Below are 115343 nucleotides of genomic sequence, written 5' to 3' on the forward strand. Positions count from 1 at the left end.
TGCTGCAGCTAATTTTTTATTTTTAATCAGTTGAGGTCCTTGTAAAAGCCATAGTTGCATTTCTGGCTGCATCCACCCCATAGCTTGATCAAAATTAAGTTTCTGGGTCTTCATAAGCGTATGCAGTTTTGTTGCTTTAGGAACTAAATGGACTATATCTATTTTTGCTGCATATTTTTTTAATTCAGAAGCAATAACAGATTGGAAATCTGGATTGAATGTTGCAAGGGTTTGCAATGCATCACGCTCCGTAGAGAGCGTCATGTGCAGCAAATTAGCAGCAATTGTTTTCGACAATGCAAGTCGGTCGACAGGATTCTCGGCTAAAACTAAGACTTTGTTTGCTTCCGCCACATGTCCTCCTAGAGCATAGCCCCTTGCCATATGCCGCAACAATTCGAATCGGTCATCAGGATTCTCGGCTAACTCTAAGACTTTGTTTGCTTTTGCCACATGTCCCCCTTGAGCATAACCACAAGCCATTTCTTGCAACAATGAGAATCGCTCATCAGGATCAGCTAACACTAAGATTTTGTTGGCTTCTGCCACATGTCCGCCCAGAGCATAGCCATATGCCATTTGCTGCAATAATTCGAATCGGTCATCATAATTCTGCTCGAGTGCTAAGACTTTGTTGGCTTCTGCCTCATATCCACCTTGCGCATAGCCCAATGCCATTTCCTGCAACAACGCGAATCGCTCCGTGGGATCCTCGGCTAACGCTAAGATTTCGTTTGCCTCTACTATATGTCCGCCTTGGGCATAGCCACATGCCATTTTCTGCAACAATGAGAGTCTGTCGACGGAATTATGCACTAACTCTAAAACTTTGTTTGCTTCTGCCACTTGCCCGCCTTGGGCATAGCCAGATGCCATTCCCTGCAACAATACGCGTCGCTCATCAGGATTCTCAGCTAACGCTAAGACTTTGTTTGCTTCTGCCACATGCCCGCCTTGGGCATAACCAGATGCCATCTCCTGCAATAATGAGAGTCGGTCGACAGGATTATGTACTAACTCTAAAGCATTATTTGCTTCTGCCACATGCTTGCCTTGAGCATAACCATATGCTATCCATAGCAATGAAGCATTGAATTCTTTTCTTAAAAAATTAACGGATTCAAAATCACCTTCAGCGGCTAATTTACTGACCGCAGCCTCACTTGTCACATCATGGAATACATCAATAGAAGCAAAAGGAAGTATTTTACTAATCGCTATTTTGGCCGCTTTTTTATTAGGATTTTTCGCAGCCTTGTAAATCAGCTCACTGAAGCATGTCTCACTGGCAATGCGTTTTTTTTGTAGTATCTCTTCAGGATCATTTTTAGAATCTAACTGACTGGCAACTGTTGGCATAAAATACGTACTCCTCTACAGAATGACCTTAACCCTTTAATTTCGGCATATTAACGAGCCAACTCTTTTTCTTCAATGCCTTAAGCATGAAATATCAATACCCTCTGGCCGGTTGTTAATATTTTATTAATCTTTATTAGTTATAGTGTGCGCTTTTTGCCCGAGTATACTAAATGCCAATTACGAATAATAACTATAGAAAACTTACACCTAATGAAATCCTCAACGCCACACTTCACCACTGGCCTAGCACGCAAAAGATTACAAATATCCCATACTCTTATGATCTATCCATTATCCCGCAACAGCTCAAGGACAGTGCACGATCAAAATATTCGCAAAGCTCATTTGCTCCTTTGAATACTGACAGTATTAATTGGCTGCAAAAAGTTCTGCATGAATGGGAAAAGTCTTGTGAAAACACAATTAAATTCATCTACGTTGGCAAAATTAGCTCGAATACTTTTCCAGGTATCGTAATAGCCAATTGTGACGACCTGGGTGATATCAATGGATACTGGCAACAAGTCTTCACCTCAGGACAGTTCCAATTTGGTTTGGTATGTATTCCTTCAAACTACTATGATGCTGCAGGCAAGCTCATGCCGTACAATATTAGAACCATTAGCCATGAAATAGGACATGCTATTGGCTTGCAACATTTCCACGATGTAGAGTCAATTCGTGTCTATTTACAAAATAGCCCTGAAGGGATGGGATATTCAGTAATGCCATACCTCGATGAGATAGAATCTGATACAAACTTATGCGAAAAGATGGATGCCTGTTTAAACACCACTTACGCAGTTATGCCTGGTCCTTTAGATGCACAAATGTGTCAAGCAATCTATGGGAAAGATAGCTTGCTTAAACCCATAAGCTTAGAAGAAATACAAAACTACGCATTCGCCGGTGCATCCATAGGATGTGACTTTGGTGCTCGTAGCGCTGCAGAGTACCTTTTTAAGCGTTTGGGTGATACTCAACTAGACGCCCATTTAAAGACCCTTGCGATTTATTACTCAGTTATCCTTTTAAGACTGGTGTATAACTCCTACGCCACTGATTACTCAAGCTTTTTTGAGCAAGCACAACAGCTTATGATCCCATTGGGTAGCGAGTTATGCCACCTGACTCTTAAGTTACTTGGAGATTACTTACGAACCCAAAATCTGCATGTTCTAAGCAATACTTTAGAAATAGCGTCAAGTAGTTTGATACTTCTCAGCTTTAGTCATGGACTCATCGAAGCAGCTAGAGGAAGCTTTCATGCAACCTGGAATTATGGCGCAGCCATTCTATCTGGTATCGCCAGTTATGGTATTGTTAGCTCCATAGGTAAGCATCTGGTTAACAATATCTTTGCTCCAGTGGAAGTCGAAAATCCTGGAGTTGTTGAACAAACAACCCAAAAAGGCCTTTTAACCTCGTTATGGAGTTTTTTTGGTACAAATAAACCAGAACAAGAAAGTGCTCCCCAGACACTCACGTCTAACAAGCAACACACATTGTAAATGCCTCCTATTGGAGGCCCATCAAATTATTCATACTGTTTTTACAGGGTCTAGACCATTCGTGCTCATTTGTGAGGGCATTCCCAGTAGGTCTTATTTAATCAAAAATCTCTTAATGTACTATACTTAAGACTTATGCAAAATAATTAGCTAGGTAAACAATGGCACAAAGTATTTTTTTTTGTAATGGCTTTGCAATACCCGCTGGATGTACTGAGAAAATCAGACAACAAATATTATTAATCCCATACGTTGTTCTATAAAAAAATATCGTATTTAATTTCAACTTTTGTAGATTCAATCAGTTATGAAAAATGAAATAATCATCACAATTAGACTTTTCGGTCTGATTTGCATTTGTGTCTTGTTTTTTTCGTCTAAAACAATCCGTGAATCAGTAGCACGGCCATTAAAAAGAGCTGATTCAACATTCTTTGTTCCTCAATTAACCATTGGCTACCATCAATACAGAGTCAAAGCTGTTGAAAAATCCCCAATTGCTCCTGAGGTCCCTGCCCCTCAAATTATTATCCAGAATATTGCCCTAAAACAAATTTCATTTTTGGATTTACCTGGCTGGGACACCACTGATATAAAAAAATCGTTATCTGTTTTTCAAAATTCCTGCAAGAAATTTTTAAGTCAAGATCCTAATGAAGCAGACGGCTCCAAATACATTGATATACGAGCTAAAGACTGGCAGTCTCCTTGTAGAGTAGCTTTAGCTATCGATCCAATTACAGATAAATCTGCAAAAGAATTTTTTGAAAACTGGTTTGACCCCGTTGAGTTCAATAAAGACAAACCAATCTCTGGCTTATTTACTGGTTATTATATGCCTGTAGTCAAAGGCAATTTAATCAAAACGAGTCAATACAACATTCCAATTTATGGAGCAGTAAAACATAACTCCAAAAAAAATAAACATCCCCAAAAACCAGTCATCGCTTGGATAAAAAGTTCGCTTGAGAGGCTTTTTTTACAAATTGAGGGGGCTGGTATCATCCAGCTTCCCAGTGGTAAGCGTTTATATATTTCATATGAAAATCGAAAAGCGGAGCCTTTAAACCAACAGGATGCTCTAGGTGCTCACGGTATTATACTCACTCCTGGGTACTCCTTAGCCATTGACAAAGACTGGATCCCATTAGGATCTCCGCTCTGGTTATCGACTGTGAAACCAAATATACATGAAAATAATGAGAGTTCATTACAACGTCTCATGATTGCTCAGGACATTGGTGGTGCAATTCGTGGAATAATGCGTGGCGATGTTTATTGGGGTGAAGGTGAAACAGCGGATTTTCTGGGCAATAATATGAAAAATGAAGGACGTTACTGGCTGCTTTTACCAAAACAAGCGTTGGTACGATTATTCGCAGACTTTGAATTTAATTCCTTTATGAGCATCCCTTAATTTAGGATATAACCAAACTTCGAGCAATTGTCTCAATTTTTTAATTAGCAAAAGGAGCATTTATTGAAAACTTGAACAAATTTCGAAGTATATTATAAATATCAACCACAATACCGAAATGCATCAATCCATTTGCGTTATAAACCAGCCTATCTATAATCAAAATTTAACAACCTAAAAGCTTATAAACTGATTGAGAAAAATTAATATTATTATATTTATTTGCTTGCGAATATTTTTCATTGATACTCTTAGTTGTTGATGCGTCTCGATTAAATGCCTTTTTGTTCTATTAGCTAAAAAGAAATAGCAAAAAGAAAACAACCAAACAAGGGAATGGAGATTTATTATGTTTTCACAAGAAATCCTACTTAGTGTTCCTGTGCGCACTGCTATTGGCAACTACAATGGTAGTCTTAGACAAACACCGGCCGTTGAATTAGCGACTACAGTCATCAAGGAGGTAATAAAACGCTCAGCACTTACACCTGAAGCAATAGATACCGTAGTCATGGGTAATGTTATCCAGGCAGGTAATAAAATGAACCCAGCTCGCCAAGCAACTATTCATGCAGGCCTGAGTGTCAACACCCCCGCTCTTACAGTCAACCGTGTTTGCGGTTCTGGCGCACAGGCTATTGTGAGCGCAGCACAAGAGATTGCTGTCAGCGGCGCAGATATTGCCATAGCAGGCGGTATGGAAAATATGGATCTTGCCCCCTATTTAGTTGGTGGAGGTCGATGGGGATATCGAATGGGTGATGCGCAAATTTATGACAGCATGCTGCGTGATGGATTACATGATGCATTTTCCAATAAACATTCTGGTTGGCATACAGAAGACTTGATAATGAAATACAGCATTAGTAGAGAAGAGCAAGATGCATGGGCTTTACGATCACACCATCAATTTACACAAGCCCAATCAGAAGGAAAGTTTGTCGCAGAAATTGCACCTATAACTATTCCTACCAAGGGTGGTACTGTAGATTTTGAAAAGGATGAAACCAACCGACCTGACACCTCTTTGGAAAAATTAACTAAATTAAAACCAGCCTTTCGAGAAAATGGCACATTAACCGCAGGTAATTCTCCAGGTCTTAATAGTGGTGCTGCTGCGATACTGGTAAGTAACAGGGCTGCTGCCAAGAAATATGGCCTAGAACCATTAGCAAAATTGATGGGTTACGCTGTAAGTGCTGTTGAACCAGGGATGTTCGGCATTGCGCCTGCTCCAGCAATACAGACTTTATTAAAACGAGTTGGCTGGACACTCGACGATGTTGAACGCTTCGAGATCAATGAAGCTTATGCCGCAGTACCTCTTGCCGTCATTAAAGAACTGGGCCTTAATGCCTCGCTGGTAAATATTGAAGGCGGAGCCGTTGCTCATGGGCATCCCATAGGTGCAACAGGTGCCATATTAACTACACGATTACTGCACTCCATGCAGCGTGATGGATTAAAGCGAGGTATTGTTGCCTTATGTATCGGAGGAGGCCAAGGTATTGCTTTGGCATTAGAAGCTATATAGCGTATGTCGGGCTTAAAGCCCGACAAGAAAATGCAATAATTAACACTCATAGGTTAATAACATGGTTATCCACAGAATTTGTGGACAAGTCAGTCATAGTTGTTTTGTGTGCGAGTAAACTTCACCCTTTTTACCTTACAATACGAAGGGGTTTATCCGGATAAGACGTACAAGTTTTCCAATCTAGTTCTTACCCATAACGACACATCTACTTCAGTAGTTTAATAACAATCAATCTAGCACCGTTTTTTTTTCAAAGCCAATTACTGTCTATACTTAAATCAGATGAATTTTATTTATACAACATCTTTACGCCAATTGATTTTCCCTTCTTGAAGTATGTTGTATTTAGGAGTGTTGGTATGAGTCTGGGGGATCACTTAGTAGGTTTTTTCAAAAAAAGACCTCAAAGTATTGCTGAATTAGCGTCAACAATAGAGCATAATATCCCTTATTATAGGATTCATGGTGGTTGTCCTGAGTTTGGTTTGCCAACAAGAGGCAATTTTGACAGAGTCACTATTGATGCATTAGTTAAATACATATCGATAAACAAACCACTTGTAGCCTATGGAGGTTCTGTTACTCTTGAAAATTTATTCACTGGATTTTTGAAAGATAAGAAAGTCGAAAATGGAATAAGTGGATTAGTTGTGGGGGTTCCCGGAAGAGTTATTGAGTTATCTTCTTTATATGAACCTTTACTCGATCATTTTATAGGTTTAAATCCAGAGGAAAATTCTAATGCAATTGCAAATTTTATCAAAGAGAATGAAGCAGTTATTGAAAGTTTATCTGAAAATCGAATTCTTGCTTATGTAACTGATTTAAAAGACCTCGTACGCGGAGAATTAGTAAGAAATCACTTTGCTGATTTGAATCCTGCATTGCCTCAAAAAATTACCATACATGAATTACAAGATACTGATTTTATGTGTGAATTATGGGAAGAATTGTCCTCTAAAAATTTGTTAAGAAGAGAATAATAAAATCAAAAATTACGTCTATCTCTACTTCCATATACTCCTTATTAACCACCTTACTTAATATTCTCTTAATAATTTGTCTATATATTTATCAGTCCCGACAAAAAAGGCTTTAATATGAAATTTAAAAATTCTTTATTTGAAGAACGATATAATGAGTACTGGAATAGTAATGTTGTGATATTAGATAAAACCATTCGCAATGCTTCACAAGGCGAAAATTTATTTGCAAAACGAGATAATGTGGGCAACTTGATTCAAGCCTATCAGCAGCATGTACTCAATATTTTATCAAATTTGGATCGTCAAGCGTATATGTTTGAAGACAATGAATACGTAGAAGAATACAGAAAAAGCACTATTGAACAAGCACGTGAAGACGTCACTACTTATTCAAGTTTATTTCCTGAATGTAAAGAAACTTGCTCTGAATTTTTGAAAGCGTTCGATAACAATTCATCTGTAAAAACTGTTGAAGTTTCAGCGTTTACTCCCACTAAATAATAAGATAGCACATTGCCTGTATCTAAATTTAAGAAATTAATACAGGCAAATCTTAGTTAAAAAATTTTTCAGTTAGATCCCATATACAAAGGATAACCACTTAGCATACTCATTTACGTGAACGCATGCTCACGTAAATGGCCCTACCACAAATACTAGGTTATGCTCTTCATTAGGAAATACTTTTTTGTGCTTTTTCAGCTGCCAAATAAATACAAATAATCGTAATTATCGACATGATAATCAGATAAATTGATACAGGCCAGGTTTTATCATCTGCCCACTCAACCAAACCAGTAGCAATTAAAGGCGCTAGCCCCCCCGACAATGCTGCTGATAAATGATAAGCAATTGCGGTTCCACTGTAACGGATGCGTGTGTGAAAGAGCTCTGAATAAAATGCAGCCTGAGCACCATGCATCATGGCATGAGGACCACACATGCCAAACAACACTGCAAAGAAAATCAAATGTGGGCTTTTTGATTGCAGCAACCAAAAAAATGGAAATGCAAACAACCCCATCAATAAAGCCCCACAGATATATACAGGGCGACGTCCAATTAAATCCGAAACCATGCCAAAGTATGGAATCAGTAGCATTTCAAAAATGGAGCCGAGCATCACTGCATAAAGAAGCAGTGTTTTTGATAAATGCAGGTTAAATGTCCCATAACTTAATATAAAAACAGTTAAAATATAAAAGGAAGAACTTTCAATTAAACGTGCCCCTATTGCGAGAAGAAAATTTCTAAAATGAGAGCGCAACATTTCTAAGGCTGGAACTTTAGGCGGACGCTTATTTTTGGCTGCGTCCACAAAGACTTTACTCTCCATAATCTGTAGCCGAATATAAAGTCCCACAAGAACAACAATGAAACTAAGTAAAAAAGGGATACGCCATCCCCATGATAAGAATTTCTCACTAGGCAATGCAGAAAAAATAAGAAATACCCCAATGGAAATGACTAAACCAAATGGGGCACCTGCATTCGGCCAACTTGAATAGAATCCTCTTTCTTTTTCACGGCTGACCTCCGCAGACAATACGACTGCACCAGCCCACTCTCCACCCACAGCTATTCCTTGAATACATCGCAAAAGTACAAGTAAAATTGGTGCGAATATCCCAATTGAGTCATAGGTAGGCAGTAGTCCAATCAAAAAAGTAGAGGTTCCCATCATACATAACGTGATAATAAGCATATTTTTCCTGCCCACCCTATCACCAAAATGACCAAAAATAATACCACCCAGCGGTCTTGCAAAAAAACCAACTGCATAGGTTGCATATGCGGCCATAATTCCTGCTACAGGACTAATTTTAGGGAAAAAAAGTATGTTGAAAAATAATGCTGAAGCAGTACCAAAGAGGTAAAAATCATACCATTCAATTGTAGTGCCAATCATACTGGCAATAGAAACTCTTCTTGAAGCCTTCGATTTTGGATCACGTCGTATTAGTGCCATAATTTCTTATATAACAAGAGGATATCTCATTTTATCCTATATGAAATATAGTGAGAATGCGAGGATTACTTCCATAAAGCAAATAAACTGTGTAATAGTTCATTTTACTCAGATTATGTGCCCCAAAAAGCTCTTAGGATAGCCATTATTACTTTCTTTTAGTTTTTTTTGCTAAACTAAAAGCGATAATTAGGATTTAGGATCAGGAATAAGGACATTCGAAAATGAACTATTTAGAGCTTATTCTAAAAACATTGAATAAATTTGCGCAAAACTTCATTACTCTTATTCCTAATATTATTGCAGGCATCGCTTTTGCTGTTGTTACCTATTTTCTGGCGAAATTAATTAGTCGACTAATTAATTCGCTTTTACCTAGAATGCCAATTCGCGCCAATTTAGTCACTATTTTTCATAAACTAACTTTTATTGTCGTGTGGTTTGTGGGAATCTTAATCATTTCTGCCATTATATTTCCATCGGTAACCACCGCTAATGTCTTAGCAACATTGGGGTTGACCTCTGTTGCAATTGGTTTGGCGTTCAGAAGCATTTTTGAAAACTTTTTTACCGGTATCCTAATCTTACTCAGAGAGCCTTTCAGTATTGGTGATTTCATCATCGTTGATTCACAGCAAGGCTATGTTTATCGTATTTCCGTGCAAAATACTCATCTTCGCAAAACAGATGGTTCTCGTGTATATATCCCTAATTCTAAATTGTATACTAATACAGTGCAGGTACTAACCGACACCCCACTTAGGCGAAAAAAAATTGGCTGTAGTGTTGATTTTGGCACTGACGTGGAAAAAGTACGTTCAGTTATTACCAAAGCAGTGGAACGATGCGAGACTGTTTCTAAAGATAAGTACATTCAGATTTATGTTGTTTCTTTTTCTTCTAATGGGGTTGATTTTGAAATATATTGGTGGGCAAAATCCAAACCCAGTGACCAACGACGCTCACTTGATGAAGTACTCACAAGCATTAAAAAAGCACTTGATGATGAAAAAATACCCATGACCTACTCTACTTCATTATGTTTTAATGAACCATTGCTTATTCAAAATAAAGAAAAAAATAATGACTCCGAAACTCATTGAAGTCCAGCGCCCTTATCCGAGCATTGTAACCTGGATACAGCAAGCCATAATTCGGAAAGATACAAGAAGTCATCAATTGAGTTTTTCTAAGATAGTTAGTACTATACTGAATCAATTTAAAAGCATAAAATTAGCTTTTTACTATTGAAGTTTATTATCCTGTACGTTTGGATGTTTCAAAATGAGCCAATTCATAGATCTATCTCTTCTAAAAAAAAATCGTGACTTCCGATTGCTCTATTTTGGACAATTTATTTCATTTATTGGCACCATGATTAGTAGTGTCGCACTGCCCTATCAAGTTTATCAAATGACCCAGTCAACGTTCATCGTTGGATTATTAAGCTTGGTTCAATTACTACCTCTTTTAATTACTGCACTAATTGGCGGGGTATTTGCAGATCGATACAATCGCCGTGGGTTATTAATTATCAGTGAATTACTTCTAGCTGGAGGCTGTTTCATACTGGTGCTTAACTCATATCAGACCAGTCCCTCTCTGAGCCTTATTTTTATCGTTTCCGCTTCTATGTCAGCGATTAATGGTTTACATCGTCCTGCTTTTGATAGCATTACCCAGCAAATTGTTACTCCTAATGATTATAAAAATGTAGGGGCGCTTGCTACATTTAAATTCAGTTTTTGTATGATTATTGCGCCGGCAATTTCTGGACTTATCATTGCTCAATATGGAATTGTTATCACTTATTTAATTGATTTAATTACATTTATCATGTCATTAATCGCCTTAATTAGGCTTCATAATATTCCTAAGCCAGCATTGCAAGAGCATCCATCTATCGTATCTTCGCTAAAACAAGGAATTTCCTTCGCTCTTAATCGACAAGAATTAATGGGGAGCTATCTAGTTGATTTTATTGCCATGGTTTTTTCATGGCCTAATGCCTTACTCCCTGCGATAGCCCAATCATATGGAGGAGCAAAAACATTAGGTTTACTTTATTCTGCGCCTGCAGTAGGAGCATTGTTTATTTCGTTTTTCAGCGGCTGGACATCAAAAATAGCACGTGATGGCAAAGCAATTGCAATTGCCGCCGCGCTATGGGGTGCGGCAATTATTGGGTTTGGTTTATCAAACTCACTGTGGCTTGTCCTATTTTTCTTAGCACTGGCAGGCGCTTTTGATGCCATAAGTGGAATATTTCGTACCACTTTATGGAATAATACCATTCCAACAGAATATCGTGGTCGATTGGCTGGCATAGAAATGATTAGTTATTTATGCGGACCTAAATTAGGCGATACACGTGCTGGACTTATCGCATCAAGTTTTAGCATTAGCACCGCACTGATATCAGGCGGTGTATTATCCATTATCGGGGTAACTGTTTGTTGTCTCGTCTTCCCTAAATTTTGGTATTATCGCTCACACCAAACCTCTGGCAATGCCACCTAGCCTAGAGCATTCGTAGCCTGGGTTAAGAAGCTTGTTTATGTCTAAAAAACCCGGGTTTCGCTGCGCTGCACCCAGGCTACAATTTTTATATATTGCGACAGGATTGAATCAAATCAAATTTTGGATTGTGTTCCTTTGCTTTTACATCATAAAGCGACAAAAGAGTTGAAAACAAATAATCATGCGATATAGGATCGGCTTGTTTGTTGCGCAAACAATTTTCATTCATGGCTAATTGTTTCGATAATCCTTGTGACAGCCATAAAATCATAGGAACCTTCTTTTGCTCATCTGGCGCCATAAAATAAGGCAACCCATGAAGGAATACATTACGCTCCCCAAGTGACTCACCATGATCCGACACATAAATTAATCCAGTATCATGTGATTTAATGTTTTGTAACAAATCAATTGTGTGAGCCAATATCGAATCAGTATACAAAATCGCATTATCATAAGTGTTCACTAGTGCTTTTTGCGAGCACGAAGATAAATCCGCTGTATCACAAGTAGGCGTCCACTTCTTAAATTGTTCTGGGTAACGTTCAAAATACGCAGGACCGTGATTGCCAAGCATATGCAATACAATCAGCTGATCCCCTTTTTTACTAATAATTCGCTCTTGAAGCTGATGCAAAAGAACCTCATCAAAACAACGTCCATTTTTACATAAATCGTCTACATTTAACTCTTCGACCATTGAATCATCACACACACCTTTACAACCTGACTGATTATCGCGCCACAATACTGAAATATTTGTATGGGTCAATAAATGAAGCAAGGATTCAGTTTGATTGATTTTCTTACTGTTATATGCGTGCATCCCATAAGGAGAAAACATACAGGGTAATGAAACTGCCGTTGTCGTACCACAGCTGGTTACTTGGTTGAAATTAATAACGTCTCGCTTAGCAAGTTCCGGGGTTGTTTGCCTCCGATATCCATTTAGCCCCCAATTTACAGCACGAACCGTCTCACCAACGACAAGAATAATAACGCGTGGTTTACTCTGTTCAGAGCGTGAAAGCTGATGCGCATCCGCGCCAATTTTGATTTTTGTTTTATCTACTCGAGCCTCTCGCGCTCTCCAGTATACTTTTGCAGAAGATGAAAGCATATTTAAAGGAGTAACTAAATAAACAAGTTGCTTTCGCTCTCGAAGAATTGGACCAAGCTCGTGAAATACCGCCCAGGAACTGCCAAACAACATAAATAATGACAAAAAAATAGTTCCTAATCGTCCTGCCCAATATGAAGGAAGACTTCTTTTATAAATTTTAATATGCCAAATGAACCAACACGGAAGCACACCTAGAAATAGAAAATAAGGAAGAATACGCCATTGTAAAAATTCGCTGCTTTCCTGATAATCAGTACTCACAATGTTGGTAATCATGGTTGGATCAATATACACATGAAATGTACTCATGAAATACACTGCAACAGACGTAATCATCAATAAACCAATAGTAAACCATTTAAAGGTCCAACGATTAATCACTAAAAGAAGTAAAAACCAAAACAAACTCGTCATTGCAGTTGCAGTGCAAAAAATAAAAAACCAAGTATGTGGATTCGTTAACTCTTTACCTTGAAGTAACTCCCTCCAGAAAGCGCTATTACATGCTAAAGTAAAAAAAAGGCTGCACACGAGGGTGATCAGTTCACTAGACCAGTAGCTAATGCGATTTGTTTTAAATATGATAACTATTCTCCTCAAAATTTGAGCATAGTTTACAAATTTTTTTTTGTATTTGGTAGTAATTCGTGAGTAGTACTAAGGAAAACTCAAGGTTGGTATATAAAAAATAAGGTTCTTCCGTGAACGTATGCGTACCCGTAAGTGAATTATGACTTAAGTCGGATACTTCAACCAAACAGGCATTACCTTATTCAAGTACACCATAAACTTCCATAAACCGACCTGAGATTCGATATTACCGAAAACATCAGTCTTAGTCTCAGGATAGGCAATACCTAAACCAAATAACCCTGGCCCAATAATGCCGACATAGGGATTATGACGTGCATTTTCATAATCACCAATTACAATGCTTTTTCGCTGCTCAAAACCTACTGCATAAACTACTTGGTCACATTCAGGTAAAAAACGGGCAATGTTAGGTTCACTGACGTTATAACGCAGTAGATTAGGAGGCAAAACACCATCAATATGTTCTCGAGCCCAAGCCGCTGTCTGTCCTTTAAGTCCTGTATTATCAAAAAGAATCCAATCATCCATTTCAATAGCATAACAACATGGAGAACGATAAAAATTAATGACTTTTTTAACATCCAACTCAACAAGATGCCTTAAAATGATGATTGCGGAATGAGATGAACCAAATACGCCATAAGTCTCATCACGCTGAACCACTGAAGCCAACTTATCTTTATCAATTGCGACATCAAAAGGAATTACATTAACACCAGGATAATTCAACGTTGAGGGTAATGCTCCTGTAGCCAATATTACATTTTTAGCTTGGTAGCTTTTTGAGTCAGTGCATAAAGACCATACACGCTTGGATAAAAACATATTACGGATTGTTGTCTTTACTGCTTGAACTTTTTTTAATAAATGTTCAGTAACCCATTGCAAAGGCTCAACCATAAAACCTAAGGTGCATGTCTCATCAACTGGTAAATGATTTAATTGAAAATCGGGGGCATCTTGGTAATGAAAAGAACGCACTGCCAATAAAAAATCGTTAAAAAATTTTACCTTTGTATTGCTCGAAACATTATGCCAATGGAGCCCCAAGTCTCCAACTTTAAAATGGGGATCAAACCATAAAATATCTTCAGCTAAAATACCATTATCCAATAACTTACCGACTGCAGCGATCCCGGCAGGACCCGCTCCTACTACTGCCCATTGATATGTTTTTTTATCCATAACTCTTATTCACACGAATTGACTAACACACAAGTACCCGAACTACAATCATCTACTGTTTGACATGAGGGATCATAATACCCCTCATCAGGCACGCCAATAACCACACCAGTATTATCATCCAAATTATCATCATACCAGATATTATCAGTATTCACATTGACACCGCCCACATAACCATCATCATTGTGATAATAGTTACCATGATAATTATTGTAATAGCCATTATTGTTATGATAGACATTATTATGGTATCCATTATTGTGATACACAGTATTAGGCGCGCCCCCATGGTAGCCACCCCCAACATGTCCCTCAAAAGCAAAAATAGAAAAACTCAGAAAGCATAAAGCAAACATTAAACCGCGAGCACATACTTTCATTTTCTTTCCTTAGAGTTAAGCGGCCAGATTTTAATAAAGTATAGTACTCGAAATGAAACTCAGTAAAACAAAAATTCAATGACAAATAAATATCAATTGTGAGTTCTTATGTTACACTTGAGCAATTGTTTGGTCTTTGCAAGAAGGAAATTTATAATGTATCTATCAATTCCCCCTGGAAAAGTCTTTAGAAAAGTTGATGTTAGAACAGATGCACACAGTGAACCCAGCATGAAAGATTGCTTCGTTGATCTAAATGATGACTCCATAATTGTGCTCCAAGACCTAATTAAGGATGCATTAAAATCTCACAGGAGAGGTGGAAACATTATTACTTTAAAAGAATTTACTATATATTTGAAAACACCACCTAACACTGATGACTCCTTTTTGACTTATACTCCAAATCATAACGGGAAGCACCCAACTGATGTAACACCTCAAGTTGTTGTTGGAAAAAACGTTCAAAAATATAATCCAGCAGCGCATACTAAGTACGGATCTTTTTGGCATGGAGCGCTTCATTTACCCCCCGAGAAAAGATTACTAGTAGAACAGAAAATGTTAGCACAGAAAGAAGATCGCCAACATATTGGCGATTCCCCTAAAGCGACCTAATGCTTATGAAAAAAATAAGTTAGCTTTGCAGCCTGGGTAACGCTTAGCGTAACCTGGGTTTTCTGCACGGTTTCCCGGCTTACGTCTTCACCCAGGCTACAAAGCGAGCTACAAATTGGATTCAATGACATGTATAATCAATTATGCTAAGATCACTTCGTTCCGAAAAACACGGATACATGCAGCTCTTACATAGCCTACACTATATATATTGGAACACAATCAAATAACACTTTTGGATCACCCTATGGCAGTTACTATAAAGACCCCTGATGAAATTGAAAAAATGCGTGTTGCTGGCAAACTTGCCGCAGAAGTTCTTGAGATGATTGGCCCCCATGTAAAAGAAGGCATCACCACCGACGAACTAAATACTATTTGCCATGACTACATCGTGAATACACAAAAAGCTATTCCTGCGCCTTTAAATTACAATGGGTTTCCAAAATCTATTTGCACTTCAGTCAATCATGTAGTCTGTCATGGTATTCCAGGAAAAAAGGTTTTAAAAGAAGGTGATATCATTAATATTGACATCACAGTCATCAAAAACGAATATCACGGCGATACAAGTAAGATGTTTCTTGTTGGTGAGCCATCAGTCAAAGCAAAACATGTAGTTCAGGTCGCCCACGATTGTTTGTTTATAGGAATAGACATGGTAAAACCTGGGGTTCATTTGGGTGACATAGGCCATGCCATTCAACAACATGCAGAAAAAAATCGTTGCTCAGTTGTCCGTGATTATTGCGGTCATGGTATAGGGCGCATCTTCCATGAAGATCCGCAAGTACTACATTATGGAATACCTGGCACAGGAATGAAACTAGAACCTGGAATGACATTCACGATAGAACCCATGATCAATGTAGGAAAACATCACACTCGTTTATTACCTGATCAATGGACTGTAGTCACTAAAGATCATAGTCTTTCAGCCCAATGGGAACATACCTTATTGGTTACCGATGATGGTGTAGAAATTTTGACTCTGCGCGATGAAGAACGAAAATAAACAGACAAAGGCTCATCCCTTTGCACCCACACAAGATGCAGAAAAAAAAGGGATGACCTTAGAGTTACAACATCTTAAAAATACTCTAAGACAATTTAAAGAAAAACTACGCGAAGAATTCGATTATAAAACCAATATAACAACCATCACTCGTAAATTAGTTAACTTCATTGATGAACTGGTTATCAACCTATTTACTAAAAATCAATTAGATCATGATGTTTTTTGCCTCCTCGCTCTTGGCAGTTATGGGCGTCGAGAACTACAACTCTATTCTGATGTCGATATATTGTTGTTGCATACTGAGAAAGTCTCTAAATCACAATTACAGCGCGCTCAGAACTTTATCCAGGATTGCTGGGACGTAGGTTTAGATCTCAGCCATCAAATCACTAGCGTTTCTTCCTGTGCTGAACTCGCAAGCCAAGATGTCGCTGTTGTTTCCAGTCTCATGGATATGTTTTTATTATGCGGTCGCGGCGCATTAATGGAAGAATTGATTTATCAAATTCATCCCCTGCACATGTGGATTAGCCATGATTACTTTTTAGCCAAACTTCAAGAGCAAAAAAAACGTGATGCTAAGTATGGTGAAACAGCTTATAACCTGGAGCCCAATGTCAAATATGGTCCTGGTGGCCTGCGCGATTTACACATTCTCCTTAGCATTGGTAAGCGTCATTTTAATATTAAAAAATTGGCTGATGGCATAGGCTATGGATTTATTACTGATAAAGAATATGAAAAACTTACTTACTGCCAGCATTTTCTCTGGCGCGTACGCTTTGCCTTACATGTATTGGCTGAAAAAGCAGAAGAGCGCTTGTCTTTTGACTATCAAGTCAAGTTAGCCCAGTTTTTTGGTTATAAAGATAAACCGCACTCGTTAGCCATAGAACAATTCATGAAGGATTACTTTAAAGTAATTAAACGCAATAGAGAGCTCAATGAAATGCTCTTGCAATGGTTTGATGAAACCATTGCGCACTCCCCCAAACAAAAGTTATTTCATTTAGATAATGAATTTCAACTGTCTAATAATTACATCGAAGTAAGAAATACCCGTATCTTCATCCATCATCCACAAGCATTATTAAAATTATTCCTCTGGATAGCTAGACGACCAGATATTGAAGGTGTTCGCGCGAATACTATTCGCTTAATTAGAGAATCACTCTATCTGATGAATAAGCGTTTTAAAGCATCCTCAGAAACAACAGAGTTGTTTATGAGCATTCTTAAGACGGCAGATGGACCTTATAAGGCATTGCATCGAATGAACAGATACGGCGTTCTAGCCCATTATCTGGAATGTTTTGCGATGGTCACTGGTCAAATGCAATATGATTTATTTCATGTATATACCGTAGATCAGCACACCTTATTTGTAATTCGCAATCTCTCACGTTTCAAAGAAAAAAGTTATGTAGAGCAATTCCCTCTCTGCGTACAAATTATGTCTACGTTAAATAAACCTGAACTAGTTTACTTAAGTGCATTATTTCATGATATTGCCAAAGGAAGAGGTGGCGATCATTCTGAGCTAGGTGCGGTTGAAGCATTGCATTTTGCACAAAATCACAGGCTTGAAAAAGAAGACAGTGAGCTACTTGTGTGGCTTGTGCGTAATCATCTTATTATGTCACAAACTGCACAGCGCCAGGATATTTATGATCCCAATACGATAAAAAATTTTTGTAAACTGTTACCCCACCCTCACTATCTGGATTATCTGTATTTGCTTACAATTGCAGATATTTGCGGTACCAATCCCACATTATGGAATTCTTGGAAAGACTCTTTGCTTAAGGAGTTATATCGAGCAGCCAAACATATGCTGCATAAAGAACAAGAATTAATGGATGAAACAGAACTCATTAAAGTGCGTAAGCATTATGCTCTATCGCTATTGGTTACTGAAGGTATTAAAGCAAAAACAGTCGAGGACTTATGGGAGCAATTTAAAGACAAATATTTTCTCCATGAATCCCCAGAAATCATAGCGCGTCATACTAAAGCAATCCTAGCATGCACCCAATTTCCCTTAGTCATGATTATGCCCCATCATAGCCAAGGAGGAACTGAAGTTTTTATCTACATGCCTCACCGAGATGACCGCTTTGCCATTGCAACGACCGTCTTAAGTAACCACAATGTCACCATTCAAGAAGCAATGATTCTTACCTCTGATAATCAATATGATTTGGACACTTACATTATTTTAGATGAGCAAAACCAAGCATTTTTTGATAAACAACGCTCTCATGACATTCAACAAGCTTTATGTGCTCATTTAGCACAAACAGAACAAGTACCTGCCGTATCCCGAAAAAGACTATCAAGAGCTTTGGCACATTTTAATGTCAAAACTCAAATTCATTACAACGAAGATCTGACTTATCATCAAACTCGATTATTCCTAGTCACTGGTGATAGACCTGGCTTACTGGCAACTATAGGTAGGGTATTTTCAACTTTAAACATTCACTTGCATAATGCAAAAATTGTGACTGCCGGAGAACGTGCGGAAGATACTTTTTATATTACAAATCAGCAAAATCAGTCATTAAATAATGAAGAAAAAGAACTCTTAAAACAAAAACTGATCCAAGAACTGCAAATGACTTTGAAATAAATAGTGATTATAGCCTGATAAGTTACCGACACATTTGGAAAAAATCAGTGAGTAAAATTGAGCATTCTGCTTGCATTATTCCCTCATCAATTTGAACTTTATGATTTAGGGGGTAACCTTGCAATAAGTTATAGACAGAGCCCGCAGCTCCTGCTTTAAAATCTCGGCTTGCAAAAACCAGCCGTTTAATCCGTGCATGCACAATAAGCCCCGCGCACATAGCACAAGGCTCGAGGGTCACATAAAGTGTTGTATCTAATAATCGGTGATTTTTTAACTGTTGCGATGCACTTCTAATCGCACGTACTTCTGCATGATCTGAAGGGTCATGGCTGTTTTGTGTAAAATTCCGTCCTAAGCTTAATAACTGATTGTCCTTACTCACTAACACAGCACCAATAGGAACCTCTCCTTCATTTTGAGCAAGGATTGCCTGTTCATATGCTTTCTGCATCCAATAGTGATCGTTCATTGTTAAGTTAGATTTTGTAAAATGTAGCCTGCGCGCAGCGTAACCCGGGAAAGTCTGTTATAGAAAACCCACGTTACGCTACAATTACTACAGTTATTCCCATTCAATCGTAGCAGGAGGTTTACCTGAGATATCGTACGTTACACGAGATACCCCATCGACTTCATTAATAATACGATTGGATACATGGCCAAGAAATTCCCAGGGTAATTGCGACCAATGCGCCGTCATAAAATCAACCGTCTCAACAGCACGAAGACAAATCACATAATCGTATTTACGCCCATCGCCCATCACGCCTACACTTTTTACCGGTAGAAATACAGCAAAAGCCTGGCTAACTTTATGATAAAGATCTGCTTTTCTTAATTCATCGATAAAAATAGCATCCGCTTGACGTAAAATATTTGCGTATTCTTTTTTCACCTCTGCTAAAATTCGCACGCCCAAACCAGGACCTGGAAAAGGATGACGATAAACCATATCATGCGGCAAACCTAGTTCAAGACCAATGTTACGCACTTCATCCTTAAATAATTCACGGATAGGCTCTAATAATTTTAAGTTCAATGTTTCTGGCAAACCGCCCACATTATGATGTGATTTAATGACAACTGAGGCACCGCTGGTAGTCGTGGCCGCCGACTCAATAACATCAGGGTAAATCGTTCCTTGCGCCAACCAAGAAACCCCAGGAATTTTTAGTGCCTCTTCATCAAATACTTCAATAAAAGTACGTCCAATAATTTTTCTTTTTTCTTCAGGGCAGGTAACACCTTTTAGTGCATTAAAAAACTTCTCTTCTGCATGAACGGCAATAACCTCTACTCCCATGTGCTTGCCAAACATTTCCATGACTTCGTCTGCTTCATTGAAACGTAACAGGCCTGTATCAACAAAAACACAAACTAATTGTTTGCCGATTGCCTTATGCAATAAAGCAGCCACAACAGAAGAATCAACACCACCTGACAAGCCAAGCAACACTCTTTCTGTTCCTACTTTAGCTCTGATTTTATTGATTGCTTCATCAATAATGAGTTCTGATGTCCAGTTCGTTGAAGCGTTACAAATATCGACAACGAAACGATATAAAATACGCATGCCTTGTAGCGTATGTGTTACTTCAGGATGAAATTGTACTCCATACATTTGACGGCTTTCATCAGCCATTCCAGCTATTGGTGCATTACGTGTTTCACAAACCACATTAAAACCAAGAGGTAATTTCGTCACTTTATCACCATGACTCATCCAAACATCGAGTAAAGCATTTCCATCTGCGCTGAGCCGATCTTCAATTTGCGAAAACAATTTGCTGTGACCGTGTAATTTTAATTCAGCATAACCAAACTCTCTAACAGAAGATGACTGTACTTCTCCTCCTAATTGCACGGCCATGGTTTGCATACCATAGCAAATTCCTAAAATAGGCACTCCTGCGTTAAACAACCATTGTGGTGCTCTCGGGTTCTCATCATGGGTTACAGTTGCTGGGCCACCAGATAGAATGATGCCGCAAGGACTTAAAGAAGTGAATTCTTCTTGGGTTATATTGAAGTGATGAATTTCACAATAAACACCTAACTCGCGCACTCGGCGTGCAATTAATTGTGTGTATTGAGAACCAAAGTCTAGGATCAGTAAAGGATGTTGCTTTAAGTCATTCATTATTAATTATCCACCTGATAGTTTGGTGCCTGTTTTGTAATACTGACATCATGAACATGCGATTCCCTCATTCCGGCATTAGTCACTTGTACAAATTCAGCTTTAGTATGTAGTTGTTCGATATTTTCGCATCCTGTATATCCCATACAAGAGCGTAAGCCGCCTAACAATTGATGAATGATTGTTTGCGCCGAGCCTTTATAAGGAACTCGACCTTCAATGCCTTCTGGAACCAATTTATCAGAGCCTAATGATGCATCCTGGAAATAGCGGTCACTGGAACCTTGCGATGAAGCCATAGCACCAATTGACCCCATACCTCGATAACTTTTATAAGTTGTTCCTTGATACAACTCAATTTCACCTGGCGATTCTTCTGTTCCTGCAAACATACTACCAAGCATTACAGTATCTGCGCCCGCAGCAAGTGCTTTACATACATCACCAGAAAAACGTATGCCTCCATCAGCAATGACTGGAATTTTTCCTTTAAGTTCTTTTGCCACATTCGCAATGGCAGTAATTTGGGGGACACCAACACCAGTTACAATCCGTGTAGTACAAATAGAACCTGGGCCTATACCAACTTTTACAGCGTCTGCGCCTGCAGCGTATAAATCATGAGCTGCTGCGGCTGTTGCAATATTTCCACCAATTACCTGTATCTCTGGATGATGTTTTTTAATCCATTTTACACGGTCAAGTACTCCTTGTGAGTGTCCATGAGCTGTGTCAACGACCAGGACGTCAACGCCTGCTGCAATTAATGCTCTAATGCGCTCATCAGTACCCTCTCCTACGCCAACAGCCGCACCAACACGCAATTGCTCTGCAGAGTCTTTACATGCATAAGGATTTTCTTTAGCTTTTTGTATGTCCTTTACCGTAATTAATCCACGTAATTGAAACGCATCGTTTACTACAAGTAGTTTTTCAAGGCGATGTTTGTGCAATAAACTACGAACTTCTTCGCGACTTGCTCCCTCTCTGACGGTTACTAATTGTGTTTTAGGGGTCATGACGTGCTCGACACTCAAAGACAAATTAGTTTCAAAACGAATATCACGACTGGTTACGATACCAACTAAATTTTCTCCATCCACTACAGGAACACCAGAAAAATTATATTTAGACATTACATCAAGTAACTCTTTAACACTGATATTAGGAGTCACCGTAATTGGAGCTCTAACCATACCACTTTCAAATTTCTTCACTTTTCGAACTTCTTCAGCCTGTGCCATAATGGTCATATTCTTATGAATAATACCAATGCCCCCCTCTTGTGCTAAAGCAATAGCTAAGCGAGCTTCAGTCACAGTATCCATCGCTGCTGATACAAGAGGAATATTTAGGTTGATTGAACGAGTTAATTTTGTTCTCAAAGACACGTCTTTAGGAAGTATTAAAGAGTGTGCAGGAACAAGAAGTACGTCGTCAAAGGTTAATGATTGCTGCACAATAGAAAGCGCCATTTTATTCTCGCTATCAGGAGTTAAATTAACCGAATAGTATACTATAAATTGTGGACAAATTAAACAGATAATTTACAATAAAACAAAATAATACCTTGGCTTATAAGGACTTACTCGATCCTTCTAACTGATAATTCAGCCCCCTTCCATTTATATTCACTTTAATATTAATTTTTTTATTCCACGCTCTAAAAACCAAAAAGCAAAAAAAATCATCAAAATAATCAGCAAAAACCATTCTTGCCCCGCTGCATTTTGGGAAATGTTTTTCCTCGGATCACTGTTGTACTACTTGAATTATTTATCAATTAACGTGTACACTGTTGTTTAAATATTGTGTTGAATCAAAAAAAATAGGAAGGGTTCAGCGTTGGCTAAAATAATCGTAATTACATCTGGCAAAGGCGGAGTGGGAAAAACCACTTCTTCTGCGGCTATTTCTTCGGGCCTAGCTCTCTTAGGGCACAAAACAGTGGTTATTGACTTTGATATTGGTTTAAGAAACCTCGATATCATCATGGGCTGCGAGCGGCGGGTCGTTTATGATTTTATTAATGTCATAAATGGCGAAGCAAACCTCAATCAGGCTTTAATTAAAGACAAACGTATTGCTAACCTCTCTATCCTCCCTGCATCACAAACTCGTGATAAAGATGCATTAACGATCGAAGGAGTTGAACGAATTCTTAACGATCTTGCAAAAGATTTTGACTTTATTATTTGTGATTCACCAGCTGGGATTGAAACAGGCGCATTAATGGCTATGTATTTTGCTGACCATGCAATCGTTGTGACGAATCCAGAAGTTTCTTCAGTACGTGACTCCGATCGCATATTGGGAATTCTTGCTAGTAAGACTAAAAGAGCGATTGAAAATAAAGCGCCCGTTCAAGAACATTTATTATTAACACGCTATGATCCAGAGCGTGTTGAGCGTGGTGATATGCTTTCTGTTACAGACGTAAAAGAAATATTAGCTATTCCATTAATTGGAGTGATTCCAGAGTCAAAATCAGTTCTTAAAGCATCAAATACTGGTACACCCGTAGTGCTTGATGAAACAAGTGATGCCGGTATTGCCTATCAAGATGCAATTGCTCGTTTTCTCGGCGAAGAGAGGCCAATGCGCTTCATAAGTAATGATCGTAAAGGATTATTGCGTCGCTTATTCAGTAAGAACAAGGAGGAAGTGACTGTATGAGCATTTTCAATTACCTGCGTAGAAGAACTGCTACAGCATCAGTTGCTAAAGAGCGCTTACAGATAATCATTTCTCATGAGCGTTCTCAACGCAATACACCTGACTATCTGCCAAAGCTTCAAGAAGAAATTCTTGCTGTTATTGCTAAATACGTTCATGTCACACGTGACCAGGTCAGTGTGAACCTTGAACGCATGGGAGATAACTCAGTGCTTGAATTAAACATAACCATGCCGGATGACACTAAAGAAACCGCATAATATCAATACATTGTAAATTTTTTAACAGCTGTCTTTAGATCAGAGGTCTACCTCCGGTCTTTTTTTACCCCAAAAATCATTATGAGTCAGCACTAATTAATTTTCTTTTAAAAAACATGATTAATCATTTTCAGTATCTCCGTTACAAACTGTTTCAAGTAGATCAATAACACCGGCTATAAAATATTTAATTATCAAGAAAATCCACTAAACCTTTTCAGTCATTCGCTACCCCTGTTTGTTTTTTATTAGGTTAAGAAATCAATTCAAATGTACATCCATTAGTGTCCAAATTAATATTGTGGTTTCACATGTTGCACAGGATGCGGCACTTGCTGTGGTTGGACCATAGGCTGATTTTGAATAGCAGGAGCTGGATGAACCATAGGTTCATGTTTCAAAACTGGGGATGGCTGAACACTTGTACCAGGGTGTACATATGGTTTTGGTTGCATGTTTGTTCCTGGACGAACATAAGGTTGCGGTTGAGTATTTGGACCAGGCTGAACATACGGTTTCGGTTGTATGTTTGTTCCTGGGCGAACATAAGGTTGCGGTTGAGCATTTGGACCAGGCTGAACATACGGTTTTGGTTGCATGTTTGTTCCTGGACGAACATAAGGTTGTGGTTGAGCATTTGGACCAGGTTGAACATACGGTTTCGGTTGTATGTTTGTTCCTGGGCGAACATAAGGTTGCGGTTGAGCATTTGGACCAGGTTGAACATAAGGTTGTGGTTGAGCATTTGGACCAGGTTGAACATACGGTTTCGGTTGTATGTTTGTTCCTGGGCGAACATAAGGTTGTGGTTGAGCATTTGGACCGGGTTGAACATACGGTTTCGTTTGTATGTTTGTTCCTGGGCGAACATAAGGTTGCGGTTGAGCATTTGGACTGGGTTGAACAGTTGGGCGAGGTCGAACCTTTGGACCAGGTTGAACTTTTATCCCGGGTGGAGCATTTAAGCCAGGCTGAATATTTTGGGTAGGTTGAACATTTAGGCCCGGACGAGCTTTTGGATTAGTTTGATTAGGAACTGGTTGCTCACCAGGTGTTTGACCAGGTACTGGGTGCACTGTTACCGGTGGTGATTGCTTGATAATAGCTGGTTTTCCAGTGTTTATATTTTGAACTTCTGCAGGGGTCAGGGGTCTGCCTGCATTTTTTAACAAAAACGGATGTACTTGTGAGAAAGAAGGTGTTGCAGAAGAAGGCTGTGTTTTGGTGATAATTGGTCTTGAGATTATTTCAGCGGAAGGTTTCACCTGAGTAAAGGCCTTTCCTCCTAATATACTGATAGCTCGAGGTACAATAGGTGCAACATGTGTTTTCCCAGCATTAAAAAGTATTTGATCAGGAACGTGTAAACGAAGGTTATTCACTATCCTGGAATTAATAAAATCATCTGATGGAACAACAGTAACTGCATTAGCAATCCGCGCATTTCTGTAGTTAATTATCATATTTTGATTCTTGTAAATATTATTAATGAAAGCAACATCAATAACGGTGTTACTCTGATTGATCGCGATAAAATAGTTATGATTAACATAATAAGAAGGAATATAAGGTTCTCCAGGTGCTAAAGGAAACCAACCAATACCATATCCACCATTTATCATGAATTGAGGATTATTACCGCCAATAAATACAGTTAATGCAGGTGCGTACAGAGGATGAGCACCTATTGGTCCAGGGACCCAGCACCATCGATTTCTAAGGTGTGCCCAACGCCCATAGTGAAATGGTGCAAAGCCCCAAGGTTGATTATCCACCCAAGTCCAGCCCCAAAAACCTAGCCATATCCATTGACCATCTTGGTAAGGTGCCCAATCTGTCGCTACATTATTAGGATACCAAACGGGACCGTATTGTTGATCTTGAGTCCAAGAGCCATAATTACCGAGATCCTCATAGCCTATGGTGTCAGGAGAAATATATTGAGTTGAAACCGTACCCGCTACCTTGTCGCGATCTAAACTCCAACTTTCAAAATCATCTAAAGCAACACCGAGAGTCGTGCATTGAAAATTATCTAAATTAGTCCCAGTAGCACTGCATGACTTGCCAACATCTACTGTATTTGATGCATTTTGCCCATAAGCAGTTCCCTCCCCCATTCTCACACTAACTGTCGTCATATCATCTTCTGCTATGACATCAAAGCGATAATAGCCAGGTTCTGTAATGACAAAAGCTAAATTTGGCGTATCGACCTCATAAGCTTGTTGACCATTTATACTCTTGATACTTAAAACAAGGGTTCCCTGTGTCAGTTGAAATTGTGCGATTTCGTCATTCAGGTTCAAAATTTTTAATGCCGTTTGACTTCCCATACGCACAGCAGCACCAGATAATTGCATTTCAGCAAGAGATCCTGCATCTGCCCATATTTGGTCATTTGTGACTAAAGGCCGATTAAGAGTTACACCTACCCACTGAGACTCCCCTGCAGGTAAAAAGCTCACAGTACCATTAATGTAGCTTAAGCGAGAAACTTGATTGATAGGATCTGCAAAGGTCAAACTGGATAGCAGCAACATGAAGCATCCTACAAGTACGGTTATCATGATGTTGTCCTGCACTGACCTTCGTTTCATGCTAACCTCCATGTTCTTAATATTGTCCCTAATATATTAAGGAGCTTGCTTGCAGAAAAAATATGTGTATTATTTGTACAAATAACCTTGTTTAATTATAGACCAAAGCTACCCAATTAAAATGAAATAGCATTGTGGCGGGGATTAACGTAGCGTAATCTGGGGAGGCCACGCCCCTTATCCCTGGTAATTCGTTGGCGAAAAAGCAAGTGTAGCACAGTAGGCTGGGCTGTTAAGCCCAGCGTTTGCAGGGTTAATTCTTATTCTTCAAAAATGCCTATTATGAAAACCATCACTGTAGTTTCAACTAACAAGTCACTTATCTATAGTGCTCATACATTGGACTGATACATGCTGGGCTTAGCAGCCAGCCTACGTTTATTGTTATTTTTGTCAACGAATTACCTAACACATACAAGAATGACGACAATAGAATCCGGTGCTAATCCAGGCTAAAAAGCGACACAGGCTAAATATTAATGATTAACAATATGCCTTGATGCCGCGGTCAAGCCGCGGCAAGTAGAGGTAGAATCACTCAAATTAAAAACGACGGATCCTTGCGAACACTTACAAATCAAATCATCTCTGATTCTATATCGTCCTTATTAACAACAGCCTTTTTACTTCTGTTAGATTTTGTTGGTTGAGCCCGACGTAAATCCTCATCATTGAAATCATCTACTTTAATCACATCTTGACGTGCCAATTCCGCTTCTTTTAATTGCTTGGCTTCTGCTTCAGTCAATAAACCACAAGCTAAAGCTTCATTGATCTGCTCAAGTAAGGTAAGTGATTTCAAAACATTATCTTTTACTGCTCGCATTACTTTTCTTTCTAACTCATCAGCAGCACAAATTTTATGGAATGTCTCCTCCATACGACCCAAAGGACAATTCTCGCTTGCTTTACTATAAACTAAATGAGTAAGCCGGCTACGAGTTTCACCAGGTTCAATTAAAGCTCGAGCTAATTTATGGCCTAACTGATCATTTGGTTTATTTCTTCGATTGCCTAATGGTTTGATAATCAGACGTAAAACAACTCGTGCCCAACGAGCTGGAAAATTGACGATAACTCCATGCATTGCCATTTCACACTCATGCAATAATTGCTGACAACTCCACTCTACTAAAGGTAAATCAGCTTTTGGTTCACCATCTTCATGAAAACGTTTTAATACTGCTGAAGTCAAATATAATGCACTCAGCATGTCTCCAAGACGAGATGACAGTTTCTCTTTACGCTTTAAGTTGCCACCTAAAACCGTCATTGAAAAATCAGCAAGAAACGCCAAATTCGCACTGTATTTATGCACGAGTTGGTAGTAACGCTTCACACTACTAACCGGTGCTTTAGACATATGTGCATCGGTCCAAGCAAAAATAACTGACTTAGTAAAATTAGCAATGATAAACCCGGCATGGGCAAAAAATGCTTTATCGAATTCAACCAAATTATTGTTTCTAATGCTTTCAAGCTCCTTAAACACATACGGATGGCATCGAATTGCTCCCTGGCCAAAGATAATTAAACTTCGAGTTAATATATTCGCACCTTCCACAGTAATAGCGATGGGGGATCCCTGATATCCTCTACCCAAATAATTATTAGGACCAAGGCAAATGCCTTTCCCGCCATGAATATCCATAGAGTCAAGCGAAACTTGTCTTGCTCGTTCGGTAGTATGGTATTTTAATATCGCACCGACTACGGAAGGTTTGGCTCCATTATCTATAGCAGCAGCAGCCATTGTTACACCAGCATCAATAATGTATGTGTTCGCTGCAATTCGCGCCAAAGGTTCTTCAATACCTTCAAACTTTCCAATGGGCTGACTAAATTGTTTGCGAATGCGAGCATAAGCTCCAGAAGCTAAAGCAGCGGCTTGAGCCCCTCCGTTCGCACTCGAAGGTAATGATATGGCTCTTCCAGCACTCAAACACTCCATGAGCATGCGCCAGCCACAACCCGCCATTGCAACCCCGCCAATCAGGTAATCCATTGGAATAAACACGTCTTTACCTTGTGTTGGACCGTTTAAAAAGCCTGTATTCAATGGAAAATGGCGACGCCCTTTTGTAATACCAGCGGTATTTGCTGGGATCAACGCACAACTAATACCTACATCTTCACCTTTACCCAACAAATTACTTGGGTCAAATAATCTGAATGCTAATCCAATTACTGTAGCTGCTGGACATAAAGTAATATAGCGTTTGTCCCAATTTAACCGAATTCCTAGTACTGTTTTGCCATCGATTTCTTGTTGACATACGATGCCTTTATCTGGAATTGATGCCGCATCAGAACCAGCATTGGGTCCCGTCAATGCAAAACAAGGAATTTCTCGTCCATCTGCCAATCGTGGCAAATAGTAATTTTTTTGTTCCTCAGTTCCATATTTAAGTAATAGCTCACCTGGGCCCAGAGAATTAGGTACAGATATAGTTGTAGCTGCAGTAATTGAACGGCCATAGATTTTTACTAAAACAGACATTTGTGCCGTAGCAGAGAACTCGAGGCCACCATAATGTTTGGGAATAATCATGCCTAAGAATCGATTGTCTTTAATAAACTGCCAGATTTCCTGAGGCAAATCAGTAAGATTATGGGTTATATCCCAATCGTCAATCATGGAGCATAAAGTGTTCACTGGACCATTAATAAAAGCCTGTTCTTCTTCAGTCAAGCTTACTGTAGGTAAGTTCCTTAATATAGAAAAATCAGGAGCACCACTAAATAAATCTCCTTCCCAACTTACTGTACCCGCCTCAAGTGCCTCTCGTTCAGTGGCAGACATGGCTGGCATGGCTTTGCTTACAGATTTAAAAAAATATTTGGATAATAATGTGCGTCTTAAAGGTCTTATAGCACAAACAATTAAAGCAAGTTCAACTAAAACGAGGATGATTTTTGTTGTTAAACCAGGAGAACCATACCAGAAAACGAGAGCACTAAATAAACCAAAGCTAATCGCCCACACTGAAACTGCTGCTTGCCTTGTTAGCAATATCCCTGCAGCGCCAATGATTATGAGCACTAAAATAGCGTGTAGCACATTATTCTCCTTAATATTTTGGGCCTTCTGACCACAAGTACGCCTGTTAACAACTCGATTATCCTAGGCAAAAAAAGTGTCATTTATTTATACGCTCCGATACACACGTACTCGTGTATGCTGCGTTTAGTGCTCTAAAATGACACTTTTTTGGCTCAGTCTAGCGAATTGTCAATAGACTCAATTTAAGTTCAAACCAGACACAATTTTTATAATTTGCTTTGCAACAACTTCTGGGTATTCCATAGGAAATAAATGGGTCCCTTGTGTCTTATAATTTATAACATTAAAATATTTTTTCATGTAACGCACATCCATTTTACCAACCACAGTACTTTTGTCACCATAAATTAATGCTGTTGGAATGAATAACTTACCTTCATAGTTTGGAATGACGTGTGGAATCGTTCGATAAATTTGATATTCAATATGCCTGTCGAAGCGTAAATAGTATCCATCCTTTTTGTACTCTAATCCGTAGGTAATATAATCATTTAAACAAGCATCCGTAAAGGTTTTAAATAAGTCTCGAGTTTTTAAATAAGCGATTAATTGATCATGACTATCCCAATACATACGACGGCCTCGAGTTCTTAATGCAGGGGTTACCCGATCAATAATGCCCAGAGCTTTTGCCAAACGAACCATACTTGATTTAAAAGTACCAATTAAAGGCGAATCCAACATGATCACCGCTTTAAATAGTTCTGGCTGCTCAATGGCTGCCAAGAAACTCAAAATCCCTCCTAGAGAATGTCCTACTGCAATTACGGGCTGATTGGCTTGCTTTTTAATACTGCCAATAACTTCCAATACGAGATTGTGCCAGTTTTCGCTTACTGGAAATAAAGGATCGTGACCAATTCGGTCGATGTAACAATAATCGAATTCTTTCTCGAGGCCATCCAGCATTTGTTTGTAGCATAAAGCTGGGAAACCATTTCCATGCGCAAAATGAATCAACTCTCTCATAAAGTCACCATTTGCATCTATCCATCAATAGAAATCCAATAATAGTCAAAATGCACTAACCAATATCACCATATCAAACTCAATGTTTTTCATGAAATCATAACTCGCCTACTTTCTGCACGTAGTGAATAAAGTGCAAAACTGTAATATGCGATTAGTAATGCAAATAAAATGAATCCTGATCCCGGAAAAATTGAATTGAGTGTAAACATAATCAGCAGCAGTAATAACATAGGAGTACCAGCAACAATTAACAAGCGACATGATTGTAAAAAGCTTACGTTAAAGGAAAAGAATATATTTGAAAAAACTTGCCCCAAAAATGCTAACACCAAGAAAAAAACAATAAAAATTGAAAGAAATATTGCTACAACCATGGGGTAAATCATCAGTTGTGAAAAGAGTTTTAAATTTTTAATTGAGTTTTGTTCAGCAATTTTTTTACCATCAAATACAAGGTTAGTACTTTTGTCAAACTTTTGAACTAAAGGCTCACTTCTACTGGGTTTTGAATCCGTCATATTAAACAGTTTAAGACTCGGTACTTTAAGAGAAATTTTACTTTTATTAATCAAAACCGTAAGGTAAGGAAAATCTGTAGGAAAATCATTGATCTTACCTGTAGTATCAATAGCAACCACTACTTGCCCTTGCTCATTTTTAATTAAATAAGGCATTGGCTTATCAAAAGAAACTTCACCATTTTGTATATCAAAAACAGGAATTTTTGATAAAGGGTCCGTAATTTGATCTTTAAATGCTTCATTCAAGCTAAAGCTCATTCTTAATGCAAATGGAATTGAAAATAAGGCTATGGTTAATATAAGGTAAAAAAGAGCAAATCCTCGCCAACGTTTTCCAACATCCACATAAAGACGTCGTGAATAGAAAGACATATACAATGCAGACCAATAGCGATAAACCGGGGTATCAATTGGTTTTAGTTTGTTTTTTTCTTTACGCACGCCATTCTCCAATACGTTTTCCAGAAGTACGATGAAAAAGATGTAATTTAATTTTAGGTAGCTCAACCCAGAGTTGTCCACCCGTCAGTTGTTGATCTGCTGTAACACGCAAATTAAGGGACTGGCCATTTTTGATGCATTTAGCATGGAGCAATTTGTCAGCGCCCATATCATCCATAAATTCAATATGGATGGGAATGCCTTGTGGGTTATTCTCAGAGCACAACACAATATGCTCTGCGCGGATTGCCAAAACCAATTCATCTTTATCTTCAAGCTCAAGCACCAAATTAGGAATAGGGTAAGTAATTCCCAAATCCGTTTGCACCGTATTACTGCTTTTATCGAAGATTCCTGATATCAAGTTCATAGGATATTGTCCTGTAAATCCAGCCACAAATAAAGTTGCAGGATTTTGATAGAGCTCCTGAGGAGTACCTATTTGTTCAACATCTCCTTGATTAAGTACGATAACACGTTCAGCCATAGTCATTGCTTCAGTTTGATCATGAGTTACGTATAAACTGGTTGTATTTAATTGTTGATGCAACCGACGAATTTCATGACGCATTTCCGTCCGTAACTTTGCATCAAGATTTGATAAGGGTTCATCAAATAAAAAAACTGCAGGAGAACGCACCATAGCTCTTCCCATAGCAACTCTTTGTCTTTGCCCTCCTGAAAGCGCTTGTGGTTTGCGCTCCAAAAAAGGAGTCAAATGCAACAACTGTGCTGCTTCATCCACCCTTTTTTTAATTTCTGCTTTCTTATAACGTCGCATCTTTAACCCATAAGCCATATTTTCGAATACAGTCATATGTGGATATAAAGCATAATTTTGAAAAACCATAGCCATATCTCTTTGGGCTGCGGGTATTTCATTAACACATTGATCGTTGATTAAAATTGAACCCGAGCTGACATCATCCAAACCTGCAATTAAACGCAATAAAGTTGTTTTTCCACATCCAGAAGGACCAACAATAACCACAAATTCGCCTTTTTTGATGCCTACGTTTACTTTATTTAGAACCGTTGTAGGTCCAACACTCTTTGACACTTCAATGAGATTGACGGTTGCCATGCTTACTTTAACCCTTTTTCAAACCAGCGCTGCATTAACATCACCACCATGCAAGGCGGAATAAGAGCAATCAATGCAACAGCCATAATGTAATGCCATTGTGGAATTTGATCTGCCACCCCAGCTAAATATCGAATACCCATAACTACTGTAGCCATTTTTGTTTCCGTAGTAATCACTAGCGGCCACAGATATTGATTCCAGCCATATACAAACAAAATAACAAATAATGATGCAATTTGCGTTCTAGATAGGGGTAAAACAATATCAAAAAAGAAACGCACAGCCCCTGCCCCATCTAATTTTGCCGCATCAACAAGTTCAGAAGGAATAGTTTTAAAAAACTGACGAAATAAAAATGTACCTGTAGCGGACACAAATAAAGGCAAGGTCAATCCAGTAAATGAGTTTAATAGTCCAAAAGAAGCAACCACCTGGAATGTAGGCACAATTCGGACCTCTATCGGCAACATCATCGTAGTAAAAATTAATGCAAAACATAGCTTTTTAAATGGAAAATCAAAGTAAACTAAAGCAAATGCAGAACCTAAAGCAAGAACTATCTTGCCTAATGCAATGGCCATAGCCATAAAAAAACTATTCAATAACATAGAAGTAATCGGCTCACCTCCTGTAACCGCTAATCCTTCCGTCATGACTGCCTTTAGATTTTTGAATAATAATGTACCTGGAACCATAGGAATGTGAGATTGCATCATGATATTGCCTTCATTACTGGCAGCAACGAGTGCCAAATAAACAGGTAACAACATCAAAATCACAAAACAGCATAAAACTCCATGTGATAGAGCACGAGTAAAATATGATTTCATGCGTAATGAACCTTTTTTTCGAGGTACTTAAATTGCACTGAAGAAACAAGAATAACAATAATCATTAAGAGTACCGATTGTGCAGATGAACTGCCTATATCCATTCCTTCAAATCCATCTTGATACACTTTATAAATCAAATTAGTCGTACTATTACCAGGACCACCATGTGTCATCACTTGAATAATGCCAAAAGTATCAAAAAAACCATACATAAGATTCATAATGATCAAGAAAAAAGTAGTTGGAGATAACAGTGGAACAATGATTTGCCAAAAACGTTGCCATCCTGAAGCACCATCGATGATTGCTGCATCAATTAATGATGAAGGAATTGCTTTAAGGGCTGCGAGGTAAAATAAAAAATTATAACTGAATTGCTGCCAACTCGCGGTAAGTATCACCACAGCAAATGCTTGATTGACATTATTTACATAATCAAAATTAATTCCAAGTGACTGCAAAAAATGTGTCAGCCATCCTAAAGTGGGATGACATAAAAAACGCCATAAAATCGCTGCCACTGCAGGAGCGATAGCGTAAGGCCAAATTAATAAAGATTTATAGACCCCTTGCGTTCGGCCTCTATTATTCACTAATATGGCCATAAGGAGTCCTAAACTTAATGTGAAAAACGTCACGCTAAGAGCAATAATAAAGGTAACTCCAATTGCTTTGCTGTAACTCGGATCCCAAAAAAGATCCAAAAAATTGGAAAGTCCTGCAAATTTTTTATGCAGACCAAAAGCATCTGTATAAAAAAACGATTGCAATAATGCATTACATGCAGGCCAAATAAAAAACACCAGGGTAACAATAAGCTGTGGCACTATAAAAAGCCAAGCATAAAGGCGTTGATGATTAAATTTAGCCATTGCCCAACGTATAAGAGGGTCTGTATAAGCATTATATAGCTCTGGTTGTTTAAGTAAAGTGATAAAAAAAGAAGAAGCTTAGGTAATACGTAGCTTGGGTGCAGTGCAGCGAAAATCGGGTTTTCTAATCTTGAATGCCCCAGGTTTCGCTGCACTGCACCCTGGCTGCAATTAATTATTTATTTTAAGGAAAAAATTTTGCGCTACGTACACATAGAAAACCCTGGTTCACACAGTCGATTGGTCATCGAAAATGGCCCAACTCCTGAATACAGCGAATCACAAATTTTGGTGCGTGTAAAAGCAACAGCTTTAAATCGAGCAGATATCATGCAACGTTATGGCAAATATCCGCCACCAGCTGGCGAGTCGGATATCCTAGGCTTGGAAATTGCAGGCGAAGTAGTTGAGGTGGGGGCACATGTCACTCAATTTAAACCAGGCGATAAAGTTTATGGGTTAGTTGGCAGTGGCGCTTATGCCGAATTTTGCCCTGTTGAAGCATCGTTAGCTCAACACATTCCATCAACCTGGGATTATACCCTTGCTGCTGCACTTCCTGAAGCGTTGATGACTGTTTATGCTTCTTTGTTTGATCTAGGTACGCTGAAATCAGGGCAAACATTGCTTATTCATGGTGCAGGAAGTGGTATTGCATCGCTAGCAATTCAAATGGCAAAATTGATCGGTGTACACGTAATCACTACAGTAGGAACTGATGACAAGATAGATAAGGCAAAAAAACTTAGTGCAGATCAAGTCATTAATTATCGTAAACAAGACTTCGAGGATTTAATTGAGGATCACAGCGTTGATTTAATTATAGATTTTATAGGCGGCGATTATTTTAATAAACACCTACACTTATTGAAACCACAAAGCAAGCTTATCCAGATAGCATGCCTTAAAGGAAGTACCGTAGAATGCAACCTTGCATTGATTATGCGTAAAAGACTGCAAATTATTGGTTTTGTACTCCGCTCTCAATCTATTGAGGAAAAAAGTAAATTATGGCGCGAAGCTCATAATGCATGGACGAAGTACCTCGAAGCAAAAAAAATAATCCCTATTATTGATTCGGAGTTTAAACTAGAACAAATTGAAGAAGCCCACCAACGGATACAATCAGGTGTGCATTTTGGAAAAATTGTTGTGCATGTGGATTAATTGTAGTCGCTTGTTTGCCTGAGCGAGTGCTTCATCTATTATTCTTAAGCAGTTACAAACACCGAAAATACCAGACAATGTAAGCTGGGCTTATCAGCCCAGCCTACTTACGGCAATTAGTATCCAGGTCGGCATACGTTCACACCTAGCTCGATGCAGTTTTCTTCTTATCCAAACGGAGAGAACGATCTAATAATTGCTCATAGATAGGTCCATTTGGAGTGAGCTGCAGCACAATAGTTGCGGTAATACATGCCATCATCACAGGGAAAATTAAATAATAATTATGAGTCATTTCTACCACTAATACGGCTCCGGTTATTGGTGCGCGTGTTGATGAAGCAAACAGGGCGGCCATTCCTGCCACGGCAAACATGCCTGGTTGAGTTAAGAAATCAATATGTAACATTTCTAAAATCTGGAATATAGCTAAACCAAGAAGCGTGCCTAAAGAAAGAATCGGGGCAAAAATTCCTCCAGGGACTGATGTTCCATAACACACCATAGTTCCTATAAAGCGTGCCACTAAAAGAAAACACAAAAAACCAAATCCGGGTGCAAGAGTTAAGGCCTGATGAATAATATTCATACCACCACCCACTGCTTCAGGATGATGTACCGCTAAAGCACCAATCAAAAAACCTACAGCCAAGACGTAATATGATTTTTGTCGTGAAGTCAGTTTATCCAAGAATGTTAGTGTTCTAATTAAAGAGAGATTAAATAAAAGCCCCACAAAACCGACCACAATACCAAACAGAGCAAATAGCCATAAGGAATCAAGATGGGGGAATTCAAATACATTCATTGGAATTGTTGGCTGAGGCCCAATGATTAAATCAAGGATAACTGTAGCAGTAATACAACAGATAACAACCATACTAAAACTGGTAAAAGAATAGTTGAATTGATTGCGCATCTCTTCCAGAACAAAAATAACTCCGGCTAAAGGAGCATTAAAAGCAACAGCCAAACCAGCAGCGGCTCCTGCTGCAATTAAACTATCTTTTCTACGTCGAGAAAGGTTAAATAAGCTTCCAAGCATTTCTCCTAAACTACCACCTATGTGAATCGTAGGTCCCTCACGTCCCAAAATCATCTTTGCAGAAAGGACCAACATGCCAAAAAAGAATTTTACCGGTAATACGCGACGCCAAAATATGGTTTTTAAATGAAGTAATGTACCCTCAATCTCCGGGACACCACTTCCTGAAGCTTCAGGAGCATACTGCTTTACAGCAAAATAAGCAGCATAGACCAGAACCATCGAAACCAAACCGGAAATAAAAGCGGCCGGCCATCCATGAATGCTGAGGGATTGAAAAAAGTTATCTAGCAAGTTGCTAAGCACATCGATTGATAATCGAAACGTAGAACCAACAAGGCCTACGACAATACCCAAAACAAAAGATACAACATAGAGCATCAATATCTTTTTGCGCATTGCCTTAAATCATCCTCATTAAATTAGTAATAATTTTTAATCCTGCTTGATTAACTAAAGACAATATGGTTTCAGGATGAAACTGAACCGCATGAATGGGTAACTGTTGATGCGAAACAGCCATAACGACGCCATCATCACTCATCGCTGTAATATTCAATTCCTTGGGTACTGTATTCAAGCGTGCATAAAGAGAATGATATCTTCCTGCCTTGAAGCTCTTCCCCAAGCCAGAGAACAAATCAGGTTCACCGACTACGTTGATAATTGATGGCTTACCATGCATAGGATATTTTAGAACATCCAAAACACCACCAAAATGCTCAACAAGTCCTTGTAACCCCAAACACACTCCAAACAATGGTATGCCTTTAGAAATAACCTCTGCAATTGTCTGAGAAAGATTAAAATCACTTGGTTTGCCTGGTCCAGGAGATAAAACAACAAGGTCATATTTTTTATTTTGTAAATAATGCAAGGCCTTATCAAAACGAATTGTGCTCACCTCGGCTCCAGTTTGCCGGAGATAATTTGCCAAAGTATGCACAAAAGAATCCTGATGATCGATAAGCAATACGTGCTTACCTTTTCCAGTTAAGGGCAAATCCATTGCCTTGCTTGCAGCATGAGGCTCGCGTTTTTGCAACATATCTAAAAATGCAGAGGCTTTTAAGCGGGTTTCTTCCTCTTCTGACTCAGGTATTGAATCATAAAGCAAGGTGGCACCCACACGAATTTCAGCAACTCCTTTTTCAATACGTACTGTTCTCAAAACCAGGCCCGTATTTAAATTCCCGTCAAAACCAAACCAACCTACTGCACCAGCGTACCACTTACGGGGAGATTTTTCATGCTCTTCAATAAAATTAAGCGCCCACAGTTTTGGTGCACCAGTTACAGTAACAACCCACATATGGGTTAGAAAAGCATCTACAGCATCAAAGTTTTCTCTCAAAATACCTTCAACATGATCGACGGTATGAATCACTCGCGAATACATTTCAATTTGCCTGCGGCCGATTACTTTCACAGAACCTGCTTCGCAAATACGTGATTTATCGTTTCTATCCACATCAGTACACATTGTTAATTCAGATTCTTCTTTTTTTGAATCGAGTAAAGCCTGAATATTTTCTGCGTCCTCAATGGCATCAGCACCCCGTTTAATCGTTCCTGAAATGGGACAAGTTTCCACTCTTTTCCCATGCACTCGCACATACATCTCTGGAGAGGCACCAACCAGATATTCGTCATCACCTAGATTAATAAAAAAGCCATATGGTGACGGATTCAAACGACGCATTTGTTTGAATAAAGCAGAAGGTTGATCTTCATAATGGGTATAAAAAGTTTGACTTGGCACTACTTCAAACAAATCACCACAAGCAAATCGCTCTTTGGCCTTGGCAACAACCTGGGCATACTCTCCTGGCTCATGATCACATGTCTTTTTTGGCTTATTTGGTGCCTGGTATGTTGCAGTCCCCCCCTCTCTCGCCAAAGAATTAGTTGATTGGCCTTGAAATTGAAAATCATAACGTCTAAGAAACGCTTCTTCTTTACGATGGTTCACCACATAAATCTCATCAGGTAAATAAAGAACCATATCTCTTTGTGATGGCTCTCTTTTTTTATGTTTCTTTAAGCCCTCAAATTGAAAAATCAAATCAAAACCCAAAGCACCATATAGTCCTAAGTAAGACTCCTCATCTACTTTGAAAAAAGCCAAGATAAGGCGAATCACCGTAAATACCGATGGTTGCTGGCTACGCTCTTCTTCGCTGAAGACCTCATCAGAAGGTATCAATTTGATTTGTAACAACGTATTACTTTGTGCCAATACTTCTAAATACGCTTCATGTTCCAGTAAAGGCATAATGAATGTTAATAGCATCTTACCGCGTTGATTTAATGCATCAATTTGAATTAAATTTTGCTTGCAAGTAAGAGCCAAAGGTGGATTATAAAAACCTATATCCCAACATGTGTAACGCCCTGGATATTCAAAGCTTGATGCGAATAAAGCGCCTCTTTGTGAATCCAGATGTTCCAGCAGATTTTCTATGCCTTGTTGATAATCCAGTGGCGTCTGAGAACACTCTATCTCAACGCCCCCTTGGGTTTTATAATGTTGCAACATGAATGACTAACTCAATAGATAGTTATGGTGTGTACATCATTCTACTTTAAAAATGAGCTTCTGCAAGAAGCTCGTAGCCTAGTGTAGTGTAGCGATTATGTTTCCCTTCTCCACAGAGAAGGTGCCCGTTAGGGCAGATGAGGGGCACTTTCTCTGCCTACATTTCACTTTTAATAATCTCCTCAAGCGAACAACTCTTATCCATTGCAGCCTGAACCCACAAGCCCACTTGATGATGCGCATCCCTAAAAGGTATACCTTTCAATACTAAAGACTCTAATATTGCTGTAGCATTTAGATAACCACTATTGGCTTTTTGTGCCATTAATTTCGTATTAAATTGCACACTGCGCAAAAACGGCGTCATGATGTCCAAACAAGCCGTCAATGTATTAACGGTGTCAAACAAACATTCTTTATCTTCTTGCATGTCCTTATTATACGCAAGCGGCAACCCTTTCATGACAGTAAGAATCCCCATTAAATGCCCAAATACCCGGCCGCTTTTACCTCGAACTAACTCCAAAACATCTGGATTTTTCTTATTAGGCATTAAAGAAGAACCTGTCGCAAAAGCATCATCAAGGGTAATAAAACCAAATTCCTGAGTAGCCCAAAGAATTAAATCCTCCGCAAAACGTGATAAATGCATCATCACGATCGATGCAGCAGAACAAAACTCAATAATAAAATCTCTGTCGCTCACAGCATCCAGAGTATTCTCAATGACTCCATTAAAGCCCAACGTTTTAGCAACCCACGCACGATCCAAAGGCAAAGTGCTTCCTGCTAAAGCACCAGCACCTAAAGGAGAGTAATTCATCCGTGTATGCCAATCGTGAAAACGCCCTAAATCTCGTTGAAACATTGCCAGATAAGCAGCAAAGAAATGACCTAAATAAATGGGTTGAGCTTGCTGTAAATGTGTATAGCCAGGAATTTTATCCTCCGCATGAACACGAGCCAGCTCTTCCAAAACATGGTTTAAATTTTGTATCTGTGCGATAATCTGCAATCCAGCATCACGAGAATACAACCTTAAATCCAGAGCAACCTGATCATTGCGGCTGCGACCAGTATGAAGCTTTTTACCTACATCACCAATTTTGGTGATGAGTAATTGCTCCACAAACATATGAATATCTTCATTAGACTCATCAAATTCATGGATGCCTTTTGCTATTTCATGGCTGATTTCGTCTAACCCATTGCAGATCAAGTCTGCCTCATTATCAGTGATAAGCCCTTGACGTGCTAACATTTTTGCATGTGCTTGGCTGCCCACGATATCGTGGACATAAAGTACCTTATCAAAAGCCAGGGAAGCATTAAAATGCATGACTCGAGTATCTAACTCCTTCTTAAATCGTCCTCCCCAAGTTTTATGAGCCATCATTTACCTCCTTTATGTACCTTGCCATACACTTGTGCTGATAAAGAAAATAGATTAATAAATCCTTCGGCATCCTGCTGATTATAAACACCATCTTCTTCGAATGTAGCTAAAGCAGGATCATGTAAACTAAAGGGTGAATACATCCCATAAGGAATGATGTTCCCTTTAAATAACTGGACACTGACAGTTCCAGTCATATGTTGTTGCGTCACATCAATCAAAGCATCTAATGCGTTCTTCGTTTGAGAAAACCATCGTCCTTCATAAACAAGATTGGCATACGTTTGTTGCAAGGATTGTTTTAAATGCAAAGTTGCTCGGTCAAGACATAAACTCTCAAGCATCTGATGTGTTTTGTACAACACAGCAGCCGCTGGTGCTTCATATATTCCTCTGATTTTCATTCCAACCAGTCGATTCTCCACAATATCAGCCACCCCAATTCCATGAGAACCTGCTATTTGATTTAATTGTTTTAGTAATTCGACAGATGACATTTTTTTAGTATTCAACGCAACGGGAACCCCTTTTACAAACTCAATACTCACTAATTCGGGCTTATCCGATGTTTGCTCCAAAGAGGCGGTCATTAATAATAGATCATCAGGTCTGGGTTGTCCTGGATCTTCCAAAATCCCTCCTTCATGCGAAATGTACCAAAGATTATGATCTCGTGAATAAGGTGATTTGGGGGTAACAGGTACTTCAATCCCATGTAATTTGGCATACGCAATCGCCTCTTGTCGTGACTTAATTTTCCAAGTTCTCCATGGGGCGATAATTTTAAGTTCTGGAGCTAATGCTTTTACCGTATATTCAAAACGAACCTGATCATTACCTTTGCCAGTTGCTCCATGAGCAACCGCTTCCGCCTTTTCTTCTAATGCAATTTCAACCAGTTTTTTTGCAATAAGTGGTCGTGAAATGGTACCTAAAATATATTGATTTTCATAAAGAGCGCCTGCTTTGACTAATCGCCACAAATAGTCGCTAACAAATTCATCTTGAACGTTCATTACATAGGCTTTGGAAGCACCGCTTTTTATCGCCTTATCTTTAATCGCTGCTAAGTCTTCACTTTGTCCTAAATCACAAACCATAGCAATAATTTCTGCCTGTTGGTAATGTTCTTTAAGCCATGGAATCATTACGGAAGTATCCAGCCCACCGGAATAAGCAAGGACAATTTTTTTAATCGATTCATTCATGGATCTACTCCTGGTAGTATTGTTTTAAATGCATAATAGGCTCAGCCAGTTCTTTAGGAACCACATCGGCAACTAATTGGCCACCTTTCAGAACTATCAAGCGATCCGACATTTTGCTGAGAAAATCAAGATCGTGAGATGCAATGACCATCGTAACGCCTAAAGATTTCACTGAATTTAGTAAACTAATTACTTCATCAATTGTCGCCAGATCGAGGCCCGATGTCGGTTCATCACAAAGCAATAAATTAGGTTTCATCATTAAGCTTCGTGCTAAAGCAACGCGTTGCTTTTGTCCACCAGACAATTGATGTGGATAAGCAGATGCTTTATCACGAATCCCTAAGTTCTGTAGCAAAGAACTCGCTTGCTCCTCATGTTTTAATGTTTTGTTTTGTAAGCGAGGTGCATAAACCAAATTTTGCATTACAGTCATATGGGGAAAAAGCTGAAAATCCTGGAACATAAAACCGCTTTGTCCTTTTACTGTAATCGTTCCGGCATCTAATGTTTCTAATTGTTGGATGCAACGCAGCAACGTGGATTTTCCACTTCCAGATGGCCCAGCCAAACCAAGCACTGTCTGAACTTGTAACTCTAAATTGATGTTATTTAATACGGGTAATGATCCAAAATATTTAGATGCCTGGTTAATGACTAACATAAAGCCCCCTTTCTTCAATTTTTTTACCCATGAATTCAATCAAGAGAACCATTCCATAATAAAAACAACCAGCGATACACAAGGGAACAAAATAGGTAAATTGTTCTGCAGCAACTGATTGAGCTCGACGCATCAAATCCATCCCACCTATAGTCGCAATTAATGCTGTTTCTTTCAGTAACGCAATCATTTCATTAATGAATGCAGGAAAAATATTTTTCACAACTTGTGGTAGAACGATATCTTTCCATAAATAGAAAGCAGGGATCTGCAAAGTTTTTGCTGCTTCAAACTGTCCTTTGGGCAAATGCTCTATTCCTGATCGCAGAATCTCAGCAATATATGCAGAACTGTTCAGACCAAATGTTAAAAGCCCTGCCATTAGAATATTTGCTTTTACACCGATTAAGGCAGGTACCGCAAAATAAATAAAACTAAGTTGCAAAATGACTGGAGTTCCTCTCATCACGGAGATAAATCCATTAATTATTGGCTTCATTATTCCTTGGTATCGCAATAAAGCCAGTAATGTTCCCAATAAAGTCCCTATCAATAAACCGCCAATTAATAAAATTAAGGTAATGAGAGTACCCTCACCAATATAGAGCACATTTTGTTTTAACTCTTCCATTGTGCATCCTCCAACCATTTTTTCTTAAGAGCAGCCAACTCCCCGCTTTGTTCTATTTCGTGTAGCGCTTGATTTATTTTTTGTGTTAATTCAGAGTTCTTTTTTAGAGCTAAGCCATAGCCAGCATCTGATTTGGCAATTACAGCAAAAGACAATCCTGGATTTTTCTGACTAAATACCAGACCTTGGACACCATCTATGAGAACCAAATCGACATGGCCAGCTTTTAGGGCTGCGATGGCTTGATTATTATTATCCATAATCAAAAGATTAGCGTTAGGAACATTTTGCTTTAACCAAATTTCCATAGTACTACCCAATTGCACAGCTATTTTTTTGTCGGCTAATTGTTGTATATTTTTAATTGGATTATTTTCAGGAAAAACAGCTGCCATGCTCTCGAAATAATAAGGTTTGGTAAAATCAAAATTCTTTTTTCGCTGTTCGGTAATCGTTATCGTAGAAATCGCCGCATCAACCTGTCCAGTACTTAAGGCGGGTAAAATACTACTAAATTGCATGGTATCAAAAAATGCTTCTTTACCTAATTTTTTTGCAATCAAGCGTGCAAGGTCAATATCGAATCCTTTGATTTCCCCATGGTCGTTATATTCAAATGGTGGATATTCTGCTGCCACCGCAAAATGAATATTTTGAGTACTCTCCTTGGGAATTTTTGCGTAGCAAAGAAAGACAATCAATGAAAGCCCCACTAAAGCGATAAAAAATAGTTGTTTCATTTGAATATAAATCCAGTTTTTATGCGTTTTTTTAAATTTATCAACCTCGACTTGCTCTGTCAAGATATTTTGAATATAATTTCATTAAAATGATTTTGTATTCACATGGTCATAAATGAAGTGGAGAGTTATATGAGCCAAGATGCAGCTCTTGATGGACACATATTAAATATTGTGCAAACAGAAAAAATTGCAGAACAAATTGATTTGCAAAATAGCTTAAAAGTTCGAGGTTACACTATTCCTCAGGCAACCCTCTCGCGAAGGCTTAAAAAATTAAAAATTGCAAAAATAGGCGGTACTTATCAAGTCGTCGACTATAATGTACCGAATCTGCCTTTGGTATTGAACCTACAAGTGTCAGATTATGGCCTTATTGTGCTCCACACCCATCCTGGAAATGCAAACAGCCTGGCTTTTTTTATTGATAGAAAATTTGTATCCTTTTCATTTCAACCCATTCAAAACTCAGGGATATTAGGCACAATTGCTGGTGACGATACCGTACTGCTTATTGTAAAAAGTAAAGAACAATTAAAACATGTAATTCAACTGCTATATGATGAGTTCCCTTACCTGAAAAAGTAATAGCTATCGCATCAACTCCCTATCCAAGGTTATGAGTTTTCTATCGAACCTAAGGCCTCTACTGTCGCTCTCAAAACGCTGATGAGCGATTTTTTAAAAAACAAGACAAAGCCCCCACAACAACTAGCGCATCACGACCAACATGGTCTTTGCCCCTAAGCAAGTGGCTATTAATTGAGCATTAAATGATTTTTTGATACACTTATTCATTTTTACGTTACACTTTTGATTAGATAAAAATGCCAACTTTGAAACCCGCGCTTTTGCAAACCTTATTACCAAAAACAAGTGACGACCAAAAAACAGAATTAGAAAAACAATTAACGGGAATTTATGGCAATCTCCCTCGCAGGTTTCAAAACTTACAGGATGACTTCGAACCTTGTAAAAAGCAATTACTGGATTTATTAGCCTATATCATTCAATTAAATCCTGATGCATTACAATTATTTGCAAAATATGCAGAAAAAGTAAGGGATTTAACTGACAAATCGGCTCCCCCTGATATTTTAATTACCTTGAGCGCAGCTAAAAATACTCTAGAGGGTGCATTACCAAATATCCTCGCAAGACATAAGCAGGTCGATAAAACGGCTTTAAATTCATTTACTGTTTCATTATGTTATTCCGGTGCATATATTAATCTGGAATATGCTTTAGGGTGTTTTATTGATAAAAGCTTCCTCTCCCCAATTTTACATACTGCAAAACACGATCTAGTGTACGAATTGGCAAAGGAGTTTCTTATCAGCAGAAAATTAGTTGAACATGTGGGCAATGAAGTTCATATGGCGAATGCATTATTTAATTTTGTAGCCGATGATTTCGGTCTAACCATGTATGCAGACAAATTCGCACATAATTTTTCGCCAGAAAGACTTTTAGAGTTTAAAGATTATCTGAAGCGTCACTTCAATACTAACGCTTTTGTTGCGAAAATAGCCCAACTGTTGCCGCCATTACCAGAGGGCAGCATCAGTAATATGTCTCAACTCAAAAAGGTAGATGATTTTTTTCAGCTTTTAGGTGAAAAAACACCAGGTTGGGATCAATACTCTTTGCTTTATGATGATGAGGACATCAATGATGAGGCGGTATATATTCCCAAAAAAAATTGGGACATGTTTTTTGCCAGTGTCATTGCGGTCTACTTAGAAAAAGCCGGCTATTTCTCTGGAGTAGAAATAACTGTAAATGATAAAAAATTAGTTTATGCCGGCGAGTATGTCGTCGATGCCAGCACAGGCAAATATAGCGTGCTGTCCGACGAGGATTTATTAGTCCTTTTAAATACTTCCAATTCACCTATACACCCTGTGTGCCTTATCCAACAGATGAGTACGCAAGGCGTATTTGACTTATATAAAACGATTAATGGAACAGACGATAAATCTCGTATGCTTAAAGCGTTTTGCTTTCATACAATTCTGAATAGACCTCATCAATCTTCGGAAATTTTAGACCCTTTATATGAAATAATTAGTTCTCCCGTAGATGCGCAAGCATCAAACTTTCAAAAACCGCGAAAATTTCTAAATGCAGTTATTAAAAATGGGCATAAAATTTCTCAAGAACAGCTGAATTTCTTGGCGTCAAAACATACCGAACAAGAGCTTCAAAATTTCTTAGTGTATGTAATTAAGAATGATTTCTCTGAGCTAACCGATTATTTAATGCAATACAATGATCATTTATTAACCATTCCCTATATTATGGACTTAGCTGTCCAACACAACGCACTGAACGTAATGACAATGTTGCACCGGAAAAATGTAAATTTAAATGCACCCGGTCACCAAAATCTACCCCCGGTAGTACTTGCAGTGAAATATAATCGTCTCTCAATGTTAGCTAAGCTTCATGAGCTTGGCGCTAATTTAAATCAAAAAGTACATACCTGGCTTAGTGTTTCTCCTGAGGATGCAGGTCGCGGTCCCATTCATATTGCAGCATTCATGGGCAATACGAAAGCGTTAGAGGTTTTACAATCTCTTAATGCAAACTTAGATGAGGAGGATCTTAATAAAGAAACGGCTGCTTTTATTGCTGCTAAAAATAAAAAATATGATGTTTTGAGAAAACTGCATGATCTTGGAGCGAACTTAAGCAGAAGAGTTCTTCGGGGAGCTAACACTTTCTTTCATCCCTGTGCCTCTCTTGTTCATCTAGCTGTTCGTTCGAAGGATATCGAACTGTTAAGGACCCTTCACGAGCGTAACGTAAGCATGAACGAGTTTGATGAGGAAGGTAACCCACCCATTTTTATTGCCAATGAGGAGATGCTTGACGAACTTCTCAAGCTTGGAGCAAATTTAAACCAATTTAACAGTAAAGGATGGACTTTAGCTTGTGCTGCTGTACGAACTGGAAATGTGCATCTGCTTAGAAAACTTAAAACGCTGAATAACGGTCTTAATGAACCTGATAGAACGGGAGCAACACCAGCACATCATGCTGCAGCAGAAAATAAGGTTGCAGTTCTTCGAACCTTACATAAATTGAAAGTAAATTTTAATATTCGCAACGCTCAAGGACAAACGCCACTCGCTGTTGCAGTAGCAAATCAAAATACTCGAGTGATCGAGTATTTAGCGAGTTATGATGTAGATTTAAACGCCCTAAACAACGAGGGTCATAGCCCTATCTACACTGCTGTAGCAAACGGACTATTTGAATCGCTCGAAACATTAATCAATGTTGGGGCAGGCTTAAGTCAAATACAAATTCATGCAGACGAGCTTCTTGGCATTCTTGTTCATAATAGAAAGATCAGCATGTTTTGCAAATTACTAGAATTGGGGATTGTTTTCCAATCCGACTCAGAAAATTTAAAAGCAATGATTACTTGCATGAATACTCGGCAAATCAGTGTAGGTAAGGCCGTGCATGTTGGTGCATTTTATGGAAATATACAAATACTTGACGCACTGTCTCAAGCTCATGAAGAGCTTGATAAGTGTAATCATGAAAATGAAACTCCTATATTTATTGCAGCAAGAGCAGGCCAATATTCAGCTGTTGAATGGTTAATAAAGCAAGGGATGACTCCTGAGCCGCTAATGATAAGAATGGACTATCTACGAGAGTTAGTAAAAAATGAACAAGCAGACATTAAAGAACGCGCTGAAATAAAAATTAAGGAAGCAATGGCCAAAAATCCTTTTATATATGACGTCGAGCTTTCTCCCAAAGACATCGCAGAAATTATGGGCTATCGTGATATAGTTACTCTGTTTGATAAACCGCAACCATTACCGTCAGTCTCAACACCCACAATGACATTCTTTGCTCCGGAAGTGACATATACTATTCCAAATGCTAGCCAGACTCCCGAACCTATGGATGTAGATGAGCCTGTCCATACTAAAAAACGGCCAGCATCACCTCTAAATGATGCAACGATACAAATCAAAAAACCGTATAAAGAAACGTTATCGGATAAAGAGCATCAATTTGCTCCCCAATGAAACGAATTTCTTCCGGTTTGATAGTATGTTTTTTAAATACAATATATTTTCGTTTCACCTCGATGAAACATTTTAATTTTTTCAATAGTTATATTTTTAAGTGATAACATCCTCGCTATAATGAAGTGTTCACTCTATGGGATACTATTTTATGACCATCTCGACAAAAGAATTAGAGAAAATTTCTCAGCTCGCTTATCTGGATACAGATATAGAACATTCACCTAAACTCATCGAAGACATTAACGCAATAATGAATTTCGTCGACCAACTCGGTTCGATTGATACCCAGGAGGTAGAGCCGCTTTTTCATCCTCTTGCATTAAATCAACGTTTAAGACCCGATGTGGTAACTGAAGAAAATAGTCTTTCCGAATTAAAAGCTCGAGCACCACAATTTTCACAAGATCTTTATTTAGTGCCTCAAGTTATAGAGCAGAGTAAATAATCATGGAACATTTATCCTTAAAACAACTATCCCAAGCGCTGCATCAGGGTAAGCTATCAAGCGTTGAGTTAACCCAGCATTACCTCAAGCAAATTCAACAGCACAACGATTTAAATGCGTTTATCAGTCTAGATGAAGAACACATTCTTCTCGAAGCGAAAAAAGCAGATCACGAATTAAAAAAAGGCCAAGGCAAAACACTGACCGGTATCCCTATGGCGTTAAAAGATCTATTTTGTACCAAGCGTATGCCAACGACCTGCGCCTCTAAAATGCTTGCAAATTTCCAGTCACCTTATGAAGCAACCTTGGTAACTAAGTTGTTTGCACAAGGTTCTATTCTGATTGGTAAAACAAATATGGACGAGTTTGCCATGGGCTCGTCCAATGAAAACAGCCACTTTGGTGTGGTAAAAAATCCATGGGATAAAGAGCGCGTCCCAGGTGGTTCATCAGGAGGCTCTGCAGCAGCTGTTGCTGCGGGTTTAGTCCCTTTCGCTATAGGGTCTGATACTGGAGGCTCCATACGACAACCTGCAGCCTTGTGCGGAATCAGTGGAATTAAACCCACTTACGGTCTGATTTCTCGCTACGGTATGATTGCTTACGCATCCAGTCTGGACCAAGCAGGTCCTTTAGCACGTAGTGCTGAAGATTTGGCATTAGTACTACAGGCTATGGCAGGACATGATCCTAAAGATTCTACTTCAGTTGAATCAACCATTCCCGATTATTATGCTGAACTGAATAAACCTTTATCCAAACTAAAAATTGGCTTGCCTTCGTGCTTTTTTCAACCGCAAGTAGACCCGGCAATACAACAAGCTATTCTTGAGGCAGTTAAGGTTTTTGAAGGTTTAGGCGCTGAAATTATTCATTTAAATTTGACGCTTCAACCTTTATGGGTACCATGCTACTACGTAGTGGCTTGTGCTGAAGCATCATCCAATTTATCACGTTATGATGGCTTACGCTTCGGCTATCGTAGTAAGAATGCATCAACATTAACCGAGCTCATTCGCACGACGCGTAGTGAGGGCTTTGGAATAGAAGTAAAGCGTCGAATTCTTACTGGAACACATGTACTTTCATCGGGCTATTTTGATGCATACTATTTGCAAGCCCAGAAAATTCGTCGTCTTATTCAAGAAGAACTAGTCACAACCCTCAAATCTGTTGATGTTATTCTTGGACCAACATCTCCAACCTGCGCTTTTAAACTTGGTGAGAAAATTGCTGATCCAATTCAAAACTACTTGACTGACGTGTTTACAGTAGCGGCTAATCTTGCCGGACTCCCCGCAATTTCCATCCCCACAGGCTTCGCCAAGGGGCTACCCATAGGTTTACAACTCATGGGTAAACATTTTGGTGAAAGCCAATTGCTTCAGATTGCTCATCATTATCAACAACAGACCAACTGGCATTTGGCCAGTCCAAACCAATAAAGGTGAATTATGGAATGGGATACAGTCATTGGCCTTGAAGTACACATTCAGCTAAAAACAAAATCGAAACTTTTCTCTGGCGCATCTACTGCTTTTGGTTCAACGCCTAACTCTCAAACCTGCTTTATTGACGCAGGGTTTCCTGGGGTTTTACCAGTATTGAATCAAGAAGCTGTCATTATGGCAATTCAGTTTGGCTTGGCAATTCAAGCAGATATTAATGATCAATCTGTTTTTGAACGCAAAAACTATTTTTATCCAGATTTACCTAAAGGCTATCAAATCAGTCAATTTCAAAAACCGATAGTCAGCAATGGAAAATTGGCAATTACGCTGAATGACAGTAGTGTCAAAGATATTGTGATTGCACGCGCTCATTTAGAAGAAGATGCAGGTAAATCATTGCATGGGGTTCACCCTGGCTTTAGTGGTATTGATCTGAACCGTGCAGGAACACCTTTATTAGAGATAGTAACTACACCCTGCTTGTTTTCAAGTCATGAGGCGGTGAGTTATCTTAAAAAACTACATCAACTGGTGCAGTTTTTAGGTATCTGTGATGGTAATATGCAAGAAGGAAATTTCCGTTGTGATGTCAATCTGTCATTAAAACCGAAAGGAACTGCCGTTTTAGGAACGCGAACCGAACTAAAAAATTTGAACTCATTTCGTTTTATCGAGAAAGCCATTGCCTACGAACAATCGCGACATCAAGATTTATTGGAAAGTGGACAACACGTGATTCAAGAAACTCGTTTATATAATCCCGATACTCATACAACACATGCAATGCGCAGTAAAGAAAATGAGAATGATTACCGATATTTTCCTGATCCTGATTTACTACCGATACAAGTCACTCGTTTTCTTATTGCTGAAATTAAGAATAATTTACCTGATTTACCTGAAAAAATTCATACTGAATTAAAAAATATGCCTTCTCTCAATGAAGAAGACATTAATTTTATTCTTTCTTCACCAGCTGCTCATCAATTTTTTAAAGCAATTAAAAACCAATGTCGTGCCCCGGAAAAAATGATTATTAATTGGTTAAAAGGTCAATATGTTGCTGCTTTGAATGAAGAGAATTTAACTTTTGATACACCACGCATATCAGCAAAACTTATGGCCAATCTTCTTAATAAACTCCATGACAATTCCCTTTCTCTAAACAATGCACGAGCTATTTTTTCTTTGCTATGGGCTGGAGAAGAAGATATTGAAGCAATTATCGAGCGCGAAGGATATCAACAAATAGATGATACTGCTGCTTGGGAAGATATGATTATTAAATTAATTCAACAGTATCCTGAACAAGCTGCTGATTACCGAGCAGGAAAAGAGAAATTATTAGCCTTCTTTGTAGGACAAATCATGAAACAAACCAAAGGTAAGGCGAATCCTGAGCAAATTAATACTTTACTGAAAAAACATTTAGTATCGTAGCCCGGATTAGCGTCACGTACTCCGGGAGTTTTTTGCCATCATTCTTATATGTGTTAGCAAAAATAGCTCAATAACCGTAGGCTGGGCTGCCAAGCCTGGCATCTAACAAAGAATGTATGCACACCATGGATAAGTTACTTGTTAATTGAGATTACAATGATAGTTTTCATGATGGACATTTTGAAGAGTAGGAATTAACTCAACACATGCGGGGCTTAACAACCCAGCCTACACTTGCTTTTCGTCAACCAATTACTACCCAAGCTACAGCACAATGTTAGAATAGGGAGATCCTCGTTACACTGGGGATGGCGGATCACTTTGTAGATTACTGGCGGTTTTGCTCGGGAATACCTGATTTTTTAGGTTCTGGTATTCTTCATTACTGTTATCTTCTTCACAATAGAATTTCTTCACAACATTCCATTTGCTCTCGCTAACGATTCCCGAGGTTTTAAGTCCATGAAAATCAGATTGTGTTGAAAATATAAGAAATTTGGAGTGCCCTGCTTCCCAAGCGTCATCGATACCTATAAGTCGTTGTAAACTGAGCATACGGCTTGTGCCAAAATAACTACCGCCTATGGTGATTTCTTTTTTAGCACTAAAGTTATTGGTTACTTTTTCATGAGCTTCATTAATAATCAAAAGTAAGTTGCTTTCAAAATTTAAACTAGAAATTTGCAAGTTAAGTTCCTTTTCTAATAATTTGCAATAGTCAATCTTCGCTTGATTTCGTGATTGATGAAAAAATCTAACGGTAAAACAATCTTGCTCATTTTCTATTGTTTTTCTATATGTTCTTATTAATGAGATTGCCTCTTGCAATCGCTCTTTCTTTGCTGCTGGCACTTCCTCAGTCTTTACTATAGGCACTTCTTCAATTTTAGGAGCACTTATAATAGGAGGCAGGTCAGGGACGGAAACATGCGCTTGAGAATCTTCTATTATTATTTGCTGGGCTTCACTGCGTTTATTTCTAATTTGTTGTAAAAATGATAAAGCTTGCGCCTTTTTTTGCTGAAGGGAGTGTTCAAGCTGCTCAATAGCCCGGATGGATTGTTGATGTAGCTCTGAATTACCATTAATCCCATTTTTAATGTCCTGCACTTCGTGTTCTTTATCTGCAATAAATTGAATAAATTTTTCAAGTTGATCAGCATCTGAAGGTATGAGCCCATCTGCTTTTTTGATGACAAGACCTTCAATAGATTTTATTTGCTTAAGCAGTGCGGTTAACTTTCTTAATTCTGCTGCTTGCTCCATGATTGATTCAAAGTTTTTTATTAGCTTATTAAGCTCTGATTGCTCGCTCCTAATCGCCTCTTCAGCAGAGGTTGCTGTGCATTCCTCCAAGATTCCACCCATGATGCGCTTTCTTACAGCAAGCTGTTTTTTAAGTGTCGAGGCAAGTTTCTCACCAAACAAACGATCAAGATTCTGGCCATACTCAGCAAATGACTCAAGCGAAGCCTTTGAACTTGAAAGCAAACTAAGGTAGTCACCTTGAATGTGTGTCAGGTTGCGCTGATTTGCTACAAAATCATCGTGCGTTAATTTTACTAAAGACTTAGCCTGGAGAATTAGCTGTTGATTTCGAATGACCACTAGCTTTTCTCTAAAGGCATGCAACCGTGTGGTAACATTCTCAACGAGTGTTGAGTTTTCTTGAATGTCTTTAATAGACACATATTCACTCTTAGTTTGTCGTTGTCTTGCATAGTGTTGATTCAGAGAATGTTTCTTACGAATAATTATTGTATCGATATCATTTTCTGCCGAGGATAAGGCAAGAATCATCGCCTTTATAAAATCCAAATATTTCTTGTTGTATTTTGAGGCATCAAACCGGGTAGACGTGTATAGCTTAATATTATCTTTGTTTGATTTAATGAACTGCTTGAGGTCTTCATTAAAACCTATTTCAGCGAGCTCCTTAAGTTGCTGTAGAAGCGCTTGTTCAGCGGAGATTTCTATTGGATTAGTATAAATTAACCGCAGTTGATTATTCTTCATATTAAGTTTTGATGCACCAAAAACAATGTGCTCATATTATAACCCATCTGCACAATAAATTGAACCCACTTTAATCCAAGTGGAAATTGAATGCGCACTTCGATCAAAATCCATGATTTCTTCATAGAAAATAAGGACGTAGGCTATTGCTAAATAAAGCTATTTTAATATTCACATAATCTGTTTTGGGTCATCTATTTAAGGATATGTATGGATCTTGAAGAAAAGCTATATTTGACAAATTTTGCGCAAAAATAAAATAATTGGGGACAATAAAATAAAAAGAGTCGGTCGATAAGCCGGGTTCTGTCATGGACAATCATTCATCTGGGACATGCGTCACCGCATGCCTCAAGCAACCTACCCGAGTCCCGTGCGGGTCACACGTAATGGCTTTTCAGCCAAATGGACTCCTATTTGGTCTTGCTCCGAGTGGGGTTTTCCCTGCCACGCCTGTTGCCAGTCGCGCGGTGCGCTCTTACCGCACCATTTCACCCTTACCTCAAAGAGGCGGTATATTTTCTGTGGCACTTTCCGTAGGTTCACACCTCCCAGGCATTACCTGGCACTCTACCCTTCGGAGCCCGGACTTTCCTCCCTTTGCAAAAGCAAAGAGCGATTGTCTGACCAACTCTGATATCAATAGTAGCAGAGCGCCTAGCCAAAGACCACTACATTAGGAAATTTAATAAGAAAAAACCAGTGAAAGCAGGTTGTTCTACTCACTTAGAAATCACGAGTTCCAATAAATTCGTCATCAAAATAACGCTTTAATTTAGTACGCAAAGTACCGCGGCTTACACCAAGGACACGTGCAGCTTTTGATTGGTTGTAACGAGTTAATTCCATAACAGTGCGGAATAAAGGTGCTTCAACTTCCTCAACAATTAATTGATATAAATTCAAGTTAGCATCTTTATTACTAACACTAGTCAAGTAACCTTTAACAGCATGAATTACTTGATGTGAAAGTGCTTCGCTGCTTTGCACCATTGTATCTGTGCTCATTTAAGTCTCCTAGTACAAATTAATTAAATAAAATTATGCCCAGTACATACACTCACCGAACACTATGGACTATATAGTACCAAACATCTCAAAGAGTGTAAATATTGTTTTAATGATATTCATTTCTTAAGGAAATATTAAGGAAAAAAAATTTTACCACTTTACAACTAAAATGGACAAGGCGTATTTATTAATTAATTCATACCTCCTTATCACTCCATATTAACAATTTGATAATAATAAGAAATTCTGAATTTTTTATTTTCTTCGCATAACAAAAATCATTGCCGTCTATTTATTTTAAAAATATTACTAATAGAAACAAATTTATTATTTTTTTAAGAATTAATCGGACAAAAAATAAAAAATGACCTGCATTTGTGAACCAAATGGAAGGTTTCATTTGAGTTTTCTAGGAAAAAACAAAAAAACAATGGGACTGTATAAATAAATACGATAAGATACAGACACGTAGGGTGAATCATCCTGGGAATTAATTGGCAAAAATGGCAAGTGTAGGCTGGGCTGTTAAGCCCAACATCTACTGGGTTAACTCGTACGCTCCAAAATTCCATTATGAAGCCAAATTAACACGTATCTTATTCTAGTAAGAAATACTTCAGCGCATTGTTACAGGCTTAGCAGCCCAGCCTACGGTTACTGAGCTCTCCGAAAACCCATATTACTTCTAACCCACTGTAAAACTCTCGCCACATCCACATTGCCCTGTCTGATTAGGATTATTGAATACAAACTTATAATTTAATCCCTGTTTTATGTAATCAACACTTATATTTTTCAAGAAGGGATAACTGGACTTATCAATGCATACAACATAATTTTCAGTCAAAGGGAGTATCAAATCAGCACTCTGAGGGGAGAGCACATAATCAACAACATAAGATAAACCAGAACAGCCCGTTTTCTTTACTGATAAACGAATCCCAGTATATTCAGAATTTTTCTGTAAATAAGCTACCACGTGTTTTATCGCTGCTTCAGTAAAACTGATTTCAGGCACTGTACTTTCTACATGATGCATTACGACACTCATTATATTAACCTCTCAATTCGATTTATCTTCTTTTTATTAAAAGTAATGCTTCTTTATAAACATCCATAACCCTTACCGCTATTGGGTACTGAGTAACAGGGATATTCAACTCTTTAACAATCAACTGATAATCAATTTGTGGGACAGTATTTATAGTCTGCCCTTCCAACTGCCTGCATAACCATTCTAAGCTTGCAATGACATAAGGATTACCATTGGTTTTAAAGCAAGCTCGTACAATTATACCATCTGCATTACACTGCGTATAAAACTCAATAATGCCCTGACCTTTTTGGTTGTTTTTAACAACGTTTGCAAAACGCTCGGTCAAATCAACAACCCCCACATGTCTGGGTGAAAAAAAACAATCCCGCACAGTTCTATTATACATCATGATGGCGACATTTCACGCAATCTAGTCACCTGCGTACAAATAACGTTAATCGCATGCTCCACTTCTTCTTTCTTAGTAAAACGTCCTATTGATAATCGTATAGTACTTTGTGCTAAATCATCACTTAGACCTATTTCTCTCAGCACATAAGAGGGTTGAATACTGGCAGAACTGCATGCAGAAGTAGTTGATACTGCAAGCTCATTCAAAGCCAACAACAAAGAATCTCCATCCAAGCCTGCAAAGCTGATATTCAGATTACCTGCTATTCGCTTTTGTTGATCTCCATTAAGTTGAATACCAGGTAAATGTTTAATGCCATCCCACAGATGCTGACGATATTTTAAAAATCGTGATTGCTCTTCTTCTCGCACACTTTCTGCTAAGGCAAAGGCCTCCCCCATACCAACAATTTGATGCGTGGCTAAGGTTCCCGAACGTAACCCTCCTTCATGACCACCACCAAAACTTTGGGGCTGAAGGCGAATTCGCGGTTTGCTCCTGACATAAAGTGCGCCAATACCCTTGGGGCCATAATTTTTATGCGCAGAAAACGCCATTAAATCTACCGAAAGGCAAGTCAGATCGATGGGTATTCTCCCCGCACTTTGTGCGGCATCCACATGAAATATGATTCCTTTATTGCGTAATAAAGCACCAATGGACTCAATATCCTGTATCACGCCAATTTCATTGTTTACATGCATGATGGAAACCAAAATGGTATCCTGTCTTAATGCTTGAGCCAATTGTTCCAAATCGAGTAAGCCATTGGGATCTGGATGCAGGTATGTGACCTCAAATCCATCCTTTTCCAAACGGTTAAAACTATCGAGCACGGCTTTATGCTCAGTACTCATAGTCACTAAATGCTTGCCTTTATTTTGGTAAAAATGCGCTGCGCCGATGATTGCCAAATTATTTGCTTCTGTAGCGCCTGAAGTAAATACTATTTCCTGTGTCGATGCATGAATTGAATCAGCAACTTGTGTACGTGCATGCTCCACAGCCAGAGCTGCAACTCGTCCATATTCGTGGGTTATAGAGGAAGGATTAGCAAAATCGCCATCTGGTCCCAAATAGTGGACCATGCGCTCCACTACACGTGGATCAACAGGCGTTGTTGCCATATAATCAAAATAAATTGGTATTTTAATTATCCCATTCATTTCAGCCTCTTTTACTTGCCCATTCCAACGATTTTTGTACCTGACTCAACATTCCTCGTAACAAATTAACTTCCATTTTCTCTAAGTTTACACGATTAAATAATCGTCGCACTCGCTGCATCAAGCGTCGGGGATTTGACGCTTTTAAAAATTGAATTTCAATAAAGACTTCTCTTAAATGCTCATAAAATTGTTCAATTTCATCTGCAGTAGCATATTCATCCTGACGTAATGCCACCTCTGCTTTAGGCGCTAATAATTTCATACGCAATTCATAAGCAATAATCTGTACAGCCTGTGCCAGATTAAGCGAACCATATTCTGGATTGCTGGGGATATGGATATGATAATGACATTTTAGCAGTTCTTCATTAGTAAGGCCTGCATGTTCCCTTCCAAATACAATAGCAATTTGGGTATCATCTGCGTGTTTACTAATTAAATCTGCACAAGAAGTAGGAAGCAATCCGGGTAAGGAAAGTCCTCTAGGTCGCGCACTAGTGCCCAAAATAAGCTGACAACCAACTAAGGCTTCCTCTAAAGTTTCAGTGACAATGGCAGAGTCTAAAAGATCATCGGCACCAGCCGCCATTTCTTTGGCCTTATAATCAGGAAAAGATTTAGGCTTTACCAAATAAAGCGAACTTAATCCCATTGTTTTCATTGCTCTGGCCGTTGAGCCTATATTGCCGGGATGAGATGTTGCTACTAAAATAATACGGATTGAACTTAAATTCATAAAACCTTTTAATTAAAATATTCGAGCTATATATCATATCACTGAACCCCCTTTTTTACGATTTTTGCTTTTTTCATATTTCACTCTCTTTGTTCAAAAAAAATATGATAGAATCACCGGTTTTGTAGATTAAAGAGTATATTCATGGAACCACTTTTAAATATAGCAATTAACGCAGCACGACAAGCCGGTGAAATTATAATTCGACATATGGAACAAGTGGACCGCCTGAAAATTACCGCTAAGAACAACCATGATTTTTTTAGCGAAGTAGACATTAAAGCCGAACAGTCCATTATTCATACAATTCATAAGGCATATCCAGAGCATGGAATTCTTGCTGAAGAAAGCGGTGTGCAAGAAGGAGATGGCGAGTCAATTTGGATTATTGATCCCTTAGATGGCACGTCCAATTACTTGCATGGATTTCCTTTTTTCTCTGTTTCTATAGCAGTGAAGGTTAAAGGAAGAATAGAGCATGGCGTGATTTACGACCCCTTACGACATGAATGTTTTGCTGCAAGTCGAGGTCGTGGAGCTCGATTGAATGATAGAAGAATACGTGTTTCCAAGCAAACCCAACTCTTAGCCTCCCTTTTAGGTACTGGTTTCTCATCCCGCGACATCAATATAACTCAAAAATACTTACCTACTTTCGAAGCCTTATTAGGTAAATGTGCTGGGGTTAGAAGAACGGGTTCAGCGGCACTTGATTTGGCCTATGTTGCCAGCGGACGACTTGACGGATTTTGGGAGTTTGGCTTACGTCCTTGGGATATTGCAGCAGGCTCATTATTAATTAGAGAAGCAGGTGGATTGATTAGCGATCTACAAGGTGGCGATGATTTTCTCAACCACGGAGACGTTGTTGCAGGCACGCCTAAGGTATTTAAATCATTATTACAAACTATTTCTCCTGTTTTAAAGCAATAGAAATTAGGTGTAGCCTGGGCGAAGGCAAAAGCCGTAACCCGGGCTTCGCTTCGATTCATCCACAAATCTATACTTTTAATGGGTTATCCAAAGCTAAAAGTGCATTTGTTGAAATTAAGCGTTCACTCAATAGTTTCGCGATATTATAGCAAATTAACAATGCATCCAGATCTTTTGAGTAAATGCGAGTTCTAAAATCTTCGCCTTCGATTTTTAATAATCTAGAATCCACTAAAGCACGAATTGATGCAGAGCGCTTCCTTTGACCAAATACGCAGAACTCGCCAATCAACGCACCACTTTCACGCGTACCAATCACCTGACTCTCCTGAGACTCTGCCTGATTTAATATAACCTCTAGCACACCGGACTCAACAACATACATTGCATCACCAATTTCATTTTGATGAAAAAGAAACTCTCCTTGATGCAATTCAACAAACTCACAACTCGCCAAAAACTCGTCGATATATTGTTCGTCAACTCCTGTAAATAACAGGCAATTATGCAAATTAAATTCGCTCATCGTACAATCCTTAGTTTCTCACTAACCTCCCACATCAACTTTTTTATTTAATCTAAAATTGATAATAAGTACCTAGTGCAATTGTTTTATTATAGGGTAACCGATAAAACTGAATATCTGGAACTGCAGTACGTAACATAAGAGAAAACAAATGCTTTTGCCAAAGCCATATGTCTTTTGCTCTTTCTCTAGTCATTTCAACAAAAACAATTTCAATAAAATAATTTAATTGATTTCTATTTATTGCAAACGGCAATTGTATTCTTTTAAACATTTCATCTACAGTACAAGGCAAATTAATATCTTCTGTAAAACCATAATGAATTTGGATTAAGTACAATCCATCCGCTTTTTTGATGAGCTCAAATTTATTTTCAAGGGGAATGTAGGGGCTATTGTCTATTTTGATACTGAGAAAAATCATATTTTCAGAAAAAAAACGGTTAATCCGCAGATGATGAAGAAGCCCTTCACCCTCATCATCATATGGATCAATAATATACAGCCTCAATCCAGGTTGTCTTGAAATCTTATTTTGATTTAATTCATCAATGATAAACGCATCCATCAAAGCATCCCTGTGATGCAATTTACGTAATTTTTCAAAGCCACAATACCAGGTGTACATCACTATAATTCCAAGAAATGCGATAAAAATAGGAATCCAACCTCCGGTTAAAAATTTGGGAATATTCCCAGCTAAAAATGCAAGCTCAATAATGAATATTAAAGGAAAAATCATCAGCTTAATAAGTCCCCACCCCCAGCAATAATATGCAATGATCCCAACTAAAGTGGTAGTGATGAGCATATCTAAATTAACAGCAATACCAAAAGCAGCTGCAAGATTAGATGATGTTTTAAACGTTACAACAAGTACACAGGTACCTACAGCTAAAAGAAAATTGATAAGAGGCAGATACACTTGACCTTTTTCAACTTTGGATGTGTATATAATTTTGAGTCGTGGTGTCAAATGAAGTAATGATGCTTGTTTTAAAATGGAAAAGGCCGCAGAAATAATTGCTTGTGACGCAACAATAGTTGCCGCCGTGGCCAAAAAAATCATAATAGAAAGAAACCAATGTGGTGATAGGCTGTAAAATGGGTATGCTGCTTTTTCTGGATGCATTAATATGAGTGCCCCTTGTCCAAAATAGCATAGAAGTAATCCAGGAAGCGCTACAGCAAACCACCCTATGCGAATAGGATTTTTGCCAAAGTGTCCTAAATCAGCGAATAATGCTTCACCGCCAGTCATCACTAAGAAGACTCCACCCAATAGAAAAACAGCAAATTGCTTATGTATCACAAAAAAATTAATGGCATAGTGAGGACTCAACGCCAAAAGTATTTTGGGATACTGGATAATCTGTAAAAAACCTAAAATGCCTATAGTGATAAACCAAATAAGCATAATGGGGGCAAATAAAACACCAATTTTTCCAGTGCCTGCCCGTTGCAACCAAAATAACAGTAATAAAATAATTAACGTAGCCGGTAAAATATACTTACTTAAATGCGGCGATAACGGTTCGAGGCCTTCTATGGCACTTAATATAGAGATTGCTGGTGTTAACATACCATCACCAATAATAAGTCCTATCCCAATAAAGGTGACAAATAAAAGCCAAGCCCCTGGATTTTTCATTTTCTGTCTTAAAATACCTGCAAGCGCCATAATACCGCCCTCGCCATCGTTATCAGCTCGAAAAATAACAACCAAATACTTAAAGCTAACAATGATAAGTAAGGACCAGAAAATCAGTGACAAAAGGCCATAAATGTTGAGCTCCGTTATTGGTAAATAAACTACGACTTGATGAAATGCATAAAGAGGACTTGTACCTATATCACCAAAAACAATACCTAGAGCTGCAAATGATAAGCCAAATGTGCTTGTTTTCTCTGGAGCAGATTTATTTAGCATTTGGCACCGACCCAATTTTTAAACAAACTCTCTGTATTAAATTGATTATAGTACTATGCCAGGTAATTATATTAAGCTAATGAATCGCTACTCAATTTGAGCACAACTATTACGTGAACGTATGCACCCCAGGTAAACCACATTAACGTGTGGGTTAGACTGTTAAGCCCAGCGCTTGTTGAGTTAATCCAAATTTTTGAAGATATTTTGCGTTACATGCTGGGCTTAACGGCCCCAGCATACACATTTCTTGAGTTTTACATGACTCTTAGATACCACGCATAAAGCGCGGTACTAGTGAGAATATACAGTTATCAAGCATTGAAGCGACAAATTATTTAAATCCTTGTTTCGCTCCAAAACTCAATGGCAGTTCATCAGCCAGCGCAGTTCCCAGGTTTCTGGTCACACGATCGAAAAGGTTTTGCTTGTGTGTATAATCAACAACCTCTGGAACTTTGATTACATCACGAGCGACTTGCCCGCTGCTCGCCAAACCATCAATTAGCCCCATAGTTAAAGCTTGCTCACCAGTCCAAAAAAGTCCAGAGAATGTTTCATCATCAATGTGTAAACGGCTGCCTCGGCCCTCTTTTACTCTATTAATAAATTGCTGATGAACCTGATCCAACATCACTTGCAGTTTTTGTTTTGCAAAATCTGTTTCAGGAGAAAATGGATCCAAGAATGATTTATTTGCACCTGATGTTTGCAATCTACGTGCAACACCTATTTTGTTCATTAGATCAACAAAACCAAAACCATTATACAAAACACCGATAGAGCCAACCATACTCGCAGGGCTAGCATAAATATTCTCTGTAGCAACAGCAACATAGTAAGCAGCAGAAGCACACGCATCCACACATACTGAATAAATTTTCACATCAGGATATTTTTTTTGATAAAACTTGATAATGTTATACATGTATTCAGCCTGAACTGGGCTACCACCGGGACTATTAATACGAACAATCAATGCCTTTAACCCAGAGTTTTTATAAGCTGAATCCAAGCCCCTGGCAAAATCATCTGCATTGGCTTTCGCTTCAGACATTTCACCGATAATATCGATTACACCCACATGAGGTTTGATATTAGTACCTACGTCTTCATTAGTACTCACTAATACGCGATAGGCTATAAACAAAATAATTAGCAAATAAATAACACGCATAAACCATTTCCATCTGCGTTTCCTCTTTGCTTCTTTTATATAATCAATGATGACTTGATTCAGCAAAGCTTGAGAATCCGGAGTAGAATTAGAAGAAGGGTCATTTGTCATAATGAGTCACTTGAAATAATTTAATTAAACCTCATTTTACGGTAGATATAAGAAAATTGTAAGTATTCACCAGATTTTGAGTACTTTAGGAGAAAAGACAGATTTGAGTATAGATTGAACGGGATGTGAACATACTTTTGAATTAAAAGCGTTCAAGATGTACCCGATATCGCTTTTCGGTGAACATGGTAATAGTTGCTGAAAATTAACCCCATATATAAGGTTATATATTATGAGAATGGATAAACTAACATCAAAGTTTCAAATAGCATTAGCAGATGCCCAATCATTAGCTTTAGGAAGAGATAATGGCTTTATAGAGCCAGAACACCTCATGAAGGCTCTGCTCGATCAACAAGGAGGGAGTTGCCGACCTTTGCTCAGTAAAGCAGGTGTTAATATCCCTTTATTAAGAACCCTTTTAGATCAAGCCTTAGATAAACTTCCTAAAGTATCTGGAATTGGAGGTGATATACACATTTCTAACGGCTTAAATCGTTTATTAAATCTTACCGATAAATTAGCACAACAAAAGAAAGATAATTTTATCTCCAGCGAGCTTTTTATTTTAGCGGCGATCAATGAGGAAGGCAGTCTTTCTCGTATGCTGAAACAAGCGGGCGGTGAGGCTAAAGCAATCGAAAGTGCTATTAATGAGTTACGTGGTGGCGAAAGCATTAACGATCCTAATGCCGAAGAACAGCGTCAAGCTTTGGAAAAATATACGCTCGACTTAACCGCTCGTGCGGAACAAGGTAAATTAGATCCTGTAATTGGTCGTGACGATGAAATACGTAGAACCATCCAAGTGTTGCAACGACGCACTAAAAATAATCCTGTCTTAATCGGTGAACCCGGGGTAGGTAAAACCGCGATTGTTGAAGGATTGGCACAACGTATTATTAATGGTGAAGTTCCAGAGGGTTTAAAGAACAAACGCTTGCTTTCTTTAGACATGGGCGCCCTAATTGCCGGCGCAAAATATCGTGGTGAATTCGAAGAGCGCCTCAAGGCCGTTCTTAATGATTTAGCAAAACAAGAAGGACAGATTATTCTCTTTATTGATGAAATTCATACCATGGTTGGTGCAGGAAAAGCTGAAGGTGCAATGGATGCGGGCAACATGTTAAAACCTGCTTTAGCACGGGGCGAGCTTCACTGCATCGGTGCAACCACTTTAGATGAATACCGACAATACATTGAAAAAGACGCTGCTTTAGAGCGACGTTTCCAAAAAGTTTTGGTTGATGAACCAAGCGTTGAAGATACAATTGCTATCCTGCGTGGTTTAAAAGAACGTTATGAGGTACATCATGGGGTTGAAATTACTGATCCAGCTATAGTCGCAGCAGCTACGCTATCGCATCGATACATTACAGACAGGCAACTACCGGATAAAGCAATAGATTTAATTGATGAGGCAGGAAGCTTAATTCGTATGGAAATCGATTCAAAACCTGAAAGTATGGATAAATTAGAACGCCGTTTAATTCAACTAAAAATTGAACGAGAAGCACTTAAAAAAGAGCATGATGAGGCATCTAAAAAACGCCTTGATGATTTACAACATACTATTGATGAATTGGAACATAACTATTCTGATTTAGAGGAGGTCTGGAAAGCTGAAAAAGCAACCATGCAAGGTGCCACGCAAATTAAAGAGTCCCTGGAGCAAGCCAAACTTGAAATGGAAACAGCTCGTCGGGCTGGGGATCTGAGTCGTATGTCTGAATTACAATATGGCCGAATTCCAGAACTTGAAAAACGCCTAACGCAAGTAGCTGAAGTTGAGTCTCATGAGAATAAATTAGTACGTAATAAAGTGACAGAAGATGAGGTTGCAGAAGTCGTTTCAAAGTGGACCGGTATACCCGTAGCCAAAATGATGGAAGGTGAAAAAGAAAAATTACTGCGTATGGAAGAAGTGCTACATAATCGTCTTATAGGACAAAATGAAGCAATCGATGCCGTATCTAATGCTATTCGCCGTTCACGTGCAGGTTTATCTGACCCCAATCGCCCTATTGGATCATTTCTATTCCTTGGGCCTACTGGTGTAGGTAAGACAGAGTTATGTAAGGCTCTGGCATCATTCCTCTTTGATACTGACGAAGCCATGGTACGCATCGACATGTCAGAATTTATGGAGAAACATTCTGTTGCCCGTCTGATTGGTGCACCACCAGGATATGTAGGTTATGAAGAAGGAGGATATTTAACAGAAGCGGTTCGTCGCAGACCTTATTCTGTGATTTTACTTGATGAAGTAGAAAAAGCGCATACCGATGTGTTCAATATACTGTTACAAGTTATGGATGATGGTCGTTTAACAGATGGTCAAGGACGTACTGTTGATTTTCGCAACACCATTATTGTCATGACCTCAAATCTTGGATCCAATTTAATTCAAGAAATGGGTAATAAATTTAAATACGAACAAATTAAAGATGCAGTAATGGAGATGGTGCGACAACACTTTCGTCCTGAATTCATTAATCGTATTGATGATACGGTGGTCTTCCATTCTCTTGCAAAAGAGCAAATTGCAAAAATTGCTGCAATCCAAATTGCCTATTTGCAAAAACGTCTGAAACAACAAGATATGCATCTTGATGTAACTCAAGAAGCCTTAACGCATTTAGCAGAGGCTGGTTTTGATCCGGTATATGGTGCAAGACCTTTAAAACGTACCATTCAACAACAGTTAGAAAATCCTCTGGCTCAAGATATTTTGACAGGAAAATTTAAGTCAGGTGAAACGATTAAAGTCTCTTATAAAGATGGCGACATGAAATTTACAAGCCATTAACTTTAAAGAAACAGTTAGTCCCAAATGTAACAAATTACATTTGGGACTAACTGTAATAAATCAACTGTTATAACTATAATCTCGCCATAACACTAACAAAATTAGGCGGATTAGGCGAGCCAACGCCTACAACATCGTTCCAAAATTGGCTCTCAATAATGCTAAGAACGCCATCCCAATTAAATGTAATAACATCCGTATTTACAGAAATATTAAATGCAGAAACAGGTGGAATAGAACCAGCCGGTGCATTGTTAACTGGTGTAGCACCACTTATTATTTGATGTGGTGGTGTAATGAGATTTAACGCTTTGCTGTTGGTTAACAGACTGTTAAAGGTGTAAAAATAAGGTGCTACTAAGCCAATTGGTCTTTGCGCTCCGCCGTTTAAGATAGCACGAGCTTGATTCACTAAGGTCACTACACCAGAAAATAAGGGCGTAGATTGACTGGCTCCACCTGTTTTATAAAAAGCCCCCCCCTGAAAAATAAGCAGCCCCGTGTAATAATCTGCTACCATGGCTATATCAGGAATTGCTCGATTAGTACTACCAACAATGCCATAACCACCAGCAGTAAAATTACTTATCGGCGCTTGCCAGGATGGAAAAGAACGCCATTTACTAACTCCTCCCATACTACCTGAATAAAGTTTACCATTCTTGTAAGTACCCCAACCGGATTCAAATGCATAATTATAATTACTATCAACAAATAAGCTGCTTCCTCCTACCGATGTAACATAAGCTGAACTGGCTGGGAACCCTATCGACGGATCGTTGCCAATCTTAGCGCAAGGCCATGAGCTATGATAGGTTTGATCCCCACAGTCGCCTGCTGCAAAATTAATACTTGCCCCCATTCCCGTAGCAACCTGCAAAGTGGCATCTAATGGCTCATTTTGCAAATCATAAGCACTACCCCAACTGTTGGAAACCACATAAGCATTGGTAAAGCCACCCAGAGTAAATTGGTTATTGATAAGGGTATTAATCGCTGTTGCTACCTGGGCATTATTAACATCATTTGTCATAACTAAAACAATGTTGGCTCCGGGAGCCATCGTGTGCGATGCCTCTATATCAAGCGCGATTTCACCATCCCAGCTGGAAGCACTGCCACACGTTAGAGATCCCAGGGTGTATGGATTACCGTGATAATCGACCACATCGAAGTTACTCGCGCTTAATTGTGGCAAAGAGTTTGCAATATTATAGGTGTTTACGTCATCCATAATGCCTGCAGAGCCCTGCGTCCCACAACCATCGATAATAATGATAGTTTGTCCTGTTCCATCGATGGTCACTCCATTAACAGGAGCTATACTACTTATATTATAAGCCGCTCGCATTTGATAACCTGTAAACCCTTGTAACGAAGTGGTTGTAGGTATTGCTGTTGGCGAAAAGGTATCCCAAGCGAAATTAAGTATTTCAACGTGCTTATTAGCTTGTGACTCCTTAAGCGTTTTAAACTTTTTTGATGATTCCAGATGGATTTTAGGATGTCCATTGGGAATATTACTGAGATCACTAATCCCTGATATGTATTGCGCAATTTCAGAATTTATCTTTGGTTTAGAAACGTTCCCATAAAAAAGTTTATTTTTATACAGATAATTATTAAGTTTTATCTGTAGTACTTTCTCAATTTCACTTGCTTTCGCGGTTACCTGTATTGTAGTAAACACTTTTTTTGTCTTCATTCCATGTGCAATAAAATAATTCTCAACCTCTTTTACCCCTCTTTCGCTTGGAGCATAGTTTGCATCGTATTCTTCTTTTGTTAAAAATTTTTGATAATAAAAACTTTGTGGATCATATAATTCATCTATAAAGTGATTAAGCTTCTCTTTATTCCTGAGTTTAAGCCAAATTGTAAACGTAATTTCTTGTTGTGGATTCATTGGCCCAAGCAATTTCGCGTTCTTTAAGATAGGGAGCTCAATATTATAGAAATTGGATTGTTTTATTTCAGCTCCAGCCCACACTGTAGATAAAAATATCATTAGCGAAAAAAGACAAACTATAAGGCGCATTACAAACATTTATTACCTCCCTGGTAAAAATTAGGATTAACTCGCAATTCTTATCCCAACTGATATAGGCTATTAATCGGACCATAAGTTACAAATCCGACCTCATTGCCACTAATTAATGAGTAAATAAAACCTCCTTGTGTACCCGCATATACTACTGAACCCGCTGCATTAACAAATAAGCTGTAGACAGTTTGCGCATACGGAGTCCAAGCTCCACCACCAGTTAATGATGTGCTTGTATATACATATTCATTTGCAGTACCTACATATAGAGTATTCGCAGCAACATATACTGAGCTGACTGCACTGCCATCAGGTTGGCCATTAATAGCTACCCAAGTCACTCCATTATTGTTGGAGTAATAAACTAATCCGTTGGCGCTTGCAGCATATAGCGCATTAGTTGCTACAAAAATGGCGTTCACCGCAAAACCTGTAGCAGGTGGAGTAGTCGTAGTACAATTTTTTCCATTAAGCGAGCAAATAAAAATACTTCCATTAGCACTTGCTATATAAAGTTTATAATTTGCTGAAACATACAGGGCATTGACAGCATAACCTGGTGCTGGAGACACAATAGGAGACCAGGTCGTACCGTTATTAAATGAAGAATAAACTGTTCCGTTGATGGATCCAGCATACAATATGGTGCTCAGCGCAACAACGCTACTGATTGCGCTTCCACCAGCAGGTGGATTTGTACCAACCCAAGTAGTACCATCATCTATTGAATAATAAACACCATTTTGTGTTCCGACATATAAAGTGGGTACAGACGGTGTTGCTACCGTGACATTTAAGACATTTGCAGCACTAGGCTGATAACATTGGTTCGGATTGGGTTTTCCATTTGGACCTTGCTGACAGACTATAGGGCCTCCCTTATAATGAGGTGACATTTGAGCGCCATTCACCTGCAAGGTGAGTGTGCATGATTGTTTAGAAGTCAGGGCAAAAGAATCGGCACAATTTCCTACATTAGTTACTTGCGCCATACCAGTGATAGGAACCATCTTTAATGTATGGGGCTTAGAAGACATATTGGTGACGGTATATTGAACGACCGCGGTTCCATTGCTAGGTACAGGGATTGAAGTAGGTGTAATCGGTTCAAGAGTAAATAATGGCGTTGAAGTTGCATGAACAAAGGCCATAGTAAATAAGAAATAAAAACCCAGCAAGCGTAAAAATAATTTATTTTTTTCCATTGCAAATCCTATGCTATATAAGTGAGGTATCAACATGAAACCATTAGTACATATGGTTGTTTATCAACTCGCCTCTCTAAAGTCTAACCTGATACTCTTCCCAATTTGCTTTTACCCCGTTAGAAAACTCATCACCAACATCAGCTTGTAATATTTTTAGGCGTGGCAATATGTTAAAAAACTAAAGGCATCCAGTTATAAGTCTATTTGCCTATTTTCACAAGAGCTTCTTTTGCAAATTATTTATTCCCGCTGCTTGTGCAATAACCAACCAAACACATTATCCTTCTACATGCTCTAAACGTTCTATCAACTTCCTTTTTACTGCAAGCCATTCTTCAGCAAGAATACTAAACAAGGCAGTGTCTGTGACTTGGCCGTTATGATGGATCATATGTTGGCGTAAAATACCTTCTTTTGTTGCCCCTAATTTTTTTAAGGTATTGTAATTCTTAACATTACGCGGATCGGTTGCGATTTGTACACGATTGATATCCCATGTTTCAAAAGCGTTTTGAAATAGTAATAGTAAAGACTCATGATTATATCGTTTTCCCCATGCCGCTGGATTAAGCCAACCGTATCCAACTTCCAACTTTTTATGTTGTAGTTCGATTTCATAATAAGCACGGGTTCCAATTAATTGATTATCTTTTATTCTTCTTATTACATATGTCAGTTGTATCCCTTGCATCTGCTTTAGTAAACAATCTTGAAACCAAGACTCGTAAAACTCTCCATTCGCTTTATTTGGCATATAGGTCCAAATTCGTGCATCATTAGCCGGCTGCCGTAAATACTCATAATGACTTAGGGTAAGTGGTTCCATGTGAATGGTTTTGCCGATCAGTATCTCTGGCATAAGCTTACTGACTTTTGTTTTATTTTTAGGCATAATAAAGTCGTCAGACATTTTCCAATCTAAAAACATGATCAATAAATTATTTCATCGAATAAAACAACTGTTTCAGGTTCCAGCAGGTAAAATTATTTCTAATGCATACCGGATTATTTCAATTGATGACAGCTATCAAAAAACGGCAAAAGTTTATGTCAAAATCCAAGTTACTGGTCAAGCGGTAACCTTTGACAAACCGGTAAGCGAACTGTATCAAAAAAAATGGTTAGATAGTTTTTCGCATGAAGATGTGGCGCATATCGCTGCATTATACTCTGCGGAACAAACCAATAACCTGGATTTAATTAAAAGATTTCCCAAACAAACAGCTGCAAACAAATCCAGTGTCATCAGTGTAGGAATACTGTTTACAACTTTTTTAATTTTATCTAATTTAGCTGCATTTAAAGTTGCCTCTTTTGGCCCAATTAATTTTGCTGCTGGTTTAATTTTCTTTCCTTTAACTTATGTTTTCGATGATATCCTGACCGAAGTATATGGATTTAAAGTAAGTCGACGGATTATATGGATGGCTCTCCTTGCAAATACAATTATATTTCTAGGGACATGGCTAACCATCTACCTGACTCCCTCCCCCTACTGGCCTCATCAAGAAGCCTATGCAACAATATATCAAGGTACACTCAGAGTATTTTTGGCGTCAGTAATTAGTTATTTTTTTGGTGAGTTTGCTAATTCGATAATTTTGGCCAAACTTAAAGTACTGGCATCTGGCAAGCGACTTTGGCTACGCGCCATGACCAGCACGATGGTTGGCGTTGGCATTGACACCCTACTTTTTACTCATATTGCTTTTTTATTCATACTGCCCTATGCGGCAATTTGGCAAATTATTGGGACGATGTATTTGTTCAAAGTAGCATATGAAATGTGTGCTCTGCCCATTACATATCAAGTCTCAAACTATTTAAAAAGAAAAGATAATGTCGATTATTATGATGTAACAACTAATTTCAATCCGTTTTCATTAAAGCTGTAATAATGGATACAGTAATAAATAGTACATCTAAAAATAGCGCAGTGATTATCCATTCGAATCATTTATGGTATCTGACTTTAACTTATTCGATGATCATCGTATTGGCCAATTGGTTTGATCCTCGGCTAATTAGTATTTGCGGTTTAACAACAGATGCTGGAACATTGATTTTTCCATTATCTTTTTTGCTTTCTGATTTGATCACTGAGGTGTATGGTTATAAATATGCACGTCGTACTATTTGGTGTGGGTTCATATTTAATTTGTTTTTCATTTTGTATGGTCAACTCGTAATCCACATGCCCAATCCCAGTTTTGCAACAAATAATGCTATTTTTGATACATTGTTAACCATTAACTTCAGAATTATTTTAGCATCATTCATCAGTTATCTAATTTCCGAGTCCTTTAACTCATACCTCATTGCTAAAACTAAGATTAGAGTTCAGGGACGATATATGGCTGGTCGATTTGTTCTTTCCTCATTTTTGGCATCAGGTCTAGATAGTGTGATTTTTACAACGATTGCATTTTACAAAACACTGCCTGATTCAGTATTCGTGTCGATGATGTGTACCATGTGGTTTATTAAAGTATTTATGGAGTTATGTGGCCTTCCTCTCTCTATAAATTTGGTTAATAAACTTAAAAAAATAGAACAAATTGATATTTATGATAAAAAAACAAAATTTAATTTATTTCGCATGGATCTTGATTACATCCAGCAAGAAAATGAATTTTTTCATAATAAAAAGTTATAATGTGTAGCCTGGACGAGTACATAGAGTTCAACATAGGACTAACCCCTCTATTAAATACTTTATCCAGGCTAAACAGCCTCAAATCAATGTGCGAGCGCCACAACTTTTTCTTTTTCTTCATCCTGTTTTTGAGAAGCCAAAACAGCGCTATGTAATTCTGACTCCATCTTCGCGAGTGCAGTATTCATTTTCTCTCTGCCCAGGGCATTCACTTTATCTCTTCCCATAGCATTCCTTATATCTCTTCCATAAAAGAAACTACAATCCAAGACAACACTAGGCTCTGCTTCAAGAAACTGTTTGAGAAACCTCGCCCCATCATACATATCCTCATTGGTCAGTTGCTCGAGAGATCGCTCCAGTCCTAAAGCTTGTTGGATAATAAATGAAAAGTGTTTGTCAAACATCTTTGGTTGATGTTGCAACACTAAAGCATAGCCACCAAAAAGAATAAAACTGCAGGTAAAGTCATAACATTCCTTCATTTTTGTTTGGAACATACCGTGATTCATAGATTCTAAATTTTCTTGAACCAACCCGGTATAAAATACTCTAAATATTATATTTCTTGCTTTCTCTGATTCAACGTGTTTTACGATACTTTCATTGATGGCTTTGCCACCTAAAGTTCGAAAAGCATTAAAGTCCTTATAATCTTTTGCTACTCCCTTACACCATTTCTCGATTTCTTTTTCAATCTGTTTCTGTTCTTCATCAATTCTTTCCGCTAAAGATTGAAGAAAGTCAACTGCTTTAAATCGCTCTAGAAGAACTTCGCCACGATCTGTTTGTTCTTCAATAATATCCAACAAATATTGCTCGAAATTACTGTCCTCAGCAAAATGAGGATAACTCTTATAAAGAGGAACATCCTCTTTGTCCTTCTCAAACATATTGTTTCGAAAAGCCTCTAGAGCTTTTACAGCGGTAACCGCATCAAGAATCTTTAAATCTTCCGATTTATATCTCTTCTTAACCCCCTCCATCGCTTTAAACTGTAATGCAGTTCTTATGGCTAAAAATAACTTTACAGTGGTTATATCACATCCAAAGAGCGACCAAGAGATATATCCATCAGGATTCTCATATTCTTTAATCAAGCGAAAATAGCGGTGAATTAATGCCCCCAACAAATACAACGCGCCTTCTTTGATTTTTTCTTTATTTTCTTTGGGAATATCTCGCAAATAATTTACTAGTTTATTGAATACATCAATTTGCGTCCCCCTGCCCGATTTACATCGAATTACATCATTTGTTCTAGCGATTAATACCTCCAGGGAGGAGCCACTGCTAGCTTGGCTATCTGTTATTGTATATCGTCCTAATAAAGTAGAATATTTAGGTTCCAAATTAAGCGTATTGACTCTAAGTTTTGCAAATGTTGGTGGGATAAAAGTCATACATCCTCCTTAATACACACTTCCCAAAGAATTCATGATTCCTCTATAAATCTCAGATAAAGACGAACCATTTTTGTTAAACAAAAAATGCCTTGACTCATGAATGTCTTTTTGAATTGTTGCTCCTAATCGCTTGTTAAGATCAAAATATGTTTGTTCTTCACGCCGTTCATAGACAAAAGTACAATAATAGCTAAGGTCACTTAAACATGAATCAAAAAAATCCTGATCTATTTCCTTAATAGACTGAACTCCTAAATGAGTTCGAAAAAAATCAATCAGAGATTGATGAAGACAATTACTTACTACAGAATCATATTGAACCCACTTTACCAAATATATTCCAATAAGAATTTTTCTTCTAAATTCATTGAAATCATCTAGGGTTAACAGAGGATCTTTTTTAACGAGCCTAGCATATTGGATTAACTCATATGTCTCATCCAAACTGTGAGCCAGCGTACTTATTGTAGTCGCATCATCCATGGCAGCATGGCTAGGTATAAACAGAGAAAATAAACTTAAGCATCCCACATGTTGTCCATAAGTTCTTGCTAAACACGTTGCTAGTTGTTTTGCTTTTTGCTGAAATTCGGCAAACTTTGTCATTGCGTCCCTCCTGCAAATATTGACCCGCAATAACTGCAACGCGTCATTCGTCCAAAAATTTAAACGCCTCCATTTTTTATAGCAACCTATAAAAAATATTGCAACTATTAATTTAACTAATTGAGCATAAAAAGAATTGAAAGTCCTTTTTCTGATTTTTTATGTCCAATGCGCTCGAGGATAATTCAGTGAGAAACAGGTGGAAAAGTACTTTTTTATGTATTGGATCCTGGGTGCAGCAAAGCGCAACCCAGGGAAAGCGATGGCTTTTAACTCCGGGTTCGCTGCGCTACACTCAGGTTACAATCTATCTAGAAAAACGCTCATCTATGGAGTTAATTAGTTTCTGGTGGATCCCATTAAAGCCTCGATTACTCATGACCAAAACAGCATCCCCCTCTTGCACTATATTCGATACCTCTTGAATTATTTCATCATGGTCTTTGCAAATTTTATAGGGACAAGTCCAATTTCCCAAAGTTTCGTTCAAATTAAAATCATGTGGTTCTAAAACATAAGCACCTTGAACTGGTTTCAAGGCATGTGCCATTTCATCTGCATGAACTCCCGTGCGCATGGTATACGATGCAAACTCTAATACAGCAAAAATACGTTGATGGCGGTTACTTCGTTGTAAAGCGTCAACTGTTCGCATAATGGCAGTAGGATGATGCGCAAAATCATCATAAACTGTTACGCCATGTCGATTTGATCGCACCTCCAAACGACGCTTTACTGGGGTAAAACGCTCTAAAGCCTCCGCTGCTACGTTTGGACTGACGCCAGCATTAACACTTGCAGCAAGAGCAGCTAAACCATTTTCCACATTAAAACGCCCGATCAAAGACCATCTAACCTCAGCGACCTCTTTTCCATGATGCAACACTTTAAATGCGGAGCCATTTTCTTCTATCAATTGCGCTGACCATTGGGCATCGCCATCCAAAGCCAGCTCTTCAATTCGGGAATATTGACCACGAGCAATGACCTCATTCAATGCTTTATCATCTCGAGGCTTAATCGCAACACCACTCGCCGGAATAGTTCTTAACAAATAATGAAATTGTAATTGAATCGCAGCCAAATCAGGATAAATATCTGCATGGTCAAACTCCAGATTATTTAAAATAGCAATTCTGGGTCGGTAATGCATAAATTTGGGACGTTTGTCGAAAAAAGCACTATCATATTCGTCTGCTTCAATCACAAACCATTTGCCTGATCCTAAGCATGCACTTGTTTTAAAATCAGATGACACCCCCCCAATTAAAAAACCAGGATTAAGTCCTGCTTGATGTAAAATCCAAGCTATCATTGAAGTAGTCGTCGTTTTACCGTGGGTACCAGAAACAGCGATGACTTGGTATTTGGATAGAATATTTTCAGCAAGCCATTGAGGCCCAGAAGTGTATTGTTTTCCAGCTTCTATTACTGCCTCAAGCACAGGCATACCTCTTTTTATTGCATTGCCCACAATAATTAAATCGGCTTGTAGTGCTAAGGTTGCATCATCATAACCATCAGTCCAAGCTATCCCTTTTGCTGCAAGCAAATCACTTACTGGCGGGTAACAATTAGCATCACTTCCAGTTACCTTATATCCCGCATCACGCGCCAGTAAAGCCAGGGCGCTCATAAAAGTTCCGCTTATACCTAAAATATGTAAGTGCATAATAATCCTAATCTCATTGTAATAAAGAAACAGTTAAAACATTAACCGCAATTAAACCAAATGCCGCTAATACGGATTGAATTGCTGTTATATTTAATGCGAATTTATAAATATGTGCAGTGATAACAAATTCCCAAACAGATAAGCCTAAACTTAAAAATAAATAGACAATACCAACAAATAAAAATAAAGGATTCCTTAAATGAATAAGCGATAAATAAGGTGCAAGGATCAATAAAGGAGTGACCAATATATGGATAACAATATTAATACAATATAATGAGGTAACGGTTTGTACCAGCCGAGAGGTCAATCCTTTAAAATACAAAATTAGATAAGTATAAATAACATAAGAAATGACCAAGCATATCGAAATAAATGCATTATTTATCATATCTTCGGAAGAGTTAAAATAAGAATAATTCCATTCAACCGTCATCAGTAACGCCAACAAAATGCCGCTCAAAACCATTCGAGTAACGGAATAAGGCGTATTTTCTGGGCTATCTCTTAATAAGCAAATATCCCAATAACGATCAAATATAAGATGTAACATTCAAGTCTTCGTTTTTTTTGTTAATTGTAGCAGAGTGCTTTATAACCCGGATTTTTTTATAACTTTGTAGCTTGGGTACCGTGGAATCATTCCGAGCGCAACAATGGGTGACGCTAAGCTTCCGGGGTCGGCTGCCGTTGCACCCAAGCTACAAAGCTACGGCCTCTCAGTTATGAGCTTCTTTTTTCATTAGCTTCTTTACAATATTAAGTTGCTGTACAACAGGCTCATTCCATGGCCCTGAAATTTTATAACTGTATCCAGAAATTTTTTGCATGCTTTGATTAATAATTTTGTTCGCCACCCAAGCAGCGACACCAGCCACAGGGCCTCCCGCAATCGTCGCGACGACCGGTAAACTTGCAGTTATATGTGGCGATATTTTTAAATTCAGGTCATAAGTATGTTTGACCAAATCAAGGCCTCCTTTCATGCCTGCATAAGCAACTGGGCCATCAAGATAACTGTCTTGTGTACTCATAATTCCTTTACTCACAACAAAGTTACCTTCAAAAATATCAAAACTATATCCTTGATGCGCCAAATCACTAAAATCTAACTGTAAGCGTCGTGGAATAGTCTGTAAGCTTAGGATGCTTAATAACTTACCAAGATCTAATTTTTCTTCAGTTTCCTTGCTTAAATGCGTAATTCTTCCATTTTTAAGTTGTAAATACATATTACCTTTCAGCGAGGCAAGAGAAAATTGATATATACCTTTTTTCCAACCGCCATGAAACTCCATATATCCTTTTTTGGCATGAACAGCAGGCATTACATTCCAACGCTCTAAAGTTTTAGCTAAATTAGTGATGTTCAGTTTTACATCAAGATTGGTCTGATTTATATTCTCTTTTTGAGTCCATTCTCCCTGGGCATTGATCTGATATACTGGAGAATTAATCTGACAATACTCCATTTTCCATTTTTCAGCAGTCGATTGACTTTTCAAAGTTAAATCACCAACTTGTATTTTACCCACAGATAAATTGTCAATGCGTAAATTAAGGTTTGGTATTTGATCCGGATGCAGTTGTGTCGTCTCAGCAAGTTCATCACTTGCGGTATCAATCTTGTCCAAATGCAAATAACGCACATGCCCACTTAATTCATTCGCAAGAGGACGATAGGTTAAGTCAGCTGCAATATTTTTTTGTTGTAAATTAAAAGACCAGTCTTTATTAGGCAATATTTTTGCTTTAACAACCATTTGATTAAACTGTTGCCTCAAAAAATCGAGCTTATCTATGGTTACATTGATAATTCGCAGATTTGACAGCATAGAGGTATTGGTTTTCGCTGCAGGAAATTGATCAAATATGTCTTTCCATTCTTGTAGATCAAATCCTTGTAACCTGCCAACAACAGACAATCCTGGTAAATTCTGATTTACAGCATTTTCGCTACCTAAACGTAATTGGCCTGAATTAAAGGCATAACCTTCCTTCGCGTTTTTAAATAACAAATCAGCACTTAAACGATTATCATAACGACCACGCAAGCGAATTAATTTTTTTGATTTGAGTTCAAGATTTAACTCCAGTGGTGCCTTTGTATCTGATTTTTTACCTAAAGGTGCAGGCAAGTTGACATCTAAGCCCTCCAAAGTACTATTAAAGCTAATGCTGTCCGCTTCAGAAGGTTTATCGCTTAACTTTAATAAAGCATTTGCATTAAAAGAACCTTCCACTAAATCAAACAAAGGTAATTTAAATTGATTCTTCAAGGAATCAACAGAACATTTTCCATTAATAGCAATCGTAGTAGCAGGCTTGGGTAATTTAACCGATTGAATCTTGATGTTCATTGGGTGTCCCAAGATATCAGCAAAAAGGTAACTGTCTGTTACTCCTGCTTCATCAAACATCAACGTACCTGATAAATTTCGTGCAGCAAATTGAGCTAACTCATAATTCACCAGCAGGGTGTTTTTTTTAAATGTCACATTACCTTTCGCAAGTACATCATCATTTTCCGGATATAAAGGGACTTGTACGCTTAATTTGACTAACGCTGTACCTTTCACCGAAAGCATTTTCAAGAGTGATAGCTTTTTCCTTAAAGGAGAAGCCATAACATAATTCATCATTTTTTGTACTGATGCATCAATTGTTCCATTTACCAATAAATTCTCTTTGTTATTCCCTATGCTATCTATACGTAAATGCATATCTTTTGCAGGTACACCATGAAAATTAGCATGGACTATATCAATATTGAGGTTACGATTTTTTAAATGTATGTATCCATCGATCTCTTTTACGACCTGCCATTTGGAGTTAATCGCAATCTCTCCCCCGCTTGCATAACTCTCTATAGAGAATTCGCCTGTATTATTATCAAAAGGGAAATCTTTGGCTAAACCATTGAGTGTTATTTTTCCACTGGCCTCAGCAATACGTTTCACATCATTTTTTAGCCAGAAATATAATTTGGGTTTCATGTATTTTTTAGGCAAAAACACAGTCCATTGCTGCCAGTTTTTACCAGCAAACTCTAGGCCAAGACGAATATGGCCTACAGAGTGGCGAGTCACTTGATCTACAGCACCTTGTAAACTTAATGTGAGCTCTGGCTGATTTATTACAAATCGCTCCATACTAATGCGTAAACCATCACTCAACTCTTTCCACTCAAGAGCACCATTGAGTAATGTCAATGTTTGCTCTGGATAACCTTTTACTTTAATTGATGTATTTTCAGAGTCAAACTCCAAACGCCCCTGGTCTGGTTGCCAATTAATTACACCAGAAAGATTTTTTACTTGGGGTATATTGTCTTTAGCATTCCATCCTAACTGCTCAAATCGTGTTAAAACATAATTTATTGAATAATCATTAATGGAAAACTTCTCGCCTTTTTGTACTAGATCCATAGAGTTTTGTGCCGTGGCTGAAGAAGTTGTAGATTGTGTCTGTGAGTGCTCGTTTGCAACGGTACCGAAAAATGGAATTGGAGGAATGACTGAAACAGTGTTATTCAATGTAACAAGAATCTGGGTATCCTTTAAGGCTCCCTGTGGTTTCATGTCCAATAAGCCCTGGATACTTTCTGGCCAGTTAATGGCGTTAGACAACAATGATTCAATAATGATTGATTTTACAAATAATAGATAACTTTGTTGCTCCTTATTGTATTTCAGCAATAATTGATTCTCAGGCCATGTTACACCACCGATACGTAATTTGATTGGATCAATATGGAGCTGCCAACCTAAATTATCGGGTTTCCAAGAAAGGTTAGCAAAGAATGATTGAATCAATTGGCTCTGTTGATTATTCAGCAACCGCCAAGCAAGTCGCTTAAATGATACCTGTGCTTGCACTGAAGAAACTGCACCATGATGCATATCGAGCCATAAATCAATATTACCCTTGCCACCTTCTAAATGCTCCGTTGTCTTTGGGAATAGACTTTGCCACTGAGCAGGTACTATATTTTTAGCTGAGAAATAAAATTTTCCTTCAATGTCCTCAAAGTGTTCCGGATCAAAATATCCATCGCCTAAAAGTCGAAAATCAGTGCTATTTGTTTGTTCAAGCCGTGCTTCGCCCTTAAACTTATAATGCCCGCTTCTATTTGCCACAGATATATTTAACACATTAACAGGAATCAATCCTCCATCACTAAAATGGAAATATGCGGTAACATGTTTAATGATCAAATGTTCTTGTTGTGATAGCCAAATCAAAATTTGCTTGGTCTTCTCTGGGGTCATATCGCTGGTATTTAATGAGTCAGTTGCAACACCATCGATAGCCCAGTGATTATCTATTTCTCTCAAATTCAGATGCATATCGTCGATATAGAGAACCCCGGGTTGTATCTGCCAACTCCATAGGGATTTAAATAAATTAATGCCAACTAACAATTTATTGATACGAAAGTTATGTTTTGAATCGTCTCCCAAAGTGACTTGATTCAATTTAAGCATCGGTTGAAACCAATGCCATCCAGTTTCCATGGTTTGAATGGTTACCGGTTGTCCTATTAAAATTGACAGATGATGCTCGACTTCTCCCTTATATTCTTTTGCCCAGGGAGTCAGAGAACGAAAAATGCTGGATAATACAGCCATAAAAATAATCAAGACCGCTAAAAGCATCCAAATTCTTTTTAGTACTTTGTTCACGCTTAGTGTTCGATTACTCATTGGTGTGTTTACTATACCATTGCTTTTGCGCATACTCATCATTTTCTTTTTGCTCAATGCGCTGTAATTTGACTTGTTCGCTCTTATTAACTCGCTCGATCAAAAGGCTGACTCCTTCTTCAGAAATTTTCGCTTGCTTATAATTAAGTTCGGCCTTAGCCTTTACCTTTCCTAAATAAGCCAAATGCCCATTCAATTGTATTAAAGCTGTATCCAAATGGCTAATAAAATCGATGCGGTTGCGTAGTCGGGCAACTATCGTTCCTTGTTCACCAATTTTCTCAACTTGCTTTAGGTAATCCTGACGATAAATCACTAATTGCTCATGTTTTATTTTATTTTGCTTGAATTGCTCTTGCGCTTTTAAGAGTTCTTGATATGCAGCTTGAGTCGCATCCTTTTTAATCTGCAGAAGCTGCTTTAAACGTTCTAATCGTTGGCTCATCCATTAGCTCCAAAAGATGATGCTAAATGGGTTAACATATCTACACTGTCCTTATAATCAAACCGCTCATTAATACCTTGTTCCATATATTCGCGAATTTTATCTCTCGCTTGAATCGCCTTATCAAGATTTGGATCACTTCCTTTGGCATAAGCACCAAGCAATATGAAGTCTTTATTTTTTTCATAAAGCGATAAATTCTTTTTGAATAATAACATATCATCCATTTGTTGCTTAGATACTATAGTTTGCATTACACGACTGATAGACGCTTCCAAATCAATAGCAGGGTATTGTCCTTCTTCAGCAATAGAGCGACTTAATACGATATGTCCATCCAAAATAGCCCGCGCAGAATCAGCGATGGGATCTTGCAAATCATCCCCCTCAGTTAAAACAGTATAAAATGCAGTAATCGAACCACTTCCTAGTTCGCCATTACCGGCACGTTCAACGAGTTTGGGTAGTTCAGCAAAAACTGAGGGCGGATAACCTTTAGTTGCTGGTGCTTCACCTATAGAAAGAGCAATCTCTCTTTGTGCCTGCGCAAAACGAGTTAAAGAGTCCATAAGGAGTAAGACATGTTTGCCTTGATCACGGAAATATTCAGCAATACTTGTAGCAACTTTAGCGCCATGTAATCGCATTAGTGGACTTTCATCTGCAGGAGCGGCGACGACAACCGCACGTTTTAAGCCCTCTGTACCTAAATTTAATTCAATGAACTCTTTGACCTCCCTACCCCGCTCACCAATCAATCCAACAACCACAACATCTGCTTTGGTAAACCGGGTCATCATGCCTAACAAAACAGATTTCCCCACTCCTGAACCTGCAAATAGTCCTATTCGCTGACCACGTCCAACAGTAAGTAGTCCATTAATTGCACGTATTCCTACATCTAAAGGAGTATCAATAACCGCTCTTTTTAAAGGATTAATAGCCGGGCTAATTAAAGGGTACGCTTCATTTAGCTCAAGACGGGCTCCTTCATCTATAAGCGTTCCTGAACCATTTACAATTCGTCCCAATAATTGGCTTCCTACCTCAACTTGTGCAACACGTCCTGTTGGCGTAATAATCATCCCTGGCGCAAGTCCCTGGATCGCACCTATAGACATCAAATACGCCCGTTCATGGCCAAACCCAACTACCTCAGCTTCAATAGTATGTGAGGCATCAATGGTAATAAAACAACGTGCTCCAACAGGTTGATTGAACCCCTTGGCCTCCAGAGTGAGACCTACAGCACGACTTATGCGACCACAATGCAATAATCCTAGTTGCTCTTTTTCACGAATTTCAGGAAGTATTTTAATCAAATGAGGTTCATAAATTTTCATCGATCAATCCTGATCTTTCATAGGTGTAATCAGATTATCTTGAGTTATATGTTTCGCGAATAAGGTCGTTAAACGGGTGTATATTCGACCATCTAATTCACTATACTCACCTTTTAGATAAAAATCACCTCGACTTAATGAAGGATCTGCTACCAAAATTTCCTGTAAGCCGTCTATCCCCTTTTCATTAAACTCACTTTGAACCCAGTTCACATCTTCTGGATGCATGGCAAGCACTTTGTACGCTTTTAAGGAGGGTAGTTCTGATTTGATGGAGTCGAATAAATTTTTTAACTTGTCCGGATGAACAGATAGCTCAACACCGATACAATGTTGGCTTAACCAAATTATAGTTTGAATTATTTCTTGGGTTACTTGTTCATCAAGAAGTTTTACAGGATTTTTTAATATATCAAACCAACGTACAAACTGTTGTCTTTTTTCAGTAATTTCAGCCTGGGCTCGTTGCATCCCTTCTGCATAACCTTTGTCTATCGCTTCATTTTTTAACCGCTCGCATTCAGCAAGAAAGCGCTCTTCCTCATTAATTTCTACTTGTGCTTCTTTATCAATAATCGATTCGTATTCCCAAACACTAAACCCCTGATTATTCCCTTTTTTCTTCAAGTAGGGCTCAAATTCATTCGACATATACTTATCATCCTGAAATCATATTCCATCATAAAAAAGTAGCCTTTTGACCATCATCCCGGCTACAACAACAAATCTCCTATCATAGCACAGTGCTACAACCTAGAGAGCCCTCGCTTCGTTCAAGATGGCGAGGTATTCACACCAGACTACAGCCTATATCATCTCATCGCCACCTTTAGAACCCAGTGCAATTTTGCCATCTTCAGCAAGATTTTTGGCTACGGCGAGAATATCACGTTGTGCACGCTCCACATCAACAACCTTGACCGGTCCTTGTAATTCAATATCCTCACGCAATAAGTCAGCAGCTCGCTTAGACATATTGGAAAATATTTTTTCTTTAGTTGGCTCAGTAGTACCTTTTAATGCCAATTTTAATTGTTCGGGTGTCACATCACGTAATAATGTTTGCATGCTTCGATCATCCATATCTACCAAATTCTCAAAAACAAACATTTTGTCGCGGATTTTTTCGCTTAGATCTTGATCCCAATCTTTAATTTTATTCAGTACCTCTTCTTCCATAGCGCCATCAAAATAGTTAATCACATCTGCAACACTCTTAATTCCTCCTACGGAGGCGCTTTTACTTATCTTCTGTCCACTGAGTTGTTTTTCGATGACTTGCCCAAGCTCTGAAATGGCCTCTGGTTTAACGGTATCGATATTACACATACGCAATAACACTTCCGATCGTTTTTCCATACTAAAATAACGTACTACTTCAGCAGCTTGCTCACTATCCAAATGAATTAATATGGTTGCAATAATTTGCGGGTGTTCGTTACGAATAACATCGGCGATTAAGCGACCATCCAACCATTTTAAGCGATTAAGCCCACTGTCTTTATCAGATACTAAGATCCGGTCAATAAATGGAGTTGCTTTTTCCAATCCTAATGCTTCAATGAGTACAGTACGCAAATAATGCTCTGTATCTACTGTTAAACTTGTCTGCTCTCCAATCGCGTTCGTAAACTCGATCAAAACATTTTCCATTTTCGCCTTAGTTACATTACTGAGTGTCGTCATTGCAACACCAACCTTCTGTACCTGTCTCGGCTCTAGATGTCTTAATACTTCAGCTGCATTTTTTTCACCCATACTTAATAGCAAAATGGCTGCGCGCTCTATTCCATCCATAACTACCCCCGATCAACCCAATTTTTAACAACCTGTGCTACCCTTTTGGGTTCCTTATCAACAACCTGGCGTAATAAATTTAATTGTGACTCATAATCATTTGCATCTTTGATTGAGATTGTCCCATCATAGGTTAAATTACCGAGAGGTTGCTCCTCAGTCGGAACATTACCAACATTTCGATTACTTGCCAACGTCTTAAGCATAGGTCTTAGCACACCAAAAATTAATGCCAAAACAAATAAGGCACCTGCTGCTTGCTTGACTATGGACCAGAAAATATCTTTCTGCCAAAAACGCTCCTCAGGAATAGCTGCTATAGGTTCAGGCTTAACAAAATCAGTATTGATGACGTTCAAACTATCGCCTCGCTGCGCATTTAATCCAATGGCATCAGCAACTAACAATTGGATTTGCTTTATTTCCTTTGGAGTCAACGGGGTTTTAGTCATTTTTTTAGTTTTTTCATCCATCACCGCTCGATTGTCTACCAAAACAGCGACACTAAGTCGTTTAATTGTTCCCGGTTGATTTTTAGTGTGGCTTACTGTTTTATCCAACTCGAAATTTTTAGTACTCTGTGTACGTGAATCAGTGGCTTGATTTGTATCGGATGTAGTTTGCGTTTGTGCTTGTGGCGGTGCATTTTTAGGAGGAGTATTCTTGGGAGCAAGCGCAGGATTATTTTGTGGAATATTGGATAAAGTGCCAGGGACTCCAACTGCTTCATTTGAAGCGCTGCGCTTTTCTTCCATAGATTGTTCACTACGCAAAGAAGGTTGCTCCGGATTAAACAGTTCTTGTGTTTGCTCGTAACTTGTAAAATCAACATCAGCAGAAACTTTTGCTCTAACACGACCATAACCAAGTATTGGCGTTAAGATATCTTGAATCTTTTGCGCATACTGACGTTCTAAATTTTGCCTGTAATCTAAAAAGCGTTCGGTATCTGAAAAAAGAGTTTGCCCGCCACCTTCATTTAATAACTGCCCATCTTGATCAACTACAGTAACACGACTTGCTGATAGGTTTGGAATACTGGATGCAACCAAATTCACAATAGCAGCAATCGTATGCTTTTTAAGTTCTAAACCGGAGTAAACATCAAGAAAAACCGATGCACTCGGCTCATGTGCATCACGAACAAATGCTGACTCACGCGGAATTGCAAGATGCACTCGGGCTGATTTAATATCATTGAATTTACTTATAGTGCGTGCCAACTCCGCTTCCAATGCCTGTTTATAACGTGCATTTTCCATAAATTGACTGCTATTAAATGCGTTGGAGTTGGAAAAAAGTTCATCTGAACCCGCTGGTTCACGAGGTAATCCTTCCATTGCCAATTTGAGGCGTACATGTTGCAGATTCTCTGCAGCCACCATAACCATGCTGTTATTACTGTCAATCTTAAAATCAATACCATTACGTTCGAGTGCAGATACCACTTCGGCTGCGTCACGTGCATTCATTTGTGTGTATAAAGGTACATAATTTGGATCGCGAGACCATAAAACTACTGCTAAACCAATTGCTATGCTTGCTGCTATCCCTATTAACAAGCCTACTTGTCGGGCAATAGATAGATTTGCAAACTTTGCTGCTACTGTTGATGCACTATCAGCCAACGCCATATCAAGCTCCTAATTATACTGGCATATTCATTATATCTTGATATGCTTGTACCACTTTGTTACGAACTCGAACAGTAGCCTCAAGCCCCAAGTTGGACTTTTGGGTTGCTATCATCACTTCCCCTAAACTAATATTAGGATCGCCCATTTCAAAACGGGTTTTTAAAGCGTCGGCGGTTTGGTTTAAATCATTAACTTGGTTTAATGCTTGTTGGAATACTGTACCAAAGGGAGATTGATTCGTCTCTGTTTCTATAACTCCACCCTCGGCCTTAGCAGACATTGTCTTTATCTGGTTTAGCAGGTTTACTGTATTAATATCACTCATATCCCTATTTACCTCTTAATTGTTTGCTTATTGTCCCTTCTATCTACCCAGGCATACACAATCTTTTATACTGTATACCCTTCTTCGCGCATTTTTGCTAGCTTATAACGTAATGTTCGTTCACTCACACCTAATAAAGCAGCTACTTTTTGTCTATTCCCTTCATTCTCCAATAAAGTTTTTTCAATCAATTCAAATTCATGAATTTGCAAATTTTTACTGTGAGCAGCTGGAGTTGTTTCAGGAATCAATGTTGCAGTTAATGACAATTGCAAGTGCTCTGCTTCTATAATGCCTTGCGTTTGTAACACTAATGCTCGTTGAATCACATTATCTAACTCTCTCGCATTTCCTGGCCAAGGATAAGCCAGCATCAGTTTCTGAGCAGCAGGACAAATCACTGGGACCACGGGCTGTTTATGTTGGCAATGTTTACGTATCAAATAATTCGCTAAAGGAATAATATCATTCTTTCGCTCACGTAAGGGGTGCCATTGTAAGGGAAAAACATTCAAACGATAAAACAAATCCTCCCTAAAACGTCCTGCCTTTACTTCATCTTTAAGTTGTCTATTGGTGGTGGCTAATATGCGTACATCTAAGCTAATTGTTTTATTAGCACCAATTCGCTCCACTTCTTTCTCTTGCAAAACACGAAGCAGTTTAGCCTGTAAACTTAAGGGCATTTCACTAACTTCATCCAGAAGCAAAGTCCCACCTTGTGCTTGCTCAAACTTTCCAGGAGTTGATTTATAAGCCCCAGTAAAAGAGCCCTTTTCATAGCCAAATAAAGTAGCCTCCAGCATTTGCTCAGGGATTGCTGCACAATTAATTGCAATGAAAGGCTGCTTTTTACGCGACGAATGATCGTGAATAAAGTGAGCTAAAACCTCTTTACCGGTCCCACTTTCACCACTAATCATCACACCAACATCCGATTGTGCAACTTTTAATGCCATAGTCAGTAAAGCCTGACTTTTAGGATCTTTGGCAATGGGTTCTCCAGTGTCTTCATCAAACTCTACTTTAATGTATTGATTGATTTTTTCAGTTAATACCTGAGCACTGAATGGCTTTTGTAAATAATCTACTGCGCCATGATGAAGCGCATTCACTGCATCTTGTACGGATCCATAAGCCGTCATCAAAATCACAGGCAATCCAAGTCTTCTTTTTTGGATCTCTGCGAGTAACTGATTGCCATCAAGTTCATCCATGCGAATATCCGTTAAAACAACAGATGGGTTATGAATTTCAAGAAGGGCTAGAGCTTCCTTGCCATCTTTAGCGGTAATATATGTATGGCCAGCAATAGTCATTGTTTCAGCCAGCGCTTCCCTTAATACTGGATCATCTTCAACGATTAAAACATGACTCATAAAAAAGTCCTTTTTCTAAGTGTTATAAAAAGGATATCATCCCGAGCGTAACAAAGTGCTTCATGAATTTAAATAGAAGTACTCTGTCATGCTCAGGATGACGACTCAACATATTACGGCAAAAACAAATTAACTTGTGTACCTACTCCTTCTGTAGATTCGAGGCTCACACGACCGCCGTGCGCTTTTACTACTGCATAAACGACTGCCAAACCCAAACCATTACCTTGAGCCTTTGTAGTATAAAAAGGTGAAAACGCTTGGCTCTTCACCTCTTCTGTCATTCCCTTACCATTGTCCTCTACTAATATTTGTATACCCGAATCATCCATAGATGCAAGTGTTAAATTAATTTCTGTTGCATCAGATTGCAATGAATTGATCACCAAGTTTAAAACAGCACCAATTAATGACTCTGAATGAATTAATGACTCACCAGTAAACAACTGATTGTTCACATTGAAAGTTACATTACGAGCCAAAACATAAGGCTGCGCACGTTGTACAAGTAAAGAACACCAATAACTCATATCCATACTCGTCGGCTCTATTGTTGTGCCTCGTGCAAACAGTAATAAGTCCTGAATTTGCTGCTCAATGCTGGTATGACACTCTTGCAATCGATGAATCCAACTTTGAGTGCGTACATCTAGATCAGGGAGATTATTCAAATGTTCTGTATACAACATTGCCGAAGCCAGGGGTGTCCTAATTTGATGTGCAAGCTGTGCAGTCATGGTACCAATTGAGACTAAACGCTTTTCATTTTCTTTAGCTTTTTCATAATCTCTTGTAGCAGTTATATCCGTTAAACTGACTAATATTCCAGGTAAACTGTCCAAAGTTGCTATAGCTACATGGGCGCGGCGACCATCTGCAAGAGATACTTCATGACCGTCATCTGCGCGAGGAACAAAAGCGCGTAAAATTACATCTAACCATAAGGAATCGAGTAATCCATATCCTAGCATTGCTTCAGCTGGTGGATTTAGCCATACGATACGCCCTTGGGAATTAATAATAACCAAAGCCGTTGGTAAGCTAGATAAAATATCCCACTCAGAAAGAGGTATATGTGGTCTTACAGCACATGTTTGGTAATTAGAATAATGCATACTGGATGAAATTATTATAATTAATAAGAAGACTGTAACAAATTTAAGATAAAATGAAAATATATTTAAAATCATGTAATTAATTATATTAAACTTTGCTCCCTCTTTTTATTGACATTAAATAATAACCATGTTACTCCTATTGATATTAAATTAATCAATAAATGTGATTTTATGACACTAATGCGTCTTAACATGACTATGCACATGCCCAACCTGAACACTGTTTTTCAGGTTGGGCATGCGCTGTCGAATATGGCGCTATAACCTCGCATTCCCAATACCAGTGTTCAGGATATACTCTAAAAAAAAGCGCCCTTGTTACACATTAGAGGGCTTATCTATGAGCATATGCATTTTAAAAGGGGTAAACAACGAGTCTATTGATGAAATCGATTATCCGATCATCAAACAATGCTATCAGGACTTAATTGTTGCATTGGTTATAAAAGGCTTTCCGTTGGAACACATCAAAATTTATTTTGATGATGAGAAACGACAAATTCATTTTGATTACCATCCAGATGAGCTGGATGTTTTAATCACGTATACAAATTTTGATAACAAGCTGCAACTCCATCTAACACAACAGCCTTTTAGTTCAAGCTGGGAAGGCAATCACTATGTGCTTTGGCATCATAAATCAGCAGAAGAATATGTCTCTGAAATTAAATCTTTATGTCAATTATCCGTTGACTTATCACAGCAAAAAAATTATCCCCATAATTGTTGGAGCTTCTCCCAAGCATCACATTCTTATTTATCAGTACCGCAAAGAAAGGAAGCCTTAAAAAAATCATTCAATGAGTTAAAAAATAAAAACGCAACTTCCTTGGGAATTTATCTTTGTGAAATTCATCATCATAAATTTCCCAAAAAATTCCTCGCAGAAAATTTAGAATATTTTAAACAATTAGGTGTAAAAACTTTGTTTTTTGAGTTTCTCCTTTATGATCGTCATCAAAAATTACTTGATGAGTATTTTAATAGCCCCCATGAAGAACTTCCTACTGAATTAGCGGCTTATTTACATTGTAAAGACTTGGCTAGTGATTGTGGCTTTTCCGGTTATACTGCTATTGTAAAGGCAGCCAAAAAAGCAGGTATACGCGTAGTTGCTCTAGACTCTTATCCTGCAATTTTATCTTATATTAAAAGCTTTCAGAGTAAATACTTAGATGGAGATGACCAATTCAGAATTCGTAGCTTCAATGGTTTTGCAGCAAAAATTATTGAAAAAGAAAGTCACGGAGAACCTTATCTGGCTTTCTTAGGTTTTGATCACGGATACATTAGTGGGAGTTCGCGTTATAAAAATATAAAAAGCGTTGCACAATTGTTGCCAAATACTTGCTCTGTCTTCCTAACAGATAACCCAATAACCTATAGAAATTCATACGCACCTTTTTTTAGTCATGACAAACCATTGATGTTTAACTACAGTCGATATCATGAAGCAGGAGCAAATATCGTTGAGTCAAATTGGAATGTGGTGGATTGTAAATTATAAAACGAGATCTGAGCTAACCTGGTTGCTTGCAGCCAGGACTGATAATGAATAGCGCCTCCGGTTGCAAGCACCCAGGCTACATTGCAGATTATGACTTCTGATTCTTTTCATCCAGTGATTTTAAAAAGGCAAGTTTCTCTGCTATTTTTAGTTCCAAACCACGTGGTACGGGTTTATACCATCCAGGATCCTGCATTCCTTCTGGTAAATAATGTTCTCCAGCTGCATACGCATGCGGCTCATCATGAGCATAACGATATTTTTTTCCATATCCTAACTCTTTCATTAAGCGTGTAGGTGCATTGCGCAAATGAACAGGAACTTCTCGCGATTTATCTCGCTTTACAAAATCCATCGCTTGGTTAAAAGCAACATAGCCCGCATTACTTTTTGCAGCGATTGACAAATAAATGACCGCTTGTGCCAATGCGAGTTCTCCTTCAGGAGAACCTAATCGTTCATAAGTCACTGCTGCATCATTTGCAATTTGGGCGGCACGGGGATCAGCTAGGCCAATATCTTCCCAAGCCATTCTCACAATACGTCGCGCCAAATAACGAGGGTCTACTCCCCCATCGAACATACGACAGAGCCAATAAAGTGCAGCATCCGGATTAGAACCACGCACTGACTTATGCAGCGCCGAAATTTGATCGTAAAAATTTTCCCCACTTTTATCAAAACGCCTGACTTGTTCCGCCAGAGCATTCATTACAAATTCTTTAGTCACATGCACATTATTCAATGCAGTACACGCAGCATGCAATTGTTCAAGGCTATTCAATAATCGTCGTGCATCACCATCAGCAAATCCAATGATTATTTCTAGTGCAGCATCATCGAATTGAATAGGAGATAAAACTGCTTGATATGCTTTTTGAAACAATTGTCTCAACTCTTCATCAGTCAAAGATTTTAAAACATAAACCTGAGCACGCGATAACAAAGCGGAATTCACTTCAAAAGAAGGATTTTCTGTTGTAGCCCCTATAAAAGTGACCAAACCTGATTCGGTGTAAGGCAATAGCGCATCTTGTTGGGCTTTGTTAAAACGATGAATTTCATCGATAAACAATATTGTGTGATTACCGTGGGTTAAATTATCCTGAGCTTGCTCAACCGCTGCACGAATATCTTTAACTCCTGAGAAAACTGCAGAAAGTGCAATCCAGTCGCAATCAAATGCATCAGCAGCAATACGGGCAATTGTTGTTTTACCAACTCCTGGTGGCCCCCATAAAATCATCGAATGAAGTTTTTTACTCGCAAAACTAAGTCGCAAAGATTTACCATCACCCAATAAATGACTTTGCCCAATCACTTCATCCAGACTTTTGGGTCTTAAAAGTTCTGCTAGTGGCGTATTGGGCATTGTCTCAAACAAACTCATTGCTGTACCACATCAACCCCTTTTGGCGTTTTGAATTGAAATAAACTGGTTGCCAATTTCGGGTTTAATTTAATTTCTGATAATCGAACGGTAGTCACTTGGCCTAATTGATCGTATAACTCCAACCCAGTGAGATTATTTTGACGAAATACCAGTTTTATACGTTGAAAATTTGCTTTAGATGATTTTGACTTCAGATCAAAGACCAGGTTATTACCTACAGTACTCTGACTCACATTAAAATCTCGGGTTACGGTGTTATCATAACCACTTAAGAATAAAGCAGCCGTCCCCCCCAAACCTTTTCGTTGTGTTTTAACGGTTACTTGCTCTAAGTCTTTATCATAGACCCAAATTTTCTGACCATCAGCAACCATTAATTGCGCCATCGGTTGTGCAGTTTGCCAACGGAATCGACCAGGTCTTTGTAATGCCATGGTTCCTGATGAAGTAGATATTACCCGATGCTTTGCTTTTACTGTTTGCTTGAAAACAGCTGTCATGGAACGAATTCCATTTAATTTAGCCTGCAGTAACACATCAGGGGTTTCACTAAATACAGCTGTAGAAACACTTAAAAGTAATGCGATTAATATTTTTTTCATAATTAATCCTCCGTCACAGATGACACTAAGACATCTCGATAACCACCATCTAGTGGACCTACAATTCCTGTTCGTTCCATTTCTTCAACCATTCGTGCTGCACGGTTGTAGCCTATTTTTAGACGTCGCTGTACAGCAGAAATACTGGCTTTACGTGTTTGAATAACGAACTCTACAGCTTGATCATAAAGAGGATCATCATCCTCGGCAGATTGTCCATCCTCATCAGAACCACCCTCATTTCCATCCCCAGTCAGCTTTAAAATATCATCAATATAATCAGGCGCTCCACGAGCACGCCAATCATCCGCAATGCGATGCACTTCTTTATCATCAACAAAAGCACCATGAACTCGTAAAGGCGCCCCACTTCCCGGTGCCAAATACAGCATGTCTCCATGCCCTAATAATTGTTCAGCACCTTGTTGATCTAATATAGTACGAGAATCAATTTTTGACGAAACTTGGAATGAAATTCGTGTCGGAATATTTGATTTAATTAACCCAGTCAAAACATCTACCGAAGGTCTTTGGGTCGCTAGAATCATATGAATTCCCGCAGCACGTGCCTTTTGAGCGATGCGTGCGATTAACTGCTCTACCTTCTTGCCCACAACCATCATCATATCAGCCAGCTCATCAATGACGACGACAATGTATGGTAATAGTTCCAACTCTGGAGCTGTTTCATCCATTGAATCAACGGGCTTCCATAAAGGATTAACGATGGGTTGACCATTACTGATCCCTTCGGCGATTTTGCTATTAAAACCTGCCAAGTTTCTTACCCCTAAAGCAGCCATCAATTTATAACGACGCTCCATTTCTTCAACACACCAACGCAAAGCACTGGCGGCCTCTTTCATATCGGTAACAACAGGAGTTAATAAATGTGGAATGCCATCATAAACAGATAATTCCAACATCTTAGGGTCAACCATAATTAGGCGTACCTGGTCAGGAGTTGCCTTAAACAAAATACTTAAAATCATGGCATTAATACCAACTGACTTACCAGATCCAGTTGTCCCTGCGACCAATAAATGAGGCATTTTTGCTAAGTCAACAACTACAGGATGGCCAGCAATGTCCACACCCAGAGCCAAAGTAATTGGCGAATGAGCCTGCTGATATACATCGGCCAATAAAACATCCGAAAGTCGAACAACTTCTCGTGAATGATTTGGCAGCTCCAAACCCACTACAGTCTTACCTGGGATTACTTCGACAACACGTACTGAAATTACAGATAACGAACGAGCTAGATCTTTAGCCAAAGCAGTCAGCTTGCTCACTTTGATACCTGCAGCCAATTGTAATTCGAAACGGGTTACTACAGGTCCTGGATGCACTGCTACTACACCCGCTTGGATACCAAAATCGAGTAAGTGTTGCTCTACCTCTCGTGATACATTCTCCAACTCTTGGTGTGTATATCCCCCCATAGGTTTACCCGGCTCACCTTTGTCTAGCAAAGTTAAAGAGGGCAAATCACCTGAGATGCTTACTTTAGGAATACGAATTTCTTTTACTTCTTTAACTGGAACTGGTTTGACAATTTCAGGTTTTATCTCATGAGTAATTAACGCAGGAGGGGCTATACTCACCTCCTGCTCTTTTTCTGCTCTTGACTTAAATAATTTAGGGGCAGGTTTTTCTCGAGGCATTTTTTGGGGGGGTGTAACCTCATTTGACTTAGTTCGCTCAGTAAATGCCTTAATCAAAAAGGCCGTTTTCTGCACTGCTTTAGAAATGTAATTCACTACGAATAGAGTATAATAACCAATCAGCTCGGTCGCCTTTATCCATGACAAACCAGTCAGCCAGGTAGTACCCACCAAAAGCATCGCTAATAAAACTAAGCTTGCGCCATGCAAATTGAGCATTTGGTACCAACCCCCACCAACAGCTTGCCCAATAAATCCTCCGGCGCCATGGATGGAGTCCAATTGATTCATTTCAGCCTCAAGACTTAGTAAGCCACATCCTCCAGCAAACATAAGCATTAAACCAACGGAACGAAGCAGTAAAACACGTTGATCAAGGCTCTTTAAAGCACGTAAATCTTGTAATAACGCCCAGGAGATATAAACAAAAGCCATCGGTACCAAATATGCAAAATATCCAAATACAAAATAAAGTGCATCCGCAATATAAGCACCAACTTGCCCCCCTGAATTCGCAATAATGGCCCCAGCTCTTGAAGCATGTGACAATCCAGGATCGCTGATTTTATAAGTGAATAATGACAAGAGCACAAAAAGAGCACTTGTTAAAATGAGTATAAAACTACCCTCACTAAGCCGCTTTACAACATAGTTAGGCATATGATTTTTAGAACCTCTCGCTTTTTTTCCTGACTGTTGTTTTTCCATAGGTATTTTCATATCTTTGTTTTTGTCATAATATTCGCCATCTTAACACAAAATATTAAAATATTAAGGAAGGCAGAGACAATGAGCTCAAGCAATCATCATCGCTTAATTATATTAGGTTCAGGACCAGCAGGTTACACCGCTGCGGTCTATGCCGCAAGAGCCAATCTTCATCCAGTTTTAATTACTGGAATGCAACCTGGAGGTCAACTAACGACCACCACAGATGTTGATAACTGGCCTGGAGACATTGAGGGGTTACAAGGCCCTGCCCTAATGGAGCGAATGCAAAAACATGCAGAACGCTTTGAAACCCAAATCATTTTTGATCATATTGTTAAAGCGAATTTAAAACAAGCACCATTTACTCTTCACGGTGATACCGAAACTTATACTTGTGATGCGCTGATCATTGCAACAGGCGCTTCTGCACGTTACCTGGGATTGGAATCAGAATCAGCTTATCAAGGTCGAGGCGTTTCTGCCTGTGCCACCTGCGATGGCTTTTTTTACCGTAATAAAGCAGTTTGTGTTATTGGTGGAGGAAATACTGCAGTTGAAGAAGCACTCTATTTATCAAATCTTGCCTCCACTGTGACTTTAGTACATCGACGAGACAGTCTACGCGCAGAGAAAATCCTTCAGGATAAACTGTTTGAAAAAACACGCAATGGCAACATTAAAGTTATATGGAACTCTACTCTGGATGAAGTGATTGGCGATGATAAAAAAGTCACTGGTGCTTTAATTCGCAATGTACAAAATGATACAAAAGAATTATTAGATGTAGATGGCGTATTCATTGCTATTGGACATACACCTAATACCGATTTATTTAAAGACCAGCTTCTCATGAATAATGGTTATATTTCGATTAAATCGGGGCTAGAGGGGATGGCAACCAGCACGTCCATTCCAGGAGTCTTTGCTTGTGGTGATGTGGCTGACCATGTGTATCGACAAGCAATTACCTCTGCCGGCTTTGGTTGCATGGCTGCTCTTGATGCAGAACAGTATTTGGATTTGAATTTAGGTAAAGTATAGAAACAACGTATGTAGCCTGGGTGAAGCACAGCGAAACCCAGGTTCTGCCAAGAATAAAATTTATCCCTCGGGTTGCGATGCCGATGACTCTGGAGGTGCTTTTTGTTGGCTAAGCATTTTCAGCATAATATCCTTACCCATAGCCTCAACCATTTTCATAAATAAAGGCGGTTTTTTTTCTTGTAAGCGATGCAAATCAGTATAACGCCAATATAAATAATCTACAGGCTCATGTGCATGGATTGTAGTACTTGCTTTCCCATCTCGAAAATAACTCATCTCACCAATAAAGTGATAGGGACCTAGCTCAAGAATTCCCCCCTCTACTTCAATATAGACCTTCCCTTTAGTAATCAACATTAGGTTTTCTACAGGACTTCCCTTAAGTAGTATTTCTTGATTACTGGAAGTCCCTCGATAACTTAATTTAATCAGACGTACAAAATCACTCGTTTGCATACTTGAAAAAAATAAATCTTTTATTTGTTGCAAATCATAAGGCAAATCTCTAGGAATCATATCTCTTAACAAAATACCAATCTGTACGAAATTAATGACTAATGACGCAATTCCCCAATAAGCAACAGGAGGAACATTAGCTAATGCCCCATAAAGCAAAAACGATAAATCAGATAATACAAATATGGTACGAATAAACAGTACTTTCCTGAAGCACAGACTGAGAAGGATTAAAATATTCCCCAAACTATACAAATAATCCAATTGCTTCCTCCAAATCTTGTTTATAATAATTGTAGAATAGAATAATGCTCTGTGAGAGAAAAAATTCCAGATAAATCTAGGAGATTGTATTGAGTTATAATGAAAACTACTCCTTTCCAAATCCTGAAACTAGTGATAATCAAGGTTTATTATTCATTGGAGGTGATTTAACTCCTCAACGTATACTTCAGGCTTATAGCCAAGGAGTTTTTCCCTGGTACGAACCAGGAACACCTATTCTTTGGTGGTCTCCAAATCCAAGACTTATATTACTCCCTACTGAATTCAATATATCGCATAGTTTGCAAAAGTCATTAAAGAAACCTTTTAAGTTCACGATGGATACTGCATTTAGTCAAGTCATTATGGCATGTGCTACCAACCCTGGCCGAATTAATAATACATGGATAACTCAAGAGATGATTGAGGCATATACTCATTTGCATAAAATGGGTTATGCACATTCTTTCGAAGTGTGGTATGAAAATGAACTTGTTGGAGGCCTGTATGGGCTCAGCTTAGGCCGTGCCTTCTTTGGCGAATCCATGTTCCATAAGATGACCGATGCATCAAAAATTGCTTTTTACTATTTATGTAAAACACTGGCAGAATGGAACTTTGATTTTATCGATTGCCAAATTCCCACACATCATTTGCAAAGTTTGGGTGCTAAGATTATTGAGCGCAGAGAATTTCTTCACATGTTGCACCTGTCATTACAACATCCTACAAAACACGGTTTATGGAACATCTTCTAATATTTCAAATAGCAATAACATTGTACTATTATTATACGATATGAGTCGTACATTATCATTCTAGCCTATTATGATCTGAAGGAATGTTAATGTTTGTATTAAACAAGCCGGAGTATTTCCCTATGGAATCAAAACCAGAGTCAAAGGTTCCTGTTATCTTCAGAAAAATTAAAAACGATCAATTACATGTAGTTTTAGAAAACAACGATGCCAAAAAAAAAGAAACTAAAGCTGTTTTTTTAATTAGAGAAGATGATCATTTTCTAGGATTCATGAAAGTTTCCTACTACTCACAAGAACAGGATATGGTAAAAAATCTCCGATTTGGTTTAACCCACGATGGTTGGAAAATGGTTCCTAAGCCTCCTAAAGAACCTGCCTTGACTGATACACTAGAGGTAAAAGCAAAATATATGCATGACAAAGCCAAATTTGATAAGGAAATACAAAGTTTTGCCGATACAGCAAAAACTCTGTTTGACCAAAAAGCCGCCCCAGAGCAAATTAAGATGTTAAGTCATTACTTAAAAGAAGAAGAACACTTTGATCTGAGAGGACTTATTAGGCCGCATCATACGCAAGCAAGTAAAGAGAAGCACTTTTCGGACTATGTCGGCGATGCATTTATAACAACCATGACACCTAAATATCAATAAAGCATTAGGTTCAAACTTATCTTAAAAAATAGTTTCCATAAAATGTCAAGGATCAATGATATAACAGTTAAATTTTGACATGCTTACATTGCCATTTTCTTCATTTTAGTGCAGTATACACGCTATACCCAATAATCATTATAAATTTTGGTACATCACTGAGAGACCTATGGCAAAAGAAGATCATATAGAAATGGCTGGTACCGTTATAGATACCCTACCCAACACCATGTTTCGTGTTGAATTAGAAAATGGACATGTTATCACTGCCCACATTTCTGGTCGTATGCGTAAAAATTACATTAGAATTTTGACTGGTGATAAAGTTAAAGTTGAGCTAACGCCTTATGACTTAACTAAAGGCCGTATCATATTCCGCGATAAAAACTAAGCAACGTCTTATTTAAAAATCTTTTCTTTACAACGTGTGTTTAAGAGAGCAAGCTGTCTTTCAAGCTCCTTTGATAACTGTACATGAAATTGCATAGCCTTCACGAGACAATAAACGAAGGTTGGGCCTTGGCTCAACCTTCGTTTAAATATTAATTTTATAGTGGTAGTACAACTGCCCTACTATAAAGCCTCAAATATTGCAGCAGCTCCCATGCCTGTACCAATACACATGGTTACCATACCATATCGTCCTTTAGTTCTTCTTAAACCATGCAATAAAGTAGCGGTTCTTATCGCTCCTGTAGCACCTAAGGGATGTCCCAGGGCAATAGCGCCACCTAAAGGATTTACCTTGCTTCGAGGTAGATCAAGATCTTTAATCACTGCTAATGCTTGGGCGGCAAAAGCCTCATTTAGCTCTATCCAATCAAGCTGATCTAACGTAATACCTGCTCGCTTTAAGGCAATAGGGATCGCCTTGATGGGACCAATCCCCATAATTTCAGGTGGAACACCAGCTACAGCGTAGCTCAACAATCGTCCGAGCGGTTTTAAATTGTATTGGCGCAAAGCGTGTTCGCTGGCTAGTAAAGCAATGCCAGCTCCATCACTGGTCTGTGAACTATTTCCTGCAGTAACTGTTCCCTTCATGGCAAAAACAGGTTTTAATTTAGAAATGACCTCGTATGAAGTATCTGCCCGTGGTCCTTCATCATCATTGACCCATTTTTTCTTTACTGAAGTTGAGGCATTCGCTAAGTCAGCCTGTCTTACCGTAATTTCCACAGGACTAATTTCCGCTTTAAAGTCACCACGTTGTTGTGCCGCTACAGCTTTTTTATGACTTTCAGCAGCAAACTCATCTTGTTGCTCTCGGGTAATTTCCCAACGTTTTGCAACATTTTCTGCAGTAATCCCCATGCCGTATGCGATCGCAACGTCTTCATTATTAAATATAACAGGGTTTGCTGTGTATTTATTTCCACCTAAAGGTACCATGGACATACTTTCAACACCACCGGCAAGTGCTAAGTGTATATCTCCACAACGTATGGTCTCTGCAGCTGTAGCAATACTTTGTACTCCAGAAGAACAAAAACGATTAATTGTCATTGCTGGAACAGATTGCGGTAAATCAGCAAGTAATGCGGCAATACGTGCCACATTCATACCTTGCTCTGCTTCAGGCATTGCACAACCTATTGCAATATCTCCTATTTCTTGCTGATCCACTGATGGATTGCGCTCCATTAAATTTCTGATCACATGCGCTAATAAATCATCAGGTAAAGTATTCTTAAATACACCACGTGGTGCTTTACCAACAGGAGTACGTAATACGTCAACTATATATACATTAGTCATTTTTTAATCTCCCTTAATTACGTAACGGCTTGCCAGTCTCTAATAAATGACTAATCCGTGCTTGAGTTAATGGTGATGCAGCAAGGGTTATAAAGGCTTCGCGCTCTAATTTGAGCATCCAATGTTCATCAACAAAAGTATTTTGATTGAGATTGCCGCCACAAAGCACTGCCGCCAACTCCGTAGCAATGAAATAATCATGTTGAGAAATAAAACCACCTTCCAACCAATTCACTAAACCAGCTTGTAATCGTGCTTTACCTTCAATTCCAGCGATTTGAAACTGTTTCTTTAAAGGAGGCAGATAATTTTCTGCATGCATCAAATTAATCTTGGCCAAGGCAACATAGAGCACTTCATCAGCATGCATCACATAACTGTCTGTACTGCGTAAATACCCCATCTGCATTGCATCAGCAGCGGAACTTGCAACTTGTGCAGTAGCAATTTGTTGGTAGTAACTCTGAAGTACTGTCATCAAATCGCCTTTAGGAGCCAGATGTGCGGCTCGCATTGCCATTTCTTTGCATCCGCCACCAGCGGGTATCAATCCAACCCCAAACTCAACCAGTCCCGGATAAGCTTCAAAAGCAGCAATTACCGCATCACAATGCATCATTAATTCGCAACCGCCACCGAGAGCACGTCCTCTCAGAGCTGCTACTGTTGGTATAGGACTGTATTTCAAACGTAAAGCCACACGTTGAAATTGGGCAATCATATCGTCCAAAGCTTGCATTTTATTGTCTTTGATTAAATTTAAGACACCTCGTAAATCAGCCCCGGAACAGAAATTGTTCGCGTCTTGTTGATAAATGATCAATCCTCGGCATTGTTTCTCTGCAGTTTCAATCGCAGCTTCCAGTCCATCAAGTACTGATTGCCCAATTGTGTTCGCCTTGCTTTTAAAGCTCACTACAGCGACATCATCTTGTAAATGCCATAAGCGAACACCCTCATTTTCAAAAATTACTGGCGTAGGATGAGCTATTTCTTTAATAACACGGTCAGTAAAAAATTGACGCTTGTAAACAGGCAATTGACTTCGAGGCTGATAAGCACTCATTTGCGGGGAGTATGCACCTTGTTCCGTATAGAAAGCATCGATTTCGAAAAGCCATCCAGGTAATGGTGCTGTGCTCAGTGATGACTTTTCCTTTATAGCCTGGTTAATATACTGTGTCATCTTGGTTAAGTCAGCTAATTGCCATGTTTCAAATGGGCCTTGCATCCAACCAAAACCCCAACGTATCGCCAAATCAACGTCTCGAACATTGTCCGCAATGGCTTCAAGGTGATATGCACAATAATGAAATAAATCTCTGAAGCAGGCAGCCAAAAATTGCGCTTGTTTGTTATCCGAAGTGATCAGCTTTTGCATGCGTACAGCAGGATTAGACTCACCCATAATGGCTTTTAAATCATCATGCACAACAGGTTGTGCTGGCCGATATGTTGTAGATTTAATATCATAAACCTCAATAATCTTGCCATTTTTTCTATAAATACCTTGGCCAGTTTTTTGCCCTAAATGCCCCTCTTTAATAAGAGTAGTAAGCCATTCAGGAAGTTTAAAGCTGTGATACCACGGATCATCTTGCAACTGTTGCTGCATGGTATGGATTACATGTTGCATGGTGTCAAGGCCAACAACATCCATAGTACGAAAAGTTGCTGACTTAGGTCTTCCCAACAATGGGCCGGTTAATGCATCCACTTCGTCCAATCCCATGTCCATAGCAACAGCATGATGCAGGGTTGTTAAAAGTGAAAATACACCTATACGATTACCAATAAAATTAGGTGTATCTTTGGCACGCACGACTCCTTTACCCAAATAACGTGTTAACCAAGTCTCCAAATGATCGACTAATTCCTTATTCGTAGTTTTGGCAGGGATAAGCTCGGCAAGATGCATATAGCGCGGAGGATTAAAGAAGTGAACGCCACAAAAATTTTTCCTATGCACTTCAGGTAAAACGGAGCATAAAGAGTTAATGCTTAAGCCCGATGTGTTACTCACTAAAATAGAGTGTTCTGCTAAAAATGGAGAAATACGCTTGTATAAGTCTTCTTTCCAATCCAGGCGCTCAGCAATTGCTTCGATAACTAAATCGCATGAAGATAAATCAGCGAGGTTTTGTTCGTAGTTACGTGCTTGTAATAACGCCGCAGTTTGGGCTGTTGCAAGCGGAGCAGGTTTTAGCTTACCCAAGTTAGCTATTGCTTTATCGATCAATGCATTTGGGTTTCCTTCTTTGGATGCCAAATCATAGAGTAAGGTTTCAATACCTGCGTTAACACAGTGCGCAGCAATCTGTGCTCCCATAACACCGGCTCCCAGAACTGCAACTTTTTTTATAAAAAAAGGTCCCTGCATTTCTTTTTCCTCGTTAATTAAAAAGTAGCCTGGGTGAAGCGAAGCGTAACCCGGGTTTCTTATTGTGCAAAACAACCCGGGTTACGCTTCGCTTCACCCAGGCTACAATTTAAGGCCTGTTTACATTTCTACCATCTTGAGCCAGAATGGAAACAAGCTCCATACTTCGCGCAGTTATAATTTCAACTATACCAAATCAAAACGAATGCCTTGGGCTAAAGGTAATTCATTTCCCCAGTTTATCGTATTGGTTTGTCGACGCATGTATGCTTTCCAAGAGTCAGATCCAGATTCACGACCACCGCCTGTTTCTTTTTCTCCACCAAATGCACCGCCAATTTCAGCACCTGAAGTACCTATATTAATATTGGCTATACCACAATCACTTCCCCAAGCACTTAAAAAATGTTCTGCATTTTTTAAATTTTGGGTAAACATGGCTGAAGATAAACCCTGAGGTACATGATTTTGTAAAGCAATCGCCTCATCAATTGTTTGAAAAGGCATAACATATAAAATAGGCGCAAATGTTTCTTCTTGCACAATATCCCAATGATTTTTCACATCACATACTAAAGTAGGTTGTACAAAAAAGCCTGGTTGAGGCACTGTTTCACCACCAAAGACGATTCGTCCCCCTGCTTCTTTGATGCGAACGATTGCTCGATTAAATTGATCTACCGCTTGTTTATCAATCAGAGGCCCCATCAAATTCACCTTATCTAAAGGATCACCAATTGTTATTTGCTCATAGGCAAAACATAAACGCTCAACAACATAATCATACTTAGCATGGTGGACAAATAAGCGACGTGTAGAAGTGCATCGTTGTCCGGCTGTACCTACTGCTCCAAAAACAATCCCTGGAATTGCTAAATGGAAATCGGCGGACTCATCAAGAATTATCGCATTATTGCCCCCTAACTCTAAAATAGTCTTTCCTAATCGGGATGCAACTTTTGCAGCAACTTGCTTACCTACAGCTGTTGAACCAGTAAAAGAAATAAGAGGGATACGTTGATCATTAACAAGCGCTTCAACTACATCATGGTCAGATGGAATAACTAAACTAAATATTTCAGGACAATCATTCGCTCGTAACACATCATTGCAAATATGTTGCACTGCTACAGCACACAAAGGCGTCTTTGCTGAAGGTTTCCACACAGTGACGTTACCACAAATCGCAGCAAGAAAAGCATTCCAAGACCAAACTGCAACTGGGAAATTAAATGCTGAAATAACCCCGACAATGCCATATGGATGCCATTGCTCATACATTCTGTGTTGGGGACGCTCAGAATGCATTGTGTTACCATACAACATTCGTGATTGACCTACTGCAAAATCAGCTATATCAATCATTTCCTGAACTTCACCATCCCCTTCTTGCTTGGACTTACCCATTTCTAAAGAAACCAAACTACCTAAGGCATCTTTATGCTCACGTAAGGCTTGACCAATTTGTCTTATTATTTCACCTCTTTTAGGAGCAGGAACTTTTCTCCATTCATGGGCTGCATGCTGAGCACGAGTCATTACCTCTTCATAATCTTTCATAGTGCAGGTTGCTATTTCGGCAAGCTTTTCACCATTTGCAGGATTATAAGAGATTAATTTATGTTCATGAACTCCACTTTGCCAACCCTGACCACTATAGGCACCTGGATTAACTGCATGAATTTTCAAACGTTTTAATATGTCCATTCATTATCTCCATAGTAACCCGGGAACTCTACGAACCCGGGAACAGTAAACGACACTCCAGGTTACGCGTAGTAACGGCCAAAGCGATTTTCTAACACGGCAGACAAGTGGAATTTTTCCTGTAAGACCAGGCCTTTATATTCATTAGATTGTCCCAATACCAAATCCACCACAGCACAAACACCGGAGGCAGTACTGATTTGAATTGCAGACCATTCCAAACCACGAATTTCCGCAGGATAAATCTTTTTCACGTAATTTTTTTCCGTCAACTCACCACGCTTCATTCCTTCAACGGAAACATAAACAATAACAAGATCTTGATAAGTTTTGGGAATAGCGTTTTCCAAAATGCGTTTTAAAGTAGGCCTGTCTTGATTTAATCGCAAGTCGTTCATTAATAAGCGCATCTTTGAACAATGGCCTGGATAACGCATTGTTTTATAATTCATGGTTTGTACTTTACCCGCATGCATCTCCGCCAAACTTCCCAGTCCACCAGAGGTATTAAACGCTTCGTATTCACAACCATCAATTTGGATCGTTTCTAATCCTTCTAAAGGCGCCAAAGTGACTGCTTTTCCGTATTTAATTGCATAACAAGGGTTACCGTATTCATTGATCACCCCATCAGTAGACCAAGTTAATGAATATTGGAGTGCATTGTTTGCATTTTGCGGTAGTGCGCCTACACGTAATTTCACATGGTAGTTCTCTTCAAACTCCTGCATGAGACTATTTGCTGCGATACTGATAAATCCAGGAGCTAATCCACATTGAGGCACAAACGCAGTTTCTGCATCAAGAGCTATCGCCTTTACTGCTTCTGTAACTGCTGTATCTTCTGTGAGATCAAAATAATGTGCTTTTGCAGCTTTTGCAGCTTCAGCAACATAGGTATTTAAAAAATAAGGAAGGCTTGAGATAACAGCAACAATATTATGCTTTTCCATGTAAGCTTGAGTTGACTGTTTATCACATACATCTAAGGCTACTGTTTTAATTTGGGGTACCGCTTCCAACAGCCTTTTTACATCTGATCCATTAAAATCGATATCAACTAAATGGACCTGGTAAGAACCGCTGTCTGATAATAAACAAGCGATTAAGCTACCAATTTTCCCTGCACCAGTAATCATTACATTATACATTTAATCCCTCTCCATTATAAAACGCGATCATCCTACACAAAATATTAGGAATTGGATAGTGGCTGTTTACAATTCTACTACCTTGAAAAAATGCTGATTTTTTATGCATGCCACTATGTAAATATCAGGTGTATACTGCATTTAGGTGCTCTAAAACCCAGCATTCTGGTTCAATCTAACAATTTGTATACAACCCGAGTATTCGCTAATCTCATACCTAAAAAGTTCAAAATGCTTTTTTAAATCGAGTTATTCCAATTTTTGATCCATAATGTTGGGAACTGTTACATTTAATCTATTCTTGGATTTGGCAAAAGGAACTTGTCATGAATAAATCAAAAAAAAATCATCCAAAATCCGTTGAAAATATACGGAACCTCAGATCATCTGAGTCAGAACAAGGGGACTACGAAGGACTTAGTTTTGATAGATTATTCCACGCGACAATCAGTCAATTGAGCAACTGGACGTCGCCCGGAACACTCCTGATGTCTTTTGCAGATTGGTTAATCTATTTATATTTCTCACCGGCAAAACGAGCCGATTTAAATAAAAACGCACTCAAAAAACTTGGGCATTTATTACAATACATCCACCAACAAACCCAAGATAAATGTGCACCTTGTGTTGAGGTACGTCAAACAGATCATCGCTTCCAAAATGAGCTGTGGGCAAAGTTTCCATTCAATATCTATACCCAGTCATTTTTATTAACCGAAGAATGGTGGAACGATGCAACGACACATCTTCGTGGTGTTTCCAAACATCATGAAAATATTGTTAATTTTGTCACGCGCCAAGTTTTGGATATTTTTGCCCCCTCAAATGTTCCTGCAATGAACCCCGAAGTAATCACGACAACAATGAATGAAGGAGGCATGAATTTTATCAAAGGATGGAATAATTTTCTTGAAGACATTACTCGGGAACTGAATAACACCCCGCCTGCAGGCAGTGAAAAATATAAAGTTGGAGAGAATATTGCGGTAACTCCAGGAAAAGTTATTTACAGGAATCGTTTAATTGAACTTATCCAATACGAACCAACAACACCTACCGTTCATCCAGAGCCTATTTTGATCGTTCCTGCATGGATCATGAAGTATTACATACTTGATCTTTCGCCAAATAATTCCATGGTTAAATACTTAGTAGATAAAGGACATACCGTATTTATAATCTCCTGGAAAAACCCAACCTCTGAAGATAGAGACTTGGATTTTTCTGATTATGCACAACTTGGAGTGATGGATGCTTTAAAAACAATAAACCAAATTATTCCACAACAAAAAATTCATACTGTAGGCTATTGTATTGGAGGAACCTTATTAACTATGGTTGCTGCACAAATGGCCGCTAATAATGATAATCGATTAAAAACAATGACGCTGTTTGCCTCACAAACCGACTTTGAGGATGCCGGCGAACTGCAGCTATTTATTGACGAAAACCAGCTTACCTACATTGAAGACATCATGTGGGAAAAAGGTTATTTAGACGGATCGCAAATGGCCGGTGCATTTAGTATGTTACGGTCCATAGATTTGATTTGGTCGCGCGCTGTTTATGATTATTTGCTGGGCAAACGACAAACAGTAAATGATTTGATGGCATGGGATTATGATACCACAAGAATGCCCTATAAAATGCATAGTGAGTATTTGCGCCATTTGTTTTTAAACAATGACTTAGTTGAAGGACGTTTTAAGATTCTTAATAATAATATAAATCTTGCTGACATACAGCTCCCAATTTTTTCAGTAAGTACCATAAAGGATCACATTGCGCCATGGAAGTCCGTTTATAAAATTCATTACTTTACTGATAGCGAGATTACTTTTGTGTTAACTAACGCAGGCCATAATACTGGGATTGTTAATGTGCCCGGTGAGCCTGGACGAAGTTATCAAATACTAACTCATAAAAGAAATGAGAAACATTTGGCCCCTGACATTTGGTTAGAAAGAGCCCCTCACTTTAAAGATTCTTGGTGGCCCACATGGGAAAAATGGCTTGCAGATTACTCAGGCTCCAAAAAGAAACCACCTAAGCTAGGTAACCCTGAAAAAAATATAAGCGTAATTTGCGATGCTCCAGGGACTTATGTGCTGAAAAAATAAAATAACTTACTTGAGTATCGTTCAATATACAGCAAATATGGCTTTTCATTGAACGATAAGGATTAATTGCTAAAATAACTCACTAATTCTTGACCTAAATAGAGGACTCCATTATCTTATCGTTTTATAATTTATTCATAACCCATGAAGCCAACCGCTTTAGCCAATCCTATTTCATTGAATTCCTCCATTCATCTTGGCTATATTAAATATTTTTTTGTGTTCATGGCAGGACTGATAGCGCCTTTTGGTTTTGCACCTTTTCACATACCAGGGTTGATACTTTTAAGTTTGGCATTTCTCTATTCAAGCCTCCAGAATTGCTCTAGAAAACAAGGTTTTTCTTTAGGATTTTTTTATGGGATGGGTTATTTTGGATTTGGGGTTTCTTGGGTCATAGTCAGTATTCATGACTATGGACAACTCAATTATTTTCTTGCCGGGTTAATTACATTAATTTTCATTATGTACCTTGCACTCTTCCCTGCTCTAGTAGCTTATCTATATAAATTGCTAGAGTTCAAAAATCGCAAACTGATGTCTTTAACTCTATTTTGTGTCTTATGGTGTTTGAGTGAATATTGTCGTGCTACATTATTTACTGGATTTCCCTGGCTATCAGTAGGCACACCACTCATTGATACACCAATAAAATACATCGCACCTATTCTAGGAGTTTATGGATTAAGTTTAGTATGTGTCCTTATTGCGGCATTACTCACTTTAGCCGTGACACAAAACTCAGCCAATCGTTACTATTATTTAATCACCATTGTACTGATTCTTATCGGCCCGATGTTGTGCAAAAACATTTCATGGTCACAGATCAAAAAAGAACCAATTAGTATTGGTGCCGTACAAGCCAATTTATCCATGCGCGATAAATGGGATGAAGCCTTATTTTGGAACTTACTAAAATATTATGAAAACTCAATTAATAAACTTTTGGGAAAACAATTAATTATTTTGCCTGAGTCAGCCATACCGCTACCCGCAAGCTATTTGGATAAATATTTACTTAAACTGAATAACAAAGCATTAAAGGCAAAAAGTGCGCTTATGTTAGGTATTTTACAACCTACAAATGATTCAGAAACAAATTACTACAACTCAGTCATTACACTCGGGCAAGCAAAAGGGAAAAAACTCAAACGTCATCTAGTTCCTTTTGGAGAATACATTCCCAAACCTCTGGTGACGATTAATCATTGGTTGAACTTACCAGAACCTAATTTGTTGCCAGGAAAAAGAAAACAATCTCTAATTCGCATTGAAAACCATCCAATAGCAAGCCTCATTTGTTATGAGATTGCATATCCCAATATATTGCGTGAACAAATGCCCCAAGCCCAATGGATCGTTTCAATCAGTGACAATGGCTGGTTTGGGCATTCACTGGCTAGTTACCAACAATTACAAATGGCGCAAATTCTTTCTCTACTTACAGGGAGATATCAAGTAGTCGTTAATAACGATGGTCTATCATCAGTCATTGATGCCAATGGGGACATAATAGAAAGCCTTCCTCCTTTTAGTCCTGGCCTCCTAGAAAGCAGTGTCTTTCCGGCAGAAGGTTTGACCCCATGGATTATTTGGCATGAGTACCCATCCCTCATTTTTTGCACAATTTTCCTTGTTTTTATACTTTTTATTCAACTTCGTCGCTTATTCCGGTAATAATCTATTGCTGGCAGACACAAGAGGAGTTATCCTTAGCGATTTAGAGTCACTTAAAAAAATTGGACTATGGATAATACCTATATACCACAAGAAGTTGAGGAACAAGCTCAACAGTATTGGCATAAAAAACAATCATTTAATGTTTCAGAAGATTTAAACAGAGAGAAATTTTATTGTTTATCCATGTTCCCCTACCCAAGTGGAACATTACACATGGGGCATGTTCGCAACTATACCATTGGAGACGTTATTGCTCGTTATCAACGTGCTTTGGGCAAAAATGTGCTTCAACCAATAGGTTGGGATGCATTTGGTTTGCCCGCTGAAAATGCGGCCATCAAAAACGGAATTCCACCCGCTGAATGGACTAAAAAAAATATAGAGTCTATGAAAAAGCAATTTTTACGTCTAGGCAATGCTTATGATTGGAGACGTGAAATTTGTACTTGTGCACCTGAATATTATCGATGGGAACAGTGGTTTTTCATTCGCTTATTCGAGAAAGGTTTAGTCTACAAAAAAAATGCCGTAGTAAATTGGGATCCTGTAGATCAAACTGTTTTAGCAAATGAACAAGTCGTTGATGGGCGTGGCTGGCGCTCGGGTGCACTTGTTGAGCGCAAAGAAATTTCTCAATGGTTTATTAAAATTACTGCTTATGCGGATGAATTACTTAGCTCACTGGATACTTTGGACGAATGGCCCGCGCAAGTAAAACAAATGCAACGCAATTGGATTGGTCGTTCCACCGGTACTGAAATTCATTTTAACGTCAATAATTATCCTAAACGATTAAAAATATACACAACACGACCTGATACTTTAATGGGCGCAACCTATCTTGCAGTAGCAACAGATCACCCCATCGCTAAAGAAGCAGCAAGTAATCGTCAGGATGTCAAAGAATTTATTGACAGCTGCCAAGGCACCAAAATGGCTGAAGCAGAACTAGCTACCATGGAAAAACGAGGTGTAGCTACAGGCATGACAGCAATCCATCCCGTGACCGGCGAAGAGCTGCCTATATGGGTTGCAAATTTTGTACTCATGCAATACGGCTCAGGTGCTGTAATGTCGGTACCTGCACACGATCAAAGAGATTGGGAATTTGCACACAAATACCAGTTACCTATTAAAGAAGTCATTAAGCCTGCAAATGACGTCAAGCACGACTTCAATGCATCTGCCTACACTGGGGAAGGTACACTGATTCATTCAGGCCAGTTTGATGGATTAAGCTCTACTCAAGCAATAGAGACTATAACCAATTTCCTTGAAGAACATGAAGCAGGTAAAGCAACAATTAACTATAGGCTACGTGACTGGGGTGTATCGAGACAACGATACTGGGGTACTCCTATTCCCATGATTTTATGTGAACAATGTGGTACCGTGCCCGTTCCTGATGAAGAGCTCCCCGTAGTCCTTCCAGAAAACGTAATATTTACTGGAGCCGGCTCACCATTAGCTCAATGCCCAGAATTCGTCAATGTTAGCTGTCCAAAATGCGGCCAGGATGCAACTCGTGAAACAGATACGTTTGATACTTTTGTTGAATCCTCTTGGTATTATGCTCGTTTTGCATGTAAAGGTCAGGAAAATGCAATGCTTGATGACCGCGCAAAATATTGGACTCCTGTAGACCAATATGTTGGTGGTATTGAACATGCAGTAATGCATTTACTTTATGCCCGCTTTTTCCATAAATTAATGCGTGATGAAGGTTTAGTAAATTCAGACGAACCATTTAAAGCTCTATTAACGCAAGGCATGGTTTTAAAAGACGGACATAAAATGTCAAAGTCCGTAGGTAATGTTGTCGACCCCAATCATCTGATTGATACCTATGGTGCGGATACAGCCCGATTGTTTGTTATGTTTGCTGCCCCTCCTGAACAATCTTTAGAATGGTCAGATGCAGCAGTAGAAGGTGCTCATCGCTTTCTAAAGCGAATTTGGACTTTTGCTCATCAACATCAAAATATGTTCATGGAAGTAAATGATATCATTCTAAGTGGTAATGGACATGTGAACTGGCAACAAGCTGAAAGTCGTTTAAAGAAATCACGTCATGTTGTACATCAAATCCTTGCACAAGCAACTCACGATTATGATCGGAACCAGTTCAATACCGTGGTTTCAGGATGCATGAAACTGTTCAATGAAATATCTAATTACGCTATAGAAACGGAAGAAGATAAATTCTTTATTCATTCCAGCCTAAGTATCCTGTTGCGATTATTAGCACCTATAACACCTCATATCGCACACCACATATGGCAACAATTAGGCTTTGAAAAAGCAATTATTGATGCTAATTGGCCGAGAGTAGATAAAGGTGCTTTAAAAACTGATGAAGTAGATTATGTGGTTCAGGTTAATGGAAAATTAAGAGCCCAATTTACCGCCAGTGTTGATGCTACAGAGGAAACTTTAGTTGCTGTAGCAAAACAACATGCCAAAGATTTTCTTGTCGATAAAACAGTAAAAAAAGCAATTGTTGTTGCACACAGACAATTGATTAATTTGGTTGTTGGCTAATGAAGGATTATTGCTCTGGCTCATCTAATGTCCCGCATCTGCTACAAAAAAAAGCTGCGGGACAGCAAAAAACCCATTTATTTTCAATATTACGAGGTACCGTTTCTTTTTTGCTCATATTATTACTGTCAGCTTGTGGTTTTCATCTGCGAGGTGTAAGCAGTATACCTAGTTGGCTTAATAACGTGGCCATCATTTCTGAAAATAATGACAAGCAGTTTGTCTCAATATTAGAATCCCGGCTCGATGGAGCAAAAATTCAAGTTAACTCAGATCCTTCTCATGCACAATATTGGCTCATTGTGAATGAAGTGAGCCTACAACAACAGATTATCAGTGTGGGAGCAAGCACGAATCCCAGACAATATACTTTAACCCTCACTGTAGTATTTGCACTGAAAACACGTGCAGGTCAAGTTATAGGAGTTCCTGGTCAAATAAGTATTTCTCGTGAACTTACATTAAATAATGACCGAATCCTTGGCTCTAAAGACGAGGAAAGTATTTTAATTGGAGAAATGAAGCAAGATGCAGTAACCCAAATGATTTATCGACTGAGTCATTTGTCCCCTCCTCCACTAGAGAAAAAAAGATAGCTTAAAGAGGGAAAAGTAAGTAACTTAGGAGATATTGGCATACTAGTATCAATGGATACTAGATTACGTGCTTCTCTTCATCCAATCTTATATGAACACACTTAAGTTAAATTATCATGCAAATCAAACAACAATTACTTGCCCAGCACGTACAAAAAAAAATTGCGCCGCTCTATATGATTATCGGACAAGATAATTACTTGCTGGAAGATTCTTTAACTACCATAAAATCAGCAATAAAAAAAAATCATCATTATGATGAAAAAATCATATCCATCCAATCAGTAGAAGATTGGAATACTGTAAAAGAAGAAGCAAACAGTTATTCTTTATTTTCAGAGATAGTACTCTTAAATATTTTTTATGATAAAAAATCAATCGATGCTACTGGAAAAAAGATTTTAACTGAATACCTTGGCTCGATAAATTCACGCTGTTTTATTGTTATTCGAGCACCCAACATACCGGCAAGGCAATTGCAATGGTTGTCTTCACAGGAGCATGCCGCGCTTATTTTGGCCTATCCACTTAATTCGGATGCAATCATCAGTTGGATCGCTGCACAGTTAAAGAAAAACTCGATGAGCTATGATCCGCAAGTTCCCAATTTAATTCATCAATACACCCAAGGGAATATGTTGGCTTGCTCTCAAGTCATTGAAAAAATAGCTTTATCCTCAACCTCTGGCTGTAAAGTAGATACGCAAGAAGTATTAGAGCACTTATCCAATCAATGTGATCATGATCTTTTTGAATTAATAGATGCCTGCCTGCTAGGCCAAGGAGATAAAACGATTCAGATTTTACGTCATGCTGCAAATAATAAGACTGAAGCAACACTAGTCTTGTGGATGATCAGTCAAGAAATAAGATTAATTATGCAATTGCTCTATTTAATGGAGCAACAAGTAAATTTTCAGACTGCGTGTAACCAGTTAAAAATTTGGCCTCAACGTGTTAACCTTTATAAAATATGTTGTAACCGACTCAATAAAGCCACCTTACAACACTTACATCGATACTGTTATTCTATTGATGAACGGATTAAATCGAATCTAAATACTCAAGTATGGGGCGCCTTAGAAAATGCAGCTCTTTCACTATGTTTGGGGAATTTAATAGGTGACGCATGCACAGCATAGCTATTTTTGGCGGTACATTTGATCCCATACACAATGGTCATTTACAAACCAGTATAACAATACAAACACATTTTAAATTTGATTCTTATATTTTTCTTCCTTGCAAAACACCAACGATAAAGCCTCCTACGCTTGCCAGCAATGAACAGAGAGTAGAAATGGTCAAGCTGGCAATAAAGAACATACCAGACTTTAAGATCGATTTACGCGAGATAGAGCGTAACACTCCATCCTATATGGCTGAAACATTAAAAAGTTTCCGAATGGAATATCCTAACTCATCCATAACATTAATTATTGGGTATGATGCTTTTCTCTCACTACCTCAATGGTATCAATGGGAAAAAATTATTACTTTAGCTAATTTGTTGGTAATCAATAGAGATGAGTTCCACAATCATTCCCTTCCAGAAACAATGAACAATTTTTTAGAAAAATATAAAATTAAGAGTAAAATTGAACTCTTAAGCACTCAGGCTGGATGTATTTTTTTATTTAATGCAGGTACTTACGAAATTTCATCCACTTCAGTTCGTGAAGAAATAAAAAAGGGAGCTGATGTAAAAAACAAGCTCCCATATATTGTCTATGAATACATTAAGTCTCAGGGACTATATCAATCAGTTTAAAAGATTCGTTGACTGATACTGTTTGTTTTGCTTTATTAATAATTCCCGGTAAGTACCCCGAAACCCAGTTTATGACCGGTAGTAGCTGATTATAAACTCTGGAACCTTGCACATATTGAGTATATGGCAAAGAAGTCATACTGAGTACTGAGAAGACCAGGGAAATAATAAAAACTCCACGAGCGAAACCAAAAAAGCCGCCTAAGACTTTATCCATAGCCCCTAGGCCACTTCCCCTTAAAAAGAGGCCGAGTATCGCATTGGCAATACCACCAGTAATTAAAACGCCCAGAACAACAATAACAAAACCCGCTATGCTACGAGCCGTCGGATCTTGAATATAAGGTTGCAGATAAGGGCTAAGAGCGCCCGAGTAGTGGTAACCAGCCCATACAGCTAATATCCATACTCCTAAGGCAATAAACTCTTTAATAAATCCCCGGAGCAAACCAGTAATAGTGGATAGCCCTATTACTATGACTAAAATGATATCAATCCATTGATATTGCATTAGCTAACTCCGGTATTGACTACAAAACCATTCAACTGCATGGCGCTTGCCAATTGAGTTTTTAATTTCATCACATCACTTTTAACCGGTGAATGACCTGCATAAACCTTATAAATAGTACCTTGTCTTCCAGCGATTTTGGTATAACTTGCTTTATAACCTTTGCTGTGTAATTTATTAACCAAAGCTTGGGCATTAGTCAACTTTGAAAATGAAGCCAGTTGCACAGCATAAATATCCTTTTTATTCAAACTTCGTATTGTAGATACATTTGCCTTGGCTACATTTGGCTTGCTTATCGGCTTCGCTTTTACTTGAGCAATCGCTTGAACTGGTTTAGCCACAGTTTTGGCTTGTTTTTTTACAACGTTATTTGCAGCATTACTTAGAGCCAACTCAATTGGTTTTGCTATTGCGTCAACTTTAGGCGCTGACACTACCTTAGCAACAGGGACAGCTGCATCCACAACTGCATTATCAGCTACCTGAATGGATTGAATAAAATCTTCCTTACCAAGATCAGAATTTTTCTGTTTCAAATCAGGAGTGTCAATCTTAGCTACTTTTATAGTTTTAAACATCTCCTTCTCATTAGTCATCACTACATTAGGAGTTGTTGGTTTGGGAGGTAACTGCACGTTGACACTAAAATTATTTTCAAGACGTTGACTCGACTTTTTCATCATCGCAGGTAGGAAAATTGCTCCTAATGATAAAACAACAGCCACACCAACTAAACGATGCTTTAGCTTCTCATCAATTACTAATTTCATTGAATCTCCTATTAGCCATAACATGGCTCACAGTAAAAAAAGACCCGTAAATAACAATTAAGTCACCAGGTTTAGCTTGTTTCAATGCAGTTTCAAAAGCTACAAGTGGATTATTATAACAAATTTCCACAGGAATTTCTGCATCCTTAAAAAATGTAAGCAAGCAATCTGCAGTAGCAGCACGTTTGCCATCCAATTGTGCAGGATACCAACAATCGACGCAATCTTTTAATGGCAAAATCAAACCCAAAATATCTTTATCTTTTAAAGCAGAAAATACCGCATGTACTTTTGCTTTTTGCAATCTGTGTAAATTATCAGCGAGCAGCTTTACTGATTGAGGATTATGAGATACATCAAATAATATACTTACTGTGTCCTCATGTAATTGCAAACGACCTGGAATAAAAATACGCTGCATTGCAGTTTGAAAATGAGTATGCGCCACCGGTAGCACATCCGCTAATAACAGACATGCAGTAATTGCGGCAGCTGCTGACTTCAATTGTATTGAAGGTTTAGGCAATCCAGAAACTGAAGTAAGTGTAAGCTGTTCGTTGTAATGGAGACTCCAGACAGAGTCTTGCTCCTGAATCACAAACCCCTGCCCGTAAAAATAAGCAGGTGCAGAAAGTTGCATTGCAGCGTTAGTGATTGACGAGGGTGGATTAATATCAGCATAAATAAAAGGCTTTCCAGGACGGAGAATCCCTGCTTTCTCATAACCAATCGCATCAAGCGTAGTACCTAAATAGTCCTGATGATCAAAATCAATCGTAGTAATTATAGATAATTCTGCATCAACAATATTAGTAGCATCCAAGCGCCCGCCCAGTCCCACTTCAAGAATAATAATATCTAAGTCCATTTTTTTGAAATACCACAATGCGGCCAAAGTAGTCATTTCAAAATAAGTCAGGGAGGTTTTTTCGCGCGCTGCATCAATAATACTAAAAGCCTGGCATAAATCATCATCAGCAATAGGAGATAAATTCACACGAATACGTTCATTAAACTGAATAAGATGTGGTGAAGTGTAAGCACCTACCTTATATCCCGCAACATGATAAATCGTTTCAAGAGAAGTTACGGTTGAACCTTTTCCATTAGTGCCAGCAACCGTAATCACTGGACAACCTGGATGATGTAAGCCTAATTTTTTCGCAACTTCCGAGATACGAGTCAAACCAAGCTGTATTTCTTGAGTATTTCTAGTTTCTAAATCATGTAACCATTCATCAAGAGACTTCTTTTGATTCGCAACTGAAGAGGAAAACTGCTGCGTCGATTCGTTGCCCAAATCCTCATGTACTGTAGCGTACATTCCGTCTTTGCGCTCCGCATCGTCTTGTGCTTCGCTCTCTTCAGTGCGTTTTGTAAGTGGGTTAATAGGATGCGGTTTTGACAACTGAATCCCCTGAGCCTTTACGCGTTAATTTAGATATCAACTCTGCAACAACTGGGCGGATATCTTTGCGTTCGAGAATCATGTCAATATGTCCATGTTCCAATAAAAACTCACTTCGCTGAAAGCCTTCGGGTAAGGTTTGTCTTACCGTTTGCTCAATAACTCTTGGACCAGCAAAACCAATTAATGCATTCGGTTCAGCAATAATTACGTCACCAAGGCTTGCAAAGCTTGCAGAAACACCACCCATTGTTGGATCAGTTAGAACAACAATAAAGGGCATTCCTGTCTTTGCAAATTTTGCAAGAGCTGCAGAAGTTTTAGCCATTTGCATTAAGGAAAACAATCCTTCTTGCATACGTGCACCACCACTCGCAGTAAAACAAATATATGGACGTTGTTCTTTTGTCGCAGTTTCAACTGCCCGAACAAATTTCTCCCCCACTGTCGCTCCCATGGAGCCACCCATGAAATTGAATTCAAAAGAACCAACAACCACAGGCTGCTGCAACAAAGTTCCTTTGACAATAACCAAAGCCTCTTTCTCGCCAGTTGCTTTTTGAGCTT

Annotated in this window: 92 protein-coding genes and 1 other RNA gene (1 of these 93 running past the window's edge); 33 read left to right on the top strand and 60 right to left on the bottom strand. The window is 38.6% G+C overall.

Going from position 1 to position 115343, the window contains the following annotated elements; all coding sequences use genetic code 11:
* Positions 1–1359: tetratricopeptide repeat protein (locus tag BGO44_RS01205; RefSeq protein ID WP_286822648.1), on the bottom strand; the 1359-nt coding region annotated here is incomplete at its 3' end.
* A 173-nt stretch (positions 1360–1532) separates the two neighbouring features.
* Here BGO44_RS01205 and BGO44_RS01210 point away from each other — a divergent pair.
* The 5 genes from BGO44_RS01210 to BGO44_RS01230 all read left to right on the top strand — a co-directional run bounded on the left by BGO44_RS01210 (position 1533) and on the right by BGO44_RS01230 (position 7314).
* Positions 1533–2873 carry a zinc metalloprotease gene (locus BGO44_RS01210; protein ID WP_273199448.1) on the top strand — a complete coding sequence of 447 codons (1341 nt, stop codon included), beginning with the start codon at positions 1533–1535 and terminating at the stop codon, positions 2871–2873.
* Positions 2874–3180: 307 nt separating this feature from the next.
* Positions 3181–4290 carry an MltA domain-containing protein gene (locus BGO44_RS01215; protein WP_273199450.1) on the top strand — a complete coding sequence of 370 codons (1110 nt, stop codon included), beginning with the start codon at positions 3181–3183 and terminating at the stop codon, positions 4288–4290.
* A gap of 349 nt (positions 4291–4639) precedes the next feature.
* On the top strand, positions 4640–5824 hold the full coding sequence (locus BGO44_RS01220) for a thiolase family protein (protein WP_058510680.1): 1185 nt from the start codon (positions 4640–4642) through the stop codon (positions 5822–5824).
* Between the two features lie 362 nt (positions 5825–6186).
* Entirely contained in the window at positions 6187–6810 is a 624-nt protein-coding gene (locus BGO44_RS01225) for a hypothetical protein (RefSeq protein ID WP_058510681.1), read from the top strand.
* A 117-nt stretch (positions 6811–6927) separates the two neighbouring features.
* The gene (locus BGO44_RS01230) at positions 6928–7314 is read left to right on the top strand and encodes a hypothetical protein (protein ID WP_273199453.1); all 387 of its coding nucleotides are present in this window, start codon (positions 6928–6930) and stop codon (positions 7312–7314) included.
* A gap of 172 nt (positions 7315–7486) precedes the next feature.
* Here the strand turns inward: BGO44_RS01230 and BGO44_RS01235 are convergent, their stop codons facing one another.
* Positions 7487–8782 (bottom strand): MFS transporter, encoded by a 1296-nt coding sequence (locus BGO44_RS01235; protein ID WP_058510683.1) that lies wholly within the window; start codon positions 8780–8782, stop codon positions 7487–7489.
* A 224-nt stretch (positions 8783–9006) separates the two neighbouring features.
* Between BGO44_RS01235 and BGO44_RS01240 the strand changes: the two genes are divergently transcribed.
* Entirely contained in the window at positions 9007–9885 is an 879-nt protein-coding gene (locus BGO44_RS01240) for a mechanosensitive ion channel family protein (protein WP_058510684.1), read from the top strand.
* Between the two features lie 181 nt (positions 9886–10066).
* On the top strand, positions 10067–11302 hold the full coding sequence (locus tag BGO44_RS01245) for an MFS transporter (RefSeq protein ID WP_058510685.1): 1236 nt from the start codon (positions 10067–10069) through the stop codon (positions 11300–11302).
* 85 nt (positions 11303–11387) lie between these two features.
* Here the strand turns inward: BGO44_RS01245 and BGO44_RS01250 are convergent, their stop codons facing one another.
* From BGO44_RS01250 to BGO44_RS01260, 3 genes are all read right to left on the bottom strand, one after another.
* Positions 11388–13025 carry a phosphoethanolamine transferase gene (locus BGO44_RS01250; RefSeq protein WP_273199457.1) on the bottom strand — a complete coding sequence of 546 codons (1638 nt, stop codon included), beginning with the start codon at positions 13023–13025 and terminating at the stop codon, positions 11388–11390.
* 135 nt (positions 13026–13160) lie between these two features.
* Positions 13161–14204 carry an FAD-dependent oxidoreductase gene (locus BGO44_RS01255; protein WP_273199458.1) on the bottom strand — a complete coding sequence of 348 codons (1044 nt, stop codon included), beginning with the start codon at positions 14202–14204 and terminating at the stop codon, positions 13161–13163.
* Positions 14205–14209: 5 nt separating this feature from the next.
* Positions 14210–14587: a hypothetical protein gene (locus BGO44_RS01260; RefSeq protein WP_058510688.1), complete on the bottom strand. Its 378-nt coding sequence runs from the start codon at positions 14585–14587 to the stop codon at positions 14210–14212.
* 156 nt (positions 14588–14743) lie between these two features.
* Here BGO44_RS01260 and BGO44_RS01265 point away from each other — a divergent pair, with 156 nt between their 5' ends.
* From BGO44_RS01265 to glnD, 3 genes are all read left to right on the top strand, one after another.
* Positions 14744–15205: a hypothetical protein gene (locus tag BGO44_RS01265; protein ID WP_058510689.1), complete on the top strand. Its 462-nt coding sequence runs from the start codon at positions 14744–14746 to the stop codon at positions 15203–15205.
* Between the two features lie 247 nt (positions 15206–15452).
* Positions 15453–16220 (top strand): type I methionyl aminopeptidase, encoded by a 768-nt coding sequence (map, locus tag BGO44_RS01270; protein WP_058510690.1) that lies wholly within the window; start codon positions 15453–15455, stop codon positions 16218–16220.
* A 52-nt stretch (positions 16221–16272) separates the two neighbouring features.
* Positions 16273–18855 carry a [protein-PII] uridylyltransferase gene (gene glnD, locus BGO44_RS01275; RefSeq protein WP_273199502.1) on the top strand — a complete coding sequence of 861 codons (2583 nt, stop codon included), beginning with the start codon at positions 16273–16275 and terminating at the stop codon, positions 18853–18855.
* 22 nt (positions 18856–18877) lie between these two features.
* Here the strand turns inward: glnD and tadA are convergent, their stop codons facing one another.
* The 3 genes from tadA to guaB form a co-directional block, all read right to left on the bottom strand.
* Positions 18878–19327 (bottom strand): tRNA adenosine(34) deaminase TadA, encoded by a 450-nt coding sequence (tadA, locus tag BGO44_RS01280; protein ID WP_058510692.1) that lies wholly within the window; start codon positions 19325–19327, stop codon positions 18878–18880.
* Between the two features lie 93 nt (positions 19328–19420).
* Positions 19421–20998, bottom strand: a complete 1578-nt coding sequence (guaA, locus tag BGO44_RS01285) for a glutamine-hydrolyzing GMP synthase (RefSeq protein ID WP_058510693.1) — start codon at positions 20996–20998, stop codon at positions 19421–19423.
* Between the two features lie 2 nt (positions 20999–21000).
* Positions 21001–22473 (bottom strand): IMP dehydrogenase, encoded by a 1473-nt coding sequence (gene guaB / locus BGO44_RS01290; RefSeq protein WP_058510694.1) that lies wholly within the window; start codon positions 22471–22473, stop codon positions 21001–21003.
* A 370-nt stretch (positions 22474–22843) separates the two neighbouring features.
* On the opposite strand from guaB, the gene minD reads away from it, so the two are divergent.
* Both minD and minE read left to right on the top strand, forming a co-directional pair.
* Positions 22844–23674, top strand: a complete 831-nt coding sequence (gene minD, locus BGO44_RS01295; RefSeq protein WP_058510695.1) for a septum site-determining protein MinD — start codon at positions 22844–22846, stop codon at positions 23672–23674.
* Positions 23671–23934 (top strand): cell division topological specificity factor MinE, encoded by a 264-nt coding sequence (minE, locus tag BGO44_RS01300; RefSeq protein WP_058510696.1) that lies wholly within the window; start codon positions 23671–23673, stop codon positions 23932–23934. Before minD ends, minE begins: the two co-directional genes overlap by 4 nt.
* 293 nt (positions 23935–24227) lie before the next feature.
* On the opposite strand, the gene BGO44_RS01305 is transcribed toward minE, so the two are convergent.
* The 7 genes from BGO44_RS01305 to BGO44_RS01335 all read right to left on the bottom strand — a co-directional run bounded on the left by BGO44_RS01305 (position 24228) and on the right by BGO44_RS01335 (position 34324).
* Entirely contained in the window at positions 24228–26534 is a 2307-nt protein-coding gene (locus BGO44_RS01305) for a DUF6600 domain-containing protein (protein ID WP_273199464.1), read from the bottom strand.
* 577 nt (positions 26535–27111) lie between these two features.
* Positions 27112–29595, bottom strand: a complete 2484-nt coding sequence (locus tag BGO44_RS01310) for an acyl-CoA dehydrogenase (RefSeq protein ID WP_058510698.1) — start codon at positions 29593–29595, stop codon at positions 27112–27114.
* Between the two features lie 180 nt (positions 29596–29775).
* Entirely contained in the window at positions 29776–30567 is a 792-nt protein-coding gene (locus BGO44_RS01315) for an alpha/beta fold hydrolase (RefSeq protein WP_058510699.1), read from the bottom strand.
* A gap of 89 nt (positions 30568–30656) precedes the next feature.
* A complete protein-coding gene (locus BGO44_RS01320; RefSeq protein WP_058510700.1) occupies positions 30657–31532 on the bottom strand; it encodes a DUF1189 family protein in 876 nt (291 codons plus the stop codon).
* The gene (locus tag BGO44_RS01325; RefSeq protein ID WP_273199466.1) at positions 31525–32616 is read right to left on the bottom strand and encodes an ABC transporter ATP-binding protein; all 1092 of its coding nucleotides are present in this window, start codon (positions 32614–32616) and stop codon (positions 31525–31527) included. The genes BGO44_RS01320 and BGO44_RS01325 overlap by 8 nt, the downstream gene beginning before the upstream one ends.
* A gap of 2 nt (positions 32617–32618) precedes the next feature.
* Complete coding sequence (gene ugpE, locus BGO44_RS01330) at positions 32619–33449, bottom strand: sn-glycerol-3-phosphate ABC transporter permease UgpE (RefSeq protein WP_058510702.1); 831 nt, start codon at positions 33447–33449, stop codon at positions 32619–32621.
* Positions 33446–34324, bottom strand: coding sequence for a carbohydrate ABC transporter permease (locus BGO44_RS01335; protein WP_058510703.1), 879 nt, complete (start codon positions 34322–34324; stop codon positions 33446–33448). Before BGO44_RS01335 ends, ugpE begins: the two co-directional genes overlap by 4 nt.
* A 198-nt stretch (positions 34325–34522) precedes the next feature.
* Here BGO44_RS01335 and BGO44_RS01340 point away from each other — a divergent pair, with 198 nt between their 5' ends.
* Complete coding sequence (locus BGO44_RS01340; protein ID WP_273199469.1) at positions 34523–35491, top strand: NAD(P)H-quinone oxidoreductase; 969 nt, start codon at positions 34523–34525, stop codon at positions 35489–35491.
* A 145-nt stretch (positions 35492–35636) separates the two neighbouring features.
* Here BGO44_RS01340 and clcA read toward each other — a convergent pair whose 3' ends face one another.
* The 7 genes from clcA to BGO44_RS01375 form a co-directional block, all read right to left on the bottom strand.
* Positions 35637–36935, bottom strand: coding sequence for a H(+)/Cl(-) exchange transporter ClcA (gene clcA, locus BGO44_RS01345; protein WP_273199470.1), 1299 nt, complete (start codon positions 36933–36935; stop codon positions 35637–35639).
* A gap of 4 nt (positions 36936–36939) precedes the next feature.
* The gene (locus tag BGO44_RS01350; RefSeq protein WP_058510706.1) at positions 36940–39075 is read right to left on the bottom strand and encodes an anthranilate synthase component I; all 2136 of its coding nucleotides are present in this window, start codon (positions 39073–39075) and stop codon (positions 36940–36942) included.
* 157 nt (positions 39076–39232) lie between these two features.
* A complete protein-coding gene (gene argH / locus BGO44_RS01355; protein ID WP_273199503.1) occupies positions 39233–40468 on the bottom strand; it encodes an argininosuccinate lyase in 1236 nt (411 codons plus the stop codon).
* Entirely contained in the window at positions 40468–41679 is a 1212-nt protein-coding gene (locus BGO44_RS01360; protein ID WP_058510708.1) for an argininosuccinate synthase, read from the bottom strand. The genes argH and BGO44_RS01360 overlap by 1 nt, the downstream gene beginning before the upstream one ends.
* A 4-nt stretch (positions 41680–41683) precedes the next feature.
* The gene (locus BGO44_RS01365) at positions 41684–42343 is read right to left on the bottom strand and encodes an amino acid ABC transporter ATP-binding protein (protein ID WP_058510709.1); all 660 of its coding nucleotides are present in this window, start codon (positions 42341–42343) and stop codon (positions 41684–41686) included.
* Positions 42330–42974, bottom strand: coding sequence for an amino acid ABC transporter permease (locus tag BGO44_RS01370; RefSeq protein ID WP_058510710.1), 645 nt, complete (start codon positions 42972–42974; stop codon positions 42330–42332). Before BGO44_RS01370 ends, BGO44_RS01365 begins: the two co-directional genes overlap by 14 nt.
* Entirely contained in the window at positions 42962–43714 is a 753-nt protein-coding gene (locus tag BGO44_RS01375; protein WP_058510711.1) for a substrate-binding periplasmic protein, read from the bottom strand. Before BGO44_RS01375 ends, BGO44_RS01370 begins: the two co-directional genes overlap by 13 nt.
* A 132-nt stretch (positions 43715–43846) precedes the next feature.
* Between BGO44_RS01375 and BGO44_RS01380 the strand changes: the two genes are divergently transcribed.
* The 5 genes from BGO44_RS01380 (at position 43847) to gatB (ending at position 51111) form a co-directional block, all read left to right on the top strand.
* Positions 43847–44302: an arginine repressor gene (locus BGO44_RS01380; RefSeq protein WP_058510712.1), complete on the top strand. Its 456-nt coding sequence runs from the start codon at positions 43847–43849 to the stop codon at positions 44300–44302.
* A 239-nt stretch (positions 44303–44541) separates the two neighbouring features.
* Positions 44542–47769 carry an ankyrin repeat domain-containing protein gene (locus tag BGO44_RS01385; RefSeq protein ID WP_273199474.1) on the top strand — a complete coding sequence of 1076 codons (3228 nt, stop codon included), beginning with the start codon at positions 44542–44544 and terminating at the stop codon, positions 47767–47769.
* A gap of 151 nt (positions 47770–47920) precedes the next feature.
* Positions 47921–48217: an Asp-tRNA(Asn)/Glu-tRNA(Gln) amidotransferase subunit GatC gene (gatC, locus tag BGO44_RS01390; protein WP_273199476.1), complete on the top strand. Its 297-nt coding sequence runs from the start codon at positions 47921–47923 to the stop codon at positions 48215–48217.
* Between the two features lie 2 nt (positions 48218–48219).
* The gene (gatA, locus tag BGO44_RS01395; protein ID WP_058510715.1) at positions 48220–49665 is read left to right on the top strand and encodes an Asp-tRNA(Asn)/Glu-tRNA(Gln) amidotransferase subunit GatA; all 1446 of its coding nucleotides are present in this window, start codon (positions 48220–48222) and stop codon (positions 49663–49665) included.
* Positions 49666–49674: 9 nt separating this feature from the next.
* Positions 49675–51111, top strand: a complete 1437-nt coding sequence (gene gatB / locus BGO44_RS01400; RefSeq protein ID WP_058510716.1) for an Asp-tRNA(Asn)/Glu-tRNA(Gln) amidotransferase subunit GatB — start codon at positions 49675–49677, stop codon at positions 51109–51111.
* 297 nt (positions 51112–51408) lie between these two features.
* Here the strand turns inward: gatB and BGO44_RS01405 are convergent, their stop codons facing one another.
* The 7 genes from BGO44_RS01405 to trmJ all read right to left on the bottom strand — a co-directional run bounded on the left by BGO44_RS01405 (position 51409) and on the right by trmJ (position 57491).
* Positions 51409–53127, bottom strand: a complete 1719-nt coding sequence (locus BGO44_RS01405; protein ID WP_273199480.1) for a hypothetical protein — start codon at positions 53125–53127, stop codon at positions 51409–51411.
* A 279-nt stretch (positions 53128–53406) separates the two neighbouring features.
* Positions 53407–53762, bottom strand: an RNA gene (gene rnpB, locus BGO44_RS01410) — RNase P RNA component class A.
* A gap of 91 nt (positions 53763–53853) precedes the next feature.
* Entirely contained in the window at positions 53854–54135 is a 282-nt protein-coding gene (locus BGO44_RS01415) for a helix-turn-helix domain-containing protein (RefSeq protein WP_028381835.1), read from the bottom strand.
* Between the two features lie 688 nt (positions 54136–54823).
* Positions 54824–55189 (bottom strand): HesB/IscA family protein, encoded by a 366-nt coding sequence (locus BGO44_RS01420; protein WP_058512447.1) that lies wholly within the window; start codon positions 55187–55189, stop codon positions 54824–54826.
* A 22-nt stretch (positions 55190–55211) separates the two neighbouring features.
* Positions 55212–55583, bottom strand: coding sequence for an iron-sulfur cluster assembly scaffold protein (locus tag BGO44_RS01425; protein ID WP_273199484.1), 372 nt, complete (start codon positions 55581–55583; stop codon positions 55212–55214).
* Positions 55580–56752, bottom strand: coding sequence for an IscS subfamily cysteine desulfurase (locus tag BGO44_RS01430; RefSeq protein WP_058512445.1), 1173 nt, complete (start codon positions 56750–56752; stop codon positions 55580–55582). Before BGO44_RS01430 ends, BGO44_RS01425 begins: the two co-directional genes overlap by 4 nt.
* Position 56753: 1 nt before the next feature.
* Positions 56754–57491, bottom strand: a complete 738-nt coding sequence (trmJ, locus tag BGO44_RS01435; RefSeq protein WP_058512444.1) for a tRNA (cytosine(32)/uridine(32)-2'-O)-methyltransferase TrmJ — start codon at positions 57489–57491, stop codon at positions 56754–56756.
* Positions 57492–57635: 144 nt separating this feature from the next.
* Here trmJ and BGO44_RS01440 point away from each other — a divergent pair, with 144 nt between their 5' ends.
* Positions 57636–58424 (top strand): inositol monophosphatase family protein, encoded by a 789-nt coding sequence (locus tag BGO44_RS01440; RefSeq protein WP_058512443.1) that lies wholly within the window; start codon positions 57636–57638, stop codon positions 58422–58424.
* A gap of 67 nt (positions 58425–58491) precedes the next feature.
* Here the strand turns inward: BGO44_RS01440 and BGO44_RS01445 are convergent, their stop codons facing one another.
* The 3 genes from BGO44_RS01445 to BGO44_RS01455 form a co-directional block, all read right to left on the bottom strand.
* On the bottom strand, positions 58492–58950 hold the full coding sequence (locus BGO44_RS01445) for a Crp/Fnr family transcriptional regulator (protein ID WP_058512442.1): 459 nt from the start codon (positions 58948–58950) through the stop codon (positions 58492–58494).
* A 52-nt stretch (positions 58951–59002) separates the two neighbouring features.
* Entirely contained in the window at positions 59003–60880 is a 1878-nt protein-coding gene (locus BGO44_RS01450) for a KUP/HAK/KT family potassium transporter (RefSeq protein ID WP_273199488.1), read from the bottom strand.
* A gap of 334 nt (positions 60881–61214) precedes the next feature.
* Positions 61215–62168: a S49 family peptidase gene (locus tag BGO44_RS01455; protein WP_273199490.1), complete on the bottom strand. Its 954-nt coding sequence runs from the start codon at positions 62166–62168 to the stop codon at positions 61215–61217.
* Positions 62169–62400: 232 nt separating this feature from the next.
* Here BGO44_RS01455 and clpB point away from each other — a divergent pair, with 232 nt between their 5' ends.
* Positions 62401–64977: an ATP-dependent chaperone ClpB gene (gene clpB, locus BGO44_RS01460; protein WP_058512439.1), complete on the top strand. Its 2577-nt coding sequence runs from the start codon at positions 62401–62403 to the stop codon at positions 64975–64977.
* 73 nt (positions 64978–65050) lie between these two features.
* Here clpB and BGO44_RS01465 read toward each other — a convergent pair whose 3' ends face one another.
* From BGO44_RS01465 to BGO44_RS01475, 3 genes are all read right to left on the bottom strand, one after another.
* Positions 65051–67024, bottom strand: a complete 1974-nt coding sequence (locus tag BGO44_RS01465; RefSeq protein WP_273199493.1) for a S53 family peptidase — start codon at positions 67022–67024, stop codon at positions 65051–65053.
* 41 nt (positions 67025–67065) lie between these two features.
* Positions 67066–68226, bottom strand: coding sequence for a WD40/YVTN/BNR-like repeat-containing protein (locus BGO44_RS01470; protein WP_058512437.1), 1161 nt, complete (start codon positions 68224–68226; stop codon positions 67066–67068).
* A gap of 280 nt (positions 68227–68506) precedes the next feature.
* Complete coding sequence (locus BGO44_RS01475; RefSeq protein ID WP_058512493.1) at positions 68507–69139, bottom strand: GNAT family N-acetyltransferase; 633 nt, start codon at positions 69137–69139, stop codon at positions 68507–68509.
* Positions 69140–69155: 16 nt separating this feature from the next.
* Between BGO44_RS01475 and BGO44_RS01480 the strand changes: the two genes are divergently transcribed.
* A complete protein-coding gene (locus BGO44_RS01480) occupies positions 69156–70124 on the top strand; it encodes a queuosine precursor transporter (protein ID WP_058512436.1) in 969 nt (322 codons plus the stop codon).
* Positions 70125–70126: 2 nt separating this feature from the next.
* A complete protein-coding gene (locus BGO44_RS01485) occupies positions 70127–70885 on the top strand; it encodes a queuosine precursor transporter (RefSeq protein ID WP_058512435.1) in 759 nt (252 codons plus the stop codon).
* 83 nt (positions 70886–70968) lie between these two features.
* Here the strand turns inward: BGO44_RS01485 and BGO44_RS01490 are convergent, their stop codons facing one another.
* The 13 genes from BGO44_RS01490 to BGO44_RS01550 all read right to left on the bottom strand — a co-directional run bounded on the left by BGO44_RS01490 (position 70969) and on the right by BGO44_RS01550 (position 87319).
* A complete protein-coding gene (locus BGO44_RS01490; protein WP_058512434.1) occupies positions 70969–72288 on the bottom strand; it encodes a hypothetical protein in 1320 nt (439 codons plus the stop codon).
* 9 nt (positions 72289–72297) lie between these two features.
* A complete protein-coding gene (locus tag BGO44_RS01495) occupies positions 72298–72897 on the bottom strand; it encodes a hypothetical protein (protein ID WP_058512433.1) in 600 nt (199 codons plus the stop codon).
* Positions 72898–73204: 307 nt separating this feature from the next.
* Positions 73205–74569 (bottom strand): UDP-N-acetylmuramate:L-alanyl-gamma-D-glutamyl-meso-diaminopimelate ligase, encoded by a 1365-nt coding sequence (gene mpl / locus BGO44_RS01500; protein ID WP_058512432.1) that lies wholly within the window; start codon positions 74567–74569, stop codon positions 73205–73207.
* Positions 74570–74582: 13 nt separating this feature from the next.
* On the bottom strand, positions 74583–75125 hold the full coding sequence (locus BGO44_RS01505; protein ID WP_273199498.1) for a hypothetical protein: 543 nt from the start codon (positions 75123–75125) through the stop codon (positions 74583–74585).
* A 166-nt stretch (positions 75126–75291) separates the two neighbouring features.
* Positions 75292–79311: a YhdP family protein gene (locus BGO44_RS01510; RefSeq protein WP_273199500.1), complete on the bottom strand. Its 4020-nt coding sequence runs from the start codon at positions 79309–79311 to the stop codon at positions 75292–75294.
* Complete coding sequence (gene fliJ / locus BGO44_RS01515) at positions 79271–79723, bottom strand: flagellar export protein FliJ (RefSeq protein WP_058512429.1); 453 nt, start codon at positions 79721–79723, stop codon at positions 79271–79273. Before fliJ ends, BGO44_RS01510 begins: the two co-directional genes overlap by 41 nt.
* Positions 79720–81066, bottom strand: coding sequence for a flagellar protein export ATPase FliI (gene fliI / locus BGO44_RS01520; RefSeq protein ID WP_058512428.1), 1347 nt, complete (start codon positions 81064–81066; stop codon positions 79720–79722). The genes fliJ and fliI overlap by 4 nt, the downstream gene beginning before the upstream one ends.
* 3 nt (positions 81067–81069) lie before the next feature.
* Entirely contained in the window at positions 81070–81717 is a 648-nt protein-coding gene (locus tag BGO44_RS01525; RefSeq protein WP_058512427.1) for a flagellar assembly protein FliH, read from the bottom strand.
* A gap of 156 nt (positions 81718–81873) precedes the next feature.
* Positions 81874–82863, bottom strand: a complete 990-nt coding sequence (fliG, locus tag BGO44_RS01530; protein WP_058512426.1) for a flagellar motor switch protein FliG — start codon at positions 82861–82863, stop codon at positions 81874–81876.
* Between the two features lie 2 nt (positions 82864–82865).
* Positions 82866–84497 carry a flagellar basal-body MS-ring/collar protein FliF gene (fliF, locus tag BGO44_RS01535; protein ID WP_058512425.1) on the bottom strand — a complete coding sequence of 544 codons (1632 nt, stop codon included), beginning with the start codon at positions 84495–84497 and terminating at the stop codon, positions 82866–82868.
* A 13-nt stretch (positions 84498–84510) separates the two neighbouring features.
* Complete coding sequence (gene fliE / locus BGO44_RS01540) at positions 84511–84825, bottom strand: flagellar hook-basal body complex protein FliE (RefSeq protein ID WP_058512424.1); 315 nt, start codon at positions 84823–84825, stop codon at positions 84511–84513.
* A gap of 65 nt (positions 84826–84890) precedes the next feature.
* Positions 84891–86204 carry a sigma-54-dependent transcriptional regulator gene (locus BGO44_RS01545; protein WP_058512423.1) on the bottom strand — a complete coding sequence of 438 codons (1314 nt, stop codon included), beginning with the start codon at positions 86202–86204 and terminating at the stop codon, positions 84891–84893.
* Between the two features lie 113 nt (positions 86205–86317).
* The gene (locus BGO44_RS01550) at positions 86318–87319 is read right to left on the bottom strand and encodes a sensor histidine kinase (protein WP_273199199.1); all 1002 of its coding nucleotides are present in this window, start codon (positions 87317–87319) and stop codon (positions 86318–86320) included.
* Positions 87320–87662: 343 nt separating this feature from the next.
* Between BGO44_RS01550 and BGO44_RS01555 the strand changes: the two genes are divergently transcribed.
* Positions 87663–88829, top strand: coding sequence for a TraB/GumN family protein (locus tag BGO44_RS01555; protein WP_058512422.1), 1167 nt, complete (start codon positions 87663–87665; stop codon positions 88827–88829).
* A gap of 88 nt (positions 88830–88917) precedes the next feature.
* On the opposite strand, the gene BGO44_RS01560 is transcribed toward BGO44_RS01555, so the two are convergent.
* Genes BGO44_RS01560 through BGO44_RS01570 form a run of 3 tightly spaced genes read right to left on the bottom strand, consistent with a single transcriptional unit; the run spans position 88918 to position 93199 of the window.
* A complete protein-coding gene (locus BGO44_RS01560) occupies positions 88918–90219 on the bottom strand; it encodes a replication-associated recombination protein A (RefSeq protein WP_058512421.1) in 1302 nt (433 codons plus the stop codon).
* A complete protein-coding gene (gene lolA, locus BGO44_RS01565) occupies positions 90216–90824 on the bottom strand; it encodes an outer membrane lipoprotein periplasmic chaperone LolA (RefSeq protein ID WP_058512420.1) in 609 nt (202 codons plus the stop codon). Before lolA ends, BGO44_RS01560 begins: the two co-directional genes overlap by 4 nt.
* A 2-nt stretch (positions 90825–90826) precedes the next feature.
* Positions 90827–93199 (bottom strand): DNA translocase FtsK, encoded by a 2373-nt coding sequence (locus BGO44_RS01570; RefSeq protein WP_273199196.1) that lies wholly within the window; start codon positions 93197–93199, stop codon positions 90827–90829.
* An 81-nt stretch (positions 93200–93280) separates the two neighbouring features.
* Here BGO44_RS01570 and trxB point away from each other — a divergent pair, with 81 nt between their 5' ends.
* Complete coding sequence (gene trxB, locus BGO44_RS01575; RefSeq protein WP_058512418.1) at positions 93281–94243, top strand: thioredoxin-disulfide reductase; 963 nt, start codon at positions 93281–93283, stop codon at positions 94241–94243.
* 60 nt (positions 94244–94303) lie between these two features.
* Here the strand turns inward: trxB and BGO44_RS01580 are convergent, their stop codons facing one another.
* Positions 94304–94966, bottom strand: coding sequence for a cyclic nucleotide-binding domain-containing protein (locus BGO44_RS01580; RefSeq protein ID WP_058512417.1), 663 nt, complete (start codon positions 94964–94966; stop codon positions 94304–94306).
* A gap of 89 nt (positions 94967–95055) precedes the next feature.
* On the opposite strand from BGO44_RS01580, the gene aat reads away from it, so the two are divergent.
* The 3 genes from aat to infA all read left to right on the top strand — a co-directional run bounded on the left by aat (position 95056) and on the right by infA (position 96771).
* Positions 95056–95724, top strand: coding sequence for a leucyl/phenylalanyl-tRNA--protein transferase (aat, locus tag BGO44_RS01585; protein WP_273199193.1), 669 nt, complete (start codon positions 95056–95058; stop codon positions 95722–95724).
* An 89-nt stretch (positions 95725–95813) separates the two neighbouring features.
* Positions 95814–96380 carry a hypothetical protein gene (locus BGO44_RS01590; RefSeq protein WP_237760528.1) on the top strand — a complete coding sequence of 189 codons (567 nt, stop codon included), beginning with the start codon at positions 95814–95816 and terminating at the stop codon, positions 96378–96380.
* 169 nt (positions 96381–96549) lie between these two features.
* Positions 96550–96771, top strand: coding sequence for a translation initiation factor IF-1 (infA, locus tag BGO44_RS01595; protein WP_019233117.1), 222 nt, complete (start codon positions 96550–96552; stop codon positions 96769–96771).
* Positions 96772–96953: 182 nt separating this feature from the next.
* Here infA and BGO44_RS01600 read toward each other — a convergent pair whose 3' ends face one another.
* The 4 genes from BGO44_RS01600 to BGO44_RS01615 all read right to left on the bottom strand — a co-directional run bounded on the left by BGO44_RS01600 (position 96954) and on the right by BGO44_RS01615 (position 103376).
* Positions 96954–98138 carry an acetyl-CoA C-acyltransferase gene (locus tag BGO44_RS01600; RefSeq protein WP_273199181.1) on the bottom strand — a complete coding sequence of 395 codons (1185 nt, stop codon included), beginning with the start codon at positions 98136–98138 and terminating at the stop codon, positions 96954–96956.
* Between the two features lie 13 nt (positions 98139–98151).
* Complete coding sequence (locus BGO44_RS01605) at positions 98152–100518, bottom strand: 3-hydroxyacyl-CoA dehydrogenase/enoyl-CoA hydratase family protein (protein ID WP_273199179.1); 2367 nt, start codon at positions 100516–100518, stop codon at positions 98152–98154.
* Positions 100519–100704: 186 nt separating this feature from the next.
* The gene (gene amaB / locus BGO44_RS01610; protein WP_273199176.1) at positions 100705–102225 is read right to left on the bottom strand and encodes an L-piperidine-6-carboxylate dehydrogenase; all 1521 of its coding nucleotides are present in this window, start codon (positions 102223–102225) and stop codon (positions 100705–100707) included.
* Positions 102226–102287: 62 nt separating this feature from the next.
* A complete protein-coding gene (locus tag BGO44_RS01615) occupies positions 102288–103376 on the bottom strand; it encodes a saccharopine dehydrogenase family protein (protein WP_058512412.1) in 1089 nt (362 codons plus the stop codon).
* Between the two features lie 326 nt (positions 103377–103702).
* Here BGO44_RS01615 and BGO44_RS01620 point away from each other — a divergent pair, with 326 nt between their 5' ends.
* From BGO44_RS01620 to nadD, 6 genes are all read left to right on the top strand, one after another.
* Entirely contained in the window at positions 103703–105496 is a 1794-nt protein-coding gene (locus BGO44_RS01620) for a PHA/PHB synthase family protein (protein WP_058512411.1), read from the top strand.
* A gap of 144 nt (positions 105497–105640) precedes the next feature.
* Positions 105641–107173, top strand: coding sequence for an apolipoprotein N-acyltransferase (gene lnt, locus BGO44_RS01625; RefSeq protein ID WP_273199172.1), 1533 nt, complete (start codon positions 105641–105643; stop codon positions 107171–107173).
* A 69-nt stretch (positions 107174–107242) separates the two neighbouring features.
* Complete coding sequence (leuS, locus tag BGO44_RS01630; protein WP_273199169.1) at positions 107243–109717, top strand: leucine--tRNA ligase; 2475 nt, start codon at positions 107243–107245, stop codon at positions 109715–109717.
* Positions 109717–110313 (top strand): LPS-assembly lipoprotein LptE, encoded by a 597-nt coding sequence (locus BGO44_RS01635; protein ID WP_273199166.1) that lies wholly within the window; start codon positions 109717–109719, stop codon positions 110311–110313. The genes leuS and BGO44_RS01635 overlap by 1 nt, the downstream gene beginning before the upstream one ends.
* 116 nt (positions 110314–110429) lie before the next feature.
* On the top strand, positions 110430–111455 hold the full coding sequence (gene holA / locus BGO44_RS01640) for a DNA polymerase III subunit delta (RefSeq protein ID WP_058512407.1): 1026 nt from the start codon (positions 110430–110432) through the stop codon (positions 111453–111455).
* Entirely contained in the window at positions 111443–112084 is a 642-nt protein-coding gene (gene nadD, locus BGO44_RS01645; RefSeq protein WP_058512406.1) for a nicotinate-nucleotide adenylyltransferase, read from the top strand. Before holA ends, nadD begins: the two co-directional genes overlap by 13 nt.
* Here the strand turns inward: nadD and BGO44_RS01650 are convergent.
* The 4 genes in view from BGO44_RS01650 to accD are tightly spaced (each overlapping or abutting the next) and all read right to left on the bottom strand, a layout consistent with a single transcriptional unit that may run on beyond the window.
* Complete coding sequence (locus BGO44_RS01650) at positions 112053–112595, bottom strand: CvpA family protein (protein WP_058512405.1); 543 nt, start codon at positions 112593–112595, stop codon at positions 112053–112055. The two genes, nadD and BGO44_RS01650, sit on opposite strands and share 32 nt — an antisense overlap.
* Entirely contained in the window at positions 112595–113368 is a 774-nt protein-coding gene (locus BGO44_RS01655; protein ID WP_058512404.1) for an SPOR domain-containing protein, read from the bottom strand. The genes BGO44_RS01650 and BGO44_RS01655 overlap by 1 nt, the downstream gene beginning before the upstream one ends.
* Positions 113352–114776 (bottom strand): bifunctional tetrahydrofolate synthase/dihydrofolate synthase, encoded by a 1425-nt coding sequence (gene folC / locus BGO44_RS01660; RefSeq protein WP_273199163.1) that lies wholly within the window; start codon positions 114774–114776, stop codon positions 113352–113354. The genes BGO44_RS01655 and folC overlap by 17 nt, the downstream gene beginning before the upstream one ends.
* Positions 114754–115343 carry the 3' portion of an acetyl-CoA carboxylase, carboxyltransferase subunit beta gene (accD, locus tag BGO44_RS01665; RefSeq protein WP_058512403.1) on the bottom strand. 298 nt of this gene lie beyond the right edge of the window, so only the last 590 of its 888 coding nucleotides appear in the window; its start codon lies off the right edge, out of view; the stop codon is at positions 114754–114756. Before accD ends, folC begins: the two co-directional genes overlap by 23 nt.

Source organism: Legionella sp. 39-23, from assembly GCF_001897665.1.
GTDB lineage: Bacteria > Pseudomonadota > Gammaproteobacteria > Legionellales > Legionellaceae > Legionella > Legionella steelei.

Bases quoted from the DNA above. Each gene is read 5' to 3' on its own strand.
- BGO44_RS01210 (WP_273199448.1), top strand. From the start codon at position 1,533: ATGCCAATTACGAATAATAACTATAGAAAACTTACACCTAATGAAATC.
- BGO44_RS01215 (WP_273199450.1), top strand. From the start codon at position 3,181: ATGAAAAATGAAATAATCATCACAATTAGACTTTTCGGTCTGATTTGC.
- BGO44_RS01220 (WP_058510680.1), top strand. From the start codon at position 4,640: ATGTTTTCACAAGAAATCCTACTTAGTGTTCCTGTGCGCACTGCTATT.
- BGO44_RS01225 (WP_058510681.1), top strand. From the start codon at position 6,187: ATGAGTCTGGGGGATCACTTAGTAGGTTTTTTCAAAAAAAGACCTCAA.
- BGO44_RS01230 (WP_273199453.1), top strand. From the start codon at position 6,928: ATGAAATTTAAAAATTCTTTATTTGAAGAACGATATAATGAGTACTGG.
- BGO44_RS01235 (WP_058510683.1), bottom strand. From the start codon at position 8,782: ATGGCACTAATACGACGTGATCCAAAATCGAAGGCTTCAAGAAGAGTT.
- BGO44_RS01240 (WP_058510684.1), top strand. From the start codon at position 9,007: ATGAACTATTTAGAGCTTATTCTAAAAACATTGAATAAATTTGCGCAA.
- BGO44_RS01245 (WP_058510685.1), top strand. From the start codon at position 10,067: ATGAGCCAATTCATAGATCTATCTCTTCTAAAAAAAAATCGTGACTTC.
- BGO44_RS01255 (WP_273199458.1), bottom strand. From the start codon at position 14,204: ATGGATAAAAAAACATATCAATGGGCAGTAGTAGGAGCGGGTCCTGCC.
- BGO44_RS01260 (WP_058510688.1), bottom strand. From the start codon at position 14,587: ATGAAAGTATGTGCTCGCGGTTTAATGTTTGCTTTATGCTTTCTGAGT.
- BGO44_RS01265 (WP_058510689.1), top strand. From the start codon at position 14,744: ATGTATCTATCAATTCCCCCTGGAAAAGTCTTTAGAAAAGTTGATGTT.
- map (WP_058510690.1), top strand. From the start codon at position 15,453: ATGGCAGTTACTATAAAGACCCCTGATGAAATTGAAAAAATGCGTGTT.
- glnD (WP_273199502.1), top strand. From the start codon at position 16,273: ATGACCTTAGAGTTACAACATCTTAAAAATACTCTAAGACAATTTAAA.
- tadA (WP_058510692.1), bottom strand. From the start codon at position 19,327: ATGAACGATCACTATTGGATGCAGAAAGCATATGAACAGGCAATCCTT.
- guaA (WP_058510693.1), bottom strand. From the start codon at position 20,998: ATGAATGACTTAAAGCAACATCCTTTACTGATCCTAGACTTTGGTTCT.
- guaB (WP_058510694.1), bottom strand. From the start codon at position 22,473: ATGGCGCTTTCTATTGTGCAGCAATCATTAACCTTTGACGACGTACTT.
- minE (WP_058510696.1), top strand. From the start codon at position 23,671: ATGAGCATTTTCAATTACCTGCGTAGAAGAACTGCTACAGCATCAGTT.
- BGO44_RS01305 (WP_273199464.1), bottom strand. From the start codon at position 26,534: ATGAAACGAAGGTCAGTGCAGGACAACATCATGATAACCGTACTTGTA.
- BGO44_RS01315 (WP_058510699.1), bottom strand. From the start codon at position 30,567: ATGAGAGAGTTGATTCATTTTGCGCATGGAAATGGTTTCCCAGCTTTA.
- BGO44_RS01325 (WP_273199466.1), bottom strand. From the start codon at position 32,616: ATGGCAACCGTCAATCTCATTGAAGTGTCAAAGAGTGTTGGACCTACA.
- ugpE (WP_058510702.1), bottom strand. From the start codon at position 33,449: ATGAAATCATATTTTACTCGTGCTCTATCACATGGAGTTTTATGCTGT.
- BGO44_RS01335 (WP_058510703.1), bottom strand. From the start codon at position 34,324: ATGGCTAAATTTAATCATCAACGCCTTTATGCTTGGCTTTTTATAGTG.
- clcA (WP_273199470.1), bottom strand. From the start codon at position 36,935: ATGCGCAAAAAGATATTGATGCTCTATGTTGTATCTTTTGTTTTGGGT.
- BGO44_RS01350 (WP_058510706.1), bottom strand. From the start codon at position 39,075: ATGTTGCAACATTATAAAACCCAAGGGGGCGTTGAGATAGAGTGTTCT.
- argH (WP_273199503.1), bottom strand. From the start codon at position 40,468: ATGGCTCATAAAACTTGGGGAGGACGATTTAAGAAGGAGTTAGATACT.
- BGO44_RS01360 (WP_058510708.1), bottom strand. From the start codon at position 41,679: ATGAATGAATCGATTAAAAAAATTGTCCTTGCTTATTCCGGTGGGCTG.
- BGO44_RS01365 (WP_058510709.1), bottom strand. From the start codon at position 42,343: ATGTTAGTCATTAACCAGGCATCTAAATATTTTGGATCATTACCCGTA.
- BGO44_RS01370 (WP_058510710.1), bottom strand. From the start codon at position 42,974: ATGGAAGAGTTAAAACAAAATGTGCTCTATATTGGTGAGGGTACTCTC.
- BGO44_RS01375 (WP_058510711.1), bottom strand. From the start codon at position 43,714: ATGAAACAACTATTTTTTATCGCTTTAGTGGGGCTTTCATTGATTGTC.
- BGO44_RS01380 (WP_058510712.1), top strand. From the start codon at position 43,847: ATGAGCCAAGATGCAGCTCTTGATGGACACATATTAAATATTGTGCAA.
- BGO44_RS01385 (WP_273199474.1), top strand. From the start codon at position 44,542: ATGCCAACTTTGAAACCCGCGCTTTTGCAAACCTTATTACCAAAAACA.
- gatC (WP_273199476.1), top strand. From the start codon at position 47,921: ATGACCATCTCGACAAAAGAATTAGAGAAAATTTCTCAGCTCGCTTAT.
- gatA (WP_058510715.1), top strand. From the start codon at position 48,220: ATGGAACATTTATCCTTAAAACAACTATCCCAAGCGCTGCATCAGGGT.
- gatB (WP_058510716.1), top strand. From the start codon at position 49,675: ATGGAATGGGATACAGTCATTGGCCTTGAAGTACACATTCAGCTAAAA.
- BGO44_RS01405 (WP_273199480.1), bottom strand. From the start codon at position 53,127: ATGAAGAATAATCAACTGCGGTTAATTTATACTAATCCAATAGAAATC.
- BGO44_RS01415 (WP_028381835.1), bottom strand. From the start codon at position 54,135: ATGAGCACAGATACAATGGTGCAAAGCAGCGAAGCACTTTCACATCAA.
- BGO44_RS01420 (WP_058512447.1), bottom strand. From the start codon at position 55,189: ATGAGTGTCGTAATGCATCATGTAGAAAGTACAGTGCCTGAAATCAGT.
- BGO44_RS01425 (WP_273199484.1), bottom strand. From the start codon at position 55,583: ATGATGTATAATAGAACTGTGCGGGATTGTTTTTTTTCACCCAGACAT.
- BGO44_RS01430 (WP_058512445.1), bottom strand. From the start codon at position 56,752: ATGAATGGGATAATTAAAATACCAATTTATTTTGATTATATGGCAACA.
- trmJ (WP_058512444.1), bottom strand. From the start codon at position 57,491: ATGAATTTAAGTTCAATCCGTATTATTTTAGTAGCAACATCTCATCCC.
- BGO44_RS01440 (WP_058512443.1), top strand. From the start codon at position 57,636: ATGGAACCACTTTTAAATATAGCAATTAACGCAGCACGACAAGCCGGT.
- BGO44_RS01445 (WP_058512442.1), bottom strand. From the start codon at position 58,950: ATGAGCGAATTTAATTTGCATAATTGCCTGTTATTTACAGGAGTTGAC.
- BGO44_RS01450 (WP_273199488.1), bottom strand. From the start codon at position 60,880: ATGCTAAATAAATCTGCTCCAGAGAAAACAAGCACATTTGGCTTATCA.
- BGO44_RS01455 (WP_273199490.1), bottom strand. From the start codon at position 62,168: ATGACAAATGACCCTTCTTCTAATTCTACTCCGGATTCTCAAGCTTTG.
- clpB (WP_058512439.1), top strand. From the start codon at position 62,401: ATGAGAATGGATAAACTAACATCAAAGTTTCAAATAGCATTAGCAGAT.
- BGO44_RS01465 (WP_273199493.1), bottom strand. From the start codon at position 67,024: ATGTTTGTAATGCGCCTTATAGTTTGTCTTTTTTCGCTAATGATATTT.
- BGO44_RS01470 (WP_058512437.1), bottom strand. From the start codon at position 68,226: ATGGAAAAAAATAAATTATTTTTACGCTTGCTGGGTTTTTATTTCTTA.
- BGO44_RS01475 (WP_058512493.1), bottom strand. From the start codon at position 69,139: ATGTCTGACGACTTTATTATGCCTAAAAATAAAACAAAAGTCAGTAAG.
- BGO44_RS01480 (WP_058512436.1), top strand. From the start codon at position 69,156: ATGATCAATAAATTATTTCATCGAATAAAACAACTGTTTCAGGTTCCA.
- BGO44_RS01485 (WP_058512435.1), top strand. From the start codon at position 70,127: ATGGATACAGTAATAAATAGTACATCTAAAAATAGCGCAGTGATTATC.
- BGO44_RS01490 (WP_058512434.1), bottom strand. From the start codon at position 72,288: ATGACTTTTATCCCACCAACATTTGCAAAACTTAGAGTCAATACGCTT.
- BGO44_RS01495 (WP_058512433.1), bottom strand. From the start codon at position 72,897: ATGACAAAGTTTGCCGAATTTCAGCAAAAAGCAAAACAACTAGCAACG.
- mpl (WP_058512432.1), bottom strand. From the start codon at position 74,569: ATGCACTTACATATTTTAGGTATAAGCGGAACTTTTATGAGCGCCCTG.
- BGO44_RS01505 (WP_273199498.1), bottom strand. From the start codon at position 75,125: ATGTTACATCTTATATTTGATCGTTATTGGGATATTTGCTTATTAAGA.
- BGO44_RS01510 (WP_273199500.1), bottom strand. From the start codon at position 79,311: ATGCGCAAAAGCAATGGTATAGTAAACACACCAATGAGTAATCGAACA.
- fliJ (WP_058512429.1), bottom strand. From the start codon at position 79,723: ATGAGCCAACGATTAGAACGTTTAAAGCAGCTTCTGCAGATTAAAAAG.
- fliI (WP_058512428.1), bottom strand. From the start codon at position 81,066: ATGAAAATTTATGAACCTCATTTGATTAAAATACTTCCTGAAATTCGT.
- BGO44_RS01525 (WP_058512427.1), bottom strand. From the start codon at position 81,717: ATGTCGAATGAATTTGAGCCCTACTTGAAGAAAAAAGGGAATAATCAG.
- fliG (WP_058512426.1), bottom strand. From the start codon at position 82,863: ATGGATGGAATAGAGCGCGCAGCCATTTTGCTATTAAGTATGGGTGAA.
- fliF (WP_058512425.1), bottom strand. From the start codon at position 84,497: ATGGCGTTGGCTGATAGTGCATCAACAGTAGCAGCAAAGTTTGCAAAT.
- fliE (WP_058512424.1), bottom strand. From the start codon at position 84,825: ATGAGTGATATTAATACAGTAAACCTGCTAAACCAGATAAAGACAATG.
- BGO44_RS01545 (WP_058512423.1), bottom strand. From the start codon at position 86,204: ATGAGTCATGTTTTAATCGTTGAAGATGATCCAGTATTAAGGGAAGCG.
- BGO44_RS01550 (WP_273199199.1), bottom strand. From the start codon at position 87,319: ATGCATTATTCTAATTACCAAACATGTGCTGTAAGACCACATATACCT.
- BGO44_RS01555 (WP_058512422.1), top strand. From the start codon at position 87,663: ATGAGCATATGCATTTTAAAAGGGGTAAACAACGAGTCTATTGATGAA.
- BGO44_RS01560 (WP_058512421.1), bottom strand. From the start codon at position 90,219: ATGAGTTTGTTTGAGACAATGCCCAATACGCCACTAGCAGAACTTTTA.
- lolA (WP_058512420.1), bottom strand. From the start codon at position 90,824: ATGAAAAAAATATTAATCGCATTACTTTTAAGTGTTTCTACAGCTGTA.
- BGO44_RS01570 (WP_273199196.1), bottom strand. From the start codon at position 93,199: ATGGAAAAACAACAGTCAGGAAAAAAAGCGAGAGGTTCTAAAAATCAT.
- trxB (WP_058512418.1), top strand. From the start codon at position 93,281: ATGAGCTCAAGCAATCATCATCGCTTAATTATATTAGGTTCAGGACCA.
- BGO44_RS01590 (WP_237760528.1), top strand. From the start codon at position 95,814: ATGTTTGTATTAAACAAGCCGGAGTATTTCCCTATGGAATCAAAACCA.
- infA (WP_019233117.1), top strand. From the start codon at position 96,550: ATGGCAAAAGAAGATCATATAGAAATGGCTGGTACCGTTATAGATACC.
- BGO44_RS01600 (WP_273199181.1), bottom strand. From the start codon at position 98,138: ATGACTAATGTATATATAGTTGACGTATTACGTACTCCTGTTGGTAAA.
- BGO44_RS01605 (WP_273199179.1), bottom strand. From the start codon at position 100,518: ATGCAGGGACCTTTTTTTATAAAAAAAGTTGCAGTTCTGGGAGCCGGT.
- amaB (WP_273199176.1), bottom strand. From the start codon at position 102,225: ATGGACATATTAAAACGTTTGAAAATTCATGCAGTTAATCCAGGTGCC.
- BGO44_RS01615 (WP_058512412.1), bottom strand. From the start codon at position 103,376: ATGTATAATGTAATGATTACTGGTGCAGGGAAAATTGGTAGCTTAATC.
- BGO44_RS01620 (WP_058512411.1), top strand. From the start codon at position 103,703: ATGAATAAATCAAAAAAAAATCATCCAAAATCCGTTGAAAATATACGG.
- lnt (WP_273199172.1), top strand. From the start codon at position 105,641: ATGAAGCCAACCGCTTTAGCCAATCCTATTTCATTGAATTCCTCCATT.
- leuS (WP_273199169.1), top strand. From the start codon at position 107,243: ATGGATAATACCTATATACCACAAGAAGTTGAGGAACAAGCTCAACAG.
- BGO44_RS01635 (WP_273199166.1), top strand. From the start codon at position 109,717: ATGAAGGATTATTGCTCTGGCTCATCTAATGTCCCGCATCTGCTACAA.
- holA (WP_058512407.1), top strand. From the start codon at position 110,430: ATGCAAATCAAACAACAATTACTTGCCCAGCACGTACAAAAAAAAATT.
- nadD (WP_058512406.1), top strand. From the start codon at position 111,443: ATGCACAGCATAGCTATTTTTGGCGGTACATTTGATCCCATACACAAT.
- BGO44_RS01650 (WP_058512405.1), bottom strand. From the start codon at position 112,595: ATGCAATATCAATGGATTGATATCATTTTAGTCATAGTAATAGGGCTA.
- BGO44_RS01655 (WP_058512404.1), bottom strand. From the start codon at position 113,368: ATGAAATTAGTAATTGATGAGAAGCTAAAGCATCGTTTAGTTGGTGTG.